At 69.2% G+C, this 112547-nt stretch carries 102 protein-coding genes, 1 tRNA gene and 5 pseudogenes (2 of these 108 running past the window's edge); 34 read left to right on the top strand and 74 right to left on the bottom strand.

The window, feature by feature from the left end; all coding sequences use genetic code 11:
• From HMPREF9336_RS11000 to HMPREF9336_RS10980, 5 genes are all read right to left on the bottom strand, one after another.
• Positions 1-255, bottom strand: the start of a protein-coding gene (locus HMPREF9336_RS11000) for an anthranilate synthase family protein (RefSeq protein ID WP_007466985.1). It extends 1698 nt beyond the left edge of the window; 255 of the gene's 1953 nt are visible here — the first part of the coding sequence; the start codon lies at positions 253-255; the stop codon falls past the left edge of the window.
• Between the two features lie 13 nt (positions 256-268).
• On the bottom strand, positions 269-922 hold the full coding sequence (locus HMPREF9336_RS10995) for an isochorismatase family protein (RefSeq protein WP_007466983.1): 654 nt from the start codon (positions 920-922) through the stop codon (positions 269-271).
• 47 nt (positions 923-969) lie between these two features.
• Positions 970-1734, bottom strand: a complete 765-nt coding sequence (locus HMPREF9336_RS10990; protein ID WP_007466981.1) for a 2,3-dihydro-2,3-dihydroxybenzoate dehydrogenase — start codon at positions 1732-1734, stop codon at positions 970-972.
• Between the two features lie 49 nt (positions 1735-1783).
• Complete coding sequence (locus tag HMPREF9336_RS10985) at positions 1784-2956, bottom strand: 3-deoxy-7-phosphoheptulonate synthase (RefSeq protein ID WP_007466979.1); 1173 nt, start codon at positions 2954-2956, stop codon at positions 1784-1786.
• A 67-nt stretch (positions 2957-3023) separates the two neighbouring features.
• Positions 3024-4673: a carboxylesterase family protein gene (locus HMPREF9336_RS10980; protein ID WP_007466977.1), complete on the bottom strand. Its 1650-nt coding sequence runs from the start codon at positions 4671-4673 to the stop codon at positions 3024-3026.
• A 289-nt stretch (positions 4674-4962) separates the two neighbouring features.
• Between HMPREF9336_RS10980 and HMPREF9336_RS10975 the strand changes: the two genes are divergently transcribed.
• Positions 4963-6234: an IS701 family transposase gene (locus HMPREF9336_RS10975; protein WP_007466975.1), complete on the top strand. Its 1272-nt coding sequence runs from the start codon at positions 4963-4965 to the stop codon at positions 6232-6234.
• Positions 6235-6243: 9 nt separating this feature from the next.
• Here the strand turns inward: HMPREF9336_RS10975 and HMPREF9336_RS10970 are convergent, their stop codons facing one another.
• Positions 6244-7272, bottom strand: coding sequence for an aliphatic amidase (locus HMPREF9336_RS10970; protein WP_007466973.1), 1029 nt, complete (start codon positions 7270-7272; stop codon positions 6244-6246).
• Between the two features lie 101 nt (positions 7273-7373).
• A complete protein-coding gene (locus HMPREF9336_RS10965) occupies positions 7374-8345 on the bottom strand; it encodes an NADPH:quinone reductase (RefSeq protein WP_007466972.1) in 972 nt (323 codons plus the stop codon).
• Between the two features lie 246 nt (positions 8346-8591).
• Between HMPREF9336_RS10965 and HMPREF9336_RS10960 the strand changes: the two genes are divergently transcribed.
• Together HMPREF9336_RS10960 and asnB are read left to right on the top strand one after the other, a co-directional pair.
• Positions 8592-9824 (top strand): MFS transporter, encoded by a 1233-nt coding sequence (locus HMPREF9336_RS10960; RefSeq protein WP_007466970.1) that lies wholly within the window; start codon positions 8592-8594, stop codon positions 9822-9824.
• 43 nt (positions 9825-9867) lie between these two features.
• Positions 9868-11730 (top strand): asparagine synthase (glutamine-hydrolyzing), encoded by a 1863-nt coding sequence (gene asnB, locus HMPREF9336_RS10955; protein WP_007466968.1) that lies wholly within the window; start codon positions 9868-9870, stop codon positions 11728-11730.
• Positions 11731-11733: 3 nt separating this feature from the next.
• Here the strand turns inward: asnB and HMPREF9336_RS10950 are convergent, their stop codons facing one another.
• A complete protein-coding gene (locus HMPREF9336_RS10950; protein WP_007466966.1) occupies positions 11734-12687 on the bottom strand; it encodes an ABC transporter substrate-binding protein in 954 nt (317 codons plus the stop codon).
• Here HMPREF9336_RS10950 and HMPREF9336_RS10945 point away from each other — a divergent pair.
• Positions 12686-12997, top strand: a complete 312-nt coding sequence (locus tag HMPREF9336_RS10945) for a DUF2631 domain-containing protein (protein WP_007466964.1) — start codon at positions 12686-12688, stop codon at positions 12995-12997. The genes HMPREF9336_RS10950 and HMPREF9336_RS10945 overlap by 2 nt on opposite strands.
• A gap of 19 nt (positions 12998-13016) precedes the next feature.
• On the opposite strand, the gene fmt is transcribed toward HMPREF9336_RS10945, so the two are convergent.
• From fmt to HMPREF9336_RS10925, 4 genes and pseudogenes are all read right to left on the bottom strand, one after another.
• Complete coding sequence (fmt, locus tag HMPREF9336_RS10940) at positions 13017-13949, bottom strand: methionyl-tRNA formyltransferase (RefSeq protein WP_007466962.1); 933 nt, start codon at positions 13947-13949, stop codon at positions 13017-13019.
• 83 nt (positions 13950-14032) lie between these two features.
• Positions 14033-14830, bottom strand: coding sequence for a PadR family transcriptional regulator (locus tag HMPREF9336_RS10935; protein ID WP_021030521.1), 798 nt, complete (start codon positions 14828-14830; stop codon positions 14033-14035).
• Positions 14831-14940: 110 nt separating this feature from the next.
• Positions 14941-15555 carry an HAD family hydrolase gene (locus HMPREF9336_RS10930; RefSeq protein ID WP_040585522.1) on the bottom strand — a complete coding sequence of 205 codons (615 nt, stop codon included), beginning with the start codon at positions 15553-15555 and terminating at the stop codon, positions 14941-14943.
• A gap of 55 nt (positions 15556-15610) precedes the next feature.
• Positions 15611-17604: pseudogene (locus HMPREF9336_RS10925) on the bottom strand (primosomal protein N').
• A gap of 299 nt (positions 17605-17903) precedes the next feature.
• Between HMPREF9336_RS10925 and HMPREF9336_RS10920 the strand changes: the two are divergent.
• Positions 17904-19526: a BCCT family transporter gene (locus HMPREF9336_RS10920; protein WP_007466952.1), complete on the top strand. Its 1623-nt coding sequence runs from the start codon at positions 17904-17906 to the stop codon at positions 19524-19526.
• 33 nt (positions 19527-19559) lie between these two features.
• Here the strand turns inward: HMPREF9336_RS10920 and metK are convergent.
• From metK to carB, 7 genes and pseudogenes are all read right to left on the bottom strand, one after another.
• Positions 19560-20770 (bottom strand): annotated as a pseudogene (gene metK / locus HMPREF9336_RS10915) (methionine adenosyltransferase).
• A 146-nt stretch (positions 20771-20916) separates the two neighbouring features.
• Entirely contained in the window at positions 20917-22155 is a 1239-nt protein-coding gene (gene coaBC / locus HMPREF9336_RS10910) for a bifunctional phosphopantothenoylcysteine decarboxylase/phosphopantothenate--cysteine ligase CoaBC (protein WP_007466949.1), read from the bottom strand.
• A 262-nt stretch (positions 22156-22417) separates the two neighbouring features.
• The gene (gene rpoZ / locus HMPREF9336_RS10905) at positions 22418-22696 is read right to left on the bottom strand and encodes a DNA-directed RNA polymerase subunit omega (protein ID WP_040585519.1); all 279 of its coding nucleotides are present in this window, start codon (positions 22694-22696) and stop codon (positions 22418-22420) included.
• A 28-nt stretch (positions 22697-22724) separates the two neighbouring features.
• Positions 22725-23324 carry a guanylate kinase gene (gene gmk / locus HMPREF9336_RS10900; protein WP_007466945.1) on the bottom strand — a complete coding sequence of 200 codons (600 nt, stop codon included), beginning with the start codon at positions 23322-23324 and terminating at the stop codon, positions 22725-22727.
• Positions 23324-23638 carry an integration host factor, actinobacterial type gene (gene mihF, locus HMPREF9336_RS10895; protein ID WP_007466944.1) on the bottom strand — a complete coding sequence of 105 codons (315 nt, stop codon included), beginning with the start codon at positions 23636-23638 and terminating at the stop codon, positions 23324-23326. The genes gmk and mihF overlap by 1 nt, the downstream gene beginning before the upstream one ends.
• A gap of 225 nt (positions 23639-23863) precedes the next feature.
• Complete coding sequence (pyrF, locus tag HMPREF9336_RS10890) at positions 23864-24694, bottom strand: orotidine-5'-phosphate decarboxylase (RefSeq protein WP_007466942.1); 831 nt, start codon at positions 24692-24694, stop codon at positions 23864-23866.
• Positions 24687-28019 (bottom strand): carbamoyl-phosphate synthase large subunit, encoded by a 3333-nt coding sequence (carB, locus tag HMPREF9336_RS10885; RefSeq protein ID WP_007466940.1) that lies wholly within the window; start codon positions 28017-28019, stop codon positions 24687-24689. Before carB ends, pyrF begins: the two co-directional genes overlap by 8 nt.
• 261 nt (positions 28020-28280) lie before the next feature.
• On the opposite strand from carB, the gene HMPREF9336_RS10880 reads away from it, so the two are divergent.
• The gene (locus tag HMPREF9336_RS10880) at positions 28281-28967 is read left to right on the top strand and encodes a hypothetical protein (RefSeq protein WP_021030513.1); all 687 of its coding nucleotides are present in this window, start codon (positions 28281-28283) and stop codon (positions 28965-28967) included.
• Positions 28968-28984: 17 nt separating this feature from the next.
• The gene (locus HMPREF9336_RS10875) at positions 28985-29413 is read left to right on the top strand and encodes a hypothetical protein (RefSeq protein ID WP_007466937.1); all 429 of its coding nucleotides are present in this window, start codon (positions 28985-28987) and stop codon (positions 29411-29413) included.
• A 5-nt stretch (positions 29414-29418) separates the two neighbouring features.
• Here the strand turns inward: HMPREF9336_RS10875 and HMPREF9336_RS17570 are convergent, their stop codons facing one another.
• The 15 genes and pseudogenes from HMPREF9336_RS17570 to HMPREF9336_RS10800 form a co-directional block, all read right to left on the bottom strand.
• Positions 29419-29991, bottom strand: a complete 573-nt coding sequence (locus HMPREF9336_RS17570) for a hypothetical protein (protein ID WP_007466935.1) — start codon at positions 29989-29991, stop codon at positions 29419-29421.
• Between the two features lie 474 nt (positions 29992-30465).
• Complete coding sequence (locus HMPREF9336_RS10865; protein ID WP_007466933.1) at positions 30466-31302, bottom strand: DMT family transporter; 837 nt, start codon at positions 31300-31302, stop codon at positions 30466-30468.
• Positions 31303-31878, bottom strand: a complete 576-nt coding sequence (locus HMPREF9336_RS10860; protein WP_156920396.1) for a hypothetical protein — start codon at positions 31876-31878, stop codon at positions 31303-31305.
• Positions 31875-32738, bottom strand: coding sequence for a DMT family transporter (locus HMPREF9336_RS10855; RefSeq protein WP_007466929.1), 864 nt, complete (start codon positions 32736-32738; stop codon positions 31875-31877). Before HMPREF9336_RS10855 ends, HMPREF9336_RS10860 begins: the two co-directional genes overlap by 4 nt.
• A gap of 77 nt (positions 32739-32815) precedes the next feature.
• Positions 32816-33949, bottom strand: coding sequence for a glutamine-hydrolyzing carbamoyl-phosphate synthase small subunit (carA, locus tag HMPREF9336_RS10850; RefSeq protein WP_007466928.1), 1134 nt, complete (start codon positions 33947-33949; stop codon positions 32816-32818).
• Positions 33946-34400: pseudogene (locus HMPREF9336_RS10845) on the bottom strand (PH-like domain-containing protein). The gene carA and the pseudogene HMPREF9336_RS10845 overlap by 4 nt, the downstream one beginning before the upstream one ends.
• Positions 34401-34456: 56 nt before the next feature.
• A complete protein-coding gene (locus HMPREF9336_RS10840; RefSeq protein ID WP_007466924.1) occupies positions 34457-35812 on the bottom strand; it encodes a dihydroorotase in 1356 nt (451 codons plus the stop codon).
• A complete protein-coding gene (locus HMPREF9336_RS10835; RefSeq protein ID WP_007466922.1) occupies positions 35809-36798 on the bottom strand; it encodes an aspartate carbamoyltransferase catalytic subunit in 990 nt (329 codons plus the stop codon). The genes HMPREF9336_RS10840 and HMPREF9336_RS10835 overlap by 4 nt, the downstream gene beginning before the upstream one ends.
• Positions 36795-37412 carry a bifunctional pyr operon transcriptional regulator/uracil phosphoribosyltransferase PyrR gene (gene pyrR, locus HMPREF9336_RS10830; RefSeq protein WP_007466920.1) on the bottom strand — a complete coding sequence of 206 codons (618 nt, stop codon included), beginning with the start codon at positions 37410-37412 and terminating at the stop codon, positions 36795-36797. The genes HMPREF9336_RS10835 and pyrR overlap by 4 nt, the downstream gene beginning before the upstream one ends.
• 81 nt (positions 37413-37493) lie before the next feature.
• A complete protein-coding gene (locus HMPREF9336_RS10825) occupies positions 37494-39182 on the bottom strand; it encodes a long-chain fatty acid--CoA ligase (protein WP_021030511.1) in 1689 nt (562 codons plus the stop codon).
• A gap of 90 nt (positions 39183-39272) precedes the next feature.
• On the bottom strand, positions 39273-41078 hold the full coding sequence (locus tag HMPREF9336_RS10820) for an SDR family oxidoreductase (protein ID WP_007466916.1): 1806 nt from the start codon (positions 41076-41078) through the stop codon (positions 39273-39275).
• 54 nt (positions 41079-41132) lie between these two features.
• On the bottom strand, positions 41133-41633 hold the full coding sequence (gene nusB / locus HMPREF9336_RS10815) for a transcription antitermination factor NusB (protein ID WP_007466914.1): 501 nt from the start codon (positions 41631-41633) through the stop codon (positions 41133-41135).
• A 5-nt stretch (positions 41634-41638) separates the two neighbouring features.
• Positions 41639-42202, bottom strand: coding sequence for an elongation factor P (gene efp, locus HMPREF9336_RS10810; protein WP_007466912.1), 564 nt, complete (start codon positions 42200-42202; stop codon positions 41639-41641).
• 75 nt (positions 42203-42277) lie between these two features.
• Positions 42278-43402: an aminopeptidase P family protein gene (locus tag HMPREF9336_RS10805; RefSeq protein WP_007466910.1), complete on the bottom strand. Its 1125-nt coding sequence runs from the start codon at positions 43400-43402 to the stop codon at positions 42278-42280.
• Positions 43403-43491: 89 nt separating this feature from the next.
• Positions 43492-44684, bottom strand: a pseudogene (locus HMPREF9336_RS10800) (MFS transporter).
• A 189-nt stretch (positions 44685-44873) separates the two neighbouring features.
• Between HMPREF9336_RS10800 and HMPREF9336_RS10795 the strand changes: the two are divergent.
• Positions 44874-45335 (top strand): MarR family winged helix-turn-helix transcriptional regulator, encoded by a 462-nt coding sequence (locus tag HMPREF9336_RS10795; RefSeq protein WP_007466904.1) that lies wholly within the window; start codon positions 44874-44876, stop codon positions 45333-45335.
• A 26-nt stretch (positions 45336-45361) separates the two neighbouring features.
• Here HMPREF9336_RS10795 and HMPREF9336_RS10790 read toward each other — a convergent pair whose 3' ends face one another.
• Positions 45362-45733 (bottom strand): DUF2834 domain-containing protein, encoded by a 372-nt coding sequence (locus tag HMPREF9336_RS10790; protein ID WP_007466902.1) that lies wholly within the window; start codon positions 45731-45733, stop codon positions 45362-45364.
• A gap of 145 nt (positions 45734-45878) precedes the next feature.
• Here HMPREF9336_RS10790 and HMPREF9336_RS17565 point away from each other — a divergent pair, with 145 nt between their 5' ends.
• A complete protein-coding gene (locus HMPREF9336_RS17565; protein ID WP_007466900.1) occupies positions 45879-46538 on the top strand; it encodes a hypothetical protein in 660 nt (219 codons plus the stop codon).
• Positions 46539-46555: 17 nt separating this feature from the next.
• On the opposite strand, the gene HMPREF9336_RS10780 is transcribed toward HMPREF9336_RS17565, so the two are convergent.
• The 13 genes from HMPREF9336_RS10780 to HMPREF9336_RS10730 all read right to left on the bottom strand — a co-directional run bounded on the left by HMPREF9336_RS10780 (position 46556) and on the right by HMPREF9336_RS10730 (position 60004).
• A complete protein-coding gene (locus tag HMPREF9336_RS10780) occupies positions 46556-46999 on the bottom strand; it encodes a YbaB/EbfC family nucleoid-associated protein (protein ID WP_007466898.1) in 444 nt (147 codons plus the stop codon).
• A 470-nt stretch (positions 47000-47469) separates the two neighbouring features.
• Positions 47470-47799, bottom strand: coding sequence for a hypothetical protein (locus HMPREF9336_RS18470; protein WP_156920394.1), 330 nt, complete (start codon positions 47797-47799; stop codon positions 47470-47472).
• Between the two features lie 152 nt (positions 47800-47951).
• Positions 47952-48539: a hypothetical protein gene (locus HMPREF9336_RS18465; RefSeq protein WP_156920393.1), complete on the bottom strand. Its 588-nt coding sequence runs from the start codon at positions 48537-48539 to the stop codon at positions 47952-47954.
• 1 nt (position 48540) lies between these two features.
• Positions 48541-53016: an RHS repeat-associated core domain-containing protein gene (locus HMPREF9336_RS10775; RefSeq protein ID WP_007466895.1), complete on the bottom strand. Its 4476-nt coding sequence runs from the start codon at positions 53014-53016 to the stop codon at positions 48541-48543.
• Between the two features lies 1 nt (position 53017).
• Entirely contained in the window at positions 53018-53311 is a 294-nt protein-coding gene (locus HMPREF9336_RS10770; protein WP_007466892.1) for a WXG100 family type VII secretion target, read from the bottom strand.
• The gene (locus HMPREF9336_RS10765) at positions 53311-53634 is read right to left on the bottom strand and encodes a WXG100 family type VII secretion target (protein ID WP_007466889.1); all 324 of its coding nucleotides are present in this window, start codon (positions 53632-53634) and stop codon (positions 53311-53313) included. The genes HMPREF9336_RS10770 and HMPREF9336_RS10765 overlap by 1 nt, the downstream gene beginning before the upstream one ends.
• 165 nt (positions 53635-53799) lie before the next feature.
• Entirely contained in the window at positions 53800-54174 is a 375-nt protein-coding gene (locus tag HMPREF9336_RS10760; RefSeq protein WP_007466887.1) for a metal-sulfur cluster assembly factor, read from the bottom strand.
• Entirely contained in the window at positions 54171-54635 is a 465-nt protein-coding gene (sufU, locus tag HMPREF9336_RS10755) for a Fe-S cluster assembly sulfur transfer protein SufU (protein WP_007466885.1), read from the bottom strand. The genes HMPREF9336_RS10760 and sufU overlap by 4 nt, the downstream gene beginning before the upstream one ends.
• A gap of 5 nt (positions 54636-54640) precedes the next feature.
• On the bottom strand, positions 54641-55915 hold the full coding sequence (locus tag HMPREF9336_RS10750; RefSeq protein ID WP_007466883.1) for a cysteine desulfurase: 1275 nt from the start codon (positions 55913-55915) through the stop codon (positions 54641-54643).
• A complete protein-coding gene (sufC, locus tag HMPREF9336_RS10745) occupies positions 55912-56697 on the bottom strand; it encodes a Fe-S cluster assembly ATPase SufC (protein ID WP_007466881.1) in 786 nt (261 codons plus the stop codon). Before sufC ends, HMPREF9336_RS10750 begins: the two co-directional genes overlap by 4 nt.
• 33 nt (positions 56698-56730) lie before the next feature.
• Entirely contained in the window at positions 56731-57852 is a 1122-nt protein-coding gene (sufD, locus tag HMPREF9336_RS10740; RefSeq protein ID WP_007466880.1) for a Fe-S cluster assembly protein SufD, read from the bottom strand.
• Positions 57852-59288, bottom strand: a complete 1437-nt coding sequence (gene sufB, locus HMPREF9336_RS10735; protein WP_021030508.1) for a Fe-S cluster assembly protein SufB — start codon at positions 59286-59288, stop codon at positions 57852-57854. Before sufB ends, sufD begins: the two co-directional genes overlap by 1 nt.
• Positions 59285-60004 carry a helix-turn-helix transcriptional regulator gene (locus HMPREF9336_RS10730; RefSeq protein WP_021030507.1) on the bottom strand — a complete coding sequence of 240 codons (720 nt, stop codon included), beginning with the start codon at positions 60002-60004 and terminating at the stop codon, positions 59285-59287. The genes sufB and HMPREF9336_RS10730 overlap by 4 nt, the downstream gene beginning before the upstream one ends.
• 219 nt (positions 60005-60223) lie before the next feature.
• Here HMPREF9336_RS10730 and mptB point away from each other — a divergent pair, with 219 nt between their 5' ends.
• Genes mptB through HMPREF9336_RS10710 form a run of 4 tightly spaced genes read left to right on the top strand, consistent with a single transcriptional unit; the run spans position 60224 to position 63768 of the window.
• The gene (mptB, locus tag HMPREF9336_RS10725; RefSeq protein ID WP_007466876.1) at positions 60224-61801 is read left to right on the top strand and encodes a polyprenol phosphomannose-dependent alpha 1,6 mannosyltransferase MptB; all 1578 of its coding nucleotides are present in this window, start codon (positions 60224-60226) and stop codon (positions 61799-61801) included.
• A complete protein-coding gene (locus HMPREF9336_RS10720) occupies positions 61798-62694 on the top strand; it encodes an ABC transporter ATP-binding protein (RefSeq protein ID WP_007466874.1) in 897 nt (298 codons plus the stop codon). The genes mptB and HMPREF9336_RS10720 overlap by 4 nt, the downstream gene beginning before the upstream one ends.
• A complete protein-coding gene (locus tag HMPREF9336_RS10715) occupies positions 62691-63455 on the top strand; it encodes an ABC transporter permease (protein ID WP_007466873.1) in 765 nt (254 codons plus the stop codon). Before HMPREF9336_RS10720 ends, HMPREF9336_RS10715 begins: the two co-directional genes overlap by 4 nt.
• Before the next feature lies 1 nt (position 63456).
• Positions 63457-63768 carry a hypothetical protein gene (locus tag HMPREF9336_RS10710; protein ID WP_007466871.1) on the top strand — a complete coding sequence of 104 codons (312 nt, stop codon included), beginning with the start codon at positions 63457-63459 and terminating at the stop codon, positions 63766-63768.
• Between the two features lie 31 nt (positions 63769-63799).
• On the opposite strand, the gene HMPREF9336_RS10705 is transcribed toward HMPREF9336_RS10710, so the two are convergent.
• Complete coding sequence (locus HMPREF9336_RS10705) at positions 63800-64831, bottom strand: DNA polymerase domain-containing protein (RefSeq protein ID WP_007466869.1); 1032 nt, start codon at positions 64829-64831, stop codon at positions 63800-63802.
• Positions 64831-65916, bottom strand: coding sequence for an ATP-dependent DNA ligase (locus HMPREF9336_RS10700; RefSeq protein WP_040585794.1), 1086 nt, complete (start codon positions 65914-65916; stop codon positions 64831-64833). The genes HMPREF9336_RS10705 and HMPREF9336_RS10700 overlap by 1 nt, the downstream gene beginning before the upstream one ends.
• A gap of 126 nt (positions 65917-66042) precedes the next feature.
• Here HMPREF9336_RS10700 and HMPREF9336_RS10695 point away from each other — a divergent pair, with 126 nt between their 5' ends.
• Positions 66043-66255: a hypothetical protein gene (locus HMPREF9336_RS10695; protein WP_007466865.1), complete on the top strand. Its 213-nt coding sequence runs from the start codon at positions 66043-66045 to the stop codon at positions 66253-66255.
• 29 nt (positions 66256-66284) lie between these two features.
• The gene (locus tag HMPREF9336_RS10690; protein ID WP_007466862.1) at positions 66285-67145 is read left to right on the top strand and encodes a hypothetical protein; all 861 of its coding nucleotides are present in this window, start codon (positions 66285-66287) and stop codon (positions 67143-67145) included.
• A gap of 26 nt (positions 67146-67171) precedes the next feature.
• Here the strand turns inward: HMPREF9336_RS10690 and tgt are convergent, their stop codons facing one another.
• Positions 67172-68407, bottom strand: coding sequence for a tRNA guanosine(34) transglycosylase Tgt (tgt, locus tag HMPREF9336_RS10685; RefSeq protein WP_007466861.1), 1236 nt, complete (start codon positions 68405-68407; stop codon positions 67172-67174).
• Positions 68408-68678: 271 nt separating this feature from the next.
• On the opposite strand from tgt, the gene HMPREF9336_RS10680 reads away from it, so the two are divergent.
• A tRNA-Ser gene (locus HMPREF9336_RS10680) sits at positions 68679-68768 on the top strand.
• Positions 68769-69424: 656 nt separating this feature from the next.
• Here HMPREF9336_RS10680 and HMPREF9336_RS10675 read toward each other — a convergent pair.
• From HMPREF9336_RS10675 to HMPREF9336_RS17560, 3 genes are read right to left on the bottom strand one after another with little or no spacing between them, the layout of a single operon-like run.
• Positions 69425-70828, bottom strand: a complete 1404-nt coding sequence (locus HMPREF9336_RS10675) for a flavin monoamine oxidase family protein (protein ID WP_007466858.1) — start codon at positions 70826-70828, stop codon at positions 69425-69427.
• Entirely contained in the window at positions 70825-71337 is a 513-nt protein-coding gene (locus HMPREF9336_RS10670) for a nuclear transport factor 2 family protein (protein WP_007466855.1), read from the bottom strand. The genes HMPREF9336_RS10675 and HMPREF9336_RS10670 overlap by 4 nt, the downstream gene beginning before the upstream one ends.
• A gap of 2 nt (positions 71338-71339) precedes the next feature.
• A complete protein-coding gene (locus tag HMPREF9336_RS17560; RefSeq protein WP_021030505.1) occupies positions 71340-72719 on the bottom strand; it encodes an enoyl-CoA hydratase/isomerase family protein in 1380 nt (459 codons plus the stop codon).
• 89 nt (positions 72720-72808) lie between these two features.
• On the opposite strand from HMPREF9336_RS17560, the gene HMPREF9336_RS10660 reads away from it, so the two are divergent.
• Both HMPREF9336_RS10660 and HMPREF9336_RS10655 read left to right on the top strand, forming a co-directional pair.
• On the top strand, positions 72809-73474 hold the full coding sequence (locus HMPREF9336_RS10660) for a winged helix-turn-helix transcriptional regulator (RefSeq protein WP_007466849.1): 666 nt from the start codon (positions 72809-72811) through the stop codon (positions 73472-73474).
• A gap of 174 nt (positions 73475-73648) precedes the next feature.
• Positions 73649-73855 (top strand): hypothetical protein, encoded by a 207-nt coding sequence (locus HMPREF9336_RS10655; RefSeq protein ID WP_021030504.1) that lies wholly within the window; start codon positions 73649-73651, stop codon positions 73853-73855.
• Positions 73856-73949: 94 nt separating this feature from the next.
• Here HMPREF9336_RS10655 and HMPREF9336_RS10650 read toward each other — a convergent pair whose 3' ends face one another.
• The 18 genes from HMPREF9336_RS10650 to HMPREF9336_RS10575 all read right to left on the bottom strand — a co-directional run bounded on the left by HMPREF9336_RS10650 (position 73950) and on the right by HMPREF9336_RS10575 (position 94772).
• Positions 73950-74162, bottom strand: coding sequence for a hypothetical protein (locus HMPREF9336_RS10650; RefSeq protein ID WP_021030503.1), 213 nt, complete (start codon positions 74160-74162; stop codon positions 73950-73952).
• Between the two features lie 24 nt (positions 74163-74186).
• A complete protein-coding gene (locus tag HMPREF9336_RS10645; RefSeq protein ID WP_007466843.1) occupies positions 74187-74804 on the bottom strand; it encodes a superoxide dismutase in 618 nt (205 codons plus the stop codon).
• 140 nt (positions 74805-74944) lie between these two features.
• A complete protein-coding gene (locus tag HMPREF9336_RS10640) occupies positions 74945-75286 on the bottom strand; it encodes a PNPOx family protein (RefSeq protein ID WP_007466841.1) in 342 nt (113 codons plus the stop codon).
• Between the two features lie 75 nt (positions 75287-75361).
• A complete protein-coding gene (locus HMPREF9336_RS10635; RefSeq protein WP_021030502.1) occupies positions 75362-76417 on the bottom strand; it encodes an AurF N-oxygenase family protein in 1056 nt (351 codons plus the stop codon).
• A gap of 123 nt (positions 76418-76540) precedes the next feature.
• Positions 76541-77053 (bottom strand): GNAT family N-acetyltransferase, encoded by a 513-nt coding sequence (locus tag HMPREF9336_RS10630; RefSeq protein WP_007466838.1) that lies wholly within the window; start codon positions 77051-77053, stop codon positions 76541-76543.
• 285 nt (positions 77054-77338) lie between these two features.
• Positions 77339-78097, bottom strand: a complete 759-nt coding sequence (locus tag HMPREF9336_RS10625; RefSeq protein WP_007466835.1) for an enoyl-CoA hydratase family protein — start codon at positions 78095-78097, stop codon at positions 77339-77341.
• A complete protein-coding gene (locus tag HMPREF9336_RS10620; protein WP_007466833.1) occupies positions 78097-79251 on the bottom strand; it encodes an acyl-CoA dehydrogenase family protein in 1155 nt (384 codons plus the stop codon). Before HMPREF9336_RS10620 ends, HMPREF9336_RS10625 begins: the two co-directional genes overlap by 1 nt.
• Before the next feature lie 58 nt (positions 79252-79309).
• The gene (locus HMPREF9336_RS10615) at positions 79310-81301 is read right to left on the bottom strand and encodes an acetyl/propionyl/methylcrotonyl-CoA carboxylase subunit alpha (protein WP_021030501.1); all 1992 of its coding nucleotides are present in this window, start codon (positions 81299-81301) and stop codon (positions 79310-79312) included.
• Positions 81302-81428: 127 nt separating this feature from the next.
• Positions 81429-81551: a hypothetical protein gene (locus tag HMPREF9336_RS19185; protein ID WP_280110258.1), complete on the bottom strand. Its 123-nt coding sequence runs from the start codon at positions 81549-81551 to the stop codon at positions 81429-81431.
• Positions 81552-81666: 115 nt separating this feature from the next.
• Positions 81667-83265, bottom strand: coding sequence for an acyl-CoA carboxylase subunit beta (locus tag HMPREF9336_RS10610; RefSeq protein ID WP_007466828.1), 1599 nt, complete (start codon positions 83263-83265; stop codon positions 81667-81669).
• A 67-nt stretch (positions 83266-83332) separates the two neighbouring features.
• Positions 83333-84481 carry an acyl-CoA dehydrogenase family protein gene (locus HMPREF9336_RS10605; RefSeq protein WP_007466826.1) on the bottom strand — a complete coding sequence of 383 codons (1149 nt, stop codon included), beginning with the start codon at positions 84479-84481 and terminating at the stop codon, positions 83333-83335.
• Positions 84478-86193 carry an acyclic terpene utilization AtuA family protein gene (locus tag HMPREF9336_RS10600; protein ID WP_007466824.1) on the bottom strand — a complete coding sequence of 572 codons (1716 nt, stop codon included), beginning with the start codon at positions 86191-86193 and terminating at the stop codon, positions 84478-84480. The genes HMPREF9336_RS10605 and HMPREF9336_RS10600 overlap by 4 nt, the downstream gene beginning before the upstream one ends.
• Positions 86190-86969, bottom strand: coding sequence for a TIGR03084 family metal-binding protein (locus tag HMPREF9336_RS10595; protein ID WP_007466822.1), 780 nt, complete (start codon positions 86967-86969; stop codon positions 86190-86192). The genes HMPREF9336_RS10600 and HMPREF9336_RS10595 overlap by 4 nt, the downstream gene beginning before the upstream one ends.
• 349 nt (positions 86970-87318) lie before the next feature.
• Positions 87319-88101: a thioesterase II family protein gene (locus tag HMPREF9336_RS17555; RefSeq protein WP_021030500.1), complete on the bottom strand. Its 783-nt coding sequence runs from the start codon at positions 88099-88101 to the stop codon at positions 87319-87321.
• Positions 88098-89867: a fatty acyl-AMP ligase gene (locus HMPREF9336_RS10585; protein ID WP_007466818.1), complete on the bottom strand. Its 1770-nt coding sequence runs from the start codon at positions 89865-89867 to the stop codon at positions 88098-88100. Before HMPREF9336_RS10585 ends, HMPREF9336_RS17555 begins: the two co-directional genes overlap by 4 nt.
• Before the next feature lie 14 nt (positions 89868-89881).
• Entirely contained in the window at positions 89882-90997 is a 1116-nt protein-coding gene (locus HMPREF9336_RS19020; RefSeq protein WP_007466816.1) for an aminotransferase class I/II-fold pyridoxal phosphate-dependent enzyme, read from the bottom strand.
• A gap of 13 nt (positions 90998-91010) precedes the next feature.
• Positions 91011-94472, bottom strand: a complete 3462-nt coding sequence (locus HMPREF9336_RS10580) for a type I polyketide synthase (RefSeq protein ID WP_021030499.1) — start codon at positions 94470-94472, stop codon at positions 91011-91013.
• 21 nt (positions 94473-94493) lie between these two features.
• Positions 94494-94772, bottom strand: coding sequence for an acyl carrier protein (locus HMPREF9336_RS10575; RefSeq protein ID WP_007466812.1), 279 nt, complete (start codon positions 94770-94772; stop codon positions 94494-94496).
• Positions 94773-95261: 489 nt separating this feature from the next.
• On the opposite strand from HMPREF9336_RS10575, the gene HMPREF9336_RS10570 reads away from it, so the two are divergent.
• On the top strand, positions 95262-96176 hold the full coding sequence (locus tag HMPREF9336_RS10570; protein WP_007466811.1) for a cyclase family protein: 915 nt from the start codon (positions 95262-95264) through the stop codon (positions 96174-96176).
• 154 nt (positions 96177-96330) lie between these two features.
• On the opposite strand, the gene HMPREF9336_RS18460 is transcribed toward HMPREF9336_RS10570, so the two are convergent.
• Entirely contained in the window at positions 96331-97542 is a 1212-nt protein-coding gene (locus tag HMPREF9336_RS18460) for an SGNH/GDSL hydrolase family protein (RefSeq protein ID WP_156920392.1), read from the bottom strand.
• A 230-nt stretch (positions 97543-97772) separates the two neighbouring features.
• Positions 97773-98687, bottom strand: a complete 915-nt coding sequence (locus HMPREF9336_RS10560; RefSeq protein WP_007466809.1) for an oxygenase MpaB family protein — start codon at positions 98685-98687, stop codon at positions 97773-97775.
• 412 nt (positions 98688-99099) lie between these two features.
• Here HMPREF9336_RS10560 and HMPREF9336_RS10550 point away from each other — a divergent pair, with 412 nt between their 5' ends.
• From HMPREF9336_RS10550 to HMPREF9336_RS10480, 15 genes and pseudogenes are all read left to right on the top strand, one after another.
• The gene (locus HMPREF9336_RS10550; protein ID WP_007466808.1) at positions 99100-100182 is read left to right on the top strand and encodes a hypothetical protein; all 1083 of its coding nucleotides are present in this window, start codon (positions 99100-99102) and stop codon (positions 100180-100182) included.
• A 59-nt stretch (positions 100183-100241) separates the two neighbouring features.
• Positions 100242-101358 (top strand): annotated as a pseudogene (locus tag HMPREF9336_RS10545) (GNAT family N-acetyltransferase).
• Positions 101358-102338 (top strand): SDR family NAD(P)-dependent oxidoreductase, encoded by a 981-nt coding sequence (locus tag HMPREF9336_RS10540; RefSeq protein ID WP_021030497.1) that lies wholly within the window; start codon positions 101358-101360, stop codon positions 102336-102338. The pseudogene HMPREF9336_RS10545 and the gene HMPREF9336_RS10540 overlap by 1 nt, the downstream one beginning before the upstream one ends.
• Positions 102335-103426 carry a fatty acid desaturase family protein gene (locus HMPREF9336_RS10535; protein ID WP_007466804.1) on the top strand — a complete coding sequence of 364 codons (1092 nt, stop codon included), beginning with the start codon at positions 102335-102337 and terminating at the stop codon, positions 103424-103426. Before HMPREF9336_RS10540 ends, HMPREF9336_RS10535 begins: the two co-directional genes overlap by 4 nt.
• Complete coding sequence (locus HMPREF9336_RS10530; protein ID WP_007466803.1) at positions 103423-104769, top strand: aminotransferase class III-fold pyridoxal phosphate-dependent enzyme; 1347 nt, start codon at positions 103423-103425, stop codon at positions 104767-104769. The genes HMPREF9336_RS10535 and HMPREF9336_RS10530 overlap by 4 nt, the downstream gene beginning before the upstream one ends.
• The gene (locus HMPREF9336_RS10525; RefSeq protein WP_007466802.1) at positions 104766-106271 is read left to right on the top strand and encodes a pyridoxal phosphate-dependent decarboxylase family protein; all 1506 of its coding nucleotides are present in this window, start codon (positions 104766-104768) and stop codon (positions 106269-106271) included. The genes HMPREF9336_RS10530 and HMPREF9336_RS10525 overlap by 4 nt, the downstream gene beginning before the upstream one ends.
• Positions 106268-107032, top strand: a complete 765-nt coding sequence (locus HMPREF9336_RS10520) for a hypothetical protein (protein WP_007466801.1) — start codon at positions 106268-106270, stop codon at positions 107030-107032. Before HMPREF9336_RS10525 ends, HMPREF9336_RS10520 begins: the two co-directional genes overlap by 4 nt.
• Positions 107029-107517 carry an SRPBCC family protein gene (locus HMPREF9336_RS10515; protein WP_007466800.1) on the top strand — a complete coding sequence of 163 codons (489 nt, stop codon included), beginning with the start codon at positions 107029-107031 and terminating at the stop codon, positions 107515-107517. The genes HMPREF9336_RS10520 and HMPREF9336_RS10515 overlap by 4 nt, the downstream gene beginning before the upstream one ends.
• On the top strand, positions 107514-108284 hold the full coding sequence (locus HMPREF9336_RS10510) for a hypothetical protein (protein ID WP_007466799.1): 771 nt from the start codon (positions 107514-107516) through the stop codon (positions 108282-108284). Before HMPREF9336_RS10515 ends, HMPREF9336_RS10510 begins: the two co-directional genes overlap by 4 nt.
• 7 nt (positions 108285-108291) lie before the next feature.
• Entirely contained in the window at positions 108292-109236 is a 945-nt protein-coding gene (locus HMPREF9336_RS10505) for an ABC transporter ATP-binding protein (protein ID WP_007466798.1), read from the top strand.
• Positions 109233-109994, top strand: a complete 762-nt coding sequence (locus HMPREF9336_RS10500) for an ABC transporter permease (RefSeq protein WP_007466797.1) — start codon at positions 109233-109235, stop codon at positions 109992-109994. Before HMPREF9336_RS10505 ends, HMPREF9336_RS10500 begins: the two co-directional genes overlap by 4 nt.
• A gap of 10 nt (positions 109995-110004) precedes the next feature.
• Positions 110005-110283 carry an acyl carrier protein gene (locus HMPREF9336_RS10495; RefSeq protein ID WP_007466796.1) on the top strand — a complete coding sequence of 93 codons (279 nt, stop codon included), beginning with the start codon at positions 110005-110007 and terminating at the stop codon, positions 110281-110283.
• Positions 110283-111959 (top strand): fatty acyl-AMP ligase, encoded by a 1677-nt coding sequence (locus HMPREF9336_RS10490; protein ID WP_051357335.1) that lies wholly within the window; start codon positions 110283-110285, stop codon positions 111957-111959. Before HMPREF9336_RS10495 ends, HMPREF9336_RS10490 begins: the two co-directional genes overlap by 1 nt.
• Positions 111956-112270, top strand: a complete 315-nt coding sequence (locus tag HMPREF9336_RS10485) for a PE family protein (RefSeq protein ID WP_021030495.1) — start codon at positions 111956-111958, stop codon at positions 112268-112270. The genes HMPREF9336_RS10490 and HMPREF9336_RS10485 overlap by 4 nt, the downstream gene beginning before the upstream one ends.
• A protein-coding gene (locus tag HMPREF9336_RS10480) for a PPE family protein (RefSeq protein ID WP_021030494.1) crosses the window boundary here: on the top strand, positions 112267-112547 show its start. It continues 1270 nt past the right edge of the window; 281 of the gene's 1551 nt are visible here — the first part of the coding sequence; its start codon is at positions 112267-112269; its stop codon lies off the right edge, out of view. Before HMPREF9336_RS10485 ends, HMPREF9336_RS10480 begins: the two co-directional genes overlap by 4 nt.

Below are 112547 nucleotides of genomic sequence, written 5' to 3'. Positions count from 1 at the left end.
CAACGCGGCCCCGTCCTCAGGAGCCTGGAAACCGCGCTCGGCGATCTGCCGGTACGGGATCAGCGCCAGCAAGTCGTGCTGGCCCGGCACGCCTCGGCCCGGCTCCGGGATTGGCAAATCGGCGAGCGTGGGAACGGCGGTCATCTCGCCGACGAGGACGTCGAGCCTGTCGTGCCCGAGGGTTTCGGGGCGGGAGAGCACCGCGAACGGGGGCGGATTTTCGCTGAAGACGAGGTCGAGCAGGCGTTCGCTCATGGAGCCGTCCTTTCTAGTAGAGCAGTCTCTCGGAAGGGACGACGACCGCGCAGCGTTTGGCCGCGTACGAGATGGCCAGGTCGTGCGATTCGCGGTCGAAGTCCGCTGTCGCGTCCGCGACGAGAAAAGCCTCGATGTCGTTGGTGAACGCCTCGACGCAGGTCATAAGCACGCCGACGTGCGCGTACACGCCGCAGACCACGAGCTGGTCCCGGCCGGCCGAGCGCATCCGGCCCAGCAAATCGTTGCGGTGGAAGGCGCTATAGCGCCATTTCGTGTGGACCCAGTCCCCCGGCCTCGGAGCCAGCTCGTCGACGACGAGGCGGTGCTCAGGGTCCACCCTCATGCCGGGGCCCCAGAAGTCTTTGAGCAGGCCGCGCTCCTCGGGGCTCATCGAGCCGGGCTGCGCGGTGTACGCGACCTGCGCGCCGCTGGCCGCGAAGCGTTCACGCAGCGCTGCGGCGTTGGCGACGAGCTCCGAGCGCACCGGCTCGGGGAACGGCGCGAGGAAGTATCGCTGCATGTCGTGGACGAGCAGCACCGCGCGAGCGGGGTCCACTTCCCATCGCGCGGTGTTCTGCGGCAATTCGTGCGCCTTCGGCAAGGCGTACGGCTCGATCGCCGGGATTCCTGGCTTCTGCGGCGCGTCTGCCAATGCTGCGGACATAGAGCGGCCTTCCTTCCTTCGTTGTTCTTACGACGTTCGCGCGGGTCTCACACGCCCAACGTCGCCCCGCCGTCGACCACCAAGGTGTGCATGGTGATGTGCGCGGCGAGGTCGGAGAGCAGGAACGCGGCGGCGTTCGCGATATCGGCGGGCTGGGCGACTTTGCGCAGCGGTATGCCGATCTTGTGGTCGGCGAGGTTGCCCCCGATCACCGCGTCGTTCGACGGCCCGAGCATCGCCCGCAGCATCGGCGACTCGGTCGAGCCGGGCGCGATCACATTGCACCGGATCCCGTGCTCGGCGAGCTCGAGGCCGAGGGACTTCGTGAACGACTCCATGGCGGCCTTCGACGCGCCGTACGCCGCCATGTTCTTGCGGGCCACGTGCGCGGCGTTGGAGGCGACCGAGACGATCCCCCCGCGACCGCGCGGGATCATCCGCCGCGCCACCGCGCGGGAGATCCGGAAAGTCCCAGTCACGTTCACGTCGAAGGTCGCCGCCCAGTCCTCGTCGGAGAACTCGACTGTCGGGCCCATGCGCAGCACTCCCGCCGCGTTCACCAGCGACTGGATCGGGCCGATCTGCTCGGCCTCGTCGACGAGCTGCTCCACCGCCGCGCAGGAGCGCAAGTCCAACGGCTTCGCGTGGACCGCGTGCCCGTCCGCGCGGAGTTTCTCGACGACTTCCGCCAGGCCATCGGCGTTCGCGTCCGATGCGACGACCGCGAGGCCGTCCTCGGCGAGCCGTCCGGCGATCGCGGCTCCCATGCCGCCCGCCGCTCCGGTGACGATGGCGACTTCTTGGTGGCTCATTCTCCGCTCCCTCTCATGTTCGTCTCGGACTGGTTTCCGGCCATGTTGCTCACCACGCCCGCACCACCTCGAGCGCCTGGGCGAGGTTCAGCCGGGGGTCGCAGAGCGTGAGGTACTTCTCGCCGAACGCCGGGTCGGCGGCGGCTTCCGCGTCGGCGACGCTCTCCAGCACGTCCTCCGGGGTGGCCTCCAGATGCAGGCCACCCGCGACGCCGCCGTGCTCGGCCACAATGGCGCGGAACGCGCGGACCTCGGCGAGGATGTTCGTCAGGTAGCGGGTTTTCAAACCGTTCGGAGCGGCTGCGGTGTTGCCGTGCATCGGGTCGCAGAGCCAGATCACCGGATGCCCCGCTTCGGCGACCGCCTGGACGAGCGGGCCGAGCCGGTCCACGACCCTGGTCGCGCCCATCCGAGAGATGAGGGTCAGCCTGCCGTGCACCCGGTCGGGGTCGAGGAGTTCGGCGAGTTCGAGGAGTTCCTCGACAGTCATCGACGGACCGACCTTCAAGGCCACCGGATTGGAGATCCGGGCGAGCAGGGAGATGTGCGGGCCGTCGATGTCCCTCGTGCGGTCGCCCACCCACGGCCAGTGCGTGGAGGTGAGCACCAGATTGCCCTCCGCGTCCCGGCGCAGCGCCGGCAGCTCGTAGTCCAAGAGGAGCGCCTCGTGGCTCGTCCACACCGGCGGCTCGATGATCGCGATAGAGGAAGGCCGCCGCCACCCGAGGTGGTGCAGCACGCGGTTCGCGGCCCAATAGCCGGAGAGCAGGCGCGTGGGGTCGGGCCTGCGGTCCGAGGCGTTCGGGGCGTGGCCGTTGACCATTTGGCCCCGGAACACCGGCAGCTCGACCCCGCCGACGATCTCGGTGTGGTTGGACCGGGGCTTGGAGTACTGGCCCGCGATCCGGCCGACGCGCAGCACGGGCTTGTGGTTCGCCATCCGCATCGAGCCCGCGAGCATGCTCAGCATGCCGACTTTGCGGGCGACGTGCGCGGCGGTGGACTCGGCGAGGTCTTCCGCGCAGTCGCCGGCTTGGACGATGTTGGCCCGCCCCTGCGCCACGGTGACGAGCAGCTCGCGCAGGGTGCGGACCTCGTCCGCGCCGACCAGCGCCGGGAAGCCGGAAAGCTCTTCCCGCACTTCCGCGATGTGGTCCTCGTCCTCCCAAGCGGGTTGCTGCAAAGCAGGTTTCGTGCTCAGTTCTGTGGTTGCAAGTGGCATGGCTCTAGTTCCTTTCGAAGCGCCTGCGGCGATCGTTCAGATCGTTTTTCGGTTGTGCGTATTGAGTTCATCCGGCGGAGTTGCCCCATCCGAGGTGGTCGAGGAAGGCGAGCTGGCTGGTTTTCGCCGGCGGGCGGATCTCGGTGCGCTCCGGGCCCGCGAGCACGAGGGCCGTCTGGTCTTCCTCGGTGAAGGCCGGCCAGCGCGGAACGCCCGGAGCGGTCGGCTCCGAGTTCTTCGCGAATGAGCCGACCAGGTCCATCAACGTCTCTGAGACGTGGCGCTCTTGCTCGCCGGAGCCGAATTTCCGGGCAAGCTCCGAGTTCTGGTAGGTGCCGAAGAGGAACGGCGAGGTGGCCTCGTGCGGCACGCCGCGCCATGGGGCTTGCACGGGGTGCGCGTACTCCATGACCCACATCGGAGCGGCCCGCTCCGCAGCCGTCCGTTGCGCGATCCGCAGGGTTTGGTGCCGGATCGTGGCGTCGCCGACGATTTCGGACCACAAGGACACGAGGTCGTCCGGCCTGCCCTCCTGCCGTGCCGCCGAGCGGTACGCGGCCACGCCGTCGCGGGCTTCGGCCATGGAGACCGAGGGCAGCGCCTCGTGGAGCGTGTCGTAGAACCGGTCCGCCAGCTCCGCCTCGTTCCGAGGCGGCGGGATCGGGAGAATGTAGTCCGGGTCGGTGAAGAACGAGCCCTCGGTCGAGGTGTGGACGACCATCATCGGGATCTTCGGGGCCGGGGCCTCGCCGTCTTGCACGGCGAAATACTCGTCGCCCGCGATCGAGCCTCGGTAGCGGCGCCCGCTTCCCACGACGCGCTCGCCGAGCGGGCGCCCGAACGCCTCTCCCCACCAGTCCCGCAGCATGGTTGCTGGCACGTCCCGAAGGCCCGGGACGGTCGTGCCGAACGCCGCAGCCGCCAAGTCGAAGACGTGGGCTGCGTCGTCGCGGTTCAGGCTGACGTACGGGCTCCAGATATGTCCTGGGCTGATCGAGACGGCCCGGCGCAAGAGCGCGGCGGAACTCGGGTTGACCGCGAGCTGCCACGTGCTGGCCCCTCCTGCGGAGGTGCCGACGAGCGTGATGTTCTCGGGGTCGCCGCCGAACGCCGCGATGTTCGTTCGGACCCAGCGCAGCGCGGCTATCTGGTCGGCAAGGCCCCAGTTGCCGTCGTGTCCGGTCTCCGGGTCTGCCAACTGGGGGTGCGCGGAGAACCCGAACGCCCCGAGGCGGTAGTTGAACGTGACCACGACGCAACCGGAGCGCTGGGCGAGCCTCTCGCCGTGGTACAGCGGCAGGCCGCCGCTGCCGACCATCCAGCCGCCGCCGTGGATGTAGAGGATGACAGGGGCCTTGCCGCCCAGCGCCGGGGTCCACACGTTGGCCGTCAGCGCGTCTTCCTGCTCGTTGTCCGAGCGCGCGATTTGCAGGAATTGCGGGCCGACCGCCGTCGCTTCGCGGACCCCGGTCCACGGCTTCGCGGGCCGGGGCGGGCGGAACCGCAGCGCGCCGACCGGCGCGCTGGCATAGGGGACGCCGAGGAAGGAGAGCGTCGAGCCATCGGCGAGGCCTCGGACCGAGCCCGTCGAGATGCCGACGATCGGGGCTGCCGCGCCCGAGGCGGAACGAAGCGCGCCCCGGAAAGCGGAATGAGCGGAGAACGCGCTGAAGCCCAGCACGAGGCCACTCGCCAACACGGTCCGCCTGCTCAACATTCGGGGCGTCTCCTTTCGGCTCTGGACTGACGGACGCTTTGTCCAACAGGAGCCATCCTGTCCTGATTTCGGGGAGCCGTAGACGATCCAAATGTGGATTCATCAGTCAGCCGAAAGTTCGTCAGGTTCGCCGATTGGAGCTCGCCGTCAGCCAGGGCCGGGTGGTGCGGGACGCTCATTTCGAGACGAAGTTGTGTGGCGGCAACACCTACCCCGGAGAGCGGGCCATGAACCATCCTGGATGACGGATCGCATCAGCAACCATCTCGTCAATAAGGAGGCTCAGGCCGTGTCTCTTCCTCTGGCCCTCACCCTCGAACAGCAGGCGGCGCCGCTGCTCACCGATTCCACCGAGACTGTCATCGCCCAAATCTGCTCGGAGGTGCTCAGCTCGCTGCCGCGCAGCGACCAGCGGGGCAAAGGCGCCGAGTACATCCGGGGCCTGCTCTCCGTCCCCGGCCGCAAGTCCACCAGGAACATCGCCGCGTGGATGGAGAAACAGGCGGCCGAAGGCGCCGGCGAGCAGAATCTGCACCACTTCATCAATAGCTCCACTTGGGATTGGCAGCCGTTGCGCGAGGATCTGGTCCGTTACACAGCCCGGACGCTCGCTCCGGTCGCATGGGTGATGCGCCCCATGATCATCCCGAAGGCCGGGAAGCACTCCGTCGGAGTCGCGACCCGGTTCTGCCCCACCGAGGGACGCTCGGTGCACGGCCAGCTGGCCGTCGGGGCGTGGCTCGGCTCGGAGCAGCTTGCCGCGCCGATGGGCTGGCGGCTGCACCTGGGCAAGCAATGGGTCCAGAGCGCCGAACAGCGTCTGAAGGCGGGCGTGCCCGACGACCACCCGCTGGAGTCGGTGGCGGAATGCGCGGTCGCCGGATACCAAGAGCTCGCCCCCGCGCTCACCTCGGTGGTCTCCGCCTCTGCCCTGCCTGTCGTCTACGACGTGCATGGCGTGAGTTCGAACGACGCGGCGAAAATGCTGCTCTCCAGCCAAAACTTCACCACGGTCGGAGAGGACGGGAAGCGAGTGGCCGCTTCCATCACGACCAGGGTCGAGGCGAATCTGCCGCTGGTCGTGACCGACCCGGCCTTGGCCGGTTTCTCCCGGCAGACCGCCTCAGCGGTGCAAATCGCCCAAGCGGCGAAGGCTTCGCGCCGCGAGGAGCATTGCGTGTACCGGGGCAAGGGCTATTTGCTGACCTCGGCCAGGGTCGGGCTGCCGGAGCTCGACGCGGCCGCCCGGCGCCACGTCCCCCTGGTCTTGATGTCGTTGACCCAGGTGGGCCAGCGCGGGCGCCCGACGGATCTTTGGCTGACCACGATGCGGCGCTTCTGCGCGATGACCCAGCTCGAGCGTATCTCGCTGACCGAGCGGGCCGCTTCCGACTTCTGGGAGATCACCGACCAGGTCGGGGTGCGGGACTTCTCCGGCCGCTCGTTCACCGGGTGGCATCGGCACACCACGCTCGCTTCGGTCGCGCATGTGGTCGCCGGACTGTCCCGAGGGCCGAAACTGGCCGACGGATTGGACGGGCCGCCGCCCGCGCAGCGATAAGCGGGCCGCTCAAGCCGGTTCGACCGGAAGGTCTCCGACCGGGCAATCGGCGACGCCGATGGTGTCGCGGGTGATGGCTTCGACGTTCTTCTGCGCGGTCTTCGGGTCGTTGACCCATTGGTGGTAGAAGTCGAAGGGGCATTCCGCGACTCCCTTGTCCCCTTCGCCCGCCGCGTGGATCCCGGTGTAGCCCCGGTGCAGGAGCTTGAACAAGTGGTTCTGCGACTGGTCGTTGCGCCGGGCGTCGCGGATCGCTGAGACCGACAGCTGGGCGTACTGGATCCCGTACTCCTCTTCGCCGCATTCGCCGAGCGTGCGCCCGTCGAACCCGATGATCGCGGAGTGCCCGAAGTAGGAGTACACGCCGTCGAAGCCGGTCGCGTTCGCGACGGCGACGTAGCAGTTGTTGGCCCATGCCATCGCCTTGGCCATGAGCACCTGCTGCTCTTTGGCCGGATACATGTAGCCCTGCGGACGGACGATCAGCTCCGCGCCCTTCATCGCGCAGTCGCGCCAGATCTCCGGGTAGTTCCCGTCGTCGCAAATGATCAGCGAGACCTGCAGGCCCTTGGGCCCGGCGGAGACATAGGTCTGTTTGCCGGGGTACCAGCCCTCGACCGGGGTCCAGGGGAGGATCTTGCGGTACTTCTGCACGATGTCGCCCCCGTCGTCGATCAGGACGAGGGTGTTGTAGGGCGGCTTGTCCGGGTGCTCCTCGTGCCGCTCCCCGGTCACCGAGAACACCCCCCACGTCTTCGCCGCGCGGCATGCCTTGGCGAAGATCTCGGTCTCTTCGCCGGGAACCACCGAGGCGGTGGCGTACATCTCCGCCTCGTCGTACATGATGCCCTGGGTCGAGTACTCGGGGAACACCACCAGATCCATGCCGGGCAGGCCTTGTTTCATGCCGACCACCATGTCCGCGATTTTCCCCGCGTTCTCCAAGACCTCCGCCTTCGTGTGCAGTCTGGGCATTTTGTAGTTCACCACCGCGACCCCGACCGTGTCGGGGCTGGAGGCGATATCGCCGTGACGCATGAAAGAAACTCCTCTTCGCCGAACTGCGGGCCAACGACGATGCTCCCCCGCCGGAAATACCCCCCGATGACCCGCGTGTTACAAGAGCGGACCGGCTTCAGCTACGGCAACAAGACGAGCCGAGTGCCGCTCATGCCGCCCGCCTCGACGAGCGCGTGCGCCGTCGCGGCCTCGGACAGCGGCATCGTCTTGATCATTTTCGGGGCCAAGGCTCCGGCCGCGAGCAGCTCGCCGACCTTCGCGGCGGCGCGGCCAAGCTGTTCGGGCTTCGCGCGGCTGATGACGAAGCCGATGACGGAGCCGTCGCGCATGTACAGCTTGCCCAGCGGCAGCACCGGCGCGCTGCGCGCCCCGGCCAGGACGATAATTCTGCCGCCTGGCGCGAGCAGGTCCACGGCGAGCCCGAGGTCGTTCTCGCCGAACGCGTCCACGTACACGTCCACCTTGTCCGAGTGGCGGACCCGCGCCTCAGACTGCCAGTCGCCGCGCCGGTCCAGCACTTCGGCCGCCCCCGCGGCCAGGCAGCGTTGCTCGTCGGCGCTGGACGCGACCGCCACCACGCGCGCCCCGGCCTTGGCCGCCATCGTGACGACAGCCGTCCCGACGTTCCCCCCCGCGCCGACGACGAGCACCGTCTGGCCCGCGTGCGCCCTTCCGTGCTCATGCACCGCGAGATACGCGGTGGACCCCGGATGCGCGGCCGCGACGGCGACGACCGGGTCCACGCCGTCGGGCAGGCGGTACAGCCGGTCCTGGCCGACCACGGCGAATTCGGCGGCGGCCCCTTGCCTGCCCGCATGGCCGAGGCTGGAGCACCAGACCTGCTCGCCGACCGAGAAACCCGTCACCGCCTCGCCGAGCTCGTGGACCGCGCCGACGAGGTCTCGGCCGATGACGAACGGGAAGGGGATCTCCGTCGCGTACAGCCCGGAGCGCACAAACGTGTCCACCGGGTTCACCGACACGGCCGACACGCGCACCAGCACCTCCCCTTGGCCGGGGCGGGGCGTCGGGAGCTCGCCGTGCCGAATGCTTTCCGCAGGGCCGAGCTTTTCGACAAAGGCTGCGCGCATGGGCCCATGATGCCCCAGTCCCCCGCCCGTCCGGGGAGCCGCCGCCGGATTCCGTCAAGGCCGCCGGATTCCGTCAAGTCTGCCGCAGGTCCGTCACGCTTGGCGTGCGCGAAACTCCGCGAACTGACAAAAGACCGGTCAATTGACAGAGAACAAAACGGAATGGCCCTGCCTTCGGACGGCCCAATTAGCGTGGCGGGAGGCGGCCTCGAGGCTGCCGGCATTTCGACGACAACCGAGGATCTGATGGCTAGCTCTGAGAAGACTCCCGCAGCGCTCTGGCAAGTGGGCACGCTTGGCTTCGGAGCATTCGCAGCGGGCACCGACGAATTCGTGCTCGCGGGCGTCCTCCCTCAGTTCAGCAGCTCCTTGCAGCTCTCCGTCGCCACAGCGGGGCAAGTCGTGACCGTGTTCGCCCTGACCTCGGCGCTGGCGGCCCCGGTGCTCGCGGTGCTCACCGCCGCCTGGCCGCGCAAGCGCGTCCTGCTGACGGGCATCGCCGCCGTGTTCGCGGGCAACGTCGTCGCCGCGCTCGCCACCTCGTTCCCGCAGGTGCTCGTCGGGATGGCGGTGGCCGCGCTCGGCGCAGGCCTGTTCATCCCCGGGGCCGCCGCGACCGCCGCCGCCATCGCAGGACCGAAGTGGAGCGGCCAGGCCATCGCCATCGTGTTCACCGGAATGACCGTTGCGATGTCGCTCGGCGCGCCCATCGGCACGATCATCGCGAACTCGTTCGACTGGCACGCGACGATGTGGTTCGTCGTCCTCCTCGCCGGGCTCGCCGCCCCGGCGCTCGCGCTCTGGGTGCCGGAAGTCGGCTCCGGCGAGGACGGCGACGAGCAAAGCTTGCGGAGCAAACTCGCCCCGCTCGCGGACCGCAAGGTGCTCGTCACCCTGCTGACCACGACGAGCGCCTTCATCGCGATCTACATCGTCTACACCTACATCAGCGCGATCTTCGCAGGGGCCACCGGCGGCTCGGGCGACCGTCTTGCCGCCTTGCTGTTCGTGTACGGCCTGGTCGGGGTGGTCGCGAACTACGTGTCCGGGGTGCTCGCGGACCGTTTCGGCCCGCGTTGGGTCGTCGCGAGCACCCTGCTCCTGCTCATCGCGCTGCTCGTGGCCATGCCGCTCGCCGAAAACTCGTTCGGCCCCGCGCTGTTCGCGACCGCCGTGTACGGCTACGCGGGCTGGGCGGTCTCCGCCCCCCAGCAGTTCCGGCTGATCAGCATCCGCCCGAAGGCGGCGGCGATCCTCGCCTCGCTGCACTCCACGTCCATCTATCTCGCGATCTCCCTCTCCGGGATCATCGGAGGCTTCGGCCTGAGCGCGCTCGGCGCGGGCTCGGTCACCTTCCTCGCGGCGGCCTTCGGAGCCGCCGCCCTCGTCCTCTCCGAAATCTCGCACCGCATGCGCGGCTGCGCGGCAGAAGCCGAAACGGACGATCTGCCCGAACCAGACGCTGTCGCAGCGTCCTGACCTCACGCTGAACTCATAAAAGCACACACGAAAGGGAACGCACATGTGCGGAATCGCAGGCTGGGTCGACTTCCAGCGAGATCTGAAGGACCAGGTCGCCATCGCCCAAAAGATGACCGACACCATGGCTCTGCGCGGGCCGGACGACGAGGGCCTGTGGGTCGGCGAGCACGCGGCGCTCGGGCATCGGCGGCTCTCCATCATCGATCTCGAAGGCGGCCGCCAGCCCATGCTCTCCCCCGAGACCGGGCCGGACGGCGAACCGCTCGCCGTGCTCAGCTACAGCGGCGAGGTGTACAACTTCACCGAGCTGCGCGAAGAGCTGGTCCGGCTCGGCCACCGGTTCCAGACCCGCAGCGACACCGAAGTGGTGCTGCGCTCGTACCTGCAGTGGGGGCTCGGCTTCATCGAGCGCCTCAACGGCATTTACGCCTTCGCGGTGTGGGATTCTGCCAGGCAGGAGCTGTTCCTCGTCCGCGACCGGCTCGGGGTCAAACCGCTCTTCTACTACCCGTTGCCGAACGGCGTGCTGTTCGGCTCGGAGCCTAAGGCGATCCTCGCGAACCCCGCCGCGGCGCGCGAGCTGACTCTCGACGGACTGCGCGACACCCTGGGCTTTTTCCGCACTCCGGGGCAGACCCCGTTGCGCGGGATGCACGAGGTCAAACCCGGCCACCTTGTGAAAGTCGGCAGGGACGGGCTCGTCGAGCAGAAATACTGGGAACTCCAGGTCCGCGAGCACACCGACGACCTGCCGACCACGATCGCCACGATCCGGGGGCTGCTCGACGACATCGTCGCCCGGCAGTTGATCGCCGACGTCCCGCTGTGCACTCTGCTCTCCGGCGGGCTGGATTCGAGCACCATCACCGCGCTGGCGCAACGCACCTTGGACGCGAACGGCGGCGGCAAAGTGAAGTCGTTCTCCGTCGACTTCGCCGAGCACGGCGACAACTTCCGGCCGGGCTTCTTGCACACCACCCCGGACGCGCCCTTCGTCGCCGACCTCGCCCGGCACGCGGGCACCGACCACAGCAATATCGTGCTCGACACCAAGCAGATCGCCGACGCGGGCGTCCGCAAAGCCGTCCTGCGCGCGTGGGACCTCCCCTACAGCGACGCCGACCACGACCCGTCGATCTTCCTGCTGTTCCAGGCCATCCGGCAGCACTCGACGGTCGCCCTCTCCGGCGAGGTGGCCGACGAGATCTTCGGCGGCTACCGGTGGAACCACGACCCGAGAGCCGTGCAGGCGGACACCTTCCCGTGGCACGGCATCGCCGACTTCCCCGTCGGGGAGCGCGCGGCGCAATTCCTCGACCCGAAGCTCGCTGACCAGCTGCAACTGACCGAGTACATCGCCGAGCAGTACCAGTCCGCTGTGAACGAGGTGCCGCGCATCCCCGGCGAGGATCCCTTCGAGCGACGGATGCGGGTCGCGCTCTACCTCAACCTGACCCGGTGGATGCCGCTCCTGCTCGACCGCAAGGACCGGATGAGCATGGCAGTCGGGCTCGAAGCCCGCGTGCCGTTCTGCGACCACCGTTTGATCGAGTACGTGTTCAACACGCCGTGGTCGATGAAGGTCTTCGACGGCAACGAGAAGAGCCTGCTGCGCGCGGCGGCCAAGGACGTGCTGCCCGAGTCCATCGTGGAGCGCCGCAAAGTGCCCTACCCTTCCGCGCAAGACCTCAGCTACGACCAGGCGATCCGCGACGACCTTGGCGAGATCGCGCGGCGGCCGGAGGCTCCCGCCCGGCCGCTGCTCGACCTGGACGCGGTGGAAAAGCATCTGGCGACTCCGCTCGCCGAGCCATACACCATGCTGCAACGGCTGGCGTACACGGAGATCCCCACCCGCCTGAACGCGTGGCTGGAGGAGTACGAGGTCGAGCTGGCGGTCTAACGCTCAGAACTTGTCCGGATGGAACGTCTTCGCCAAAAACTGCGCGAGTTCGGGGACTTTCGGGCCCGCCTCGAAGAGGCCGTCGTCCAAGCCGCCCATGCCTTCGACCTTCTGCGCGAGCGTCGCGTCAGCCGGCGGCGTGGAGCCTTTGACCAGCAGGAGCACGTCCGGCTGCATTTCCTTGATCGAGGCCCAGTCGGAATCGATCCACTGCCCCTCGCCCGTGGCCACGTTCGCGCCGCCCGCGTACGACAGCAGCGCTTGGGGTATCGAAGCCGGGCCGGCCAGCTTCGGGGTCTGCCCCCGCGCGTCCACAATGGCCACGTTCGGCTTGGGCAGGCCGCGCAACCGCTTGCCCAACTGCTCGAACGTCTTCTGCCAATCGTAGATCAGCTTCGCGGCGGCTTTCGGCACGCCGAAAATATCGCCAATAGTCGCCACCTCGAGATACACCGTGTCGAGAGTCTGCGGGTGGCCGGGACAGGACAGGACGCTGATATGCGTCGGATGGTCGTAGGCCCGCAGGCCGTCGCGCAGCGGGGCTCCGCCCGCGATCGGGTCTTGGGCGGGCACGTGGCCGGTGATCCCCGCCATGGTTCCGGAGTACACGAAGTCGGCGTTCGTTGCTCGGATTTTGGCGAAGTCAGGCCCGAGGTTGGCCGCGACGATGCTCTTCGACAGGCCGAGCGCGTCGAGCAGGTCGGTCGCGCCGGGCGTGAGCGTCACCGCCCGGATCGGGGCCAGGTCGTACTTCACCGTGAACCCGCAGTTGTCCCTGTCGTGGTAGGGGAAAACCCCGCGCGAGTCGTTGGTGTTGTCCGGCAACGGCATCGAGCATCCCGACAGCCCGAGCGCCGCCGCCACCGCGCCCGCCCTCAAAACGCCCGCCCCGAGGGCGCTCGCGAATCTCGACGGGACTTTTCGGCGCGGCTTCATCACCAAGTACACTAGTCGCATGTCGCAGACCGAAGCGCCCGCCCTCCCAGCCCACCACGACGAGCACGCGCCGCATCCCGCGCAAGCGCGCTGGTACGAAGCCCCGAAGGTGGACCTCGCGGAGGAGCCTTCCGGCCAGTGGGGCTGGCATGGCGAGTACCCGAACGCCTATCGCTGGATCGCGCTCGCCACGATCGCCTCGCTGCTCGTGATGCTCATCGGCAACCACAAGGGCCATGTCGAGGACGTCTGGCTGATCGCATTCGCCGCGATCACCGCGCTGTGGCTGGTCGTCGACATCGTCTCCAAGCGCGGTCGCTGGAAGCGTTAGGCGCGTGAGCCCGTCTGGCTCACGCGAAACACGAGCCTTGCTCTAACCGCGCCCCTCGCGCCCAATCGGTCGCGCGCATCGGGCCTTTGCCCTCTGGCCGCACCTCGCCGAGGACGAGCGGTTCGGAACCGGTCCCGACATAGACCGCCGACTTCGTCGCCCGCAGCTCGCCCGGTCCGAGTTCGGAGACTGCTTCCTGCGCCTTGGCGAGCGGACCGAGTTTGAGGCGCTTGTCGTGCAGGAGCGTCCATGCCCCCGGCGCGGGCGTCATCGCCCGGATCCGCCGGTCCACCACATGCGACGGGAGATCCCAGCGCACCCGCGCGTCTGCGGCGGAAATCTTCGAGGCGTACGAGGCTCCGTCCTCGGCCTGCGGCACAGGAGCCAGCGCGCCCGCCTCGATCCCGGCGAGCGTGGTGGCCAAGAGCTGCGCGCCCGACTCCGCGAGGCGGTCGAGCAGCGCGCCGCCCGTGTCCGTGTCCCTGATCCGCTCCGTCGCCTGGCCGAACACCGGCCCGGTGTCGAGCCCTTCCTCAAGGAGGAAGGTGCTCACGCCGGTGATCTCGTCGCCAGCAGCGATGGCGGCCTGCGCGGGCGCGGCTCCCCGCCAGGCGGGCAGCAAGGAGAAGTGCACGTTCACCCAGCCGTGCTTCGGGACGGCGAGCAAAGCGGGGGGGATCAGCGCCCCGTACCCGACGATGGGGGCGCAATCCGGCGCGAGCTCGCGCAGCGCCTCCTGGAATTGCGGGTCTTTCGCGCTCGTCGGGGCGAGGACCGGCACGCCGCGCTCCTCGGCTAGCGCGCCGACCGGGGACGGTTTGCGGGCGAGGCCGCGACCGGAGCGGGCGGGCGGGCGGGTGACGACCGCGAGCACCTCGTGTTTGCCCTCGTCCAGGATCTTCGCGAGCGAGACCGCCGCGACCTCGGGGCTTCCGGCGAACACGAGTCGCATGCTCGATCTCCTCTCATCGGGAACGCCGGGCGGCGTTGGCGACGTCGATTCTACGTCGCCAACGCCGCCCGGCAGGTCAGCGATCAACCGTCTTCGGAATACCGCTTCTCATCCGGCTCCGCTTCCGCGTCGTCGGCGAGCAGCGCGTACAGCTTGCGCCGCGCGCCAGAAAGGATCTCCACGGCCTTGTCGTTCTGATCGGGGTCGCCGATCACGACCAGCTGCTGTAGCGCCCCCATGAGCTTGCGGCCTTCCGCCCACAAGTCACGCGCGGGATCGGGCTCGTCCGAATCGGCCCACACCTCGCGCAGTTCGGCTCCGAATTCGGCGACGTGCGCGCGGCCCGCCTCCGTGAGCTTGGCGGTCTTGCGGCCATCCTGCTCTTCGATGAGCACGAAGCCCTCGTCGCGGAGCTTCGCGAGAGCCGGGTAGATCGAGCCGGGGCTCGGCCGCCAGGCTCCGTTCGAGCGCTCGCTGATCCGCCGCATGAGCTCGTAGCCGTGCAGCGGCTCCTCGGCGAGGAGGGTGAGGATCGCCGCGCGGAGGTCGAAATTCCGCCGGTCATGGCCGTGGTGGCGGCGCTTGTGCCCACGCCCTCGGCCCCTGCCGTGCGGAGCCCCGCCCCAGCCCGGGCCGACGAACGGCTCGAAGCCAGGCCCGAAGCCGCCGGGGCCAAAGCCCCCAGGGCCGCACTGCGGGCCGCCTTCACGCCCCCGGCCGGAGCCCCAGCTGCGTCCTGCCGGGCCGAAGCCGAAGCTCGGCCGCTCGAAGGCGGAGCCTGGCCGCCGGAACGCCGCGCGGGCAGCGAACGCGCGACGGGCCCCGTCGATCATTTCCGCCGGAATCCGGTCGAACGCGTCGAAGTACACTGGTCTGAACATAATTTTCTCCTTCGTTTCCGTCTCTGGCCGACATTCGATACAATGTCGATATATCGAATATACATCGACATTTTCTTCCGTCAAGAGTTTTATCGATATATCGATGTGGGCTACCTCACACGGGTCCGATACCAGGCCGGGAACTCCTCCAGCGTCCGCAACACCACGTCGGCTCCGGCCGACCGCAAGCCGTCGGCTTCCGTGGCCCCGGTGGCGACGGCGACCGCCGCGCAACCCGCGACACGCGCGGCCACGACGTCGCCCGGATGGTCCCCCACGTACACGTGCGCCCCTTCCTCGCGCAACGCCGGAGCCTTCCCCTCGGCGAACACCCCGCCGTGCACCGCGTCGACGGCCTTGGCCAACCCCGCGTGCGCCAATGCCTCGTGGACGAGGAACTCCGCCTTGGCCGACACGACGACGCACCGCCCGCCGAGATCGCGCACCGCGTCGAGCGCAGCTGCGGCCCCCGGAGCCGCAGGGCAGGACGGGGCCCGGTCGGAGCGGTAATGCAGCCGGTATTGCCGCGTGAACGCCTCCGGGTCAAGGCGCGGGGCCAACTGCGCGGCCTTGTGCGCGAGCGGGAAGCCCAGGAGCGGGACCAGGTCCGCCTCCCCGACTTCGACTCCGAGGTCGGCGAAACCGGCCATCGCCGCGAAAAGAATCCGGGCACGAGTGTCCACCAAAGTCAGATCGAGATCGAAACCAACGACAGGAGAAGGCATGGCGTCCACGCTACGCGAACGGCAAAGCCGCAGACCGCCGCGCGGGCTCCGAGGGTCAGCCGATGTGGGCGGGATCGACCTTCACCCGGACGTGTTCGCCCTCGCCTCTGGTCGAGACGAGGGACCGCGCCTCGCGCAGCGCCGCAGAAAGCGCCGGCCCCTGCCTGCGGGGCACTCGGATCAGCATCCGGACCTGCTGCCCGCTCTCGTCCTCGTCCAACTCGACTGGACCGAGCACGTCCGCCGTTTCCGGCAACCGCGCGACAGCGAGAAAACGTTCCACCGCTTGGGCCTCCCCTTCGACCGCGGCCATCCGCACCGCCGGGGTGAAGCCGAGCTCTTCGCGGTCGGCGAGCTCTTGCTCCGCCAGCCACCAAGGGTCCCATCGGACCAGCGCCTCCACCGCGGGGGAGGACGCGTCCGCTGTGATGACCACTCTGCCGCCCTGCGCCGAAGGGCGGACCAGCGACGCGGCGTGGAACCAGACCTGGGCGGCCTGCTCGACCACGCGAAGATGCTGGCGGTCGAGCAGCTGCCACGCGTCGAGCAGGATCGCGGCCCCGTACCCGCCCGGCTCCCCCTCTCCTTTGGCCGCGACGTGGGGTTCCGCGCCGGGAGTGGCGACGACCAGCATCGGGGACGAAGGTATGCGATCCACGATCCGCTCCCCTGAGCTTTGTTTGACCCTCGCCCCTGGGAACGCGCGGCCGAACTCCTCGGCCGTGCGCTCCGCCCCTTTCACCCCGGCCCGGACGCTGCGCGCCCCGCACGCGGCGCACACGAAATTCGGCTCGGGCTCGCCGCACCAGCCGCATCGCATCTCCCCCTCACGTCCCAGAGCAAGCGGCCCATGGCAATGCCTGCACCGCGCCGCCGCCCGGCAACGAGCGCAGGAGAGCGCCGCCAAATACCCTTTGCGGGGCGTTTGCACCAGCACCGGAGCCCCGACTGGAGCGCCGCCCGCGCCGCCTGGAACGCCGAGCCCGGCAACCTCGCAGAACGGGCAAGCGGGTCGCGGGACAGCTCGAAGTCGCTCTCCCCCGCGACCGTGACGCGCGGAGCCGAGGCCCGCAGCTCCGCGCGCCCGGCGTGGATCCCGTGCGCCCAGCCGGAGTCGACGAGGAGCCTGCCCTGCGGCGTCACGACGTGTCCTGCGACGAGCAACGCGCAACCCGCCTCCTGCGCGCGCAGGATCGCGACCTCCCTGGCGTGGTAGTAGGGGGCGCGTTGCTCATGATGGCTCTCGTCGCCGTCGTCCCAGATCGCGACCAGGCCGAGGTCCGGAACGGGCGCGAACGTGGCGGCTCTGGTGCCCACGACGCACCACACCTGGCCGCGCAGCGCGGCCAGCCACTGCCCGTACCGCGCGGACGGCCCGGCTTCCGCCGTCACGACCGCGACCGCGCGCGGGCCGAGGATCTCGTGGCACGCCTCGGACAACGCCCGGACGTCCCGCCCGTCCGGAGCCACCAGCACGCTGGCGCGGCCCCGGCTCGCGGCGACAGCCGCGAGTTCCGCGAACCGGCGGGCCCACGACTCCCCCGGCAGCGCGGACCACACCCCCCTCGGCGCGCGGCCCTCGGCCAAGGCCGCGACGAACGCGGCCCCGTGCTCGTAGCGGGACCACCCGTCGGCCTGGCCGCTCAGTGGCTGCGTGCGCCGGGAGGTCGCCGGAGCCGCTTCCTCGGTCCGCGCGTGCCTCGGGGGGATCGCCAGGCGCAGCACTTCGTTGCGCGTGCCCGCGTACCTCGCCGCCACCGCCGCCACGAGCGCGCGAAGCTCTGCGGGGAAGACCCGCTCGGGCGAGACCACGCGGTGCAATGGCGCCAGGCGGCCCTCGTGGTCGCTGCGCTGCGCGCGCTCCAGCAAGAGCCCGTCCACGAGCCTCCCCGCGAACCGCACCCGCACGCGCACGCCCGGCTGCGCCGCCTCGTCCTGCTCGGCGGTCACGAGGTAGTCGAACTCCCGGTCCAGGTGCGCGGGGCCGAGGAGCGGCAGCACCTTCGCCACGGGCAACGACTGCGCCACTGTCAGCCCGGTCGTCTTCACCGCATCACGGTACCGACACCGTCCGCCACCGCCGCCGCCAGCGTAGCCCGGCTGGCCGCAAGGCGTCGAATAATCTGCATGTCAAAGCATAAAACAAATACTCCTGGCACACCTGGTTACCAGCAGTAATAACCCTATTCGATAAGCTCAAGGCATCTGCACAGCGCAGCCTGGTCGAAAAATCGACGGCGAAACCACGCCATCGGCTGCATAAATTTCAGCGAGAGGACGCAGATCTGAACGCGCCAAACACGGCCCAAAACATCGGACATGCCGCCAAACGGAGACTCGACCGGCTGGTGTTCGGCTTCACCGCGCTCTGCTCGTTGGCCTTCGTTGCCTGGGGCGTCCTCGACCAGCAAGGGCTCGCCTCGACCGCGACGAGCGCGCAGTCCTGGGTGATCACCCGAGCGGGCTGGCTCTTCGTCTTGATCTCGTCCGCGTTCGTCGTCTACGTCCTCTGGCTGGCCGCGAGCCGCTACGGCAAGATCCCGCTCGGCGCGGACGACGAGGAGCCCGAGTTCCGCACGGTCTCCTGGATCGCGATGATGTTCAGCGCTGGCATGGGCATCGGCCTGATGTTCTGGGGAGCGGCCGAGCCGTTGTCGCATTTCATCAACCCGCCGCCGGGGATCGCCAAGCCGGAGGGCGCGCAAGCGGTCAAAGTGGCGATGGCGACCACGCTGTTCCACTGGACGTTGCACCCGTGGGCCATCTACGCCGTCGTCGGCCTCGCCATCGCGTACGGCACCTTCCGCAAAGGACGCTCGCAGCTGGTCTCGTCGATGTTCCGCCCGATCCTCGGCCGGCGCGCCGACGGCCTCGGCGGACGCGTCATCGACATGATGGCGATCTTCGCGACCCTCTTCGGCTCCGCCGCCTCGCTCGGGCTCGGCGCGTTGCAGATCGCCGCGGGCGTGGAGTTCAACGGCTGGGCCGGCTCCATCGGCAAAACCGGGCTCGTCGTTATCATCACGGCTTTGACCTGTGCTTTCGTCGTCTCGGCTGTTTCCGGGGTCGCGAAGGGCATTCAGTGGCTCTCGAACATCAATATGGTGCTCGCCGTGCTGATCGCGCTGTTCGTCTTCCTCGCCGGCCCCACGCTGGTGATGCTCAACCTCCTGCCGCAAGCTCTTGGCAACTACATCGGGATGCTGCCGGAGATGGCCTCGCGGACCGGCGCGGCAGGCGGCCCGACCATGGAGACATGGCTGTCCAAATGGACGATCTTCTACTGGGCCTGGTGGATCTCGTGGACCCCGTTCGTCGGGATGTTCATCGCCAGGATCAGCCGGGGCCGCACCATCCGCCAGTTCGTCACCGGCGTGCTGCTCGTCCCGAGCCTGGTCAGCCTCGTGTGGTTCGTCGTGTTCGGCGGCGCGGCGATCGACCAGCAGCGCCAGACGCACGACCTGACCGAGCCGAACGGGACGGTCGACGCGGACTTCGCGCTGTTCCACCTGCTCGCCCACTACCCGCTCGCGTCGGCCGTCACCTCCCTCGTGATGGTCCTCGTCGCGATCTTCTTCGTCTCCGGAGCCGACGCCGCGTCGATCGTCATGGGCACGCTGTCGGAGAAAGGCAGCATCGAGCCTTCCCGGCTGACGGTGATCTTCTGGGGCGCGGCGACCGGGGCCGTCGCCGTCATCATGCTCGTCATCGCCGACCCGGACGACCTCGGCGGCGCGCTGAACGGGCTCCAGGCGCTGACGACCGTGGTCGCCCTGCCGTTCGCCGTTGTCATGGTCTTCCTCTGCGTCGCGCTGTACCGGGACGTGCGCGTCGACCCGGTGATCCTGCGCGAGAACCATTGCAGCGCGCTCGTCGAAGAGGCCGTCGTGAACGGCCTGGAGCGCCACGACGGCGGCTTCCAGCTCGTGACGGAGGAAATCGTGGAAGAGGCGGAAGAGGCGTCGACATGACTGTCGACGCCTCTTCCTCGGTGCGGTGAGCCTTTAGAGGCCGGCCGCGGCTTTCAGCGCGTCCGCCCGGTCGGTCTGCTCCCATGGCAGCTCCACGTCCGTGCGGCCGAAGTGGCCGTATGCGGCGGTCGGCGCGTAGATCGGGCGCAGCAGGTCCAAGTCGCGGATGATCGCGGCAGGACGCAGGTCGAAGACCTCGCTGAGCGCGGCGCGGATCTTCACGGGGTCGACGTGCTCGGTGCCGAAGGTCTCCACGAAGAGGCCGACCGGAGCGGCCTTGCCGATGGCGTACGCCACCTGGGTCTCCACCCGGTCCGCGAGGCCAGCCGCCACGACGTTCTTCGCGACCCAGCGCATCGCGTACGCGGCGGAGCGGTCCACCTTCGAGGGGTCTTTGCCGGAGAACGCGCCGCCGCCGTGGCGGGCGAACCCGCCGTAGGTGTCGACGATGATCTTGCGGCCGGTCAGCCCGGCGTCGCCCATCGGGCCGCCGAGGACGAACTTTCCGGTCGGGTTGACCAGGAGCCGGAAGTCCGACACGTCCAGCCCGTCCGCCGCCGCGCCCTGCAGCACGGGCTCGACCACGGCCTTGCGGATGTCGGGGCGAGGAGGTTGTCAAGGTCGATGTCGGCGGCGTGCTGGGTGGAGACGACCACCGTGTCCACCCGCACCGCTTTGTCGCCGTCGTATTCGATGGTCACCTGGGTCTTGCCGTCCGGACGCAGGTACGGCAGCACGCCGGTCTTGCGGACTTCGGTCAGCCGCCGGGAGAGGCGGTGCGCCAACGAGATGGGCAGCGGCATCAGCTCGGGGGTGTCGCGGGTCGCGAAGCCGAACATGAGGCCCTGGTCTCCCGCGCCCTGCTTGTCGATGTCGTCGAGCAGCCCGTCCACCCGCGACTCGTACGCCGTGTCGACGCCCTGGGCGATGTCCGGGGACTGCGCGCCGATGGCGATGTTGACCCCGCAGGAGTTCCCGTCGAAGCCCTTGGAGGAGGAGTCGTAGCCGATGTCGAGGATCTTCTCGCGCACGATGTGCGGGATGTCCGCGTACGCCTTCGTGGTGACCTCGCCCGCGACGTGCACCTGGCCGGTGGTCACCAACGTCTCCACCGCGACGCGGGAGGCGGGGTCCTGCGCCAGCAAGGCGTCCAAGATCGAATCGCTGATCGCGTCACAGATCTTGTCGGGGTGCCCCTCTGTGACCGACTCACTGGTGAACAGCCGCCATCCTGCTTGGCTCATCTTCTTCTCCTCCGTGCATGTATCCGGCTGCCGCCACCGCAATACACGGGCAGCGGCTCACCATAGCCAACTACGTCCGGCCGCAAGGGCTCCTGCCGCGCCGTGTTCCTGCGATTGATTGCGCGCTGGCAACCAACGGGGCCATACTACTCGCTTCGAGAAAGCAGGGTCGCCGCCGCGTCCAGAACACGGCTCGCGATTGCCGCCTTCGACCCCCGCGCGAGGGCCGTCTCCGTCCCGTCCGTGCCGAGGATCCAGCCCGCGTTCTCGTCCACCTCGAACGCGTTGCCCTCGGTCACCGCGTTGACCACGAGCAGGTCGCAGCCCTTGCTCGCCAGTTTGCGCCGCGCGTGGAAAAGCACGTCGCCGCGCTCGTCCCCCGTCTCCGCCGCGAACCCGACGATCGTCAGGTCCGAGGGCAGCTCGCCCCGTTTCCGCGTCGCCACGAGCGAGGCGAGGATGTCCTCATTGCGCTCTAAAATCACCGGCTCGGGCTCCTCGCCGGTTTTCTTGATCTTCGTCGCCGAGACGGCCTTGGCCCGGAAATCGGCGACCGCGGCCGCCATCACCACGACGTCCACCTGGCCCGCCAGTTGGACCACGGCCTCCCCCATCTGCTGCGCGGTGGTCGTGCGCACCACCTTCACCGCGGCGGGGTCGGGCAGGCCCGCCGTCGTCCCGGCGACCAAGGTGACCTTCGCCCCGCGTTGGGCCGCGAGCCGCGCGACGGCGTAGCCCTGCTTGCCCGAGCTTCGGTTGCCCAGAAAGCGCACCGGGTCGAGCGGTTCCCGCGTGCCGCCCGCGGTCACGAGGACGCGAACCCCGACGAGGTCCCTCGGCAACGCGTCGGGCCGCTCCAACAGCAGCTGGCCGAGCGCTGCGATCTCCTCCGGCTCCGGCAGCCGCCCAGGGCCGCTGTCCGCGCCGGTGAGCCTGCCAGAGGCGGGCTCGACCACCACGGCTCCCCGCGCGCGCAGCGTCGCCACGTTCGCCTGGGTCGCGGGGTGCTCCCACATCTCGGTGTGCATCGCGGGGGCGAACAGCACCGGGCATCTGGCGGTGAGCAGCGTCGCGGTGAGCAGATCGTCGGCCTGCCCGTTGGCCGCCCGCGCGAGCAAGTCCGCGGTCGCGGGCGCGACGACGACCAACTCGGCCTCCTGGCCGAATCGGACGTGCGGCACGTGCGGCACGTCCTCGAAGATCTCCGCGCTGACCGTATGGCCGGACAGCGCCTCGAACGTGGCCGCGCCGACGAACTTGAGCGCCGATGCGGTGGGCAGAACCCGGACTTGGTGCCCGTCCTCCACATAGCGCCGGATGATCGAACACGCCTTGTACGCGGCGATGCCGCCGCCGACGCCGATCACAATCTTCCGACTCGTCATGAAACCCCAGTCTACGGTGCGGCTGAATCAGACCTGCGAACAGCTGGCAAAAGCACCGGACATCGAACGCCGACGCGGCCAACCGCGAAACGCAAGCACCGCGAAACTCCCGAGGAACCGCGTGGATGAGATACAAGGCCGCAGGCGACACGGCATACGGGAAAGCGAAAAACGAGCGCAGGACGCGACGCGGGGGCGCCTCGCACGAGCCTTGCGAGCGGGGGGCCGAGGACGCGGCAGACCGCCGCGCGGGACTCGGGCCTTACTGCTGCTGGCCCTCGGTGTGCTCCAAAAGCCCCTCGTGGATCTCGCGCAGCGCGATGGAGAGCGGCTTCTCCTGCAAGCCCGGCTCGACCAGCGGGCCGACGTAGTCGAACAGGCCCTCGCCGAGCTGGGTGTAGTAGTCGTTGATCTGGCGGGCGCGCTTGGCCCCGTAGATCACCAAGGCGTACTTGGAGGAGACGTGCTCCAGCAGCTCGTCGATCGGCGGGTTGGTGATGCCCTGCGGCGGGTCGAAAACGAGCGCGTCACTCATCTGCATAGCTCCTTGGGTTTGGGGTGGGCCCGCCTCACGATTCCTTGGCGGAACCCTCCGGCGAAGCTTCAAGTCGGTGGATCAACGATACCAGATCCTCCGCAGTCCGTTCCACATCCTGATTGACGACGACCTCGTCGAACTCCCCTTGCGCCGCGAGCTCCACCTGCGCAGTCTGCAAACGACGGGCGACCACGTCCTCGGTCTCCGTGCCCCGCCCGCGAAGCCGGGACACCAGCTCGTCCCAGTTCGGCGGGGCGAGGAAGACGAGGTAGGCCTCGGGGACGCGAGCCCTGAGGGCTCGCGCGCCGCCGAGGTCCACCTCTGTGAGCACGGAAAAGCCGCGCTCGACGGCCGCCCGCACCGGAGCCTCGGGGGTGCCGGAGCGGTGCAGGCCTTTATGAATGCTCGCCCATTCGAGGAACTCGTCATTCGCGACCATCTGGTCGAAGCGCTCGGGCGTGACGAAGTAGTAGTCCACACCGTCCTGCTCGCCGGGACGCTGTTCGCGCGTGGTCGCCGAGACGCTCACTCGAAGTTCGGGCATGATTTGGCGCATCCGGGCCACGATCGTGGATTTCCCCACGCCGCTCGGCCCGGTCAGCACCACCAAACGCCCTTGACGGGCCGACATTAGCCGCCGAACTTGGCCAAGAGCGCCTTGCGCTGACGCTCGCCGAGCCCACGCAGGCGACGGGTCGGGGCGATCTCCAGCTCGGTCATCGCCTCCTGCGCCTTGACCTTGCCGACCTTCGGCAGGGACTCCAGCAGCGCGGAGACCTTCATCTTGCCGAGGACGTCGTCCTGCTCGGCGTCTTCGAGGACCTTGGCGAGCTTCACCTTGCCCTGCTTCAACTTCTCCTTGAGCTCCGCGCGGGCCTTGCGGGCCGCAGCAGCCTTGTCCAGCGCCGCTTTACGCTGCTCGTCCGTCAACTGGGGAAGAGCCACCTTGCCTCCGTATCTTCGATTTCGTCTACATCGTGTTCTAGGCCGTCTTAGCCAGCCGGAAAGTGACCGTACCTGCTCGGTCTGCGCGATTGTGGGAGGACCCCCCTGTTTTCGCGGGTCAGCGTCCTGCCGAATCGGCGGAGATTTTCCCCGCGATCAACCAGATCACAGCAAATGCGCAGGTAGAATGGCGTTTACTCGCCTATCTCCGCAGTATTCGGTGATTCAGGATCCCAACGCCGAGGCCAGCGCGTCCGTCGCTCGTGTCGCCGCGTCCCGCAGAGCGCCGACAGCTGGGCCCGCGCGCAGCAACGACCGGGAAGCGGCCGCGAGCAGACGCTCCCGCCCGACCGGGAAGCGCCTTGCGACGTCCGCTTCGGTGGCTCCTTGCGCCCCGAGTCCCGGCGCGAGGACGACCCCGTTCAGAGCCGAGAGGTCGAGCCCGTGGTCGAAGGTGGCTCCGACGACCACGCCGCCCGGGCCCGTCGGCTCCTGGTTCCACCCGGCGACCTCGTCCACCACCGATTGCGCCACTGTGCGCCCGTCGGCGAGCCGGGCGGACTGCACCGCCCGCGCCTGGGCGTTCGAGGTGGCGGCGAGCACGATCACGCCCCGGCCCGCCTCCCTTGCCGCGACCACAGCGGGCCGCAGCGCCCCCGCGCCGAGGTACGTGGACAAGGTGACCGCGTCGGCCTTGAACGGCGCTCCTGGAGCCAGCCAGGCCTGCGCGTACGCCTGCAGGGTCGAGTCGATGTCGCCCCGTTTCGCGTCGGCGATCACCAGGGCTCCTGTTTTCGCCGCCGCATCCAAGCCCACTTGGAGCGCGGTGAGCCCGGCGGGCCCGTGCGCCTCGAAAAAGGCGACTTGGAATTTGATCGCCGGGGCCAAGTCCCCGAACGCGTCGACGCACCGCTGCGCGAAGACGGCAAGGCCCGACGGGTCGTTCGGCAGATTCCACGCCGCGAGCAGGTCGGGATGCGGGTCGACCCCGGCGCAGAGGTGCCCCCGCTCGGCGACGACGTCCCGAGCGCGGTCGTTGAAGCTCGGCTCAGTCACGGGCGGCCCATATGCTCGCGTGCAGCTCTTGCAGGGAGCGGACCCCGATGTCGCCGGAGATCCGCGCCTCGATGCCCTGCACGGCGGCGCTCGCGCCTTGCGCGGTGGTCACGCAGGGGATGTCGGCGACCACGGTCGCGCCCCGGATCTCGTAGCCGTCGCTGCGCGTCCCGGAATGCCCCGCGGGCGTGTTGATCACCATGGCGATCTCGCCGGCGCGGATGGCCTCCACGATGCTCTTCGGGCTCTCGCGCCCCTGCTCGCGGGCGGCGAGCACCTCGGAATGCTTGGCGACGACTTCGCAGTCGATGCCGTTGCGGCGCAGCATGTGCGCGGTGCCTTCGGTCGCGACGATCGAGAACCCGAGCGACGCGAGCCGGGACACCGCGAGCAGGAGCGAGCGTTTGTCCCGGTTGGCGATGGACACGAACACCTTCCCCGAGGTCGGCAGCTCGCCGTATGCCCCGGACTGGCTCTTCGCGTAGGCGCGTCCGAAATCGGTGTCGATGCCCATGACCTCGCCGGTGGACTTCATCTCCGGGGAGAGCAGGATGTCAAGGCCCTCCCCTCCCGGCTTGCGGAACCGGCTGAACGGCAGCACCGCCTCTTTGACCGCGACCGGGGCCGCCACGTCGAAGTCCGCGCCGTCCCCCGCCTTGGGCAACAGCCCCTCGCCGCGCAGCTGCGCGATGGTGGAGCCGAGCATGATCCGCGCGGCGCACTGCGCGAGCGGCAGCGCCATCGCCTTGGAGACGAACGGCGTGGTGCGCGAGGCGCGGGGGTTCGCCTCAAGGACGTAGAGCTGATCGTCCTTCAGGGCGAACTGCACGTTCATCAACCCGCGCACCCCGATGCCGAGCGCGAGCGCCTCGGTCTGGCGGCGCACCTCGGCGATGTCCGCGCGGCCGAGCGTCACCGGCGGCAGCGCGCACGCCGAGTCGCCCGAGTGGATGCCCGCCTCTTCGATGTGCTCCATGATCCCGCCGATGAAGACCTCGTCCCCGTCGCAGAGCGCGTCGACGTCGATCTCCAGCGCGTCTTCGAGGAAGCGGTCCACCAGCACCGGGTGCGCTGGCGAGAGTTCCGTGGCGCGCTCGACGTAGCCGCGCAGCGAGGCCTCGTCGTAGACGATCTCCATGCCCCGGCCGCCGAGGACGAACGAGGGCCGCACCAAGACCGGGTAGCCGATCCGGTCGGCCACCGAGGCGGCCTGCGCGGCGCTGGTGGCGACTCCGAACTTGGGCGCGGTCAGGCCGAGGGAGCCCAGCAGCTCGCCGAACTGGCCCCGGTCCTCCGCGAGAGCGATGGCGGAGGGCCCCGTGCCGACGATAGGCACGCCCGCCTCCTCGAGCGCCTCGGCGAGGCCGAGCGGAGTCTGCCCGCCGAGCTGCACGATCACCCCGGCGATCGTCCCGGACTCGGACTCGGCGCGGTAGACCTCCAGCACGTCCTCGAAGGTGAGCGGCTCGAAGTAGAGCCGGTCGGCGGTGTCGTAGTCGGTGGACACGGTCTCCGGGTTGCAGTTCACCATGACCGTCTCGTAGCCCGCCGCCGAAAGCGCCCGCGCGGCGTGCACGCAGGAGCAGTCGAACTCCACGCCCTGCCCGATCCGGTTCGGGCCGGAGCCGAGGATGAGCACTTTGGACCGCTCGCGCTGCGGGGCGACCTCGGTCTCCGCGTTCGGGTCGAGCTCATAGGCCGAGTAGTGGTACGGGGTCTTCGCCTCGAACTCCGCGGCGCAGGTGTCCACCGTCTTGAAGACCGGGCGCACCCCGAGGCGCTGGCGCAAAAGGCGCACGCCCGACTCCCCCGCCAGCTCGGGGCGGACCGCCGCGAGCTGGCGGTCCGAACAGCCGGCGCGCTTGGCCCGGCGCAGCAGCTCGGCGGTGAGCACCGGGGCGGATTCGAGCTCGCGACGCAGCTCGACCAGGCCCTCGATCTCGGCGAGGAACCACGGGTCCACCCCAGAAGCCTCCGCGACCTGCTCGATGCTCGCGCCGAGGCGCAACGCCTCCTCGATCTGGTACAGCCTCCCCTCGGTGGGGGTCCGCAGGGAGTCCAACAGTTCCGCCGCGCTCTTGCCGGAGTCGGGCAGCGTCCAGAAGCCGACCGCCTTGGTCTCCAGCGAGCGCATGGCCTTGCCGAGGGCTTCGGCGAAGTTGCGGCCGATGGCCATCGCCTCGCCGACCGACTTCATCGTGGTGGTGAGCGTCGTGTCCGCGCCGGGGAACTTCTCGAAGGCGAAGCGGGGCGCCTTGACCACGACGTAGTCCAGGGTCGGCTCGAAGCAGGCCGGCGTCTCGCCGGTGATGTCGTTGATGATCTCGTCCAGGGTGTAGCCGATGGCGAGCTTCGCGGCGATCTTCGCGATCGGGAAGCCCGTCGCCTTCGAGGCCAGCGCCGAGGAGCGCGAGACACGGGGGTTCATCTCGATGACGATGATCCGGCCGTCGGCCGGGTTCACCGCGAACTGGACGTTGCAGCCGCCGGTCGCGACGCCGACCTCCCGCAGGATCGCGATGCCGAGGTCCCGCAGGCGCTGGAACTCGCGGTCGGTGAGGGTCATCGCGGGCGCGACGGTGACCGAGTCGCCGGTGTGCACGCCGACCGGGTCGAAGTTCTCGATGGAGCAGACGACGACCACATTGTCCTTGCCGTCGCGCATAAGCTCGAGCTCGTACTCCTTCCACCCGTAGATGGACTCCTCGATGAGCACGTTCGCGGTGGGCGACGCGGCGAGGCCCGCGCCCGCGATCAGTTCGAGGTCTTCCTGGGTCCGCGCCAGGCCCGACCCGAGCCCGCCCATGGTGAAGCTGGGGCGAACCACGACCGGGAGGCCCAGCTCTGCGACGGTGTCCTGCACCTCGGCCATGCTGTAGCAGACCCGCGAGCGGGCGGACTCGCCGCCGATCTTCGTGACGATGTCCTTGAACCGCTGACGGTCCTCGCCGCGCTGGATGGCCTCCACGTCGGCCCCGATGAGCTCGACGCCGTACTTCTCCAGCACCCCGTTCTCGTAGAGGGCGATAGCCGTGTTGAGCGCGGTCTGCCCGCCGAGCGTGGCGAGGATCGCGTCGGGGCGCTCCTTGGCGATGACCTTCTCCACGAACTCCGGCGTGATCGGCTCGATGTAGGTGGCGTCCGCGAACTCCGGGTCGGTCATGATGGTGGCCGGGTTCGAGTTCACCAGCGAGACGCGCACCCCCTCCGCGCGCAAAACCCGGCACGCCTGCGTGCCGGAATAGTCGAACTCGCAGGCCTGCCCGATGACAATGGGGCCGGAGCCAATGACAAGGACATGTTTCAGGTCGGCACGACGTGGCATCAGCGAACCCCTCCCCTGTCGGCAACGCCGACGAACTCGCAGGCCTGCCCGATGACAATGGGGCCGGAGCCAATCACGACACAGCACTTACAAGAACAAAGTTTCAGGTCGGCACGACGTGGCACGTCGAGACCTCCTTTCCCGCCTCACTGGACGGTCCGTTAAAGGATGTCGAACGGCCTGATTCTAGCAGCAGCCGAGCCGGGCTCGGATCCTCTCGGGAGTATGCTCCGTGACATGGGCGGACAGCGGATCTCTGGAATGGCGCGATCCCTGCTGGCGGCCGCGGTTCTCCTCGTATCCTGCTTCGCCCTCCCAGAGGAGAGCGCCGAGGCGGACCCGCCATGCCCCGATCATTATTTGTGGGGGCAGGCGACGCTCCTGCTCAGCGCCCCCGCCTCGGCGGAGCAGGTCGGAGCGGCGCTTCCCTCGGACCTCGCGCTCGACCTCCGCGTCGGCGACGGCTGGCAGCCGCCCGCTGTCGGAACCCAAGGCCCCTTCTTCATGACCCAACGCCGCGAGCCGAGCAACGCCGCCCGCAGCAGCCTCTACGTCTCCGTCCAGCGGTCGAAGACCGGCGAAAGCCTCGAAGCCGAGATCCGCAAGGACCAAACCAACAATGTGCACGTCTCCATGCCGCCTCGGCCGGGCGAAGAAGGCTGGTCGATCGAGATCGTCCAGGATTCCGCCGCCGACTATCAGGGCTTCCCGTCCTGGTTCCGGCGAGTGCGCGATATATATCGGCTCGCCGACGGCCGCGTCTGCTCCCAGCGGGAGGAATCGCAGCGGGAGATCGCGGTCAAGACTCCGGCGAACGCCTACCTGATCACCGTGCACAGCTCCGTCTCGCCGCCGTCCTTCCCCGACCGGGGGGACGGCCCGCTGCCCGCGCAAACCGACTTCGACTCCGCCGCGGAGCAAGTCCGCACCGGCCTCGCCTTGCGGTAAGGCTGTATTCTGCGGATATGACTGGTTCGTGGGTTCCGAAGGTTCTTTCGTGTCTCCTCCTTGGCTTCGGCCCGACCGCCTGCCTCCTCGCCCCTGCCGCGCGAGCCGACGACGAGGATCAGGTCGCCATCGTGTACCGGCTGACCTCGCAGGCCGCTCCAACGCCCGCCCTGGTCTGGTACCACGCAGACGAGGCAGGCCCGCCAAGGATGGAGAGCGTGTTTTTAAACCCGCTTGTTGCCTGGCAGAAAGAAACGACTCTGCCCGCAGGGACCAAGGCGTATCTGCTCGCCGGGGCGGCCTTTGGCAGCGTCGGAGCCGTCCGGGGCGAGATCGTGCGCGACGGGCAGGTCCTCTGCTCCGGCACGCTGGACATCGGTTTCGCGGGGATGCCCTCGCCAGTGCCCGTGGACATGGGCAGCCAGATCTGCTCGGCCGAGGTGTGATCGGCTCAGAACGTCCAGCTGCCCTCGCGCGAGAGCACGAAACCGTAGTCTCCGCTCCAATGCGCCACGCACGCGACCATCCCGGCCTCGCCAACGGCGCAGGTCGCCCCGAACTCCGCAGAGCCCACCTCAAGCTTGCGCCCGGGCGCGAGCAGATGATAGGAGTCCGGGTCGATGGGCCGCTGCACGAAATGGCCTGGGCCTTCGAGCTGGTTGGCCGTCTCGAAACCGGCGAGGTCCGTCTTCTTCAGCGCTGTGCCGAAGGAGCGCTGGCCGTCCGAGCCCGTCGAAGTATCAGGAGCGATCACCGCGTTCTCGCCGTGCGAGACCCCCGGCAACGGGCCCCAGCATTTCGCCCAGTACGCCGGGCCCCGTGAATAGGTCGGCATCCGGCAGCGCACGCCGTCCTGCGTCACGAACTGCACGCCGTTCACCCCGTAGGTGTGGTAGGTCTCGTAGTCTTTGACATCCGCCGCCGCATAGCCGTCGAGGTCCGGGAACTGCGGGACGGCCACAGCCTGCGGCATATCTGCGAGCCCGAGCAAAAGAGCCAGGATGAGCGCCCCGCGAATCCTCATAGCACCGAGTGTAGCGACTCAAGATCATCCTGTTGGTGTCGCGCAGGCCGGTTGGGCTGGCCCAACGGGATGGCGCGCCGAGCCGAGGGCGACGCGCCGTTGGTCGAGGCGCTGAGCCGGGCGCACGCGCTGCTCGCAGCGTGTTGCAGCCGGGGCCTGTCGGGTCGGTCTCGCCGCCGGGCGATGTCCATGTGATGGCGCCGTCGGGATTGGGGCAAATCGGAGAGGTCAGAGGGCACGAATCCCGCGAGTACTAAGAGGTCCACGGCCAGGGTGACGGGCTTGGCCTGGGGCACAAGGCGGTTGCGCGGCTTTCCGGGCCGACAACACCGCGCCCAGACGCTCGCATCCGGCCGGAGGCCGGGGAACAACTCCTCCGCAGCGGCTCCCATCGTCCCGCCCACACATTCGACTCTCCCGAAAGAGCCACACTTCACAAGGAAAAAGGAGGGGTTTTCCGCCGGATTCCCGGCATCATCCCAACGCGAGAAGGCACACCGAGCCCGCCGCCAGCGCCAAACCGGCCTGCTGGATCCTGGCCACCCGCTCGCGCAGCACGAGCCAGGCCAGCAGCACCGTCGCCGCCGGATACAACGCGATGATCACCGTGGTCACGCTGAGCAGCCCCGAGCGGGAGCCGAGCAAGAAGAACATGTTCGCAAGCTCGTCGAGCACCCCCGCAGCAAGAGCCGGGGCGACCGCCAACGGCTTGCCGCGCAGCTTCCGCCACGACAGCAAGGCCGCGGTGAGCAGGATGGCGCTCGCCACCGCCCTGCCAGTGATGAGCGGCGCGAGGCCGCTGCCATGCGGGGCCCGATTGAGCGCGATGAGCTGCACCGCGATAGCGACACCGGAGCCGAACGCGAGCACGAGCCCCCTCAGGCTCGGCCTTGTGTGGTCCTCTTCCCCGCCCCGCGCGACCAAGACGACCGCGGCCGCCGCGAGTCCCATGCCGAGCCAGGACCTCGGCGACAGGACTTCCCCGGAGAGCACCCCGACCGCGACCGGCAAAACCGCGCTGACCACGGCGGTGACCGGGGAGAGCACCGTCATCGGCCCGATCGCGAGCGTGACGTAGAGCAGGCTGAACGCCGCCGCCGATGCCACGCCGGAAAGCGCGCCCCACACCAGCGCCCCGTGGTTGAAGTCGGCCCCGAGGAACGGCGCGAGGGCGCACGCGATGGCGAGGCTCGCCGGAGCGCTGATCGTCACGACGCACAGCACGTGGGACCGCCGCGCGGCGACGCCGCCCGCGAAGTCGGCCACGCCGTAGCTGATCGCCCCGATCAGGGCGAGGACGATCGCGATCATCTAGAACGTCCAACTTCCTTCGGGCGAGAGCACGAAGCCGTGGCGCTGCTCGTCCTGGTCCTCGCCGCGCTGGAGCTCGACCTGGCATGCCGTCGCTCCCCCATCGCCCACCGCGCACGTCATCACCGCCCCCATCTTGGACACGACAAGCTTCTGCCCTTGCGGCAGCGGCGGGTAATCGCGCTCTGTGATGGGAGTCGGGCGAGGCATCCCCGGATAGCCGTCATCCCGGTATCCGTACGTCTGCACGCTCGACTTCGTGAACGCAGCGGGACGAAAGTCCGCCCCTCCCGTGGCGAGGGAAACCGCGTTCTGGCCCGCCGGAGCCCCCGGCAAAGCGCCCCAGCACATCAGACTGAGCGCGCCCCCGCGCACGTTCACGGTGTACCGGCAATGCGTCCCGCCCGGAGCCGCGAACTGCCATCCTGGCGTGCCGTACGTGTGGTAGGTGTTGTACGCCGCCTCGTCCACCGCCGCGAAGCCGTCCAAATCCGGGAACTGCGGATCCGCGGCAGCCCTCGGCGCGGCAGCGCATCCGAACAGGGCCACGAGCAGCAACTGCCGAATCATCCTCACGCCCTCGCCTCGCTCGCGGCCTGGGATCTGGCCAGGCCGACCGTGGTGGTGATCATGACGAGCACGCATGCCGCGATCAGCGCCCACTGCGCCCCGTGGACGCGCAAACGCTCGTTGAACACCACCGACCCGCACAGCGCTGCGACTAAAGGCTCCGCGACGATCAACGCGGGCAGCGAGGCGCTGATATCGCCGGACTGGAACGCGAACTGCTGCAGGTAGAAGCCTCCTGCCCCGGTGACGACCAGCGCCCACGTCTGCCAGGCGAGCGGCAGGGCGAGGAGATTGTCCGCGCCGACCGCGACAATCGCTTTGGTCAGCGGCGCGCTCATCCCGAAACAGACGCCCGCCGCGGTCCCGAACAACAGCGCGCGGGTGGCTCCGCTGGCGAGCCGCGCCCACACGACGCACGCGCACGCCGCGACGGCGGCGGGGACCAACGCGATGAGCCACTGGCGCAGCGGAGCCGAGTCCAACCCCTCGTCGGGACGGCCGAGCACCAGGAACGCCGCCAAAGCCGCCGTGAGCACCGAGGCGAGCAGCACCGTGCGGCCCGAGAGCCGCCGCCGGGTGAGCGCCGCCGAGATCGGGAGGGCGAACAGCAGCGAGGCCACCAGGAGCGGGGCGACCAAGAGCAGAGAGCCGACGGACAGCGCCGCCGCCTGCACCAGGTACCCGCCGCCGTCGCCGAGCACGCCAGCCCACCAACGCGGCTGCGTGACGAGCACGCGCAGGAACGCGAGCCCTTGCGCGCGCTCCTGCGGCACGTCCTCGGCCACGCTCTGCTGCGCAGCGGAAGCCGCCGCGAACAGCAGGGCCGAGAGCAGCGCGAGGCCCACCGCGAGAACGGCCGAACTCATCGCCTACGCGCCAAGGAACGTTGCGGCGGCGCTGGGCGGTTCGTTCCGCTGGCTCCGATCCTGACCGGTCATATCTCTCATCGTGCGCCCAACAACCCCACGAACTGGTCGAAATGATCCGCCGCATCGTGGGGGCCCGCCGCGGCCTCGGGGTGGTACTGCATCGAGAAAGCCCGGCCGTTCGCGAGCGCCACGCCCTCGACAGTGCCGTCGTTCGCGCAGGTGTGGGTCACGAGCGCCTCGCCGAACGGGGTGTCGAAGCGCTGCCCCGCCTCGCCCTCCAACGCGAACCCGTGGTTCTGCGCGGTGATGATCGCCCGGCCCGTCGCATGCTCGATCACGGGGATGTTGATGCCTCGGTGGCCGAACTTCATCTTGTAGGTGGACAGGCCGAAGGCGCGGCCCAGCAGCTGATTGCCGAGGCAGATGCCGAAGAAGGGCAGGCCGTCACCAAGCGCCTCGCGCAGCGTCTCGACCACGCCGACCGCCGTCGCAGGGTCGCCCGGCCCGTTCGAGGCGAACAGGCCGCTCACGCCGAGCTGTTTGATCTGCGCGTAGCTCGTGCTCGCGGGCACCACGTGCACCCGGACGCCGCGTTGCGCGAACAGCCTCGGGGTCATCGTCTTGATCCCCAAGTCCAGCGCCGCGATGGAGAAGCGCGCCTCGCCCTCTGGCTCGACGACGTACGACTGCGGCGTGGTCACCTCGCCCACCAGGTCCGCGCCCGCCATGGGCGGCTGCTCGCGGACGATCGCCACCGCCTCGGAAGCCGCGGGCAAGTCGCCCCCGGAGAAGATTCCGGCCTTCATCGAACCGACATTGCGCAGCTTGCGGACCACTGTGCGGGTGTCGACGCCTTTGATGCCGACGATCCCCTGGCTGCTCAGCTCGTCTTCCAGGCCGCCATCGGCCCGCCAGTTCGAAGCCTTGCGGGCCAAGTCGCGGATCGCGTACCCGGCCACCCAGATCCGGTCCCGCGTCTGGTCGGGGCGGTAGGACTCGGAGTCCTCGTTGTTCCAGCCGGTGTTGCCGATCTGCGGGGCCGCCGCGACGACGATCTGACGGCGGTAGCTCGGATCGGTCAGGGTCTCCTGGTAGCCGGTCATGGCCGTGCAGAAAACTGCCTCGCCGAGCGTCTGCCCTGCAGCGCCGAACCGCTCGCCGGGGAATACGGTCCCGTCTTCAAGGACCAATACGGCAGTATTGTTCATCTGACCCTTCCTGATTGGTCGTTCGAGCTGAGCCATGCGGCTTGCGCCGAGGGATCGTCTGCGCGGAACGCTGTGTCGATGAGCGTTCCGTTGGGCAGGGTCCAGCGAATCACGCCGAACGCGCCCTCGCGGGCCACCTTCCCGCCGCGGCGCGCTCGGAGCGCACGGCGACGACGGCCGCCGCAGGGATCCAGAGCCCGTCCGGCTGTCCGGGCGAGTCGATGTCCAAAAGGAATCCGCCGGTCTGGCTGGTGAGCGTCGTCCGAGACCGGAGCCCGAGCCCGGCCCACGCCACCCGTTCTTGCCAATTCGGCGCGAAAGAGCTCCCGATGTAGATCCCGCTCACCGGGCCGAGCAGCACCTCCCCGCGCTTGTCGGCCGGCGGAGTCGGATGCAGGTTCCCGAACCGGACCCGCTGCGCGCGCTGGCGGCGGGTCCAGCCTCGGCGCATCGCCAACGCCGCGACGACGAGCAGCAGGAGCAGCACGAGCGTCTGGACCAGATAGCTCACGTCCACGACCGCTCCTCTTGCCGCGCGGCCTGTCCGTCGCGGGCGGTGATCCGGCCCCGCAGCAACGTCGCCGCAGCCCTGCCGCGCAGCCGCATCCCCTCGAAGGGCGTGTTCGTCGCGATGCTGGCGAGTTCCGAACCGCGCACCGTCCATTCGAAGTCCGGGTCCACGACCACGAGGTTCGCCGGTTCGCCGACGGCGATGGGCCTGCCGTGGTCGGCGAGGCCAGCGATCTGCGCAGGTTTCTCGCTCATCGCCCGCGCGACCCCGCGCCAGTCCAAAAGGCCGGGGCGCAGCATCGTCTCCAGGATGATCGGCAGCGAGGTCTCCAAGCCCAGCATGCCGGGGCGGGCGAGCGCGAACTCCCGGTCCTTGTCGTGGGCCGCGTGCGGGGCGTGGTCGGTCGCGACCGCGTCGATCACGCCATCGGCGAGCGCTCGGCGCAGGACCGCGACATCGCTCTCCTCGCGCAGCGGCGGGTTCACTTTGTAGACCGGGTCGTAGTCTTCGAGCCTCGAATCGTCGAGCAGCAAGTGGTGCGGGGTGACTTCCGCCGTGATGGCGATCCCCTGCTCCTTCGCCCACCGCAGCACGGACACGCTGCCCGCCGTGGAAACGTGGCAGATATGCACCCGCGCGTTCGCGTCCCTGGCGAGGATCGCGTCCCGCGCGACGATCGAGTCCTCCGCCGAGCGCGGCCACCCTGTGAGGCCGAGGCGCGCAGCGGTCGGCCCCTCGTGCGCGCACGCGCCGCAGGTCAGCCTGGGGTCTTCCGCATGCTGGGCGATCAGGGCTCCGAGGCCCGAGGCGTACTCCAGCGCCCGGCGCATCACCAGGGGGTCGCTCACGCAGAAGCCGTCGTCGGAGAAGATCCGCACCCTCGCCTCGCCCGCCGCCATGATGCCCATCTCGGCGAGCCGCTCGCCCTTTTGCCCGACGGTGACCGCGCCGACCGGATGCACGTCAACGAGGCCGACCTCCTGCCCGCGCCGCCAAACGTGGTCGCAGACCAGCGCGGTGTCCGCGACCGGGTCGGTGTTGGGCATCGCGAAGACGGCGGTGAAACCGCCGGCCGCCGCGGCCGCCGAGCCGGAGGCGATGGTCTCCGCGTCCTCCCTGCCGGGCTCGCGCAAGTGCACGTGCAGGTCCACAAGGCCGGGCAGGAGCACATGCCCGCCGCCGTCGACGACCTCGGCTCCGTCCGGCGCGGGCGCGGAGCCGATCTCGGCGATCACGCCGTCTCGGACGAGCACGTCGACCGGCGAGCCCTCGCCGTACGGACGGACGTTTCGGATCAGAACGGACTCGCTGGGCTCGGTCTGGCCGCCCCCCTCACGCTTCGTCGCGCTCACTGGTGCACCGCCTCCTTCGCCGCAGGGCTGGGCACTGCCTCGCTCGCCGGCAGGCTGGGAGCCCCCGCCAACAACCGGTAGAGGACGGCCATGCGCACATGCACGCCATTGCGCACCTGCTGGAGCACCGTGGAGCGCTCCGAGTCCGCCGCGGCGTCGGAGATCTCCACGCCTCGGTTCATCGGCCCAGGGTGCATGACCACGGCCTCCTCCTTCAATTGGTCAAGCCGTTTGGGGCTCAGCCCGTACAGCGTCGAATATTCCCGCAGCGACGGGAAGAAGCCGCCGTTCATCCGCTCCGCCTGCAACCGCAGCGCCATCACCGCGTCCAAGCCGCCCAGCTCGTCGTCCAACCGGGACGAGACCCGGATCCCGCCTCCCTCGAAGCCGGCGGGGATCAACGTCGGCGGAGCGACGAGCACGACTTCCATCCCGAGGAGCGCGAACAGGCGCGCCCCCGAGCGGGCGACCCTGCTGTGCAGGAGGTCGCCGACGATGCCGACGCGCTTGCCCTCCAGAGCGCCGAGCCGCTCCCGCAGCGTCAGCGCGTCCAAGAGCGCCTGAGTCGGGTGCTCGTGCGTGCCGTCCCCGGCGTTCACCACCGAAGGCCCCCCGCCGCCGGGCTCGGCGGTCCACTGCGCGATCCGCTGCGCCGCCCCGGAGGCCGGATGGCGGACCACGATCACGTCCGCGCCCGCCGCCCGCAACGTCAGCGCCGTGTCCCGCAACGACTCGCCCTTGGCCGTGGAGGAGCTGGAGGCGGAAACGTTGATCACGTCCGCGCTCATCCATTTGCCCGCGATCTCGAACGAGACCCTGGTGCGGGTCGAGTTCTCGTAGAAGAGCGTGACCACGGTGCGCCCGCGCAACGTGGGGAGTTTGCGCACCACGCGTCCGGCGAGCAGATGGGAGAAGTGGGCGGCGTCGTCGAGCAGCGCCGTCGCCTCGTCCCGAGTGAGGCCCTCGATGGCCAAAAGGTGCTTCATGCGCCGCTCCGAGGCGAAATAAGGGCGACCTCGTCGCGTCCGTCGTGCTCCACAAGGCGCACCGCGACTCCCTCGGAGCGCGCTGTGGGGATGTTGCGGCCGACGTAATCGGCGCGCAGCGGCAGCTCACGATGGCCCCGGTCGACCAGGACCGCGAGCTTCACCACGGCCGGCCTGCCGAGATCGCGCAGCGCGTCGAGCGCGGCCCGGACGCTGCGGCCCGAGAACAGCACGTCGTCCACCAGGATCACCACCGAGCCGTCCACGCCGGGAGAGGGGATCTCCGTCGCGCCGAGCGGGCGGTTCGGGCGCTCGCGCAGGTCGTCCCGGTACAAGGTGATGTCCAACGCCCCGGCAGGCACCCGCTCCCCCGAGAAGCGCTCGACCTCCGAGGCGAGCCTGCGGGCGAGCGCGACGCCTCGGGTGGGCACCCCGAGCAGCACGACCGGGGGCGAGCCCGGACTGCCGGGGGAAGTCGTCTCGATGATCTCGTGGGCGATCCGCGCCACGCAACGGGAGAGGTCGGAGGCGTCCAGCAACAGCCGCTCGGCTGGCTGGGCTGCGCCGCTGCCGCCTGCGGGCGGGGCCTCTTCGGAAGGCGAGTTCGGTGTCATGCTCCTGACTTCCTTGTCCGCCTCACTGGACGGACCGTTAAAGGACGTCGAACGGGGCTCAGAATACCACGCGGCGCGGCCTCACCGACGCTTCGGCCCTGGCACGGAGGTCACCGCCAGCCCGCCCTTCTCCCGTTCGAGGCGCAACGCTTTTTTGTCGAACTTGCCGACCGAAGTGCGCGGCACTTGGTCGATGAACGCCCAATGCTCCGGCACCTGCCAGCGGGGGAAGCTCTCGGCCAGATAGGCGCGCAGCTCCTCGATCCGCTCCGACTCCGAAGCCGTGCTCGCGGCCGCGAGCACGACGCAGGCCAACGGCCGCTCGCCCCAGATCTCGCACGGCACGGCGACGACGGCGGCCTCGCGCACCGACGGATGCGCCATGAGGCGGTTCTCCAGGTCCACCGAGCTGATCCACTCGCCGCCGGATTTGATGACGTCCTTCGTGCGGTCCGAGATCACGAGGTAGCCGTCCTCGGTCAGCTCGCCGACGTCGCCGGTGCGTAGCCATCCGTCGTGGAATTTCTCCGGGGCTTCGACCCGGTAGTAGCTGGTGGTCACCCACAGTCCGCGCGTCTCGATCTCGCCGGCCCCGCCGCCGGGCGGGACGGTTTCGCCCTGATCGTCCACGATCCGCAGCTCGACCCCAGGAGCCGCCTTGCCGACGTAGGACCGGTAGCGCCAGTACTCGTCGCTGTCCGGGTCGAGATCGGGCCGGGGGACCCATGTGGTCGCGACCGGCGAGGTCTCGGTCATGCCCCATAGCTGCATGAGGTCCACCCCCAGCTCGGCCCGGAACGCCTTCATGAGCGAGACCGGGACCGCGGACCCGCCGGACTGGAGCGTCCTCAGCGAGGAGAAATCGACCGCCCCCGGATGCTCGCGCGCGTAGCGGAGCACGTCGGTCCAGACCGTCGGCACCCCGGAGGACAGCGTGACCCGGTGCTTGTGGATGAGCTCGGCGACCGCCCCGCCGCTGAGGAACTGGCCCGGCATGATCAGGTCGGACCCCGAGAGGAAGGCCGCGTGCACCAGGCCCCAGGCGTTGGCGTGGAACATCGGCACGATCGGCAGGACCCGGTCCGTCCTTGACAATCCGAGCAGGCTCGCGGTCGTCACCGCCGACGAGTGCAGGTACACGGACCGATGGCTGTAGACGACCCCCTTCGGATCGCCCGTGGTGCCGGAGGTGTAGCACATCGCGGCGGCGGCTTCCTCGGCCACGTCCGGCCATTCGCGCAACGGTTCCGCCGAGGCGAGGAGATCCTCGTAGTCGTGCAGCTCCACCTGCGACTCAGAAGCGGCCGCCGCATCGGCGAAGACGGCGGCGTCTTCCGCGCACGGCGTTCCGGAGATGACGACGTGTCGGACCGTGCGCATGGACGGCAGCGCTTTGGCGAACAGCGCGACAAGGCTCGCGTCGAGGATGACGACCTCGTCCTCGGCGTGGTTCGCGATCTGGGCGACCTGCTCGGGGGCGAGGCGGATGTTCAAGGTGTGCAGGACCGCGCCCATCGCCGGGATGGCGAAGTACGCCTCGACGTGTTCGGCGTTGTTCCACTGGAACGTGCCGACGCGCTGGTCGCCCGTGACGCCGAGCCCGCGAAGCGCCCCGGCGAGCCTGGCGGCCCGCTCCACCGAAGCCGCGAAGGTCCGCGTGGTCTCGCCAGACTCGGTTTTCGTGACGATCAACCGGTCGCCGTGGACATCGCGGGCGTACTGCAGAATCGTGCCGACGCTCAGCCGACCGCCCGACATCGTGCCTCGCATCGCGCGTCCTCCATCACCTAGTTCAATTTGTATGAGTTACGGCACTCATACTAGTGCCGCCGAGGGTGTCGCCGCAGATCGCCGTCGGGGCTAGAAGATATCGAGCCGGGCGATCAGACGAGAGAGCCATGGGGCGAAGCGGTACTGCAGATAGCCGAGACGGGATTCCGGGGTGACCGGCACGACGGACTTGTTCTTCTTGACCGCCCGCACGATCTGCTCGGCCACCTTGTCGGGGGTGTAGCGGCGGGCCTGGTAGAGCTTGTCGAGCCTGCCGACCCGCTCAAGGCGCTCTTCCTCGGAGGCCCCCGCGATCTGCGTGGTGCGGATGATGTTCGTGTCCACGATGCCAGGACAGATGGTCGACACCCCGATCCCCGCCGCGTGCAGCTCCGCGCGCAGCACGTCCGAGAACATGAACACGGCCGCCTTGCTCGTCGCGTAGAGGCCGATGCCCTTCTGCGGGCTGTACGCGGCCATCGAGGAGAGGTTCACGATGTGCCCGCCGAGTCCGCGCAGGGCCATATGCTTGCCGAACAGCTTCGACCCGGAGATCACCCCGCGCAGGTTGATCCCGAGCAGCTTGTCGATCTGGGCCTCGGTCGCGTCGACGATCAGGCCGCCGAAGCCGATCCCGGCGTTGTTGACCACGACGTCGGGGACCCCGTGCTCGGCGACGACGCGGTCGACGAAGGCCGCGTGCGCGTCAAGGTCGGAGACGTCGAGCTGGTACGCGTGCGCGACGGAGCCGACCTTCTCGATCAGCGCGGCGGTCTCTTGCGCCGTCGCGAGGTTCACGTCGCTGAGCACCAGCTCCGCGCCCTCCCGCGCGAACGCGAGCGCGGTTTCGCGCCCGATGCCGCTGCCCGCGCCGGTGACGGAGACCAGCTTGCCCGCGAAGTCGCCTTTCGGCGCGCCCTTCGCGACCTCGCCCCTGGCGAACACCCTGGACGGCTTGCCGTCCAGCCCGTCCACGAAGTCGCGCACCAACGTGGCGATGGCCTGGGGCCTGGAGTAGGCGACCCAATGCCCCGTGGAGAGGTCGTGCCGCCACAGCTTCGAGGCCCAGCGAGGGTAGTCGTCGTATGTCTCCGCGCGGATCGCCACGTCGTTGCGGTTGACGATCAGCTGGACCGGCACCTCGGTGGGCCGGGGGTTCGGGGAGCCGAACGCCGCCTGGGAGGAGTTCGCCCAATAGACCCGCAGCCCGTTCGCCATGTCCTTGCCGAAGGTCGGGGCCAAGTTGACCTGCTCGGCGGGGGTCCCCTCGATCGTCCGCAGGAAGCGCCGCCAGTTCGCCGGCTTGCCCAGCACGGCGGCGAAGAGCGCCTGCGGCAGCGGCGTCATGTGGAAGAAGATCTGGTAGAGCAGCGAGGCGGTCTGGCTGGCCACCCAGGGCAGCCGCCGCAGCTGCAGCCCGGCGAGCACCTCGCGCAGGTTCGTCCCTAGGTAGTCGAGGCTCGGCCCGGAGATCGAGGTGAACGAGGCGATCCTGCCCTTCGCGCGGTCCTGCACCACCGCCTCCCAGCTCGCGCAGGAGCCCCAGTCGTGCGCGACCAGGTGCACCGGCTCGTCGGGGCTGACCGCGTCGATCACCGCGAAAATGTCGTCGGCCAGATCGACCATGCGCCACTCGCGGAAGCTCTTCGGGCTCGTGCTCTGCCCGTGCCCCCGTGAATCGTAGGAGACGAGGTGGAACCGGTCTTCGAGGAGCGAGACCACCTGCTCCCACATATGGTGCGTGTCCGGCCAGCCGTGGGTCAACACCACCGTGGGATTCTTCGGATCCCCCCGCTCGAACACCGCGAGGTCCACCGGACCGCTCGTGACCCGGCGCGCCCGCTCTGGCGAAGCCTTCGCCGCCGTGGTGACAGAATTGACCGCTTCGTCAGACATGGTTATGAGCCTACTATCCCCCCAGGCGCTCCGCGACAGGGACGGCGGGCGCGCTCACTCCGGCGGCAGCGCCTCGCCCCCGGCTTCGGCGGCTCCTCGGATCTGATTGGCCAGCTCCACCAATCGGCCGAGCACCCCATTGATAAACCCGGGGGACTCGTCCGTCGAAAGGCCCTTCGCGAGCTCCAACGCCTCGTCCACCGCGACGGCGGTCGGCACCTCCGGCGCGAACAGCAGCTCCCACACCGCGACGCGCAGGATGGAGCGGTCCACCGCGGGCAGCCGGTTCAGCGACCAGTCGCCGCGCAAATGGTCGCTGATGGTCTGGTCCACCACTTCGAGATGGTCCCGAACCCCTTCGAGGACGACCAGGGCGTACGGCGTGAGCTGAGGCGCGGAAAGATCCTTGACCAGCTCGGCGGAACGCTCGGCGGCAAGCTCGGCGGGGTCGAGGTCGCGGGCCTCCGCCTCGAAAAGCAGCTCCACCGCCCGCAGCCGCGCTTTGCGGCGCGATCCCGCTCGCTTCGCGGAGTCGGACTTCGCGGGGTCGGACAAGGCGCTCAGGCGTTCACGCGCCCGAGGTAGCTCCCGTCCCTGGAGTCCACCTTGAGCTTGTCGCCGGTGTTGATGAAGAGCGGCACCTGGATCTCCGCGCCCGTCTCCAACGTCGCGGGCTTGGTCCCGCCGGTGGAGCGGTCGCCCTGCAGGCCGGGGTCGGTGTGCGACACCACGAGCTCGACCGTGGTCGGCAGCTCGACGAAAAGCGGCGTGCCGTTGTGCTTCGCGATCTGCACCTCGGTGTTCTCCAGCAAGTACTTCGCGCCGTCGCCGAGGACCGTCGGGGAGATCGGCTCCTGCTCGAAGGTCTCCCCGTCCATGAACACGAAATCCTCGCCCTCTTTGTAGAGGTAGGTCATGTTCCGGCGGTCGACCGTCGCGGTGTCCACCTTCACCCCGGCGTTGAAAGTCTTGTCCACGACCTTGCCCGAGACCACGTGCTTGATCTTGGTGCGCACGAAGGCCGGCCCTTTGCCGGGCTTGACGTGCTGGAACTCTGTGATCTGCCAGAGCTCGCCGTCGAGGGAAAGCACAAGGCCGTTTTTGAAATCGCTCGTGGAAGCCATAAAGGTCTCTATCTCTTCTTCGTCGTTCGTCTGTTGCCGCCAGACAGGAGCCTATCGGCTCGAGAACCCGTCAGGTCACGGCTCCAGGATGGTAAGCGCCTTGTCGGTGAGAGTCAAAAGCAGGTTCTCGGATTCGCCGACCACCAGGGTGTCCTCGATCCGCACCCCGCCCTTGCCGGGCAGGTAGACGCCGGGCTCGACGGTGAGCACCGAGCCGACCGGCACCAGTCCTTCGGAGAGCTTGGAGAGCGCGGGCGACTCGTGGATGTCCAGCCCGACCGCGTGGCCGAGCCCGTGGTCGAAGTGGTCCTTGTGCCCCGCCGCGTCGATGATGTCGCGGGCCGCCGCGTCGACCGACTTAAGCTCGACTCCGGGCTTGAGCGCCTCTCGTCCCGCGGCCTGCGCCGCCAGGACCAGCTCGTACACCTCGCGCTGCCAGTCGGCGGGCTCGCCGAGCACATACGTGCGGGTCATATCGGAGTGGTAGCCCAGCCACATGGCCCCGAAATCGATCTTCACGAAGTCTCCGGCGGCCAAGACCGCCTCGGTGGGCCGGTGGTGCGGCATCGCGGAATTCGGCCCCGCCGCGACGATCGTCTCGAAGGACGGGCCCTCCGAGCCGAAGTCCAGCATGAGGGATTCGAGGTCCCGCGCGACCTCCAGCTCCGTGCGCCCGGCCCGCACCCCGCCCTTGGCGAGCAGCGCCGCGAGCGCCTTGTCCCCGATCTCCGCCGCCTTGCGCAGCGCCTCGACCTCGTGCGGGTCCTTGACCACCCGCAACAGCTCCACCACGCCCGCGATCGGGACGAGCTCGGGGGCGGCGAACGCCACCTGGTCGGCGGCCTGGCCCGCCGCCGCGACCAGCGCCCGGTGCTGCTGGAGGGTCACGATGTGGCTCTCGATGCCGAGCCTGCGCGTCTTCTGCCTCGCGGCGAACGCGGTCAAGGCGGTCGCCACTCCGCGCGCGTTCAGGACGACCAGGTCCGGGGACTGCTCGGCGACCTGCGTGGTGTACCTGCCGTCGGTGGCGATCCGCGACTGCTCCTCGCCGCGCGCGTCGATCAAAAGGCCCCCGTTGGAGCCGGTGAAGCCGGAGAGGTAGCGGACGTTGGCGAGGTCGGTGACGAGCAGGGCTTCGAGGCCGCGCTCCGCGAGCGCCGCCCGCAGCGCCTCCCGCCGGGCTCGATGGTCGAAAGTCATGCTCCGAGCCTACCGTCGGCGACGCTGTAGGACATGTCGGGGATCAAACGTTCCGCCATCGGGTCCGCTCTGCCGCCCGCCTGGGCGGATCAAGCCGTTTCGCAGGCCAGGACGGGCTCGGCTGCTTCAGAGCCGCCGCGCGCCCGTATGGCGACGTCCGCGATCAGGACCGCCAACGCCAGCGCCGTCATCGCCGCGCCGACCCACAGCGGCGAGACGAAGCCGTAGCCCGCGCCGATGGCGAGGCCCGCGAGCCACGGGCCGAGCGTGTTGCCGACGTTGAACGCTGCGACGCTCGCGCCAGAGGCCAGCGTCGGGGCTTCGGCCGAAGCGCGCATGACGCGGGTCTGCAACGCCGGGCACATCGCGAATCCGAACGCTCCGAGGAGGGCGAGCGCCACGAGGACGACCGGTTTCGCATCTGCGGCCAGCGCGAACACCACGAGCACCGCGACCACGCCGCCGAACGCCGTCACGAGCGCCCCGGTGGGCCGCGCGTCCGCGGATTTGCCGCCCAGATAGTTCCCGACGCACATGCCGACCCCGAACAGGATCAAGAGCCACGGCACGGTGGCGCTCGCGAATCCGCCCACCTGCGTGAGCGTGAAAGCGATATACGAGAAGCCGCCGAAGACCCCGCCCCAGCCGAACACGATGAGCCCCATCGAGAGCCAGACCTCCCCGGACCGCAGCCCCGCCAGCTCCGCGCGCAACGACCCGCCCGCCGCGTCCCTCGCCCCGCCCGAAGGGGTGAGGCACGCGATGGCGGCGAAGCCCGCCACGCCGATGGCGGTGATCGCCCAAAAGCTCGCGCTCCAGCCGAAGCGCTGGCCGAGGAACGTGCCCAGCGGCACGCCGAGCACGTTCGCCAGCGTCAGTCCCCCGAGCATTATCGAGACGGCCACGGCCTGCCGGTCTTTGGCGACCATGCTCGCGGCCACGACCGCGCCGACCCGAAGAACGCGCCGTGGCAGAGCGCGGCGACCACCCTGCCGAACATCATCACCCCGAAGGTCGGCGCGATAGCGCAGAGCAAATTGCCCAAGATGAAGAGCACCATGAGCCCGAGCAGCGTCCGCTTGCGGTCGAACCGGGCCACCAGCGCGGTGACCAGCACGGCCCCGACCGCGACGGCGAGCGCGTAGCCCGAGATCAAGTATCCGGCGGTCTGCTCGGAAACGGCGAAATCGCGGGCAAGCTCCGGCAAAAGGCCCATGATCCCGAATTCCGTCAGACCGATCCCGAAACCGCCGATGGCGAGTGCGATGAGGCCAAGTGGCATGGGCGCTCCTCCGTCTGCCGATGCTAAATAATATATAATATTTCGCTTAATATTGCTTGCGCATTAATTGCACACGCCTTGCAATATAGTTGCATACGCCGACTAATAGCGCAAGATGCTAGGATGTGAGATCGCACTCACGCGAGAGGCTTGGCAATCCGATCGCCGACCCGGAAGGAGGGAGCCGCCATGGGGTACTCCGACGACGCCGTGGAGATCCGCGCCCGAGGCTGGCGCACGCTCGCCGCTCTGCACGGGGCGCTGGAATCCGCGCTCGAACAAGCCCTGCAACGCGAGCACGGGCTCTCCGTCGTCGAGTTCACCGTGCTCGACGCGCTCAGCAGGCAGACCGACCGCCACATGCGGATGGCGCAGCTCGCCCGCGCCGCCGCGCTCTCGTCCAGCGCGACCACCCGCCTGGTCACCCGGCTGGAAGAGCGCGGCCTGCTCGCCAGGTTCCTCTGCGCGGACGACCGCCGGGGCATCTACACCGAGCTGACCGACGAGGGGCGACGGCTCCTCGTCGGGGCGACGCCCACGCACGACGCGACCCTGGAAGAAGCCCTCGCCGGAGCGGCCCAGATCCCGGAGCTGCGCCCCCTCGTCGAGGTCCTGTCCCGGCCGCCTGGGAACCAGCCCGCCAAACCCTAGCCAGCCCCGCTACCGGGCGCGCCCCCCTACCGGACGGCGCCCTCTCGCGCCAGGCAATAGAACGGGATGGCCGTGCCGATCCCCACGGTGAAAGTCAGCACGAACGAGGCGGCCCACCAACGGAGGACGCCGAGCCGCTTCGCGTCCGCGAACGCCCACAGGTGGAATCCCCCCACCACCAAGCCCAAGTCCACCATCGCGAACTTGCCCGGCGTGGTTTTCCAGATGTCCCCCACGAAGAAGTCGCGGGCCGACCGCAGGCCGTTCTTCGCGACATACGGCAGCGCGATCGAGTTCTGCGTGAAGAACGCCGCGACGAACGCGATCAGCAAACCGGTGCGGACCACACCTTTGTCCTGCGCGATCGCGCGATGCGCGATGCGATCTTGCTCCAGCAATGCGACTCCTTCTCTCGGCCCACCTCGAAAGCTCTATGAAATATAGCATAATGACCTCTAATGGCTAAGGGTCCGTCACACCCGTCACTCAGCTTTCACGGCTACACTCGTTGCCATCCCACAACCAAAAAGAAGTGAGAGACCCATGAACCTTTCCGGTCCGGACACATCCTCGAAGCGCCGCTCCGCCGCTGCCCTGCTCGCGCTCGCCGCGGCGGCAGGCTTCTGGTCGAGCCCGGCGGCAGCCGCCGACCCGCACAGCCCCGCCCCGGCCAAGCCCGGAACGTCGCCCCTGCTCCAAGACACCGACCCCGAGGACGACGCGACCGACGACCAGCCCTCCGACGACGAGCACCGCAACATCAGAAACCCCTACGTCAGCGGCCCCCTGGCGGGCATCGGCGGCCCGACCACCAACGACAACAAACAGGACATCGGCCAGACCATCGACGACGTCCTCGGCGATGTCACGCAGGGCCGCGCCGACGGCGTCGGCGAAACCGTCAACGGCATCCTGGACGGCGTCGCCCAAGGCGGCGGCGGGGACGGGATCGGCCAAGCCGTCGACGGCGTTCTGGGCCGCGTCACGCAGGGCGAAGGCGGCGACGGTATTCGGGAAGCCATCGGCGGCGTGCTCGGCAAAGTCGCCAAGGACGGCGAAGACGGCCAAATCCCCGAGCCCGTGCGCAAGGGAGTGATCCGGCTCAACAAAGCGCTCGGCGACACCGGCTTCAACAGCGACGACGACTCCCACGGAGCCGGCCCCGCGGGCAAGAGCCCGGCAGCGCCCGACGACGACAACTGAGCGCGAGCGCCTGAGACCTACGCGCGCTCGAGCCAGGACTGCGGCTGCTCGTAGTCCTCGTCGCCAGGCTGCGGCCCTTTCGGGACAGAAGCCTTCGGCGCCGGAGCCTTGGCCGCCTCCCCCGTGAACCCCTTGATGCTCTCCACAGCCTTCGCGATCCTGGGATCGCCGGTCAGCTCCGCCATCGCCTCCTGCGCCTTCTTCGCCGCGTCCGCCACCGCCGCGCGCGCGGCGGCCTTGATCGAACTCTCCAGATCCTCGATCCGCAGCTCCCCCGCCTGTGGGTTGAGTTTCAGGTCGAGGAACTTCCCGCCCGCGTCCACCTCGAACACGATGTGCCCGTTGTGCGCGGTCCCCTTCCCACGCACCTCGGCCAGCTTCGCCTGCGCCCGAGCCTGCTTCGCCCGCAGCTCAGCGATCTCCGCCTCAAGGTCGCGGACTTTTGAGTTCTCGTCAGCCATCGTTCAACCTCTCTCAATTCCACACGCCAGAAAAATCCTCGGAACTCGCTCACGCGGCATAAGCATTTCCCGCATTCTACTTGGGGTAAACCCTCCGAAGCAAGCCCTCGCTATAATACTCGATCTTGATATCACCGGGCATTTCAAGCGCGATACGGCGACAAAGATCTAACCCTTCTTCATCGAGCCGGTCGATCATAGCAGCCGATTCTGCCCGCAACCCTCCTCCATCTCTAGAGGAATAATATCCTGGTATTGAGAATTCCAATGCTCAATCCTCTCAATCAAGCCCGAAGACACCCCCAGGGCAGACAAAGAAACTGGGCCGTCGAGGTCCCCAATATGAGGACTCGGAAAATCCGCAGCGAGAGTCAGATAGCGCATTTTTCCTTTCGATCACCGCGCCACGCGAGAGCCCCCAATTGCCGAGCCATTGTCTCTCAACATCCCATACCAGCAAGACAGACACCTTAGTGCGCAAGCAGCTCCGCTATAGCTCCAGCAACCTTCGCCTCGTCTATGAATTCTGGACAAAGCCTTATTTCCCACTCACTACTGTCCAAATGCTCCAACCTACAGATCTGCTTAACGAGTTCCCCTGATTGAATTTTTTCCGGAACCAAATCTTTCAACTGCTCGACTGCCAGAAAAACCCCCTCATGAATATCTTCAATCCCAAAGGAGAATTCGCGAACTTCAGACCAATTCATGACATATCCGACAGACCCGTCTGTAATATCACCGAACTCTGACATGTCGAAATCTTTTGAGGCTTTGCCAACCCCTTCGAAACCGATCACTGACCACATCTAGTCGTTATCCGGAATTAATTTAAGCGCATCGCCCAAATTAATCTTACGCCCAGATCTCGACCACGTCGGGAAAATTATCCGCTTCATGCCAGTCACGACAGCGCATCCGACTCTCTTCTCTCACGATATACTCCCTCACATTAGGAAGATTCCGAAAATTCAGGCTCTCCGTACCCTCCATATGCATCACCAGTCGAATCGGGCACCTTGTACGCGCTTGCATATTTGGATCCCCAGAAAACTACCAAACTATCTGGAGAGAAGTCAACCGAGTCGTCATCTTCTATCCTTCCCAAAGCAATCGCTACGGAATTTTCTGAATCAAACTCGAAAGCAACAGACCATAGGGCATAGATCGAACTGTTAGATGGTTTAAGCCATGCAGAACGGACTCCTCTCACCTCCCTTCCAAGCACGCTTTTCCAGGGCAGATACCAATCCTCATCAAGGTCACCACAAAAAACATTTTCTTCGATCTTCAAACTGAGCCCGTAATCAAATCCTCGCATAGCCCACTGAATTGCGAGCGAAATTCTCGCGTCAAAAAATAGTTCGATGTCCGCCCGGAGTTCGGTGGCCCTTTCATTAGAGTATACAGGAGGGGATTCCCCCCTATCTCCATCACGATCTCCCGCGGTGTACCGAACACCAACAAGCTTAGACCCTTTGATCCTATCTGTGATCGAGTCAAAATCAGAATATTCTTCGATTGGATTTAACACAGTCATGCTAATAAGCGAACTTCCCGAAATATTGGAATAACTTGCCAGAATCTACGGCGGCCCCTAAACCATCGGGTCTCACCACATAGTTTCCTCCAGCGAATTTTCCGCCGTTAATAGGCGTTGTTTTTGCTTGCGGGTGTCTTAGTATATCTTCAAGAAGCTTCTGTCCCGCCTGATCGAGCTGCTTACCAGGTACCTGCGGAAGCTCACCTCTATCCATATGCTTTTGATACTCTCGACCAGCATGCGTCCTTCCGCCTTTCACTGGCCTCTCGCCGCTTCTGAGTATATCTTCAATATCTTTGCAGCCATATAACCCTAACGGGTCCATCCAGGTCAGTGGGTCGTGCGGGTAGGAGTGCTGGTTCGGGGCGGGCGCGAGGCCCAAGGGGTCCGGCGACGTGTACCGCGCGGTCCACGGGTCGTAATGCCGGTGCCGGTTGTAGTGCAGCCCTGTCTCCGCGTCGAAGTACTGGCCGGGGAACCGCAGCGGCGTGGTCGCCGTGGACTCGGGGTGCCAGCGCTGCTGCCCGTAAAGCGTGGAGAGCGCTGTACCGGCGAGCTGTCCGGTCGCCGCGTCGTACAAGTCCGTCGGCGCGCCGACCAAGTCTGTGACGATGGCGTAGAAGCGCCGGTCCACCGCGCCTTGCTCGTCGCTGGTGCGGATCTGCGCGAGCGGAGCGAAGCCCTCGTCGTAGGACCAGGTGAGCGACTCCGCGCCGGAGTCGGCCTGGGAAGACTGCTCGAGGAGCCGGTCCCCGTCCCACGCGAACAGCGTCTCGGACACCGGCGCGTCCGGCCTCGCCCCGTCGTACTGCCGCTTGGCGACCCGACGGCCGAGCGCGTCGTACGCGTACCGCCACAGGGAGCCGTCCGGCGTGGCGACCTCGACCAGCCGGTCGTACGCGTCGTAGCGGTAGTGCCAGACGTCCGGCTTGCGGTCGGGCTTGGTCACGGTCGTCCGCACGAGCCGCCCGTCCGCGTCGTAGACGTAGTGCGAGCGCCCCGCGCGGGTCAAGAGCGTGCCTTCGTGCTCGTAGGCCACCGCCCCGGGGCCGACCGGGTTGTCCGGCAGGTTCCCGAAGAACTGCGCGGTCTGCATGCCGGTGACGTTGTCCGCCGCGTCGTAGGCGTACCGCTCGCTCCACGCCTGCTGCGGGTCCGAGCCGATGACCTGGGTGATGCGGTTGCGCGCGTCAAAGGCGTAGCGGGTTTCGCCGCGCAACGGGTCCAGCGCGCGGGCCACGCGCCCGGCGGGGTCGTAGGCCCATCGCCGCTCCGAGACCGACGCGGCTCCGTGCCCGGCGCGCTGATGCACGAGCCTTCCCGCGACATCGTAGGCCCGGTCGATCCGCACGGCCTGCCCGTAGGAGCGGCGCACCGTACGCCCGAAGGAGTCCCGGGCGAATTCGATCGGGAGCCCGGCGACGGTCTGCCCGACGAGGTCGCCCGCCGCGTCGTACGCGTACGTGGTCACGACCCCGGACGGGGCGGTCGAGGAGACCCGCTGCCCCGCCACGTCGTAGGAGAACCGCACGACCCTGCCGTCGACGGACTCCGAGACCACCCGGCCCAGCGCGTCCCGCTCCCACACCACGGTGGCTCCGGGGCTCGTCGCGGACACGACCCTGCCCGCGAGGTCGTGCGTCCAGACGGTCGTCTCCCCGGTGTCCGTGACCTCTTTGACCAGGTTGCCCGCTTGGTCGTACTCGAACCGCACGGACTGCCCGGAGGCGTTGACACGGCGCGCGACGCGCCCCATCGAGTCTCGTTCGAGTGTGACGACCCGTCCGTTGAAGTCCTTCTCGCGGACCAAGTCCCCCGCCGCGTCGTACTCGTACTCCCAGCGCAGGCCCGCGTGGTTGGTCACTGAGGTGAGGCGCAGCTCCGGATCGCGCTCACGGAGGGTTTCCGTCCCGTCGGCCTCGATGGTCGAGCGCAGCAAGTCGAACTGCTGGTAGGTGGCGCGCACGACCTGGCCGATCTCGTCGGTGATCGAGACGAGGTTCCCCTCGCCGTCGTACGTCCAGCGTTTGGTCGCGCCATCCGGGCCGGTCTGCTCCAACGGGTCGCCCGAGACGGACCAACGCATCCGTGTCTCCCCGCCGACGGGGTCCACGGCGCGCACCACCCTGCCGAAGAGGTCGCGTTCGTAGCAGGTCTTCGCGCCGGTCGGGCTGATCACCGCGACGGGCAGGCCCGAGGAGTCGACCTCGACGCGGGTGACCGCGCCCAAGGCGTCGACCAGAGCGACTTCCGCGCCCGTGGCTCCGCGTTGGATTCGAGTCGTCGCGCCCGAGGGGTCGGTGATCGAGATGAGCCTGCCGTGCTTGTCGTGCTCGTACGACCAGACCGCCCCGTCGAAGTCCGTTCTGCGCGACAGCCGCCCGGGGGCCGAGTACTCGAACGTCGCGGTCGCGCCGTCCGGGCGGGTCACCGATGCCACGTCCCCGGCTTCGGTGTAGGTCCACACGGTGCGTCCGCCGTCCGGAGCCGTCTCGGCCAGCTTGCGGTCGGCGTTGTCCCAGTCCGTGCGGGTGATCCGCCCAAGTGGGTCGGTCACAGCGACGATCTGTGCCCGGCTGTTCGTCTCGTACCGGGTGACCGCTCCCGCGAAGTCCGTGTTGATCGTGACGCCGCCGGTCGGGGTGGAGAGGTACTCGAAGGTGTTCTCCATGACCCCGCCCGTGCCGACCTGCGCCACGCATCGGTTCCGGTCGTCATACTCATAGTCGAACCGCACGCCGTTGCGGTCCACCCACCGGGTCAGCCGGTTCTCCGCGTCGTGGTTGTAGGCCAGCCGTCCTTCCGCGCCGTTCAGGATTCCGGCGATATTCCCCGCTCGGTCGCGCTCGTAGCTGACGATCGGAACCACGCCCGCCTCGCTCGTCGGGTAGGACCCGACCGCCTCGGCGCCCGCCGACGAGGCCAGCGAGAGGCCGACGACCAAGCCGCCCGCACGCCGCACATGCACCGTATGGCCGCTGGAATGCTCCAGCAGCGCCGGGAGGCCCTGCTGGTCGTAACGGAATTTGACGTGGTTCCCGTTCAGGTCGCGGAGCTGGCGCAACGGCACTTCCACCACCCGGTCCTCTGGGATCTCGGATGGAGCCGGGGAAAACACCTTCGTCGTCCCGCTCGCGGCTTCCACCAGCTCATACGCGCCCGCCTGGGCGTTGAGCCGCAACCGCCAGTTCGGGCCGCGCGGCGCCGAGACCGGCGTGCCATCGCGCTCCGGATGGGGGAACCATTGCAGCACCCCGTCTTCCCAGACCACGACCACGCCCTCGGAGTCGACTTCGAGCCGCTGGTCCAACGTGGAGGACCAGCGCGGCCCGAAAATCCGGCCGCCGTCGTGGAAAGACAGATAGGTTCTCGAGATCCGCAGCGGCAGCACCCCGGGAAGTTCGAGGTCGACATCCTCCAACAGCAGCTCGCCCGTCGCCATGTCCACCGGGTCTTTGCCGAACAGCCTGCAAAGCATCGACCGGGCGGAGTCGGTCGCCTTCTCGACCTTGCTCCCCACTTTCCCGCCTGCCTTGACGACGAGCTTGCCGAGTTTGGCGGCGAGTTCGGCGAGCTTTTCGACCAGCTTGGCGACCTTGGCGATCAGCCCCTTGATGATCTCGACGACCCGCCGAGCGTAATTCATCAATCGGGCGATCACCGTCGCGTTGCCCGCCACCTCCGAGGCCCCCAGGGAGAACACCGCGAACACCGCGCTCGCCGTCTCGATGGCGATCGTCTCTGCCGCCGCTTGCAGCAAGAGCTCGATAATTTCTTGGTGCGCGTCGTCGATGAACTGGGCGTACTGCTCGCATGAGTCGCCCAACGCGGAGCAGCCCTCCACGAGGCTGTCGAGGTCCTTCTTCAGGTCGGTGTGCTTCTGCGCCGCGAGCGCGACCTCGGGAGCCTGCTGCGCGTTGATGAGCGCCACCGCCGCCGGAATGCCGTCCGCCGCCGAGCGGATCGAGGAGGAGGCCGTCTTCCATGTCGACGCGGCCGCCCTCAGCTTCTCGATATCCCCGTTCGGCCACACGTAGCCCATCAAGTAGTCCTTGATCAGATGCCAAATGTGCCCGATCAAACTGTCCGGTTCCTTCTCCGGGCCGCCGTACGCGGCAGGCACGGAAGGCACGGCGAGCTCCGACGGCGACGGAGCCCCCGGCAACGACGAGTCCCCGCCGCCGATGGTGGAGCTTCCGTCCGCCTCGGCGTGATTCGTGCCCGTCGCGTGCAGCAACGTCGCGTAGAGGCCCGCCGTGTTGATCACGTTCGCCGCCGATTGCAGCGCCTGCTTGACCGCCGGATCGTACTTCTCCGAGAAGCTCTGCGCGGGCTTGTCCGAACCAGCCATGCCGCCCGATCCCCCAAGCCCTCCGGAAAGGCTCTGGACAGCAGCCCGCGCCGAGGAGTTCACCCCGTCCATCTTGCTCGCCGCAGTAGCGTAGTCACTGGGGTTGACGACGAAATAGGTCACCTCAGAAACTCCACATCTCTTTGTTCTTGTTTCCCGCGTCGGTGTAGTTCGCGTGCCCGTCCTGGGCGATCTTCTTGAGCTTCTCCAGGTCCGCCTTCATCGCGTTCAGGCCCGCGACCCATTGGTCGTGCGCGGCCTTCTGCGCCGACGCGGCCTCCCCCGACCACGTGCCGTGCAACGACTGGACGTCGGCATCCACCTCTTGGCACCACGACTCTGCCTGTGCGGTGAACTGAGTCATCTTGTCGATGGTCTGCTGCATGTGGGACAGATCGACCTTGAAATCGCGCGCCATCAGAAGTTCAACCCCGAGGACTTCACCTGAACGCTCTTGATCAGGTCGTCGTTGTGCTCTTCCCGGCTCGCGTACTCTTTGGCGCTTTGGGCGAGCAGGTCGGCCATGTCCGAGAGCGCCTGCTGCACTTTTTTGGCGTTCGCGACCCAGTCTTGGAAGGGCGGCTGGAACGCCTCGGATGCCTGGCCCTGCCAGCCGCCGGAGAGGAACGCGTCCACCTCTGCCGAGAACGAGCTGATCCCGCTCTCCATCTCCCCCGCTTTGCCCGACGCGAACTGGCTCGAAGCCGTGATTTGCTCCGAGGAGGCTTTCAATTCTCCCATTCGAACTACTTCCCAGGTCTATGCAGTATCCAGTCGATTCGGGAGACCCTAACATAATGCCGTTACAGCTACAACCGGAACGGCTCCCGTACCCTAGAGTTCTGGTTCACGGAAGCGTTGCGCCCATCAGGGCAACGGAAGGGAGGCGGTTCAGGGACCGTCCGCTCAGACGTTGAAGCCGAGGGCGCGGAGCTGCTCGCGCCCGTCCTCGGTGATCTTGTCGGGGCCCCAGGGCGGGGTCCAGACCCAGTTGATTTTGAGCTCGTCCACCAGGCCCGAGCCTACCAACGCCGAGGAGGACTGGTCCTCGATGACGTCGGTCAACGGGCACGCCGGGGAGGTGAGGGTCATGTCCAGAAGCGCCGTGGTCCGCTCCCCGCCCTCGTCGTTGCTGCCGCGCTCGACGGTGAACCCGTAGACCAGGCCGAGGTCCACGACGTTGACCCCGAGCTCGGGGTCAACCACGTCCCGCATCGCTTCTTCGAGCTCGCCGATCAGCGCGTCCTCTGCTTGCTGTTCTTGAGACGGAACTTCGGTCATGCCACGCCCTCCTTGTCTGTGCTTTCCACCGCTTGCGCCAACGCGTCCTTGAACGCCATCCAGCCGAGGAGGGCGCATTTCACCCGCGCCGGGTATTTCGCGACGCCCGCGAAGGCGACTCCGTCGCCGATCAGGTCTTCGTCGCCCTCGATCTCCCCGCGAGAGGAGATCATCTCGTTGAAGGCGGCCACGGATTTGAGCGCGTCGCCGACGCTCTGGCCGATGACCTGGTCGGCGAGGACAGAGGTGGCGGCCTGGCTGATCGAGCAGCCTTGCCCGTCGTAGGAGACGTCCTCGACGCGCTCCCCGTCCGCCGAGACCGCGACCCGCAACGTGATCTCGTCTCCGCAGGTCGGGTTCACGTGGTGCACCTCGGAGCCGTACGGCTCGCGCAGCCCTCGATGGTGCGGATGCTTGTAGTGGTCGAGGATGACCTCTTGATACATCTGGTCTAATCGCATCGGTCTCAGACTCCGAAGAACTCTTGCGCTCGGCGGATCCCGGCGACGAGCCGGTCCACCTCGTCGTGGGTGTTGTACAGCGCGAAGGAGGCCCGCACCGTCGCGGCGACGCCGAAGCGGCGGTGCAGCGGCCAGGCGCAGTGGTGCCCGACCCTGATCGCCACGCCCTCGTCGTCGAGCACCTGCCCGACGTCGTGCGCGTGCACCCCGTCGACCACGAAGGACACCGCCCCGCCTCGCCCGCCGACGGAGGCAGAGCACGGGTCTGCCGTGGTCGGCCCGATGATCCGGACGCCCGGCAGCTCGCCGATCGCGGACAGGGCGTGCTCCACGAGCGCGTGCTCGTGCGCGGCGACGGCGGCCATGCCGACCTTCGACAGGTATTCGACGGCGGCCCCGAGGCCGACCGCCTGCGAGGTCATCGGCACCCCGGCCTCGAACCGCTGCGGCGGGGGCGCGTAGGTGGAGCGCTCCATGGTCACGGTCTCGATCATCGAGCCGCCGGTGAGGAACGGGGGCATGGCTTCGAGCAGCTCCGCGCGCCCGTACAGCGCGCCGACCCCGGAGGGGCCGAGCATCTTGTGCCCGGAGAACGCGGCGAAGTCCACGCCGAGCTTGGCGAAGTCCACCGGCATGTGCGGGACGGACTGGCAGGCGTCGAGCACGGTGAGCGCGCCGACCTCGCGGGCGCGCCGCACGAGTTCGGCGACCGGCGAGATCGCGCCGGTGACGTTCGACTGGTGCGTGAACGCGACGACCTTCGTCCGGTTGGTGAGCACCAACGAGTCGAGGTCGATCCGGCCGTCCTCGGTGACGCCGTACCAGCGCAACGTCGCCCCGGCTCGCCGGGCCAGCTCCTGCCAGGGCACGAGGTTCGCGTGGTGCTCCAGCTCGGTGATCACGATCTCGTCGCCCGGCCCGACGACGAAGCCGGAGAAGCGGTCGTCGCCAAGCGCGTAGGAGACCAGGTTCAGCGACTCGGTGGCGTTCTTCGTGAAGACGACCTCGCGGTCGCGGACTCCGACGAACCCGGCGATGAGCGCCCGCGCCCGCTCGTACGCGTCCGTGGCCTCCTCGGCGAGCTGGTGCGCGCCCCGGTGCACTGCCGCGTTCGAAGTCAGCAGGAACTCCCGCTCCGCGTCGAGCACCTGGAGCGGGCGTTGCGCGGTGGCCCCGGAGTCGAGGTACGCGAGCGGCTTGCCGCCCCGGACAGTGCGCGCCAGGATCGGGAAGTCCGCGCGGATCGACTCGACGTCGAGCGCCACAGGGGCTTGGGTCACGCGCTGACCTCCTCCTTCAGAAACCTCTCGTAACCGGTCGACTCCAGCTCTTCGGCGAGTTCGGGGCCGCCCTCGGCGACGATCCGGCCCTTCGCGAAGACATGCACGAACTGCGGGCGCACGTATTTGAGGATCCGGTTGTAGTGGGTGATGAGCAGCACGCCGCCCTGCTCTCGCTCCTGATAGCGGTTCACGCCCTCGGAGACGACGCGCAACGCGTCGACGTCCAAGCCGGAGTCGGTCTCGTCCAAGATGGCGAACTTCGGCTTGAGGAGCGTGAGCTGCAGGATCTCGTGCCGCTTCTTCTCTCCGCCGGAGAACCCCTCGTTGACGCTGCGCTCGCTGAAGGAGGAGTCGACGCCAAGCTCGGTCATCGCTGCCTTGACCTCTTTGACCCAATGCCGCAGCGCAGGAGCCTCGCCCCGCGTCGAAGTGGCCGCAGTGCGCAGGAAGTTCGCGGTGGACACCCCCGGCACTTCCACCGGGTACTGCATCGCGAGGAAGAGTCCGGCCCGCGCGCGCTCGTCCACGCTCATCTCCAGCACGTTCTCGCCGTCGAGGGTGATCGAGCCGCCGGTCACCTCGTAGCGGGGATGCCCCGCTATCGCATAGGAGAGGGTGGACTTCCCGGAGCCGTTCGGCCCCATGACCGCGTGCGTCTCGCCGGAGCGGATGGTCAGATCCACTCCGTGCAGGATAGGAATGAGGTCGGCGTCGTCCGAGGGCTTGACCGAGACGCGGAGGTCTTTGATCTCTAAAACAGATCCTGGCAAAACAGACATTGAGGTCCTTCGTTCCTTCTCTACGTATAAGCCTTACACGCCCGCCTGGGCGAGTTTGTTCTCCACAAGCTCCGCGACGCGCGCGCGGACGGACTCCTCGGGGATCTTCGCGAGCACTTCGCCGAAGAATCCGCGCAGCACGAGCCTGCGCGCCTCGTCTTCGGGGATGCCGCGCGAGCGCAGGTAGAACATCTGCTCCTCGTCGAACCTGCCCGTGGTGCTGGCGTGCCCGGCCCCGACGATCTGCCCGGTCTCGATCTCCAGGTTCGGCACCGAGTCGGCGCGCGCGCCCTTCGCGAGGAGCAGGTTGCGGTTGAGCTCGTAGGTCTGCGTGCCGGTCGCCTCCGGACGGATCCGCACGTCGCCCACCCACACCGTGCGCGCCGCCGAAGTCAAGAGCGCGTTCTTGTACAGCACGTTGGAGGAGCAGTTCGGCTGGTCGTGGTCCACGAAAAGCCTCGACTCCAGATGCTGGCCGTCGCCCGCGAGCGTGATCCCGCACAGCTCGGCGTGCCCGCCAGGCCCCGCGAAACGCACGGTCGGGACGGTGCGCACGAGCGAGCCGCCGAGGGCGACTTCCACATAGCGGTACCGGGAGTCCCGGCCCAAGAGCGCGGCGTAGGAGGCGAGCCTGGTGGAACCCGACTCCTCGTCGTTCACCACGATGAAGGTGCACTGCGCACCGTCGCCGATGATGAGCTCGACGTTCGCCGCGATCTGGGTGAGGCCGGAATGCTCGGCGACGATCGTCGCCTCGGCTCCGGCTCCGACCTCGATAATGTGATGTGCGTAGGAGCGCCCGCCCGCGCCGACGCGCGACAGCACGACCGGACGGTCCGGCGAAGCTCCTTCCGCCACCACGACATGCCCGCCGTCGCCCGCGTGCGCCATCGCGAGCGCGCTCGCCTTGTCGGCGGGGGTCAACGCCGCGCCGAACGCGGCAAGCGAAGCGACCGGAACGGTCTCGACCGTGACGCCGGCCGGCACAGGTCCGACTTCCACGCTGGAAGCCCCGTCCGGGGCGAACGGCTCGAAGAACTCGCGGATCTTCGCGAGCGGGGTGAACCGCCAGTTCTCCTCGTGGCTCGACGGGGCCGCGAAAGCCTCCGGATCGCGGGAGACGAACCGCTCGCCAAGGGGCAGCACCGCAGTCATCAGCCGACCGCTCCTTCCATCTGCAGCTCGATGAGCCGGTTCAGCTCCAGCGCGTATTCCATGGGCAGCTCCTTCGCGATCGGTTCGATGAACCCGCGCACGACCATGGCCATCGCCTCGTCCTCGGTCATGCCCCGGCTCATCAGGTAGAAGAGCTGGTCCTCGCTGACCTTCGAGACCGTCGCCTCGTGGCCCATCGTCACGTCGTCCTCGCGGATGTCGACGTACGGGTAGGTGTCCGAACGGGAGACGTCGTCCACCAGCAAAGCGTCGCAGCGCACCGTCGCCTTGGAGCCGACCGCGCCCTTGTGCACGCCGACCAGGCCCCGGTAGGAGGTGCGGCCGCCGCCTCGGGCCACCGACTTGCTCACGATGTTCGACGAGGTCCTCGGCGCGAGGTGGAGCATCTTCGAGCCGGTGTCCTGGTGCTGGTCGGGCCCGGCGAACGCGAGCGAGAGCACTTCGCCCTTGGCGTGCTCGCCGGTCAGCCAGACCGCCGGGTACTTCATCGTCACCTTCGAGCCGATGTTGCCGTCGATCCACTCCATGGTCGCGCCGGACTCGGCCCGCGCGCGCTTGGTGACCAGGTTGTAGACGTTGTTCGACCAGTTCTGGATGGTCGTGTACCGGCAGCGCCCGCCCGGCTTCACGATGATCTCCACCACCGCGGAGTGCAGCGAGTCCGACTTGTAGATCGGCGCGGTGCAGCCCTCGACGTAGTGGACGTAGGCGTCCTCGTCCACGATGATGAGGGTGCGCTCGAACTGGCCCATGTTCTCGGTGTTGATCCGGAAGTACGCCTGCAGCGGGATGTCCACCTGCACGCCCTTGGGGACGTAGATGTAAGACCCGCCGGACCAGACCGCGGTGTTGAGGGCGGAGAACTTGTTGTCCCCCGCCGGGATCACCGTGCCGAAGTGCTCGCGGAAGACGTCCGGGTGCTCTCTCAGGGCCGTGTCGGTGTCGAGGAACACCACCCCCTGCTGCTCGAGGTCTTCTCGGATCTGGTGGTAGACGACCTCCGACTCGTACTGGGCGGCCACCCCGGCGACGAGGCGCTTCTTCTCCGCCTCGGGGATGCCGAGCTTGTCGTAGGTGCTCTTGATGTCGGCGGGCAGGTCGTCCCACGTCGCGGCCTGCTTCTCGGTGGAGCGCACGAAGTACTTGATGTTGTCGAAGTCGATGCCCGACAGGTCGCCGCCCCAGGAGGGCATGGGCTTGCGGTTGAAGATCGCCAGCGCCTTCAGCCGCGCCTGGAGCATCCACTCCGGCTCGCCTTTCTTCGCCGAGATGTCCGCGACGACTTCTTCGGACAGGCCGCGCCGCGCCGAGGCTCCGGCGACGTCCGCGTCCGCCCAGCCGTAGTCGTAGTTGCCGAGCGCCGCGATGACCTGCTCCTGCGTTGGGGCGGCAGGCGGGGCGAGTTCCTGGGTCATGAGACCTCCTCTTTCGATGCTCGTTGTGTGACGGGGATATGGGTCGTGCAGACGCAGTTGCCCTGGGCGATGGTCGCCAAGCGCTGCACGTGGGTGCCGAGCAGCTCGCCGAACGCGGCGGTCTCCGCTTCGCACAGCGCGGGGAAGTCCGCCGCGACGTTCGAGACAGGGCAATGGTGCTGGCAGAGCTGCACTCCGGACGCGACTCGGGTCGTCGAGGCCGCGTAGCCCGAGGACGTGAGCGCTTGGGCGAGCCGTTCCGCTTTGGACTGCGGGTCCGCCGACCGGAAGTCCGGGGAGTCGAGGCCGATTTCCGACAACATGCTGTCGGCGCGCCGGCGCGCGAGCGCGACCACGGCCTCCTCGCCGCCGAGGCGCTGCAGTTCGCGGAACGCGAGCTGGGCCAGCTCGTCATACGCGTTGCCGAGCCGGTCCTGCCCCTGCGGGGTGAGCTGGTACACCTTGGGCGGGCGGCCCCGCCCGGCCTTGGGCTTGCGCTGCACCACGACCGCGTCGCCCGATTCGACCAATTCGACCAGGTGCCGCCGGACGCCGACCGTGGAAAGCTCCAGGTGCTCCGCGATCGCGGGCGCGGTCAGCGAACCGTGCTGGGCGAGCAGGCGGACAATGGCCCTGCGGGTCACGCCGACCTCGTGCTGCGACGACGGACCCGCGATCACGGGCTCCTCCATCGTGGCCGGGTCGACTGTTTTCATAACACAAGTGTGTCGCAATTACTAGAAGTTCGCCAGCAAGGAAAGGCTAGGCTAACTCAAAGGTCGGAGGGCTGCGAGCTGCCCACATATCGGGGGAAGGCGGTCCGCCTTCTCCCGATATGTGCGAGAAGACACTGCCGAATTCGAAAACAGGGCGGGAAAACCCCCTCGGCGGCGAGCGGCACCGCCGTCCTTCTGCGCTCAGGCTAGGCTACCCGCGTGTCTTTCGTCTCTGGTTCCGACCGATTCGCCCTCATCAGGCGGTTCGGCGCGACCGGATCGATCCTCATCGCCCTCGGCGGGCTCGGGGTGGGGGCCCAGCCCGTCCTCCAGGATCCGGTGCGCGGCGTCCGGCTGTTCGGGCTCTTCGAGCGCACCCTCGCCGCGTCCGCGACCATGGTCTTCGTGGGGCTGGCGATTCTCGTGCTGGCGTGGCTCCTGCTCGGCCGCCTCTTGCTCCAGGGCTCGGCGGCGGCAGGCGGACTGGGCGTTTTGCGCAAAGTCTCCGTGCTCTGGGCCGCGCCGCTCGTCCTCGCCCCGCCGATGTTCAGCCAGGACGTGTACTCCTACCTCGCGCACGGCATGGCCGCGAAACGCGGGCTCGACCCGTACCGTTTCGGCCCCGCCGACGCGCTCGGGCACACGGACGTCTTCGTGCGCTCGGTCCCGACCATCTGGCAGAACACCCCCAGCCCCTACGGGCCGCTCTTCCTCATCATCAGCCGGTTCATCGCGGAGCTGACCGGGTATCACGTCGTCGCGGCGGTGCTCGCGCACCGAATGGTCGCGCTGCTCGGCGTCGCCATGATCCTCTGGGCGCTCCCTCGGCTGGCGCGGCGCTGCGGCGTGGACGAGGCGAAGTCGTTCTGGCTCGGCGCGCTCAACCCCCTCGTCTTCCTGCATCTGGTCTCCGGCTCGCACAACGACTCCCTCATGATCGGCCTCATGCTCGTCGGGGTCGAGCTCAGCCTCCGAGGCGTTGCCGACTGGCCGCAGGGCCGCGCCTGGCCCGACCGGTCCCGCGCCGTCCTTGAAGTCCTCGGCGGCGCGGTGGTCATCACCTCGGCCGCGATGGTGAAACTGCCCGCTGAGCTCGCCCTCGGCTTCGTCGGAGTCCAGCTCGCGGCGAAAGCCGCCCCGACGGGCGAGAGCCTGCCGAAACGCGCGCTCGCGGTCGGGGCGGTCGGCGGAGCCTTCGGCTTCGTCTCGCTCGCCGTCACCCTGCTCCTGAGCCAGGCCGCGGGATACCGGCTCGAGTGGACGCACACGCTCGGGGCCGCGGCGAAGACGCTGAACTGGCTCTCCCCGCCGACCGTGGTCGCCAGGCTCACCGGATACCTGGGCGAGTTCGTCGGCCTCGGCAACCACACCCCTTCGGTCATCGCGGTCACCTGGACGCTGACCACCATCGCGGCGGGCTGCGCGGTCGGCTGGCTCATGCTCAAGACCCTGCAAGGGCGGATCCACCCCATCGGCGGGATCGGCGTCGCGTTCACCATCGTGGTCGCCCTCTTGCCCACCATCCACACCTGGTACGCCCTCTGGGCGCTCGTGCCGCTGTCCGCGTGGGTCACCCGCGCGGAGCACCGCAAAGCGCTGGTCGTCATCATCACGGTGCTCAGCTTCATGGCCTACCCCAGCGGCGGCTTCTCCCTTCCGTTCATACTGCTCTTCGGCCAAACCACCGGCATCGCGGCGGCAATCGCCCTCGGCGGCCTGGTGTTCGGATGGAAATGGCTGACCGCACCCTGGTCGGAGTGCGTGAAGAAGGCAGAGCGCAGGATAGAGACATCATGAACGACGCAGTGCGGCTGACAGGTGTGGTCAAACGCTTTGGCCAGACGGTCGCGGTGGACGGGCTGGACCTCGTCGTCCGCCGGGGCGAGGTGCTGGCGCTCCTCGGCCCGAACGGGGCCGGGAAGACCACGACGGTTGAGCTGTGCCAAGGGCTCACCGACCCCGACGATGGCGTGGTCGAGGTCCTCGGCGGCGATCCCCGCGACGATTCCTCCCGCGTCGGCTTCATGCCGCAGGGCGGGGGCGGGTACCCAGGGGCCAAGGCGGGCGAGCTGCTGCGGCTCGCGGCGGCGCAGTTCGCCAACCCGCACGACCCGGACTGGTTGCTCGAAGTCCTCGGGCTCGACGACGCGAAGCGCACCTCTTTCCGGCGGCTCTCCGGCGGCCAGCAGCAACGGCTCTCCCTGGCCTGCGCCCTGATCGGCAGGCCGGAGCTGGTCTTCCTCGACGAGCCGACCGCAGGCTTGGACGTGCACGCCCGACGGCTGGTCTGGGAGCTCGTGGAGCGGCTGAAGGCGGACGGGGTGACCGTCCTGCTCACCACGCACCTCATCGAGGAGGCCGAATACCTCGCGGACCGGGTGGTGATCGTCGCCAAGGGGCGGGAGATCGCCTCCGGCACCCCCGCCGAGCTGGTCGAGACCGCTCGCCGGTCCCGGCTGCGGCTGACCGCGCAGCCTGGGGTCGACCTCGACGGCCTGGTCGCCCGCTGGCCGCAACACAGCTGGCAGGAGCTGCGCCCTGGCGAGTACGCCATCGACGGCGAGGTGACCCCGGCCAGAGTCGCCGAACTCGCCGCCTGGCTCGCCGAGCACGACGTGCTCGCCAACTCGCTGCGTGTGCAGGGCGGCAGGCTCGAAGACGTGTTCCTCGAACTCACGGAGGCCAAGTGACCGCATTCCCGCCTGGCACCTTCGCGCCGGACCCCAAGCCCAGCCCCGCAGTCCGCGCGTTGGCCGCGCAGACCAAGTTCGAGCTCATGCTGTTCCTCCGGCACGGGGAGCAGCTGCTGCTCAACCTGTTCATCCCGGTGATGCTCCTGGTCGGCATCGACGTGCTGCCGCTCGGCTCGGTCGGCTGGGCCACGATCGACCGGGTCGCCCCGGTGGTCATGGCGTTGGCCGTGGTGTCGAGCGCGTTCACCGGGCAGGCCATCGCCGTCGCCTTCGACCGGCGCTACGGCGCGCTCAAGCGCTACGCCGCGACCTCGGTGGGCCGGGGGACGCTCATCGCGGGCAAGGTCCTCGCCGTGGTGGTCGTCGTCGCATTGCAGTCCGTCGTGATCGGGACGGTCGCCGCGCTGCTCGGCTGGCGCCCCTCCGCAGAGGGGCTGCTGATCGCCGTGCCGGTGCTGGCGCTCGGCACCGCCGCGTTCGCCGCCGGCGGCCTCCTGCTCGGCGGGGCCGTGAAAGCCGAAATCGTCCTCGCGGGGGCGAACGTCCTGTGGTTCCTCATGCTCGGAGTCTGCGGCCTCGCCCTCTCCAGCGCGCCGGGCTGGCACAGCTGGCTGCTCAAGATCGTCCCCTCCGAGGCGCTCGCCTCGGCCCTCTCCGCCGCGCTGCAACTGCGCTTGGACGTGTTCTGCGTCGTCGTGCTCGCCGTGTGGGCCGTGGTGCTCGCCTGGGCCGCGCGGCGTTGGTTTAGATTCGTTTAGCATGAGCGAAGCAGACGATCTTTTTGACCAACTCGCCCGGCGGCTGCGCGTGATCGGCGTGCATTTCGCCGAGGCGGCAGACGAGCTTGTCGCACTGCGCAAAGCGATGCTCGCCGAGCGGGCGGCCTCCGCGCCGCAGCCGCAGGCTCCGCAGCCCGTCCAGGCCCCGCCGCAATGGCAGCAACCCGGCCCCGCGCAGGGCGGCTACCCGAGCGCTCCGCCGCAATGGCAGCAACCCCCGCAACATTGGGCAGGCTCCCAGCAGGAGCCGCAGCACTGGGCAGGACCGCAGCCGCCGCAACAACCCCGGTGACAAGCCGGGGCAGGGGCGGCGGCACGGCGAGTCAGCCTTTCCGGTCCTTGTCCTTGCTCGGCTGCACCCGCTTGGGCTCGTCCGGCATCTTCGGATACTGCGGCGGGTACGGCAAGAGCGGCGTCTCCTGCTCCAGCAGCCTCTCCAAAGACCCCGGCTCTTGGCCCGCAAAGGGGTCCGGCTGTCCGAGCGCGTAGTCCGCGGCGTTCTCGACCGTGAAGTCCCCCGGCTCCGCGTCTTCGAGCGCCGCCCAGGTCAGCGGCATCGAGACGGTCGCGGCCGGAGTCGCGCGGACCGAATACGGGGCCGCCAGCGTCCGATCCCGCGCGTTTTGGTTGTAGTCGATGAAGATCCGCTCGCCCCGCTCCTCTTTCCACCAGGAGAGCGTCGCCCGGTCGCCGCTGCGGCGCACCACCTCCTGCGCCAGCGCGATCCCCGCCCGGCGCACGTCGACGAACCCCCACCGGGGCTGGATCGGGATCAGCACGTGCAGGCCGCGTCCCCCCGAGGTCTTCGGGACTCCGGCGAGCCCGAACTCGCCGAGCACGGGGCGCAGCACGTCGAGCGCGATCCGGCGCGCGTCAGCGAACGTCGTCCCCGGCTGCGGGTCCAGGTCCACCCGCAGCTCGTCGGGGTGTTCCGTGTCCGGAACGTGGCACGGCCACGGGTGGAAAGTCACTGTCCCGAGGTTCACCGCCCACAGCACGTCCGCCGGACGCTCCACCACCACGGAATCCGCGTGCCGCCCCGATGGGAAGGTCACCTGCGCGGTCGCGACATAGTCGGGCTTGCCCTTCGGGGCGTGCTTCTGATAGATCGCCTCCCCTTCGATCCCGTCCGGGAAACGTTGCAGGTTGACCGGCCTGCCGCGCAGCGCGCGCAGGATCGGGCCGTCCGCGACCGCGAGCTTGCGGTAGTGTTCGAAGAGGGCGCGCTTCGAGCCCCGAGGGCCGAGTTCTGGGAAATACACCTTGTCCGGATTCGACAGCCGCACCGAGATCCCCTCGACCTCGACCTCCTCCGCAGGAGCCCGCCCGCCGGCGGCGTTGTCCCGAGTCGGCATCAGTCGGCCCAAATCTGTCGCACGTCGTAGCGCTTCGGCGCGGCCACCTGGTCGAAGCCGCAGCTTTCCGGCTCTCGGTCGGGCCGGAACCGCAGCAATGTGGCCGCGTGCCGGAAACGGCTCCCTGGACGCGCCTCCCGAGGGCTGTCCTGGCGGGCTTGCCAGCCGAGCCCGCCAGGGAGCATTTGGTCGTACGCGACCTCGACCACCAGCTCCGGGCGCACCGGCACGTACTTCGCCCGCTCGGCCTTCTTCCACCGGTTCGCCTCCCCCGAGGCCTCCTCGCCGGTCTCCAGCGGCGCGAGCGTCTCCAACAGCTCCCGGCGCACCTCGTTCGAGAACGAGCCCGCTCCCCCGACCAAGTGGAATCCGCCGTCCGCGTAGAGGCCCAACATGAGCGAGCCCACCCCGACGCCCTTCTGATGCGGCCGGTAGCCGATGACGACGCAGTCCGCAGTCCGCGAATGCTTCACCTTCACCATGTCCCGTTTGCCAGGCCGGTACGGCCCGTCCAGGCGTTTGGCGACCACGCCGTCCAACCCCGCGCCCTCGAATTCGGCGAACCAGCGCGCGGCCAGCGCGCCGTCGGTCGTCGCCACCGAGAGGTGGCAGGTGCCGGTCGGGCGGAACAGCCGCTCAAGCCGCTCGCGGCGGACGGCGAACGGCTCGTCGAGCAACCCCGCCCCGTCCTCTTCCACCAGGTCGAACGCGACGAAATGCGCGGGCGTGGTCTCGGCGAGCAGTTTGATCCGGCTCGCCGCCGGATGGATCCTGGCCGACAGCGCGTCCCAGTCCAGACACGCCCTCCCGTCCTCGACCTGCGGCACGACGATCTCGCCGTCGAACACCCCCGACCGAGGCAAAGCCCGCGCCAACGCCTCGCAAAGCTCTGGGAAATACCGCGTGAGTTCCTTCTCGCCGCGCGAGCCGATCCGCGCCTCGCTGCCGTCCCAGAACACGATCCCCCGGAACCCGTCCCACTTCGGCTCGTAGCTCCAACACGGCGGGTCGCCCTGGTCGGGCACCGCTTCAGCCGCCTTGGCGAGCATCGGCGCGAACGGTGGGGCAAGTGCCATGCCGTCCATATTGCCGCAGACGCGAGCCGCTTTGACATCCGCCACCTCGTATGAGAGTTTGATGGGCGCGTCCGCACTATAATCCGCCATAGCGCGACTCACGCGGACTGATCGACACAGAACGGCAGGGATTCCTTGAGCGAGAGCACGACGCGGCTGCGGGAGACATTGGGCGGCGGTTTGGACTTCTTAGACCAGCTCACCGACGAGGAGGCCCGCCAGCTGCGCATCATGGTGCTCGAGGCAAAAGGCCGCGAGCAGGAGGAACTGCACGAGGCCGCCATGACCGCGCTGGACAACCTGCCCTTCTTCATCCGCATCCCGATCCGGGCGATGTTCTTCAACTGACCGCTCGACGAAGGCGTAAGGAGACAACAATGAGCGACTTCGTCGCGAGGGCGCAGACCTATTTGCTCGCCGACCTGCTCGGCGTCCCCCTGGAGAAAGTCAGCCACCTCGAACGGCTCGGCCCGGAGAATCTGGCCCAGCTGCGGATGCGTATCTCGGATCTGAAGTTCGACGCGCAGGAGCAGCAGGTCGCGGCGATCAGCAAAGTCGCCCCGATGGTCCCCGACCCGGTGGTCGCAACGCTCGCCGAGAAGGTCGTGGGGCCGATGGTCGCCGCAGCCGTCGCCAATTCGCTCGCCAAGGACCACGCCGACCGGCTCAACGGCCTCCTGCGCCGGTTGCGGGTGCCGTTCGTCGCCCAAACGCTGCGCTACCTCGACCCGAGAACGGTGCCGACGCTCACGGCTGTGGTGCCCATCCGCGTGTGGGCCCCGGCGGTGCGCCGCCTGCTCGCCGACGGCCACTACGCCTCGGCCGCGGTGCTGATGGAACAGGCTCCCGTGGACCTGTTGCTCGCGGTGGAGCGGGAAGTGGACGACCGCGAGGCGATCACGCGCACCCTCGCCTACACCACCGACTCGCAGAAGCTGGAGGAGCTGCTCGCGGCGCTGCCCGAGGAACGGCTCCTGCCCATCGTGGACAGCTTCGGCACCGGCAAAGCCGAAACCATCATGGCCGGGTTCTCCGCGCTCACCAGGATCTCGTCGTCCAGCCGCCACAAGCTCGCGACGCTGCTCGTGGGGCGGCTGGACGACGAGGGCATGGCGCGCTTCGCGCAGACCGTCGTCGAGGCGGGCGGCGAAGCGCGTCTGCGCGAACTCGTCCAGGAGAACCTCGAAGGCGGCGAGCTCGCGCGGGCCCTGGCGGCCATCGACGGCCAGCTGGTCTGACCTCCGGGCTCCGAGCAGCCGCGCGCTCAGCGCTTCGCGTAGTACCGGCCGAGCGTCTCCGCCTTGTACTCCTCGTAGCGGTCCTCGAGAATCGCGGCCCGCATCCTCGCCATAAGCGTCACCAAGAAGCTCATGTTGTGCACGCTCACCAGCGTGCCCGCGAGCGGCTCGCGGATCTTGAACAAATGGTGGATGTAGGCGCGGGTGAACCCGGCGGACAAATTCGACAGCCCCTCGTCCAGCGGGCGGAAATCGCGCCGGAACCGGGCGTTCGTGACATGGTAGCGCCCATCCCAGCTGAACACCACGCCGTTGCGGGCCAGGCGCGTCGGCGAGACGCAGTCGAAAGTGTCCCCGCCCGATTCGACTGCGGCGAACAGGTCGTCCGGCTCCCCCACGCCCAACACATGCCGGGGTTTGCGCTCGGGCAGCTCGCCCGAGACCCAGCCGATGATCTCACCGAGGCGCTCTTTCGCGATGGCCCCGCCGATGCCGAAGCCGCCGAACCCGACCCCGCCCTCGGCCTCGTCCGCCTCGCTCATCGCCACAAGCTCCTTCGCGCAACGCCTGCGCAGGTACTCGTACTGCGCCCCCTGCACCACCGCCCACAACGACTGCGGCGCGCCGGTGGCCGTCGCCAGCCCGCCGCCCCGGTTGTGCTCGGCGAGGCAGCGCCGCGCCCAGCGCAACGTGCGCTCCACCGAAGCGCGCTGGTAATCCTCGCTGTGCAGCAGAGTCGTCAACTCGTCGAAGGCGAACATGATGTCCGCCCCGATGTCGCGCTGGACCGAGATCGACACCTCCGGGGTGAACCGGTGCTTCGAACCGTCGATATGGGACTTGAACGTCACCCCGTCCTCGTCCACCTTCGCCAGCCGCGCCTCGGGCTTCGCGATCACCTGCTCCGCGCCCAGCCCCGACGTGTCCATCGCCAGGATCTTGCGGTGGCCCGCGCCGAGCGAGAGGACTTGGAAACCGCCCGAGTCGGTGTACGTCGGCCCCGGCCAGCCCATGAACGCGCCGAGGCCGCCCGCCTCCGCCATCAACTGCGGACCAGGGCGCAGATAGAGGTGGTAGGCGTTGGAGAGCACCGCCTGCGCCCCCAGCCCCGACACGAGGCCGGGAAGCACCGTCTTCACCGCAGCCGCCGTGCCCACCGGGATGAACGCGGGAGTCTCGATCTCGCCGTGCGGCGTGTGGATCACCCCCGCGCGGCCTTGGGAGCCGGACAGCCGCCGCGCCAGGCTGAAGCTCAGCCTCACCGCGCCCCGGCCCCTGCGCCGGAACAGGCGGAAGAGCAGGACCAGGCCGACAGCTTTGCCATGCTCAGCACCACGGTCGTCTCCTTTCCTCCCCGCTGTCGACGGCTTGTCGACCAGCCCGGTTTCGCGGCTGGAGGTCTCCTGCGGTGGCGTTCACTGTACCCAATCCCGGTCGGCCCAATGATCGAGGACCGCGAAAACACGTGCGAGCCGGGATCGGAATGGACAGGGCGTCCCGGAACCAGGTAGACTCCCCAGTCGCTAGAGCGATGGAGACGTGCCAGAGCGGCCGAATGGGACACACTGCTAATGTGTTGCCCGGGCAACCGGGCCGAGGGTTCAAATCCCTCCGTCTCCGCCAAAGCCCTGATCAGGGGCTATTTATAGATGGCACTCGCCATGCCCGTCTGCTAAGAACCGCGTTTCGTGGAGCAAACGTGGAGCACAAAGCATTTGCTAACTCATTTCAGGCACGCTCCCGATGGCGTGAGATCCGGTGCCCTTTCGGTCGCGGAGAAGGCTCAGGCGGCGGTCGGCCATATCTCTGCGGTTGCAATGTCCCTCTGGCCGTACCGGAACCTGCGGAATCAGATCTGTGAGCAGCGCAATCAACGCGCCCGTAGTCGGCGGCATAGCATCGTGGAGTTCCGCTCGAACCGCCTGTGCCCTATTGGCGCGGTCGGCCGTCTTGAGAATCCGCGATAGCTTGTGGAATCGATCCGTGCCCACGCTCTCCGCGTGTTCGCTTCGGCTCCTTGGTCGCGAATTGACCTGCCCCCGCGCTCTCGCCGCCAGCGTGCATGATCGGAGACGCCGACCTCGTCCGGGAAACCGGGACGGCTCAACGGCGCCTTGGCCGAGCTACAGGCGCTCGTGTTCTTCACTATCGGGGCCGGAGCCATCGCCGGTTTCGCCATCATGATCCACAGCCGGCGCTCAATCTGCGGTCCGCCGGGTCCGCGTCGCCGCCGATGAGGCGCCCTCTGCGGGCTTCGCCTGCACGGGCGGCAACCGAAATCAGCCGAGAAGTTCGCTGGTCGCGCCGTTCAGACACATCGGCCGCGGTCCTGCGCAGATATCGTCGACGACTTCGGCCGCCGCTCGCTTTCCGGCCCGGATGGCCCCGTCCATAGATCCCATGCACACTCCCGAGGTTTCCGAGCCCGCCCAATGCAACCGTCCGACGGGTCTGCCGAGGGCGGGGCCCAGCGTTGTCCACACGCCTGGAGGCATGTAGCCGAAGTAGCCTCCGCGAGCCCACTCGTCTTGCGCCCATGCCTTCTCGACGTAGTCGCGAGGCTGGTCCGCCTCGGGGCCGAACCAGCGCGTGAAGCAGTCGAGTGCCCGCTGTTTGCGGACTTCGGGAGCCAGCTGGCTGAAGCTGCGCGCGTGCGCGCCCGCGACGAAGCCGAGGAGCACGCCGGGGTTGCCGTCGGGCGGAGAGTTGTCGAACGCGAACTTCACCGGCCCCCGGTCGCTGAGCGCCTGCCCAGAGCGCCCGGACTTCCGCCAGAAGGGCTCGTCGTACACGGCGACGCATTTCACGATCGACCCCATCGGCATGTGCTGCGCGAGCTGGTCCCGTTCCGGCGGGAGCGGGGGGTCGTAGCAGAGCCGTCCGGCCATGGTCGGGCTCATGGCGACGATGACGTGCTTCGCCTCGAAAACGGCGTGGTCGGTGTGCACCCGCACGAAGTCGCCGTGCTCGATCCGGCGCACGGGCTGCCGCAGCCGAAGGCATTCGGCGAGTTCTTCGGCGAGGGCGAGCGCGATGCGTTGGGAGCCGCCGACGACGCGGCGCTCCTGGGCGCCCCCGGTCGTGGAGCACAAGGCGATCACTCCTCGGTGGGCGCTCGCGTGGGCGAGGACGTGGAGCAGCGAGATGTCCGCCGGATCGACGGCGAGGACGCTTTCGCTCCAGAGCGTCAGGGCTTCTCTGGCGAAGCGGGAGCGAGCGTTCCGGCGTATCCACGAGGCGAATGTCTCCCTGTCCCATGCTTTGGCGCGGGGCGCTTCCCACGGGGCGCGGGGAGGCACACGTTTCGCCATGCGCTCGAGTCTGAGCACCGCGATCCCGAACTCGGCGGTCCCGATGGGCCCGGCTTTCGGCACGGTGCCGTTGTACGCGACGACATGGCCGCTGTGCTCGAACAGTTTCTTGCCGGCGTCGTGCGTGGGGAACGTCGGTATGCCCAGCTCGTCCGCGAGGGCCGCGATCTCGTCCTGGCCAGGGCCGATCCATTGGCCGCCGAGCTCGACGGCCTTGCCGTCGCCGATCGGGTGGTTGAGCGTGCGTCCGCCCACCCTGTCCCTGGCTTCGAGCAGCGCCACCTCGATCCCCGAGCGGCGCAGTTCGCGGGCCGAGGCGAGGCCGGACAGCCCGGCTCCGATCACGACGGCTTCGGTGTGCGTGGTTTTCATGAGTTTCCCTTTCCATTGAATTTGACGGAGAGCCGGGCGAACGCGAACGCCGCCGCCGTGATCGGGGAGGTCGCGAACATGCGGGCGTTGCGGGCGACGCCCGTCTCCGGGCCGGTGTTGAGGTAGCCGTAGAGCTGTTGCCTGTCGACGCGCCCCGAAGCGTCGAAGTGCCAAACCTCGACCCCTCGCGCGTTCGGCCTGCCCGCGACGACGCCGGTCCATTCGTTGACGACGACGTCAGCCCCGCTCGCGACGAGCGTTTTGCGCACGAACATCTCTCTGAGGTCCATGAATCTGCACATGACCTCCCACTTCCGCAGGATCTCGTCGTGGCCAGCAGCTGTCATGACGATCCCGTCGATCACCGAGGTCCATGTCGCCTCCGGCCCGAAGATCGGCCTGATGGCCGCGATGTCGCGGGCGTTGGTCATGCGCTCCGCCTCGGCGACGAACCCTCTCGGGTCCGAGGAGAGGCGCGGCGGATCCGGTCGGCGCGCGTCGTGCTCCATCGTCAGATTTCCTTTCTCTTTGCCTGGTGCGCGGCTGTCCTGCCGTGAGCCTTCGCGCCGTCGGCGCGGTCTTGCCGCGCGCTGGCGGCGACGAGCGCCGCGAACACCGCCGTGGAGAGCACGAGCAGGATCGCTTCGAGCGGTCCGGTGAGCGCGTGGCGCGGTTTCGCGATGTCGATGATGTGGGAGAGTCCGTGCAGAGCGCTCCAGATCGCCGACGTGGCCAATGCCGGAGTCCGCCACCTGGTTTGGAACACCGCTCTCACGAGCGCCGCTCCGAACGTTGTCGACGCGGCGGCGTAGTCGTGCACCAAGTGCTCGTTCGTCGCCCCGTAGTCGGCGACGGTCCGGCTGAACCCGTCCGCGTCGAACGCCGCCCACGCTCCTTGCAGTAGGAACTGCGCCGCGAGCAAGAGGAGCAAGAGCTTCCAGGTCTTCTCACGCATGATGTCCTCCCCGGTGCGCCCGCCACGCGGCTTCCGCGCTCGCCCCGGCGGCGCGCCCGCTGCTCGCAGCGCGGAGTCCATCGCCGCGAGCGCGACGCGAGTCCCCGGTTGCGTGACAGCGGCGATGAAACCCGCCGCTTCCATTCGCATGGCGGCTCCAGCGGGCTTGTGCTGGGTGTGGCGGGCCAATCGCTTCAGCTCGCGGACCACGACCGGGGACCGGGAGGCCAGCTCGGCGGCGACCGCCAAAGCTGTCCGCTCCAACTCCTCCGGCGGGACGACCCGGTCCACCAGTCCGGCCGCCAACGCCTCGCGCGGCGTCATCAGCCGTCCGGTCAAGAGCATCTCCAACGCTTTCGCCCTGCCCACGGTCCGAATCAATTGCTGCGTCCCGCCGCCGCCCGCAAGAATCCCCGCGACGCTTTCGGGCAGACCGATCGCGTAGTCGCCGTCTGCGGCGACCCGCGTGTCGCACGCCAAAGCGATCACGCAGCCCAGCGCCACCGCAGTGCCGTTGAGGGCCGCGATGACCGGCTTGTCCATCTCGGTGATCCGGCGCAACGCGCCGTACACCCTGGGAAGCAACATAGCGCCGCGCAGCGGGGTGCCCCTCAGGAGGCGATCCACAGGACGGAAGCCGCTGGCGAGGGAGGCCGCGGCGGCGACCGCGCGAGCGCTGCGGTACCCGAGCGGGGGCAGGAGGCGAACGGCTTCGAGCACATCCCGCACGTCCAGATGGGTGAGCGTGTCGGCCTGGCCGGTCAGCACGACCGCGCCGACCGAACGGTCGCGCGACAACCGCCGCATCAGCTCGGCGAACTCGATATTCGTCCGCTCGTCGAACAAATGATAGGGCGGATTGCCGAAGCGCACGACGAGCACGCGCCCGACGCGCTCGGTGGCGATCCGCTGGGAGGAGAAGGCCAAATGGTCCATGCCGCGACATTACATAAATTTTTGAAGTAAGTCAATAAATATTTGAAGTAACTAGTTTTGGAACATCCCCTCGCTGTTACACTGGCGGGATGAGCCGACGCAGTTACGAGCAGTTTTGCGGCCTCGCCCGCGCCCTGGACCTCATCGGAGAAAGGTGGACGCTGCTCATCGTCCGAGAGCTGGCCTCGGGCCCGAAGCGGTACACAGACCTCGCCACCTCGCTCGAAGGGGTCGGCAGCAGCCTGTTGGCCTCGCGGGTCAAACAGCTCGAAGCAGATGGCCTGGTCGTCCGCTCCCAGCTCCCTCCCCCCGCCGCCTCCGTCGTGTACGAGCTCACGGAATCCGGCTGGGCCCTCGCGCGGGCCATGGCCCCCCTCGCCCTGTGGGGCATGAGGAACCTGCTCGACGGCGGCCCTGGCGACCGCGAAGCCTACCGGGCGGAATGGGGCCTGGCCATGATCGCGCAGCTCATCGATCCCGACCAGCTCAGCGGAGTCGAAACCGTGTACGACTTCGACATCGAGGGGAGTTTCGCCAGGCTCCACATCCACGACGGCCGGGCCGAAGTCCTCCCCGGAAAACAGCCCGGCCCCGCCGATGCCGTCATCACCTCGACCATCGCAGCGCTCGCGTCAATCATCTCCGGAGCCGGAGCCCTCTCCGAGCTGCTCGCGAGCCGCGACATCGTCGTGGACGGAGACCCGGAGGCGGTCAGCGCCCTCGTGGGCTTGCTGCCGCTCGGGGCGGCGAGCTAGAACGCGCGGCCCAGACCGCTTTCCCAGTTCGCGGAATGACGGGAAGGCGCCGCCCTCGGCCCCAACTCATGCGCCGAAACCCTGGAATCGTCGGAATACCCGGCGTCGCGGCCGCAGCCCATGTACGCTACAGACGTTCCTGAGGAGCGCGTCGATTTCGAGGAAGCTGGTGCCATGAAAACTCTGACCGCCGCCCTGGCTATGGGCGCAACGCTGCTGTTCGGCTCCTACGCCCCGAGCGCGCCCGCCGACCCCGCCGCGCCGAGCCCCGGCAAGTTCTGCACGAAGGACCAAGAGGGCAAATCCGCCTCCGCCTCGGACGGCACCGCGCTGGTCTGCGCCAAAGACACAGACGGCCGAGCCCGCTGGACCAAGAAGTAGCGCTGGCGACAGCGCGGCACGGCGGGGCCAGCCCCCGCCCGGAGCGACCCCGCGCTTTCCGCCCGCGCTGTCGGCCTGACCGCCGCGCGGCTCGTCAGCTTGGCGGCCAGCTGCTGTAGCCGGTCGCGAGCAGCGTGATCATGCTCTTCGACTCGTTGGCAGACGGCCTGGAGGCCCAACGCGCGAAGCGGTCCACGCCGACGACCGCTCGTGTCAAAAGCGGGACGCCTTTCCGCAGTTTGTTCACGTCGGCCTCGACGGTCTTCGTCGATCCGAGGGCCAAGGCTCCCTGTCGGCCCAATCGCACAGCACTGGCCTCGGTCCGCGCCGGTCACGGGAGCGTCCACGCGCCCGTTCCGCTCGTCGCCGCCGCGAACCTCTCGGCCACGTCCGCCCAGTCGACCAGCGACCACAGGCGTTCGATGTAGTCGGGTTTGACATTGCGGTATTGCAGGTAGAACGCGTGCTCCCAGGCGTCGAACACCAATAGCGGGGAGCTGAGCAAGGCCGTGTTGTTGTGATGGTCGTGCACCTGGTGCACGACCAGCCGCCCGCCGAGCGCGTCCCAGGACAAGGCGCCCCACCCGGACCCCTGGACGGTCGACGAAGCCGCGCTCATCTCTGCGCGGAACCCGTCGAACGATCCGAAGAACTCGTCGATCGCCGCCGCGAGCTCCCCCTCGGGCCGGCCTCCCCCGTTCGGCGAGAGGTTCTGCCAGAACAGCGTGTGCAGCCCGTGGCCGGATAGATGGAACGCTAACGCCCGCTCCAGCCCTGGCAATGCGGCAAATTGTCGAGCGGCCCGCGCCTCCGCGAGACGCTCGATGGCTTCGTTGGCCCCTTTGACGTACGCGGCGTGGTGCTTGGCGTGGTGCAGCTCCATGATTTCCCCCGTGATCGCGGGGGCCAGGGAGCCGTAGTCGTAAGCGAGGTCGGGGAGGGTGTACATGCTGGTGGCCTCTCTGCCATACGGGAAACGAGCTGATTTCGTATCGCCAAAACTTTAATTTCGGTGATACGAAATCATAGCGCAAGCGCCGACCAGAGGCCATGGCTCGACAACCTTCTCCAGCACGAGGCGAAACTCGGTCAGCACCCCTTCGGTTGCACGGCGACATAGCTCCCGGCCCGGACGAGCGCTTTGGCCGCAGACGGCATGAGAGCCCGGCCGCCGGGGCGCGCCTCGACGGAGCTGATCAGGTCGTCGGCACCGCGATGCCGGACCATGCCGCCGGGCGAGGCGAGGTTTTTGCGCCAGTCGCGGCCCTGCCTCGGCCCGAGGTTGACGGAGAAGACCTCGTCGCGGGCGACAAGTGTGATGAGCGTGGCGTGCGCTTTCCCGCTCTTGCGTCCTTTGTGGCGGATCACGCCGAAGTGCGGAGCCACGAGGCGGAGCACCGGGTTCGCCGCCCGTTTCTCGAATTGCGCCACGACGCCGAGGAGCGGTACGCGCAGCGGGCTACCCGCGCGGCGGGCCGGGCGGGTCGGAGAACGCGGCGGGCCGGCTCAGACCCCGATGAGCTTGCGCAAGCCCCTGCCGATGCGCGAGGGCGCCTTCTGCTTGCGGGGCGCTCCGAAGATCTCCTCGTGGAGGTCGTCGGGCAACCCGCGCGTGCTCTTCCACAACGCCAGCGTGACCCGCCCGGAGACAAGCCCGACCTCGTGGAAATAGCGGGCCATCGGCTCGCACATGAACTGCGCGTTCTTCCGGTAGTTCGGGTTGAGCTGCGCCACGAGGGCGCCCCGGAGCGGGGAGATGCCCAACACGCGGCGGTAGATCTGCGGGTGGTACACGACCGGGATGACGATGGAGCAGCCGAACGCGATCATGAACCGGTGGAACGCCTTGGTGAAACGGTTCGCCTTTTGGTAGGTCCGCACCAGCTCCTCGCGGGCGAAGGTGATGTGCCGGGCCTCTTCGAGCACGTGGATCTTGAAAATCTGGCGCAGGTGCGGCTGCACGCTTTCGTCCAGGATCGCCTCGCGCTGCATCCGGTCGAGGACTTCCTCGACGAGCAGCGTCCCGCCCCAGGTGGTCGCACACGGGGGCAGCACGCTGGTGAAGAGGTTGATCAGCAGGTTCAGCGCTTTCGGGAGTTCGTACGGCTCGACGTCGAGCTTGTTGATCGCGCGGGAGAACATGGTGGAATGGCGGGCCTCGTCCCCGATCTCGGCGAGCGCGTACCGGACGCTGTCATTCGCCAGCCCGCCGGAGAGGACGTGGCGGAGCAGGAACGTGCTCAGCACGGCCTCCGCGAAGATGCCGAAGCTGAAAATGCTCGCCATCTCGTGCCGCGACACCTCGTGCCGCTGCTCGGCGGAGAGCTTGTCCCAGAGCCTGGTCCCGTACAGCGAGCTTCTGTGCTCGGGGACGAAGAGTTTGTCGTCCGCCAGCGGCTCGTCCCAGTCGATGTCCACCTCAGCGTCGTAGCTGCGCTCCACCGCCGAACGCAAGAGCCGCGCGGCCGTCTTCTCCCGGTCCCCGATCCTTTTCGCCCTGGTCTGCGATGCGCCCGTGGCCAGCATGGGCCGCTCGCGCTGTGTCTCGACTGTGCTTGTCATCGCGTTGCCTCCGTCGCTCCGGACTGTCTCTGCATGTGACAGCGAGTGGTGTGGAATACAACCCATTCTAGACATTCGAGCCGAAATGTAAAGCGGTCCGAGCGTCTCTCTTGGTGATCGCTATCACATTCTCGACAGCGGCCGCCCCATGCCGACCGGCCTGCGCATCGCGATCCGGGGGGCGACCGCGACGCCCGACCGCTCCTCCTCCGCCCAGAGCGCGCGCAGCCGCCTGCCCCACCGCTCCCTCGGGAACTCGGCGAACCCGCGCGCTCGGTACCACGGGCCGTTCCACGGCACGTCGCGGAACGTGGTGAGCGTGAGCGCGGGGAAGCCTTCGGCCGCCGCGACCTGCGCAGCCGCTCCGAGCAGCAACGTGCCGAGCCCGCGCCTGCCCAGCTCGGGGCGCACCGACAACTGTGCGATGTGCAGGTTCCCGTCCGCCTCTTCCGCCGCGACGAACCCCGCGAGCGGGTCGCCTGCCACCAGGATGGCTTCGCAGCGCTCCACGAGCTCGGACGGATCGTCCGGCGGCAGCGCGATTCCCGCCCGCGCGAACAGCTCGTCGGCGGCGCGGCTCGTCTCGACCAACGCGGCGAGATCGGCCGCGCGGTACGGGCGGATGTCGTGGGCCATCAGACGATCATGCCGGGCGCGCAGAAGAAGTCAAAGGCCGCCGCACGTGCGGCGGTCGGCCCTTCGGGATAGCCGCTGCCCGCGAGCGGACGGCCCGGCCAGCCGCCGGCGTAGGCGTAGGCCCCGACGTGCCCGGAGCGCGCGGTCGACTGGTCGAGCGTGGCTACCCCCCACCGACACGCTCCACCATCGTTCGGCAGGCACAGCGTTCGCCGCATGATCGCATGCGCATTGTGATGGGCGTCTCTTGTCAGAATACCGTCAGCACGCCGAAATATTCCCGGCTCAGCCGCGCGCTGCCCACCATGGTTCGCGCTTCTGGAGGAACGCGGTGATGCCTTCGCGGGCTTCCTCGGAGTGGAAGAGGCGCGCGGAGAGCGCGGCGAGGTCGGGCAACGCGGCGAACCGGTCTAACATGGATGCGTTCACCAGGCGCTTGGACTCGGCCAAGCCCTGCGGGGAGCTTTTCGCCAGCACCGCAGCGACCGCAGCGAGTTGCTCGGCGACATCGTCCGCCGCCGTGGTGATCAGGCCGATCCGCTGCGCCTCTGAGGAGCCGAAGGTTTCGCCGGTGAGGAAGTACCGGCTCGCCGAGCGCGAGTCCAACCGGGGCAGGACGGTGAGCGAGATGACCGCAGGGGCCACGCCGAGCCGCGCCTCGGGCAGGGCGAAGCTCGCGTTCGGACCCGCCACGGCGATGTCCGCAGCGGCCACCAGGCCCATCCCGCCGCCCCGGACATGCCCGTCGACTGCCGCGATGACCGGCTTGGGCATTTCCAGGATCTGTTGGAGCAACTGGCCGAGGCCGAGCGTCGCGAAGTCCGCGTTCTCGGCCGTCGCGGAAGCGAGGTCCGCGCCCGCGCAGAACGTCTTCCCCGCGTGGGCCAGCACGACGGCGCGCACGGCGGGGTCCTCCTCCGCCGCGCGCAGGGCCGCGCGCAGCTCATCGACCAACAGCGGCGAGAGCGCGTTGCGGTTGTGCGGCGAGTCCAGCGTCAGCGTCGCGAGGCCCGCCGAGGCCTCGATGTGGACGAGCGCCGCCATCAGTAGGACTTCGGGAGGCCGAGCGACGTGGTGGCGACGTAGTTGAGGATCATCTCGCGGCTGACCGGCGCGATGCGCATGATGCGGGCGTTGGCCAGCTGGGTGCCAAGGTCGTACTCCACGGTCAGCCCGTTGCCGCCGAGGGTCTGCACCGCCTGGTCGATCGCGCGCACGCTGGCCTCCGCCGCCGCGTACTTCGCCATGTTGGCCGCCTCGGCGGCTCCGAAGTCGTCGCCGCCGTCGTAGAGCACGGCTGCTTTCTGCATCATGAGCTTCGCGAGCTCCGTCTCGATCTTGATCTGCGCGAGCGGGTGGGAGATCGCCTGGTGCGCCCCGATCGGGGCCTTGAACACCGTGCGGGTCTTGGCGTAGTCCACGGCCCGGTCCAACGCGTAGCGCGCGCTGCCGACCCCGCCCGCGGCGGCCATGATCCGCTCCGGGTTCAGACCGGCGAACAGCTGCATGATGCCCCCGTCCGGGTCGCCGACCAGGGCTTCGGCGGGCAGGCGCATGTCGTCGAAGAAGAGCGAGAACTGGCGCTCGGGCAGGCGGACGGCCATATCGATGGGCTGGTACTCGAAGCCTGGGGTGTCGCGCGGGACGATGAACAGCGCGGGCTTGAGGTTGCCGGTCTTCGCGTCCTCGGTGCGCGCGACGATCAGCACGGCGTCGGCGACGTCCACCCCGGAGATGAACACTTTCCGCCCGGTCAGGAGCCAGTCCGACCCGTCGCGCTTGGCCGTGGTGGTGATCCGGTGCGAGTTGGACCCGGCGTCCGGCTCGGTGATCCCGAAAACAAGGATCTTCGAGCCGTCCCCGAGGCCGGGCAACCACTGCTGGCGCTGCTCGGGCGTGCCGAACCGGTTGATGATGTTGCCGCAGATCGCCGGGGAGACGACCATGAGCAGCAGGCCGCTGCCCTGCGCGTTCAGCTCCTCCGCGACGAGGGAGAGCTCGTACATGCCCGCTCCGCCGCCGCCGAACTCCTCGGGGATGTTCACGCCGAGGAAGCCGAGCTTGCCCGCTTCGCGCCACAGCTCCCAGGGGTATTCGCCGTCCTGGTAGCACTTCTCCATGTACTTCGGGCCGTATCCTGCGGCGAACTTGTTCACCGCGGCGCGCAGCTCCTGGCGTTCTTGCGATTCCGTTGTCATGAGACCTCCTGAGCCCTTCGCGCTTTGTTCTTTTCGTTCCTTCGTAAGCCGTCGCCCATCACGCGCCCGCCTCCTGCACCACCGCGAGCACCGCGCCCTGCTGCACCTGATCGCCCACCGCCACATCGAGCGCCACAAGCGTCCCGTCCGTCGGCGAATTGATGGTGTGCTGCATCTTCATCGCTTCGAGCCACAGGATCGTCTGCCCGGCGACGACCTGCTCGCCGACCTGCGCCCCGAGTTTGACGACCGAGCCCGGCATGGGGGCGACGAGCGAGCCTTCGGTGATCTGGTCCGCCGGGTCGACGAACCGGGGCCGCAGCCGCAGGGCCACCGGGCCGAGGGAGGAGTCCACGTCGAACGCCGAGGAGCCGGAGGGGTCTGCGTCTTGCCGCGAGACCGCGAAGCTCCTGCGCACGCCCGAGACCTCGAAGACCACTTCGTCGGGGGTGGCCGAGACGAGCGAGACGTCCGGGCGGTCGGCGCAGGAGAACCGGCCCCGGTCGAACCGGTACGCAGCGACCAGCTCTTCGCCGTGCGCCGTCTCGAACACCTTGCGCGCCTCCCCGGACGGGACGTTGCGCCATCCGTTGGGCAGGCCGGCGAGGATCGGGTCCGCTGCTTGATTGGCTTTGGCGTCCGCGACCGCGGCGGCGAGCGCCGAAAGGACGCGGGCCGCCTCGTCCGCGACCGGGGCCGCGAGCCGGTCGAGGCCGATCCGGTCGAGATAGGCGGTGTCGGTGCGCCCGGCGAGGAATTCCGGCTCGGCGAGGATGTTCGCCAACAGATCCCGGTTCGTCACCAGGCCGTGCACCCGGGCGCGGCGCAACGCGCCGCCCAGCGTCCGGGCCGCTTCGGCCCTGGTCGGGGCGTACGCGATGACCTTGGCGAGCATCGCGTCGTAATACGGGCTCACCTCGGAGCCGGACTCGAAGCCCGCGTCCAGGCGCAGCCCGCCGCCGGGGCGCGGGTTCTCGAACGCGACGCCGTCGATCTCGAACGCGCGCAAGCGCCCGGTCTGCGGGCGCCAATCGGCGGCGGGGTCCTCGGCGTACAGGCGCACCTCGATGGCGTGCCCCCGCGACGGGGGCGGCTCGGGGCCGAGCCGCTCGCCGTCCGCGACGCGCAATTGCAGCTCCACGAGGTCGAGCCCTGTCGTCGCCTCGGTGACCGGATGCTCGACCTGCAGGCGGGTGTTCATCTCCAAGAAGCGCACATCGCCCGTGTCCGAGACCAGGAACTCGACCGTCCCTGCCCCTTCGTAGTCGATGGCCTTCGCCGCCGCCTTGGCCGCCGCGAAGAGCCGGGCCCGCAGGTCCGGGCCGATCCGCTCGACCAGCGGGGCCGGAGCCTCCTCGACCACCTTCTGGTGGCGGCGCTGGATGGAGCATTCCCGCTCCCCCACCGCCCACACCGTGCCGTGGCGGTCGGCCATGATCTGGACTTCGATGTGGTGCGCGGTCTCGAGGTACGGCTCGCAGAACACCTCGCCGGAGCCGAACGCGGACAACGCCTCCGCCGAAGCCGCTTCGACGGCGGCGGGGAGATCGCCGGGCTCGCGCACGATCCGCATGCCGCGTCCGCCGCCGCCCGCGCTGGCCTTGACCAGCACCGGGAAGTCGCCCTCGGACACCTTGGCCGGGTCGAGGTTCGTGAAGACCGGCACGCCCGCTTCGGCCATGAGCTCCTTCGCCCTGACTTTCGAGCCCATCAGCTCGACCGCTTTGGGCGGCGGCCCGATCCACACGAGGCCCGCGTCCAGCACCGCCCGCGCGAAGTCCGCGTTCTCGGAGAGGAAGCCGTAGCCGGGGTGGATCGCGTCCGCGCCAGCCGCCTTCGCCGCGGCGATCACCAGATCGCCGCGCAGATAGGTCTCGGCGGGAGTGTTGCCGGGCAGCCGGACGGCGGCTTCGGCCTCGCGCACGTGCGGGCTCGCCGCGTCGGCTTCCGAGAACACCGCCACCGTTCCAAGGCCAAGACGGCGGCAGGTTGCGAAGACCCGGCGGGCGATCTCGCCCCGGTTCGCCACCAAGACAGACATTATCGGCATACTCGCGCTCACATCCTGACCATTTCGCATCGGCACAGCCCGTAGCCGCGAGCGCCTTCGACCAGCGCGCAGCGGTTCATTGGCTCCATAAACACGACCAACATCTTCTTCACCGGCACACCCGCGCTCACATCCTGACCATTTCGCATCGGCACAGCCCGTAGCCACGAGCGCCTTCGACCAGCGCGCCGCAGTTCATGAGCGCCACAAACACGACCAACATCTTCTTCACCGGCACACCCGCGCTCACATCCTGACCATTTCGCATCGGCACAGCCCGTAGCCGCGAGCGCCTTCGACCAGCGCGCAGCGGTTCATTGGCTCCATAAACACGACCAACATCTTCTTCATCGGCACACCCGCGCTCACATCCTGAAGATCCCGTAGCCGCGAGCGCCTTCGACCGGCGCGCCGTGGATGGCCGAGAGGCACAGGCCCAGCACTGTGCGGGTGTCGCGGGGGTCGATGACCCCGTCGTCGAAGAGCCGCCCGGACAGGAAGAGCGGCAAGGACTCGGCCTCGATCTGGGCCTCGATGGCCGCGCGGATCGCCTCGTCGGCGGCCTCGTCCACGATCTGGCCGCGCGCCTCCGCCGCGGCGCGGGAGACGATGGACACCACGCCCGCGAGCTGCGCCCCGCCCATGACCGCGCATTTCGCGCTCGGCCAGGCGAAGAGGAACCGGGGGTCGAACGCCCGCCCGCACATGCCGTAGTGCCCGGCCCCGTAGGAGGCTCCCATGAGCAGGGAGATGTGCGGGACCTTCGAGTTCGAGACGGCGTTGATCATCATCGAGCCGTGCTTGACGATGCCGCCCTGCTCGTACTGCTTGCCGACCATGTAGCCGGTGGTGTTGTGCAGGAACAACAGCGGGGTGTCGAACTGGTTCGCCAGCTGGATGAACTGCGTCGCCTTCTGCGACTCGGCGGAGAACAGCACGCCCCGCGCGTTGGCGAGGATCCCGACCGGGTAGCCGAAGACTCTGGCCCAGCCGGTGACGAGGCTGGAGCCGTAGTCGGGCTTGAACTCGTCGAAGTCGGAGTCGTCCGCGAACCGGGCGATCACCTCGCGAGGGTCGAACGGGGTTTTCAGGTCCGTCGGCACGACCCCGAGCAGCTCTTCCGCGTCGTAGCGGGGCGAGACGGGGGCGGTTTGGGGAGCGGGGCCCTGTTTGCGCCAGTTCAGCCGCGCCACGATGCGCCGTCCGATGCGCAGCGCGTCCAGCTCGTCCTGCGCGTAGTAGTCGGCGAGGCCGGAGACCTGGGCGTGCATCTGCGCGCCGCCGAGCTCCTCCTCGCCGGATTCCTCGCCGGTGGCCATCTTCACCAGCGGCGGCCCGCCGAGGAAGACTTTGGAGCGCTCTTTGATCATGACCACGTGGTCGCTCATCCCCGGCACGTACGCACCGCCGGCGGTGGAGTTGCCGAACACGAGGGCGATGGTGGGGATCCGCTCGGCGGAGAGCCGGGTGATGTCGCGGAACATGCGCCCGCCGGGGATGAAGACTTCTTTCTGGCTGGGCAGGTCCGCGCCGCCGGACTCGACCATGGAGATCAGCGGCATCCGGTTCTGCGCGGCGACCTCGTAGGCGCGGAAGCCCTTGCGCACCGTCCACGCGTTCGTGGTGCCGCCGCGCACGGTCGGGTCGTTGCCGCCGATGACGCACTCCACGCCTTCCACTCTGCCGATCCCGAACACGTAGGAGGCCCCGACCGGGTTGTCGGTGCCCCAGGCCGCGTACGGGCAGAGCTCGAGGAACGGGGTGTCCGGGTCGAGGATCGCCTCGATCCGCTCGCGGATCATGAGCTTGCCGCGTTTGCGGTGGCGGGCCACTTTCTCCGGGCCGCCGCCCGCGAGGGCCTTGGCCTGTTCGGCGGAGAGTTCGGCGAGCTTCTCCAGCATCGCCTCTGCGGACTCCTTGTACGCCGGGGACGCGGTGTCGAGCGCGGAGCGCAACCGTGTCATCAGGCCGTCCTCCTCCCGCGCTCGCGGGGCTCGTGGGAGGCTCCCCTCGTCTCTCGTCGTGCTCCGGTCATGCGGTGTATCCCAATCTTCTCGCTGCCAACGTCGTCAGAATTTCCGTGGTGCCGCCGCCGATGCCGAGGATGCGCATGTCCCGGTACTGGCGCTCGACCTCGCTCTCCGCCATGTAGCCGAGCCCGCCGAACAGCTGCACCGCCTGGTTCGCGACCCATTCCCCTGTCTCCACCGCGGTGTTCTTGGCGAAGCAGACCTGGGCGACGAGGTCGCGGTCCCCGGCGATTTCCCGCTCCACCACGTGCCGGGTGTAGACCCGCGCGACGTCGATCCGCCGCGCCATCTCGGCGAGGGTGTTCTGCACTCCTTGGCGGCTGATCAGCGGGCGGCCGAAGGTGTTGCGGTCCCGGCACCACTGCGCGGTGATGTCCAAGCAGCGCTGCGCGGAGGCGTACGCCTGGCCGGCGAGGTTCACCCGCTCGGAGACGAACGCGCTCGCGATCTGCGCGAACCCGCTGTTCTCCGCGCCCACCAGGTTCCGGGCGGGCACCCGGACGTCGACGTAGGACAGCTCGGCGGTGTCCGAGCAGCGCCAGCCGAGCTTGTCGAGCTTGCGGCTGACGGTGAACCCCGGAGTCTGCTTGTCCACGACGATCAGCGAGACGCCGCCCGCGCCCTCGCCGCCGGTGCGCGCGGCGGTCACCACGTAGTCGGCGCGGACCCCGGAGGTGATGTAGGTCTTCGCGCCGTTGATCACGTAGTGGTCCCCGTCCAGACGCGCGGAGGTGGTCAAATGCCCGACATCCGAGCCGCCGCCCGGCTCGGTGATCGCGAGCGAGCCGATCAGCTCGCCGGCGAGCGTGGGCCGCACGTACCGCTCGATGAGCCGCTCATCGCCCGACGCGGCCATATGCGGGACCGCGATGCCGCAGGTGAACAGGGAGGCGAAGAGCCCGCCGGGGGCCCCGGCCTCATGCAGCGCCTCGCAGGCGATGAGCGCGTCGGCGCTGTTCCCGCCCGCGCCGCCGACGGACTCGGGGAAGGGCAGGCCCAACAGGCCCAGCGCCCCCGCCTTGCGGTGCAGCTCCCTCGGCAGCTCGCCAGCCCGCTCCCATTCCGCGGCGTTCGGCAGGACTTCGCGCTCCGCGAATGCCCGCACCGTCTCGCGCAAGGCGAGGCGTTCGGGGGTGGTCCAGATGCTCATCGAGGCTCCTCCGTTCCGAGCAAGGAAGCCGGGATGTCCAGCTCGCGCGAGCGTAGCCATTCGCCGAGGCCTTTGGCTTGCGGGTCGAACCGGGCCTGTTCGGCGACCCCGCGCCCGAGGATGCCCTCGATGACGAAGTTGACCGCGCGCAGATTGGGGAGCACCGTCCGGCGCACGACGAGGCCGGCCGCCTCGGGCAGCAGCTCCACGAGCTTGTCCGAGGTGAGCTGCGCGACCAGCCAGGAGTACTGCTCGTCCGTGCGCGCCCAGAGCCCGATGTTCGCCGAGCCGCCCTTGTCGCCGCTGCGCGCCCCCGCGAGCGCGCCGAGCGGCGCGCGGCGGACGGCTCCGAGGTCCCCCGGACCTGCGACGGCGGGCTCTGGGACTTCGGCAAGCGCTTGGGTCTGCGGCGCGGGCGGAATCGGGACCGTGGAGCCGTCGGGCAGCACGGCCTCGTGCGCGAGGGCGCTCTGCGGGACGAACCCCGCCGTGAACACCCCGTACGGCGAGCCGTTCCCCGGCGGGGTGGTGAGCGCGAAGCCCGGATAGCTCGCCAACGCCAGCTCCACCGCCGCGCTGGAGAACTGCCTGCCCACCTTGTCCGGGTCCATATCACGCACCACGCACTGCAACAAGGCGCTGGCCTGCTGCTGGGTCGGCGCGTCCGGACGGTCGACGCGGGCGAGGTTCCACACCACCTCGGCAGGGCGTTTGACCAGGAGCGGTTCGAGCTGGCTCTGCGCCAACGCGGCCTTCGCCTCGACGTCCAGGCCGGTGAGGATGAACGTCATCTCGTTGCGGAAACCGCCGATGGTGTTGAGCGAGACCTTCAGATCCGGCGGAGGAGCCTCCCCGCGCACGCCCGAGACCAGGACCCGGTCGGGCCCGTCCTGGGACAGCGCCGCCGTGTCGAGCCGAGTGGTCACGTCCGGCCCGGCGTAGCGCGCGCCCTGGATCTCGTAGAGCAGCTGCGCGGTCACCGTCCCGACGCTCACCGCCCCGCCGGTCCCCGGGTGCTTGGTGATGACGCTGGAGCCGTCGGCGCGGATCTCCGCGATGGGGAAACCGGCGTGGCCGAGGTCCGCGATCTCCTGGAAGAAGGCGTAGTTCCCGCCGGTGACCTGGGTCCCGCATTCGATCAGATGTCCGGCGACCACCGCCCCGGCGAGCCGGTCGTAGTCGGTCCGCGACCAGCCGAAGCGCCACGCGGCGGGGCCGACCACCAGCGAGGCGTCGGTGATCCGCCCGGTCACCACCACGTCCGCGCCCGCGTCGAGCCCGGCCACGATCCCGAACGCGCCCAGGTAGGCGTTCGCCGCGGCGGGCGACCCGAAGCCGAGTTCGGCCGCCCTGTCCAGCAGGTCGTCGCCCTGGACGTGGGCGATCTTCGCGTCGAGACCGAGCCGTTCGGCGAGGTCGCGGAGCTTGGCGGCGAGCCCTGCCGGGTTGAGCCCGCCCGCGTTGACGACGATCTTCACCCCGCGCTCCAGCGCCAGCCCGAGCCCCTCCTCCATCTGGCGCAGGAAAGTCTTCGCGTAGCCCAGGCTCGGGTCTTTGAGCCGGTCGCGCCCGAGGATGAGCATGGTCAGCTCGGCCAAATAGTCGCCGGTGAGCACGTCAAGCTCGCCCCCGGTCAGCATCTCGCGCACGGCGGCGAACCGGTCGCCGTAGAAGCCGGAGGCGTTTCCGACCCGAAGGATGTCGTTGCTCATGCGGCCCTCCTCGATCCGGGCGGGCCCGCGAAGGCCTGCGCGATGGCGATCCAACGCCTCGCGTCCTCGCCCTCCGCGACCACGTCGAGCGTGGACGGCGGGCGGCGCTGGCAGACGAGGTAGCAAAAGTCCAGCGCGGGCGCGGCGACGCGCTGGCGCGCGTCCTGCGGGCCCCAAGCCCATAGTTCGCCGTCCGGCGCGGCAAGCTCCACCCGGAACTCCTCCTCGGGCGGGACGAGCCCGTTGACCAGGAAGGCGAAGTCGCGGGCGCGGACCCCGATATGCGCCACGTGCTTGAGCCTGCTCGTCGCGGGCCACGGCTCCCCCAGCGCGTCGGCCACGTCCAGACCGTGCGCCCACGTCTCCATGATCCGGGCGGTGGCCATCGACGCCGGGCTCATCGGCGGCCCGAACCAGGGCAGCTTCGCTTTTTCCGGCACGTCGAGCAGCCGCCGGGCGAGAGAAGCGCGGCCGTTGCGCCAGGACGCGAGCAGCTCGTCGTGCGGACGAGCGGCGCGCTCGGCGGCTCCGTCGTCCACCAGCGTGGCGGCCCGGTCCGCCTGCTCCGCGACCGCCCTCGCGAACCCCTCCGCGTCGGTGGCGCTCAGCAGGGCGATGTCGTCGGTCCAGGCCAAATGCCCGATCTGGTGCGCGACGGTCCACCCATCGGACGGCGTCGGGGCGCGCCATTGCCCGGCAGGCAGATCCGCGACCAGGCCGTCGACGGCCTCGCCCTCGGCGACGAGATCGGCGACGATCAAAGCGAGCTCGGCCAAGGCACCTCCATCGGCTGTTCGGGCGGATCCCCAAGGCTAACGGGGAATCACTTACAGGCTAACAGGGAATCACTTATCCACTTCCACTGGGGCATAACTTCGTTAGATACGCAGCTCAAAGGCGCCCTTCCCGCCGAAACGAGGCCAGGTCACATCGCATGGCGCAGCGCGCGCCGAGGTTGCGCTCCGCTCGCGTGCGGCGCTTTCGGGAAACGCCGCGCCGCCGCCTGCTCGAAATCGCGCGACACGCCATGCGGCAACACTAGTCCTCGCCGCCGACAACTGTGACCGAGCCCACCTGAAGTCGTCGGCGGGACGGCGCGGAATCCCTCTCGAACAGCTCCGATGCCTAGGACAGGCGGGCGGGGGCCAGCAGCGCGACGACGGCGGGCAGCGCCGCCTCGTCCGGGAAGTGCCCGCAGGGCAGGGTGGCGAAGCACGCGCCGGGGAGCGAATGGAGCCAGGACCGCATGTCCTCGGGCCGCACCACGACATCCTCCTCCGCCGCCGCGACGACGACTTCGACGTCCGAGAGTTCCGCGAACGACGGCGCGGACAACAGGTAGTCGCGCCCGGCGCGCAGATCGGCCCGGATCGCGGGCAGGTACAGCGAGCGGAAGAACGGGGAGGCCAGCGCCTGCTCCGGGACGCCGCCGAGGGAGCGGAGCCGGTCGGGCCAGCGCTCCTCGTCGTCGAGCTCTTCGGCGAGCCTGGCGATCTGGCGGGCGGGGGCCGAGGCGAACAGCACGAGCGAGAGCCGCTCGGGCGCGGCGCCCGAGCGCAGCAAAGCGCGGGCGGCTTCGAGGGCGACGTACCCGCCGAAGCTATGCCCGAAGAGTCGGATGTCCGAGCCCTCCGGAAGGAGCTGGGCGACGGCCGGGGCGGCCAGCTCCGCAAAGCCGCGCACGTCCTGCGGCGGGGTCCGCGCGGCTCGGCCCCGGCCCGGCGGGTCGATCGCGTGGAAGGACGTCTCTGGGGCGAGCGCGGCGAACGCCGAGGCGAGTGGGCGGAACGCCCGCCCGTCGGAACCGGCGGGCGGGAATGCGACCACCGCGCGAGCTTGCCCGGCGTGCTGCGAACGGAAGCCGACCGCGTGCGGTTCGGCGGACGTCGCCTCCGAGGGGCCGCTCACGTCCGGGCGGGCTCGGCGTGGGCGTGGGTGCGGGTGGCGACGACCGAGGCGGCCAGCTCGCCCCGCAGATACAGCTCGCGGGTCCGCGAGCGCTGCACCTTGCCGGATGAGGTCTTCGGCAGTTGGCCGGGGCTGAGGAGGACGATGTCCGCGAGGGCGAGCCGGGTGCGGTCGGAGACCGCGCGGCGGACCTGCTTGATCTTCTCGTCGCGCGCGGAGCCCCGACCGCCAGAGGCGGCGGACCCTCCCGTTCGGGCGGGGACCGGGCTCTCCTCGAGCGCGACCACGACCTGCTCGGTGGCCTCGCCGGGGACGGAGAACGCGACGACGTTGCCCTTGCGGACCCCGTCGACCTCCTCGACCGCCCATTCCACCTGCATCGGGTCGTAGTTGCGGCCGTTGACGACGAGGACGTCCTTCTTGCGCCCGGTCACGTAGAGCTCGCCGTCGAAGACGAAGCCCCGGTCCCCCGTCCGCAGCCAGCCGTCCGCGAGGAAAGCCGCCTCGGTCGCCTCGGGGTTGCCGAAGTATCCGGCGGCCACCGAGGGCCCCCGGAACTGCACGTCGCCGACCTGCCCTTCGGGAAGCTCCCGGTCCTCGTCGTCCACGACGCGCACCGCGTGCTCGCCGTCCAGGACCGAGCCGCAGCTGACGAACACCAGCGCGTCCTCGCCGGACGCGTCGGGCTCGACCGGCTCCACTCGGCCTCGTCCGTGGTACGCCGCGCCCGCGACCTCCAGCCTGCGGAACCGCTCGGTCGGGCTGCCGAAGGTGATCGCCAAAGTCGCCTCGGCCATCCCGTACGCGGGCATGACCGCCTCGGGGCGCACGCCGTGCGGGGCGAACCGCCCGACGAATCCGTCGAGCACGCCCGCGTTGATCGGCTCGGCCCCGCAGCCGAACACCCGCATGCTCGACAGGTCCCAGCCGCCCTCCGGCGGTTTGGCCTTCTTCGCGGTGAGCGCGTAGGCGAAGTTCGGCGCGAACGAGATCGTGCCTCGGCCTCGGGAGATCGCGTCGAGCCAGACCCCGGGGTCGCGCAGGAACGCGAGCGTCGGGAGGTAGGTCGCCGGAATGCCGAACAGGACGGGGCCGAGCACGTGGCCGATGAGCCCCATGTCGTGGTAGAGCGGCAGCCAGCTCACAAAGCGGTCCTCGTCGGTGCAGCGCATGGCGGTCGTGAACGATTTCGCGTTGGCCCACAGCGAGGCGTCGGTGACCACGACCCCTTTCGGCCTGCCGGTGCTCCCGCTGGTGAACTGGAGGAAGGCGGTCTGCTCGGGGGCGCGGGGCGCGGGCTCGGCCTGCGCGGTCCCCTCGGCGAGCGTTTCGGTGTGCAGGACGGCCTCCAGCAGCTCGGCGAAGCGCGGCCCAAAGCCCAGCGCCTGGTCCGCCCACTGCGGCGTGACGAGGCGGCGGGCTCCGCTGGTCTGCAGCACCGACCCGATGAACTCCACGTACGCGTCCAGCTTGCCGAGGCTCGCGGGCGGGTAGAGCGGGACGGGGACCGCGCCCGCCCACACGGCGGCGAGGAACGCGACGACGAACTCGCGGTTGTCCGGGACGACGAGCGCCACCGGGTCGCCGGGCCGCACGCCGCCGCGGGCGAGCTCGGCCGCGGCCGAGGCGACGGAGCCCAGCAGCTCGGCGAAGGAGACGGACGACTCGGAGCCGTCGTCGCCGACGAAGGCGAATCCCCGGTCTGAGGACGCGGCGTTCTCCTGCAAGGCTTCGACGAGGGAGCGGTGGGTTTCGTGGTTGGGCATGACGTTCCTCCTTGTCAGACGTTCGCCGGTTGGCCGAGGCGGTCCTGCGCCTCGGCCTGGCTCAGGTTTCGGTGCTCGCTGGCGAGGATCTCGACGGTCTGGTCGATCTGCTCGAAGCTGTGTTTCGCGGTGACGAAGAATCGCAGCCGCGCCGCCTCGTTGGGCACGGCCGGGTAGAGGATCGGGTCCACGTTCACCCCCGCCGCCCGCAGCCGGGCGGCGAGCTTGAGGCACCTGTCGGAGTCGCCGACCACGAAGGGGATGATCGGCGTGCCCTTGCTCCCCTCGGAGGAGAGGCCCTTGGCCGCGAACGCGGCGCGCATGTAGTCGGCGTTCGCGTGCAGGGACGCGACGCGCTCGGGCTCGGCTTCGAGGATTTCGACCGAGGCGAGGGACGCGGCTGCGGACGCGGGCGGCAGGCCGCAGCTGTAGATGAACCCTGGCAGGCTGTACTTGAGGTACTGGATCAGCTCGCGCGAACCGCCGATGTAGCCGCCGCAGCTGGAGAGCGACTTGGACATGGTGCCCATCCAGATGTCCACCCCGGAGCGGTCCACGTCGAAATGGTCGCCCACCCCGCCGCCGCGCGGGCCGAGCACGCCGATCGAGTGCGCCTCGTCCACCATGAGCATCGCGTCGTGGCGTTTGGCGACTTCGATGAACTTCGGCAGGTCCGCGATGTCGCCGTCCATGCTGTACGCGCCTTCGACCACCACCAGCGCCCGCCGATGGCGGCCCCGGAGGCTCGCGAGCAGCTCGTCCAGATGCGCGGGGTCGTTGTGGCGGAAGGGGCGGCGGACCGCCCCGGAGAGGCGGCAGCCCTGCATGATGCTGTCGTGGGCGAGCGCGTCGTGCAGGACGATGTCGCCCTCGCCGAGGATATGCCCGATGACGGTGACGTTCGTGGAGTGCCCGCCGACCAGGGTCAGCGCGTCCTCGACCTTGAGCAAGCGCGCGATAGCAGCCTCAAGGTCGCGGTGCACCGGTTTCTCCCCGGACAAGAGGCGCGACGCGGACACCGAGGCTCCGTACCGCGTGAGCGCCTCCTGCGCCCGCGCGATCACCCGCGCGTCCCCGGAGAGACCGAGGTAGTTGTAGCTGGAGTAATTGATCAGCGTCCGCCCGTCCATCTGGGTGGTGTCGTCAACGACGCGCTCGTGCAGGGTGAAGTAGGGGTTCCCGCCCTCGCCCGCCGCGAGGCCCCGCAGCCGCTCGGCGAGCGCCTGCCATTCGGGGAAGTCCGCGACCCCCCCGCTCGCGGGCGACCGGAGCAGCCGCCGAAGGCGCGGGGGCGGCTGGCGGTTCGGGCGCGGCTGTCGCGGGGGCCGCCGCCTGGCCGGCCGCCAGGGCGACGACTCGCGCCACGGTGAGCTCACGGGCTTCGAGGTCGTGCAGGCTCAGCTCCGGTCGCGATTTCTTCAAACTGTTGAACAGTTCGGCCAGCATGAGCGAGTCGAAGCCCAAGTCGCCGATGAGCGACTGCTCGGGCTTGAGGTTCGCCACGTCGTAGGAGCCCACCCGCGCGATCTCGGCGAGCGTCTGCGCGCCGTTCGCCGCAGCGGATGGCTCCGGTCGGACCAGAGCGGAACGCGCCTGTTCCTCAGGCTTCGGCTCCGGCCGGACGGGAGCCTTCTGGGCGAGGTCGGCTGTTCGGTCTGGGGAAGCCGCCTGGCCGCCCAGCATTTTCTCGAGCAACGCTGTCTGCTCGCGCCACAGCGCGACGATTTCTTGCACGAGGGGTCCTTCCTTCTGTTGGGGAGCTGACAAGGGGATGGCCGCCGCGGAGGGCGCCTGCGCGGCGGGCGCGGGGCGGCGCGTTGCGCCATCGGGCCCGCCGCGCCGCTGTTTGACCGGCCAAAGCGGCTTCGCCGGGGCCGGAGGGGCGGAGAGGAGCGCCCCGCTGGAATCCGTCGAACTCGCCAGGCTCACAGGGAAGCCGAGCGAGCGCAGTTGCGCCCGGAGGCGGTTGAGGACCCTGCCGTGGTCGGGCCCCGTGTCGCCGGTCGCCAAGAGCCGGTCCGGCTCCACGCCCGCAGCCCGCGCCAATTGCAGCAGCGCGCGCCCGGAGCCGATCTGGACGAACACCATGTCCTCCGGCTGTCCGCCGCCGCGAGCCCGGTCGAGCGCCTCGGCGAACCGGACGGGAGCGAGCGCGTGCCTGCGCCAGACGTCGCGGACGTCCTGGGCGTCGCGGTACGGGCGCGCGTCGATGCAGGAGACGAAAGCCGTCCTCGGGTCGGCGAGGCGCAAGGTTTCCACCCATGCCGCGATCTGGGCGTTGGCTCCCTCGATGAGCGGGCTGTGGAAGGCGTGCGAGACGTCGAGGGCCTTCACCGCGACGTCGGCTGCCGCGAGTTTCTCGGCGGCGGCGGCCAAACCCGCCGAGGAGCCGGACACCACCGTCTGGTCCGGGGCGTTGAGGTTGGCGACCCACGCCGAGGGCACGTCCGCGATGATCGAGCGCACGGTCGCCTCGTCGGCGCGGCACGCGATCATCCCTCCGGGAGGTATGTCCGCCTGGGCGATGGCCTCGCCTCGGCGGGCCGCGAAGGCGACCGCGGCCTCCGGGGCGAGCACCCCTGCCGCGACCGCCGCCGCGAACTCCCCGACGCTGTGCCCGAGCACGACGTCGGGGACGACGCCGACGCTGGCCAACAGCCCCGCCATGGCGAGCTGGGTGACGAGCAGCGCGGGCTGGCACCGGTCGGTCGAGGCGAGCGCGCGGGCCGTCTCGGGCGTCCGCTCCGCCGGGTACATGACGTCCAGCAGCCCCGGGCTCTCGGACGCGGCGGCGAGGCGGCGGACCGCCTGGTCCACATCCGGTTCGAGCGCGCGCAGCACGGCCAGCTCTCGCACGGTCTGGGAGCCCTGCCCGGCGAAGAGGAAGCAGAGCTTCGGCTTCGGCGCGCCGGGTTTGGCGGCGCGGTACCAGACGTCCTCGGAGATCTGCGCCGGGATCCGCCCGGCCGCGCTGGCCGGTTCGGCTGTGTTTGCCGAATCGAATTGGGCGAGCGCGACGCGCAGCCTCTCGTGCAGCTCCATGGTCGAGCCCGCGACGATCAAAAGCTCCACGCCCCGGTCCTCCCGCCGCACGAGCGTGTTCGCCACCCGGTCAAGGTCGAGGTCGGGGCTGGCGTCGATGTCCGCGAGCAACCTCCTGCAGCGGAATTCGATCTCGCCCGCGTTCGCCCCCCTGACCGGAATGACCCGGCTCGTGCACGGCCGGGCTGTTTGCTCCGGGCGCGCGGCCTCCAGCACCACATGCACGTTCGTGCCGCCGAAGCCGAACGCGCTCACTCCGGCCACATGCGGACGGTCCACCTCGGGCAGCGGCACGCTTTGCCGCGCGATGGCGAAGCCTCGCTCGCCGAGCCGCAGCGCCGACCGCTCGGCCCGCACGTTCGGCTGCGGCGGGACGACGCCATTGCGCAGCACCAGCGCGGCCTTGATCAGCCCGATCACTCCCGCTGCGGACATGGCGTGCCCGACGTTCGCCTTCGCGCTGCCCAGGTAGCGCGCCAACGCGCCCCGGTGGGGCAGGCTCGCGCTCAGCGACTCGACCTCCGCCGCGTCGCCCACCGACGTCGCGGTGCCGTGCGCCTCGATGTAGTCCACGTCCTGCGCGCGCACCCCCGAGTCGGCGAGGGCGAACTCGATGGCCGCGCGCTGCCCGGCGGCCTGCGGCTCCATCGGACCGGCGCCCGCCCCGTCGTTGTTGCACCCAACGCCGCGCAGCCACGCGTGCACCTCGCCCTGCTCGGGGAGGAACGCCTCCTTGGTCAGCACCACCGCGCCGACCCCCTCGCCGAGGACGAAGCCGTCGGCGTTCTCGTCGAACGGGGCGCACACCCCGGATTTGGACACCGCGCCGATCTTCGAGAACAGGACGAGCGAATCCGGCAAGAGGTTCACATGCACGCCCGCGACGATGGCGACCTCGCATTGCCCGGCGCGCAACGCGAGCACCGCGTTGTGCAGCGCGACGAGCGAGGAGGCGCAGGCCGCGTCGACGGCCATGGACGGCCCGCGCAGGTTGAAGCTCCGGCTGATCGTCGCGGCGGCCATGTTCAGAAGGAAGCCCGGCATAGTGAACGCCCGCGCGGGAGGCACCGACGACGTGAGCGCCCGAAGGTCGTCCTGGGCTTTCGCGCCGAACGCGCCCGAGCCGAGCTGGACCCCGCGCAGCGGCGCGGTGATCAGCTCGCGGAAGTCCGAGGTGGAGACCCCGACGTACACGCCGACCGGACGGCCCGCGAGGCTGCGCTCGTCGAAGCCGGCGTCTTCGAGGGCTTCGCGGACCGTCGTGAGCAAAAGCCGGTGCTGCGGGTCCATCACCTCCGCCTGGCGGGGCGAGATGCCGAAGCGGAGCGGGTCGAAGCGCTCGATGTCGCTCATCGCGGCCATGACGTCCGTGTACGCGGTGTTCGGGGCCTTCCCGTCCGGGTCGAAGAACAGGGCGTGGTCCCATCGCTGCGGCGGGATTTGGCCGAAAGCCGTCTCCTCGGCCAAGAGCATGCGCCAAAACGACTTCACGTCGGGGGCTCCAGGGACTTGGCAGGCCATGCCGACCAGTGCCAGCCGTTCCGATGGTTGCGCGCCGTCCATGCGTTCCGCTTCCCTTCTCGCCTAACCGACCAGAGTTTCCGACGCTCCGGCGAGGCTGGCCCGGACCACGTCGGCGAGGTCTCCGACCGTCCGCACGCCGATCAGCTTCTGTTGCGAGAGCGAGACGCCGACGGTCTCTTCGATCTGGGTCAGCGCTTCGAGGATTTGCACGGAGTCGTACCCCAAATCGGCGATTTCCCAATCCGGGGAGAGCTCCGGGGGCTCTGAAGTCGCGACGGAGCCGAGCGCTTCGTACACAAGGCCGAGCGCGATGTCGTCGGCGGCGGGCAGCAGATCCATAATGCACCTCATTGATCGATTTGTCGTGTTCCGATTTTCCGAAATCGCTTCGACTTTACGAAGCTCGTGCGCCATGAATTCATCAGTTTTCCATGAATGCATCAGCTCGCTGGACATTCCCGGAACTCCGTGGAAACCGCCTCGGATCGAAGAGCGGAGCGAGACGATTCAACGGGCTTACATGCGGGAACAGTCTGAGCCTAATCGAAACGGACGATAAGGATCGCCTTACCGAATAAGCCGATGATTTGATGGATTGCTCCTGCTTCGAGCCTTCCTCGACCATCTGATCTGGAGGAATATCGGAAGAATGCCGACGAGGCGGATCAAACTCGGGCGCGGAGTATTTTTCTCATGCCGATTATTGTGAAATAGTGCACAGCGGAAAAGTCATATGGCGCGCCTTTTGCGCGATTATCAATCAACTCGGCCAGCCCCTGTCTCCGCCCCGGACGATTTCGCCCGCCCATGTTGTGGCATTCTCATCCCATGGCGCAATACAGGGCGGTGTTCGACGCGAAGGCGACTTTCTCGAACGGCGGCAGCCTGAGCGTCGAAGGCTTTCGCCTCGACGTCCCCTCCCCCGGCGCGACCGAAGACGAAGTGGCCGCGCTCTTCGTCGCCTCGCTCGGCCTCTTGATGACCGAAGAGGTCGAGTTCGGGCGGCTCTCGATCATCGAGGAGCCGCATAAAGGCACGCGGGGCGGACCAAGCGGCCTTGCCGCCCCCGCCGTCAGATCGCGCAGGGTGGACCTCAACCACGTCATCCGGCACGGCGAGACGACCTACCCCGGCCTGCCCGCGCCGCAAATCGCCGCGCACCTCACCCGCGCGGCCTCCCGAGGCCTCTACGCGGAGGGCGTCGAGTTCCAGATCGACCAGATCACGATGGTCGGCAACACGGGCACCTATCTCGACAGCCCTTTCCACCGGTACCACGACGGCCCCGACCTCAGCTCCCTCTCCCTGGACCGGCTCGTGGACTTGCCCGCAGTCGTGGTCCGCGCCGAAGGCGACGGCGCGCGAGCCGTCGACGTCGGCCATCTCGCCGCGCTCGAAGTCGAGGGCCGTGCCGTGCTGCTGCACACTGGCGGCGACCGGCATTGGGGGACTCCCGCCTACGCCGTCCAAGCCCCGTACCTGACGGAACGGGCGGCCCGCTGGCTCGCCGAGCGCAAAGCGGCCCTCGTCGGTATCGACTCCGTCAATATCGACGCCATCGACCAGGGCAAGGCACGACCGGCGCACTCCGTCTTGCTCGCGGCGGGGATCCCCATCGTCGAACACCTCACCGGGCTGGGCCAGCTTCCCCCGCACGGCGCGACGTTCACGGCGGTCCCGCCGCGCGTCGAGGGGTTCGGCACCTTCCCGGTCCGCGCTTTCGCCACCGTCGAAACCCGCTGAGCCGCCCTGACGGCAGGCGGCTCAGCCGGGGCTCAGCCCTCGTGATGGCGGCAGGCGGCCCCTCCGGCTGGCGGGCTCGCGAGCGGCGAGGCGAAAACGCGATCCCGTCGTCGGCCCAACGCCGCGCCGACCGGGAACCGCACGTCCGCCTCGGTCACGGATGGCCGAGCGCGTTCAACACGTCGCGGGCGACGGCCGCGTGGCCCTCCGGGGTGGGGTGCAGGGCCATAGGCGCGCCCGAGTGGGATCCGTCGCCGCGCACCCACGGCTCCTCGGAGCAGACTCCGTGGTCGCCGTGCGTGTTCACGTCCACGTACTGCGACCCGCTCTGCGCCGCGGCGGCCTTCAGCGCCTCATTGGTCCGGGCCTGCAGGGCGTCGATGTACGCGGCGTCGTCGGCGTTGTACGCGCCCCACGCCTCGCACCAGCCCGCCCCTGAGCGCAGGTAGCCGACGAACAGAACCTTCGCGTTCGGCGCGATCTGGTGGATTTGCTTCGCGGCCTCGGCGGTCGTGTCCGTGACCCGCTGCATGAACTCGTTCATGTCCGCCAGCTGCTGGGTGCCTTCGACCTTGGCCTGGCAGTTCCCGCCGCCGCAGCCGCGGAAGAGCACCGCCGAGAGCGTGTCGTTGGACATGCCCATCGTGATCGTCACCAAGTCCGTGTCCGGGGTGATCGAGTCGATCAAAGCGGTCGGCTGCCCGCCCCAGCCGAGGCCGCCGGGCACGACGGAGGTCAGCCCGTACGTCGTGCCGCCGCTGCAGCTGAGGTCCAGGAACGCGGTGCCGCGCTCGAGGCCGTAGGCTTCCGCGACCTTCGACGGGTAGTTGCTGAACGAGCGGCGGCACCATTCCGATGGGTCGTCCACGGGATCCTGGAACGGGGCCGAGGCGTAGGAGTCGCCGAACGCGACGTACTTGTGCACCTGCGCCGGAGCGGGCGGGGCCGCGCCGTCCGGAGCGGGGGTCGCCGGGGCCGGGGTCGCGGGGGCCGCGCCGTCCGGGGCGGGAGGAGCCGGGGTCGCGGGAGCCGCTGGAGCCTCAGCCGCAGGAGGAGCCGGGGGCGGGGTCGCGGGAGCCGCGCCGTCCGGAGCGGGAGGAGCCGGGGTCGCTGGAGCCTCAGCCGCAGGAGGAGCCGGGGGCGGGGTCGCGGGGGCCGCGCCGTCCGGGGCGGGAGGAGCCGGGGTCGCGGGAGTCGCTGGAGCCTCAGCCGCAGGGGGCGCGGAGGGCGGAGCAGGCGGCAGAATGGTGACCGGGGCAGGTGGGGCCGGGGTGGGGTCGGTCGGATCCGCCTTGGCCAGCGCGCCGCAAGAGAGGCCAACCAAGGCCATGGCGAGGAGCGCCCTTGTAACAACAGGTTGGTTCATAGCAGGCACATAGTATCCCCTCACGAGCCGCGTATCCCCGTGCTGGCAGCAAACTCAGGGAATTCTCACAGGGCAGGCGACAAGGACCCGGGACCGAAGAGCATCGCCCGCGCAGGCGCGAGCGTCGCTCCCGCGCGGGTGGAGCCTCCCGGTTGCGACCGCTCCGACCTCAGTCCGGCGAGAACGGCAACACAGCAGAACGGACAGAGCGCTCTGTCGGCGGGGTCGCGCTAAGCGCTCCGGGCTTCGCCAGCGACTGGCCGCTCGGAGCCCTCGCCCGCGCGGAGCCTCGGGCAAGCGGGGAACGTGCCGAGGTCCTCGACGCGGTATCCGCACGGATAGCTCTGGATCGACGGCATCTGCCGGGAGTAGTACGGCTTCTTGCGCGGGGGCAGCAGCCGGACGATCCGCGCCCGCAGCCGCAGCGCCCCGGTCGCGATCCGCCGCGCGAGCCGGCTCGGCCGTTCGTAGCGGAACGCGTCGACCAGCGGGTCGTCCATCAGCCCGAAGGAGAACCAGCGCACCAGCGCCCTCGGCGCGTATTTGTTGGGCGGCAGCTCGGCGAGCAGCCGGAGCGTGGCTTCCGCGACCGCGCGGGTCTTGTTGGTGTAGGCGAAGTGCTCCGCCTCGTAGGCGTCGAGGAAGTCGGAGAACGCCGCGTAGGTCTGCGGGATGTCTTTGATGTTCATGCGCTTGCCCAGCTCCCGGTAGTAGTTCGTGATCCCTGCGGTCTCCACGTCGGTCAGCCGCCGCCAGCCGTACTCGTTGATCCACCGCACCGGCATCACCACGAATGTGGACAGCACGTACAGGAAGTCTCCGTTGCTGATGTCGTACGCCCCGTGCATCTGGTTCATCCGCCGGATCGCCGCGCGTCCTTCGGCCGAGGCCATGCCGTGCTCGACGGCGGCGTCCAAGATCAGCACCGTGTCGTCGTAGCGTTTCTGCGTCCGGGTGATCAGTTCGGTGGTGTCGTAGAGCAGGTCGCCGATCGAGGGCACCGCGTACGTGCGGAAGAGGGCGAAGCTCAACGACTGGACCGTGTCCCACGGGAACTCGTGCGCGACGAGGAGCCTGGCTATTTCTTCGTAGTCCGACTCGGGGTCGAGGGTCGAGATGTGATCGCGGATCGCATAACGGGACATGTGGTGAGTATAACCGAGTTACCTCACATTGAGTGATCGAAATCCATGACTTGTCCCACTTTTGTGGAATTTCCACGATTGCGCAACACGGAGCCGCCGCCCCGGCGCGAGCGGCTTGCGCGGGCCGCGCCATGCTGCGCGGCTGGGGCGCGCGGACCCCGCGCGAGGTCGAAGCGGTCGCCGCAGCCTGCCGCCGGGAGACAAGGGCGTGGGCTAGCCGCCGCCCCGCATCGCCATCGCCATCGCCATCGCCATCGCCATCGCCATCGCCATGAGCTTGATGAGCGCCCGCCTCCGCGACGAGGACGCGCCTCCCCTTCGGGTTTCTCGGCCAAATTTATTGCAAATGATTTTCATTTACTATAGGCTGTGAATCACCCAAGCCAGCGCGAAGAAGCACAGGAGGCATGCCGTGACCGTCCACGACGCACTGCAAGGAGAACGCGCCACGACCACTGGCAACCAGCCAGGATGGTTCGTGAACAGCAAGGTCGACATCCTCTTCGTCTTCGGGCTCGGCGCGCTGCTCTCCGCCGTGCTCGCCGCGGCCTCGGCCAGCCACCGCGAGGTCTTCTTGTTCGCGGCGGTCGGGTTCAGCGTGCTCTCCGACCTCCCCCACGTCCTCACCACCACGACGCGGGTGTGGCTGGACCCGCGCGAGCGCGCCCGCTATCGGCGGCATTACCTGGTGAGCTTCGCCGTCGTCGCGGCGCTCGTCTCCGCGCTGTGGTTCAGCGGGCATCTGCTGCCGCTCGTCGCCGTCTGGGCGTACTGGCAGGTTTTCCACGTGCTCAAGCAGCACTTCGGGATCATCAACATCTACGCCGCGAAAAACGGGTACAAAGGGCCCCGCGACAAGGTCAAGTACGCGCTGTACGCCTGCTGCCTCGCGCCGGTGGTCTATCGGGCGAGCCACGGCCTGCAGTTCTCCGAGTACACCTTCTTCGGCAACCGGCTGCCCTTCTCGGGGCTGACGATCCCCTTCCCTCCTCTGCCGACGCCGGTGGTCGCCGCCGGATACCTCGTCGCCGCGGTCCTGCTCGCCGTCGCCGCCGCCGAGCAGCTCGGCCTGCGCCGCAAGGGCCAGAAGGCGCTGCCTCCCATGGCTTTGGCCACGTTCGCGGTCGCGGTCGTCTCCTACAACCTCTCGTACCTGCTGGTCTCCGACCTGTTCGCGCTGATCCTCATCGCGACGACCACGCACAGCCTCCAATACCACCTGATCAACTGGACCCGGAACAACACCCGCTTCGCGAGCCCTGCCCCGAAAGAGCGCGGATTGCTGCTTGCCCGGCTCTCCCAGCGCAAGGCGCTGCCCCTGTACATCGCCTTCCTCGCCGGGCTCGGGATCCTCGCCGGCCAGTTGGACACGATCATCTTCGCCATTCCGCTCATGTTCGTGCTGCACCACTTCTACATGGACGGCGCGCTGTGGAAGAGCAAGGGAAACCCCGAACTCGCCCACGACCTCGGCATCGCCCGCAAAGCCGCATGAGCCTGATCGACACGCTTTCCCGCGAATCCGCCCCCAAGGGGCGCGGCCCCGCGCTCGACGTGCGGGAAGCCGCCTCCGCCCGCGAGCTCCGCGACTTCGTCGCCCTGCCCTACCGGCTCCACAAGGGCGACCCGCGCTCGCGCCCCGGCCTGCGGCAGACGATGCGCCGGAAGATGGACCCGCGCAAGAACCCGCTGCACCGCGAGGCGCAGATCGCGCACTTCCTCGCGTACCGGGGGGACGAGCCGGTGGGCCGGATCTCCGCGAGCATCGACGCCGAATACGTCCGCCGCTACGGCGACTACGGCTTCTTCGGGTTCTTCGAGAGCACGCCGGAGCACGCCGTCGCCGCCGCCCTCCTGGACCGGGCGGAAACCTGGGCCCGCGCGCGGGGCATGGCGAAGATCGCCGGTCCCTACAGCTACTCCTCGCGCGAGGAGGTCGGGGTTCCTCGTCAGCGGGCACACGAGCGCCACCACGGTCATGCAGCCGTACAACCCGCCGTTCTACCCGGAGCTGGTCGAACAGGCCGGGTACCGCGCGAGGTTCGAGACCGCCTCCTACCGCTGGGACGTCGGCACGGCCCCGGACGCGCAGCGGCGGCTGCTCAAACGCGCCGACGACGTGCGCGCCGCGCAACGGCTCGCCGTCCGCTCGGTGCGCATGGACCGCTTCGGCGAAGAGCTGGAGCTCGTGCGCCGGCTCTACAACGACTCCTTCGCGCACCACCCGGAGAACGTGCCGCTGAGCCAGCCGGTCTTCGCGGACATGGCCAAGGAGCTGCGTCCTGTGCTCGATCCGAACATCATCAAGATCATCGAGCACGGCGAGCGCCCCGTCGGCTTCCTCTTCATGATCCCCGATCTGGACGAAATCATCAGCAAGTCGGGCCGGATCACCCCGTCCCTCGCGCTGCGCCTCGCCGCGCGCCGTGGCGGGCGGATCCGAGGGGTGGACACCGCCGTCGTCGTCCTGATCGGCGCGGTCCAGACCGAGTTCGGCTTCGGGATCGGCAGGGTGCTGGCGGGCGAGATCGTCCGGGCCGCGACCTGTGGCGGCTACCGCTCCGTCGCCACCACGTGGGTCCACGAGGACAACGCGTGGTCGAACGCGCTCGTCGCCCAGATGGGCGCGCCCCCGCAGCACCGGCATCGCGTCTACCAGAAGGCGCTGTGATGTCCGAGCGGATCCTTGTGACCGGCGCGACCGGCTACCTCGGCCTCACCCTCGTCCGCGCGCTCGTCGCGGGCGGAGCGGAGGTCGCCGCTCTCGTCCACCCGCTCGAGCGCGCCCAGCTGCCAGAGGACCTCGCCCCTCATGTCGAGGTCCGGGCCGCCGACGTCGCCGACGCGGCGGGCCTGGAAGCCGCCGTGCGCGGAGCCGAGCGCCTGTACCACCTGGCCGGGGCGACCGCCCCGAGCTCGCGGCTCGCGGACGCGGCCTGGCGCACGAACGTCCTCGGCGCGTACCTGGTGGCGCAGTCCTGCCTGCGCCACGGCGTGCGGCGGATGGTCCACGTCTCCTCCACCGCCGCCATCGGCTATCCGCCGAACGGCGTGGTCGCCGACGAGGACTTCGCGGCGGCGGACTCGGTCCTCGACAACGCCTATTCGGCGACGAAACGGGCGGGCGAGCGGCTCGTGCTGGACTTCGTCCCCCAAGGGCTCGACGCGGTCGTGGTCAACCCCGCCGCCGTCTTCGCCCCGAGCGCGGACCCGAAACGCTCGTGGAGCGCCCTCGCCGAAGCCGCGGCCAACGGGCTGCTGCGCGTGGTCCCGAAGGGCGGCACCGCCGTGTGCTCCGCGCGCGACTTCGTCGCGGGGACCGTCGCGGCGATGGACAAAGGGACGGCGGGCCGCCGCTACATCCTCGCCACCGCGAACCTCTCGTACCGCGAGATCGCAGAGCGGCTCGTCGCGGCGACCGGCCGGAGCCACGCGGTGCGCGAGCTGCCGGACCGGGTGTTCCGCGCGCTCGGCGCGGCGAACCGGACGCTGCGCGGCCTGGTCGGCTCGCACGACCCGGCGGACGCGCTCGTGCCCGAGAACGTCGAGCTGATGGTCCGCGAGCTGTACTACGACCAAAGCAGGGCCGTTCGCGAGCTCGGCCTGCCGCAAAGCTCGCTGGGCGAGTTGATCTCGGAGTTCGTGCGATGACCTCACCTGCCCCCGCCAACCCCGACGAAGAGCTGCGCGGCTCGAAAGCCGCGCTTGGCATCTCCATGGCCGAGGCCCGCGAGCTCGTGGCGGACCTCGCCCCGCGCCGCGCGTGGATCTACTGGACCGACCTCGTCGTCTCGTTGACGATCGGCTACGGCGCGTTCTTCCTCTGCCCCGCGGACCGGCTCGCGAGCCCGCTCGGAATCGGCTGCGTGCTCGTCGCCGGGTTCGCGCTCTACCGCGCGGTGCTGTTCGTCCACGAGATCGTGCACGCGGGCGACGAGCTGCGCTGGTTCTCCGTGTTCTGGCACGCGGTCTGCGGCATCCCGATGTTCGTGCCGAAGTTCTTCTACGATCTGCACCAGGACCACCACGCCGCCCGCACATACGCGACGGCGCAGGACGGGGAGTACGTCCCCTACGCGCGCTGGCCTTGGTGGCGGCTGTGCCTGCTGCCGCTCACCGCATTGGTCGCGGGCCCGCTGTTCGTCCTCCGGTTCCTCGTCCTCGCGCCGCTGGGCTGGCTGGTCCCGCCGCTGCGCCGCTGGTTGCTCGAACGCGCCTCGGCGCTGGTGATCGACGCGGAGTTCCAGCGCGAGCTGCCTGGCGGGAAGGCGCCTCGCTCCTGGCTCGCGCAAGAGGCGCTCTGCTTCGGGTACACGCTCGCGCTCGCGGCCCTCTTCGTCGCGGGGGCCTACCCCGCCGCGCGCCTGTTGGAGGCGCACCTGGTGATCGCCGTGTTCGTCTTCGTCAACTGGGTCCGCGTGCTCGCCGCCCACCGCTACGAGAGCGACGAGCGGCCCATGACCTTCCCCGAGCAGGTCCTCGACTCCATCGACCACCCCGGCTTCCCGCTCCTCGGCGAGCTCTGGGCCCCGCTCGGGCTGCGGCTGCACGCCATGCACCACCTCTTCCCCGCCCTCGCCTACCACCGGCTGCCCGAGGCGCGGCGCAGGCTGGCCTCGGCGGTCGCATCGGACGGCGGCTACTGGGCCACCGAGGATCCGTCGCTCTTCGCATCGCTCAAACGCCTGCTCACCAAACCCCGTGACACCGCACAGCCCGCGCAGAAGGAGCCCGCATGACCGACGAACGCCTCGTCTTCCCCCCGATGCGGGAGTCGCGGGCAGCGACCTATTCCCGCAAGCTCCCCATCCGCCCCGTGGAGGCCGTGGGCTCCCGGATCAAAGACGCGGACGGGCGCTGGTACGTGGACTGCTTGGCGGCGGCGGGCTCGATGTCGCTCGGCTGGAACCACCCCGCCGTGCGCGACGCCGTGCGCGGCGTGCTCGACTCCGGCGAGCCGTGGCTGTCGCTGGACTTCCACACCCCGGCCCGCGAGCAGTTCGTCGAGGACCTGCTCGCCATCCTGCCGCCGGGCCTGCGCGAGCGCGGCAGGGTCCATCTGTGCTCCCCGAGCGGCGCGTTCGCCGTCGAGGCGGCGCTGATGCTCGCCGAGGTCGCCACCGGCGGCAGAGAACACATCGGCGTGCAAGGCGGCTTCCACGGCTGCACGAGGGCGGCGCGGTCGGCGAGCTCCGGCGGCGGCCTGCGCCAGCAGCCGGTCGTCCTCGCCCCGCACACGGTGTTCCTGCCGTATCCCCAGGACTACCGCTGCCCCTTCGGCGTCGGCGGCGAGCAAGGAGTCGACCTGGCCGTGCTCGCTGCGCGCGGACTCGCCCGTCCGCACACGGGGGTCCGCTCCCCCGCGTCGGTCATCGCGGAGTTCGTCCTCGGCGAGGGCGGCGTGCTGCCCGCCCCGCCCCGCTGGGGCCAGGCGCTGCGCGAAACCGCGACCAGCCTGGCCGTCCCGCTCATCGCGGACGAGGTCCAGGCCGGGATGTTCCGCACCGGACCCGCGTGGGCGTTCGAACGGTGCGGCGTCGAGCCCGACATGATCGTGATCTCCAAAGGGCTCGGCTCGGGAGTGCCGATCTCCGTCCTTGTCGTCCGCGAGGAGTTCGACGTCTGGGAGCCGGGGGCGTTCACCGGCACGTTCCGGGGCAACGCCATGGCCTTCGCCGCCGCGAGCGCGGTCATCCGGTTCGCCCGTGAGAGCCGTCTCGCCGAACGCGTCGCCGAGACGGGCAGGGTGTTCCAGAGCGGACTGCGCTCCATCGCCGACGGTTCCGCCGTCATCGCCCAGGCGCGCGGCGCGGGCCTCATGCTCGGAGCCGAGATCGTCCGCCCGGACGCGGAACCGGACGCGGGCGGCGCGCTCCCCGCCGCCCCCGAGCTCGCCGCGCGGATCCAACGGGCCTGCCTCGCGGAGGGCCTGATCGTCGAGATCGGCGGGCAACACAACAACGTGGTGCGCTTCCTGCCGCCGCTGACCATCGAAGAGGACGACGTGGCCTCGGCCCTCACCGCGTTCGACGCGGCGGTGCGCGCCGTCGAGCGCCAGCTGCCGAGGAGAGAGGTCGCATGAGCGGGGAGCACATGCCGTTCGAGGCCGACTTCGTCGCCGGGTCGGGCGCGCTCGCCTACCAGGAGGCCGCCGCTTGGGCTGTCGCCCTGACCGGCTCCGCGCTCGCCGACCCGAAAACGCCGGGGCTGGTCGACGGCTACGCAGGGCTCAAGGCGCAAGCCTCGAGCCTCGGACTCGACGAAGCCGACGGAGTCGGGCTGCGCCAAGCGCTGCGCGAGGCCGTCGGGCTGTTGGCCGACCGCTCCGCCTCGGTCGCCTCCCCCGCCTACCTCGCGCATCTGCACTGTCCGCCGACTATCGCCTCGCTGGCCGCCGAGATGCTCGTCAGCGGGTTCAACCAGTCCATGGACTCGTTCGACCAAGCCCCTGCGGCGACCGCCGTCGAGCAGCACGTCGTGGAGAGCCTCTGCGCGAAAATCGGCTACGGCCCCGAGTCCGACGGCGTCTTCACCAGCGGCGGCACCCAATCGAACCTGCAGGCGCTCCTGATGGCCCGCGACGCGTTCGCGGCCAAGGCGGGCTGGAGCATCGCCGAACGCGGGCTCCCACTGGACGCGGGGACGTGGCGCGTGCTGTGCGCCCCGCAGGCGCATTTCTCGATCCGCCAAGCGCTGCGCGTGCTCGGGCTCGGCGCGAACGCCGTCCTCGAAGTCCCCGCCGACCCCGAGGGCCGGATGGACGCCGCCGCGCTCGCCGCCCTCCTCGACGAATGCGCCAGCGCCAAAGTCCCGGTGTTCGCGCTGGTCCTCACTGCGGGCACCACCGACTCCGGAGCCGTCGACCCGCTGGCGGAAGCCGCCAGCCTCGCGCGCGAGCACGGCGTCTGGACCCATGTGGACGCCTGCGCCGGGGGCTGCTTGGTCTACAGCGAGCGGCGCAAGCATCTGCTGCGCGGTATCGAGCTCGCCGACTCGGTCGCGGTCGACTTCCACAAACTGCTGTTCCAGGCGATCAGCTGCAGCGCCCTGCTCGTGCGCGAGCGCGAGTCGTTCGCCGTGCTCGCCGACCACGCCGACTACCTCAACCCCGAGGACGACTCCGGGCAGGACGTGCGCAACCTGGTGGACAAATCGCTGCAGACCACCCGGCGCTTCGACGCGCTCAAAGTGCTCGTGACCCTGCGCGCGCTCGGCTCCGAGCGGGTGGGCGCGATGATCGAGGCCACCTGCGCCGCCGCCGAGGCGGCCGGAGCCGCCGTCGTCGCGGCGGACGAGCTCGAACTCCTCGCGCCGGTCGCGACGAACACGGTCATCTTCCGATGGCGCGGCGGCGGGAGCGAGGCCGAGCGGGACTCGGTCACCGCAGCCGTCCGCGCCGCGCTCGCGAAGGAGGGCACGGCCGTCGTCGGGCGCTCCCGCGCGTTCGGCCAGAGCGCGCTCAAGCTCACGTTCGTCAATCCGCTGGTCACCGAGGCCGCCGCCCGATACCTGGTCGGAGAGATCGCGCGCTGCGCGAGACGGCTGTCGGATCCGCGCACGAGGAAGGAGGCCGGACCCGCATGACAAGCCCAACAACCCGCGTCGAGCGGCTGCGGTCGGGCGACGAGCGCTTCGGCTGGGCGAAAATGGTCGAATACGAGATCTTCGGCGTGCAGAACGACTTCACCGGCCCGGCAGACCGCGCCGCCGGAGAGATGACGCATTACCGCTGCTGGGAGCGGTCCTCGGAGTTCTACGTGAGCTTCGACGGCCACGAGCCGCACGCCCCTGTCGCCGTGCTGCGCGCGCTGCGCTGGGACCCCAGGCTCGGCCTGGACAGCTTCTCGACGCTGCGCGACAGCAGGCGATTCCGCGCCCCGGACGGCAAGGCGCGCAACTTCCTGCACCCGGACTGGGACGCGTTCTTCGCGGACCGCGACCCCAGGCGGATCGCCGAGCTCGCGACGCAAGGGGTCCGCAAAGGCCGCCGCCGCGCGGGAGCCATGGAACAGATCTGGCTGGCCTTCTTCGACGACCTCGTCCGCGAGGAGGTCGAGCTGGTCACCGTCGCGCTCGTCGTGCCGCTCTTCCAGTGGTACCGCGAGCTGCTCGGCGACCGGATCCACCAGATCGGCGACATCCTCCCGGACTACATCGGGGCGGACAGCGTCCCCGCCGTCATCGACATCGGCGGTTCGTACATCGCCGACGTGGCCCGCGACTTCGACAACGGGCGCTCCTCGCTGCTCGCCGCATCGGCGCGCTCCGCGCTCCGCGCCGACCCGAGCAGGAGCCAACACACCGCGCCGCACAACAGCGCACAACACAACAAGGAGATCGCATGAGCGGGCAAGAACCGACCTTCCGCAAAACCAGCGTGGTCGACGCGCCGACCGACAAGGTGTGGGCGCTGGTCACCACGCAGGAGGGCATCAACCACGAGATGGGCCCCTACCTCAAGATGACCATGCCGAAGGCGTTCCGGGGCAAGTCCATCGCGGACGTCGCGCCAGGCACCCACATCGGCAAGAGCTTCCTTCTGCTCTTCGGCGCGGTCCCGTTCGGCTTCGACGACATCACCGTCGCGCAGATCGAGCCGGGCCGCATGTTCCGGGAGGAGTCCGCCATGACCGGGATGCGCACCTGGGTCCACCACCGCACGTTGGAGCCCGACGGCGCGAAGACCATCGTGACCGACGCGGTCACCCTCGCGCCGCACCTGCCGATCCCCGGACTGCACAAACTCCTCGCCAAGATCCTCTCGGCCTTCTTCGCCCACCGCCACCGGCGGCTGCAAGGCTATTTCGCCGACGCGAAGGCGGCGGCATGAGCCTCGGCACAGCGCTGCGCCCGCTCGTCTCGGCGCTGGCGCTGGCCGCCGTCGCGGGCTGCGGGTCGGTGAACCCGGACTCCGCCGCGCCCGCCACCGACGCGTACAAGCTCCTGCGCTACCCCAAGTCGCAGCCCGTCGAGCCGGTGGACGGGAACAAGGTCGACCCTGGCATCGGCCGGATGCTCGGGGTGCACCCGCAAGAGATCTCCGGGCACATCACCTACCTCGGCAAGACGAGCGAGCTGCCCAAAGAAGGGGCGCTCACCCTTGGGACGGGGCCGAAGCCGGGAGATTTCCAGATCGGGTTCTTCTACGGCGACGACCGGTTCCCGTACGAGACGATCATGTTCTCCTGGGAACCGCACGCGGGCACGCTCAACGCCATGCAGATCTTCAACCCGCTCGACACCAGGATGACCCTGCAATGCGTGGTCGACGGCGGCCTGCGCCTCGCGGACACCACCAAACCGGGCGACCGCGTCGCGCTGTCCGGGACCTGCCTCGGCGGCACCAAGCTCACCGGCGAGTTCCGGGTCGAAGGCTCCCGCCGCGCGGTCTGGGACGGCAAACCCGTCGAACTCTTGGCGACCGTGGCGGACGTGCAGGTCTCCGGGCCGACGACCGGGACGCTGCACGAGGTCAACGACCTGGTCAAAGGCAGCAACATCGCGGTGAACACCACGCTCGACCTGAATGTGACGAGCCAAGGAGTCCCGCTCGAAGAGCATATGGAGCGCCACGCGCTCCCCCGAGTCCAGGAATGAGCCGAGCATGACAGCTGATCTAACGGCCCAAGCGCCAGCCATCGAGACAGAAGACCTGGTCAAGGCGTACCAGGGCTCCGAAACGAAATCCGTGGACGGGCTGAGCCTCTCCGTGCCAAGGGGGAAGGTCTACTGCCTGCTCGGACGCAACGGCGCGGGCAAGACCACCACCATCCGCATGCTCACCACGCTGCTGCCGCCGACCAGCGGGCGGGCCGAGGTGCTCGGCGTGCCGGTGGCCGAGACCAAGCGGCTGCGCCCGCTCATCGGCGTCGCGCTCCAAGAGGTCGCCCTCGACCTGTGGATGTCGCCGGTGGAGCAGATCCGGATGAGCCTGGCCATGGCGGGCTGGTCCAAGGCCGACCGCCGCCGCCGCGAGCACGAGCTCGTCGAGCAGTTCGGCATCGGGAGCTACCGCGACAAGAAGGTCGGCCAGCTCTCCGGCGGGATGCGCAGGCGCGTGGACGTGGCGCTCGCCGTCTCGCACAACCCGCAGCTGCTCTTCCTCGACGAGCCGTCCAGCGGCCTGGACGTCGAGGGGAAAGAGGAGGTGTGGCGCACCGTGGAACTGCTCCGCTCCCAGGGGCGCACCGTGCTGCTCACCACGCACGACATGGACGAGGCCGTGACGCTCTCCGACGAGATCGGGATCATGAAGGACGGCAGGCTCGTCGCCTCCGGGGCCACCCGCGAGTTCACCGAGGGGCACGGTTTCTCCGTCGAAGTCCTCGCCGACTCGGCGATCCCCGACGACGCGGTGCGGGCGCTTGCCGCCTCTGGCCAGCCGTTCGAGCGCACCGGCCCCGCCGCCCTCGCCCTCGCCGCGCCGTCCTCGGACGCGGCGGCGCTGGCCAAGCTCACCGCCGCGCTGGAGCAGTGCGGCCTCGGCGAGGCGCGGGTCGCGGTCCGCTCCTCCTCGCTGCGCGACATCTTCCTGGAGGCAACCGCATGAGCGCGACTGTGAAACTGTTCCAACGCTACGTCGTGGTCGGACTGCGCCAGCCGGTGTTCGGGTTCCTGTTCCCCATCGTCTTCCCCGTGGTGATCGTCATCTTCGCCCGCGCGATGTTCCAGCACGTCTCGGACCTGCCCGGCTTCCCCCTGGTCTCGTACACCGCGTACATCGCGCCTGGCCTGATCATGATGATCCCCATGGTCGGCGCGGGGTACGGCGCGAGCGCGCTGATCGAGGAGATCCGCTCGGGGTTCACCGACCGGCTGCGCCTGTACGGCGTGTCCACCGGGCAGATCATGGCCGCCAAGATCGGTTTCGAGATGTTCCGCATCCTCCCCGCGGGGGCCGTGGTGATCGGCCTGTTGACCGTGCTCGGCGCGCCGCTGCGCTCGGGCGTGGCCACCGCGCTGTTCCTGACGCTGCTCATGTTCCTGTGGTCCGCCGCGTACAGCTCGTTGTTCTACTTGGTGGCGATCCGCACTCTCAACCCGCAAGCCCCGATGGCCATGCTGCCGCTCGTGGTGCCCGTGCTGTTCGTGAGCCAGGCGCTCATGCCGAAGGTCTTCATGTCCGACTGGCTCAAGCTCAGCGTGGACCTGAACCCCTTCTCGCACATCGTCGCCGCCGCGTCGACGCTGATGTACGGCGAATTCGACCTATGGCTGGTCGAGAAGGGCGCGGCGGTGGCCGTCGGCATGTTCCTCCTCCTGCAAATCCCGGTCCAATTGGTGACCCGCCGAAAAATCGGAAAGTGAGCGTATCGCCGTGACCGCTTCGCACACCCGCGAATTCCTCGTCGAGTTCGTCGCCGACGAGCTGGAACTGCCCGCGCGGCAGATCGACGACAACGCCGAACTCATCGCCGACCTCGGTTTCGACTCGCTCTCCTTCGCGCTGGGCGTCGCGGAGATCAAGCGCCGCTTCTCGGTGACGCTCAGCAAAGAGGACGTGTTCGAATGCAAGACGTTCGGCGACCTCGTGTGGCTCGTGGAGCGGCGCAGGATCGCCGCAGCAGCCCTCGACCTCGAACCGGAGGCCCAATGATGAACACGCTGCTCACCACGCTGATCGAGAACGCGGAGGCCACCGGGCGCGGGCTGACTTGCGCCCCGGTCGACGGGCTCGGCGCGTCCCAGTTCGACCAGACCGGCCGGACCTCCTGGGCGCAGGTGCACCAGAGCGCGCTTGCCGTCGCGGGCGCGCTGGCCGACGCGGGCGTGCGGCCTCGGGACTCCGTCGCCGTGCTCGCCGGATCCCCCGGCGAGATCGCGCCGCTGGTGCAGGGCATCTGGCTCGCAGGCGCGTCGATCACGATGCTCCAGCATCCGAACCACCGCTCCGACCTGAGCGTGTGGGCCGAGGACACCCGCGCGGCGCTCGCCGCGGTCGGGGCGACGACGCTCGTGCTCGGCGACCCCTTCCTCGCGGCGGCAGACCAGCTCGCGGCGCTGCCCGTGCGCCTGGTGCGGCTCGCGGAGCTGCTGACCGGCTCGGCGGGGCGCGTCGGGGCCCCCGCCGAAGACGACATCGCGTTCCTCCAGCTGACCTCGGGGTCCACCGGCACGCCGAAGGCCGTCGCGGTCACCTACCGCAACATCGCGGCCAACACCCGCGCCATGATCGAAGCGTCCGGGGCCAGCGCCGAGTCCGACGTGGTGGTGAGCTGGCTGCCGCTCTACCACGACATGGGCATGATGGGCTTTTTGATCAACCCCATGGTGTACGGGCTCGAAACGGTGAAGATCACCCCGTCGGACTTCCTCGCCGACCCGCTTCTGTGGGCCGAGCTGATCACCGAGCACCGGGGCACGATGACCGCCGCGCCGAACTTCGCCTACGCCGTCCTTGCCCGTCGGCTCGGCAAAGCCCCAGACGGGGCGTACGACCTCTCCTCGCTCCGTTTCGCGTTGAGCGGGGCCGAGGCCATCGACATCGCGACCCTCGACCGGCTCGTCGCCGAGGGCGGGCGGTTCGGCTTCCGCCGCGAAGCCATCGTCCCCGCGTACGGCATGGCAGAGGCGACGCTCGCGGTCTCGTTCTTACGGGCTGGCGAGGACTACCGGGCGCTTCCCGTCGACCCGACCGCGCCAGAAGACCGAAGCGGCGGCCTGCGCCTCGCGCTCGGCTCCCCGCTCGACGGCTGCGAGATCCGCGTCGTCGACGAGCGCCGCGCGCCGCTCCCCGCCCTCTCCTCTGGCGAATTCGAGATCCGGGGCGACAACGTCGCGGTCGGCTACCGCACCGAGCGCGGCTTCGAGCGGGCCGCGGACGAGGCGGGCTGGCTGCCAACCGGGGACCTCGGCTACCTCACCGAGGACGGCCAGCCGGTGATCTGCGGGCGCAAAAAGGACATCCTCATCGTCTCCGGGCGCAACCTGCACCCGGAGGACGTCGAACGCGCCGCCGCCGCCGTCGAAGGCGTGCGCTCCGGCAATGTCGTCGCGGTCCGGCTCCGTACCGCCGAGGCGGGCGAGGGATTCGCCATGGTGGTCGAGTCCGCCCGCCACGCCGACGAGGCCGAGCGCGAGCGCATCCGCCGCGAAGTGGCCGACCGGGTGTACCGCAGCCACGGCGTGAGCCCCCGGCACGTGCACGTCGCCCCCACCGGCTGGATCCCGAAGACATCCTCGGGCAAATTCCGCCGAGCCGAAACCTCGGCACGGCTCGCGAACCATCCCACAACCGAGCCGACAGCGCTCGGAAAGGAGAAGAAGTCATGACCATGCGTGTCCTTCCCGAGGGGCTGCTCGCCGCGAGCGCCGCCGTCGAGGCGATCACCGCGCGTTTGGCCGCCGCGCACGCCGCCTCGGCCCCGACGATCACCTCGGTCGTCCCGCCCGCCGCCGACCCGGTCTCCCTCCTCGCCGCCGCCGAGTTCGGCTCGCGCGCCCTCCTGCACCAGGGCGCGGCGGGCGAGGGCATGGCGGAATTGGGCCGGGGCGCGTCGGGGATCGCCGAGACCGCGACCAGCTACGCCGAGGGCGACGCGCTCGCCGCCGAGGTCTACGCGACAGAGGCAGGGCGACCGTGACAGCTCCCGCCTGGTTCGCGCTGCCGCCGGAGGTGCACTCCGCCCTGCTCTCCGCCGGCCCCGGCCCAGGGCCGCTGCTGGCGGCGGCGGAAGCATGGGCCTCGCTCGCCGCCGAGTACACCACGGCAGCCGCCCTGCTCGCCGAGCAGCTCGCCATCGTCCAGGGCGGCCTGTGGGAAGGGACGAGCGCCGAACAGTTCGCCGCCGCGCATGCGCCCTTCCTCGACTGGCTCGCCACCGCCAGTGTCACGAGCACGGCGACCGCCGCGCAGCACGC

Origin of the sequence: Segniliparus rugosus ATCC BAA-974 (assembly GCF_000185725.2) — a bacterium.
Classification (GTDB): domain Bacteria; phylum Actinomycetota; class Actinomycetes; order Mycobacteriales; family Mycobacteriaceae; genus Segniliparus; species Segniliparus rugosus.
This window is presented reverse-complemented; position numbering and strand designations above follow the sequence as displayed.

What these genes read in the sequence shown, in the direction of transcription:
- HMPREF9336_RS10530 (WP_007466803.1), top strand. Translation starts at nt 103,423, where the DNA reads ATGACCGACGAACGCCTCGTCTTCCCCCCGATGCGGGAGTCGCGGGCA.
- sufC (WP_007466881.1), bottom strand. Translation starts at nt 56,697, where the DNA reads ATGTCTGTTTTGCCAGGATCTGTTTTAGAGATCAAAGACCTCCGCGTC.
- HMPREF9336_RS10805 (WP_007466910.1), bottom strand. Translation starts at nt 43,402, where the DNA reads ATGACTTTCGACCATCGAGCCCGGCGGGAGGCGCTGCGGGCGGCGCTC.
- HMPREF9336_RS10980 (WP_007466977.1), bottom strand. Translation starts at nt 4,673, where the DNA reads ATGTTGAGCAGGCGGACCGTGTTGGCGAGTGGCCTCGTGCTGGGCTTC.
- HMPREF9336_RS19020 (WP_007466816.1), bottom strand. Translation starts at nt 90,997, where the DNA reads ATGGACGGGCGGACGCTGATCAATTACTCCAGCTACAACTACCTCGGT.
- asnB (WP_007466968.1), top strand. Translation starts at nt 9,868, where the DNA reads ATGTGCGGAATCGCAGGCTGGGTCGACTTCCAGCGAGATCTGAAGGAC.
- HMPREF9336_RS10515 (WP_007466800.1), top strand. Translation starts at nt 107,029, where the DNA reads ATGAGCGGGCAAGAACCGACCTTCCGCAAAACCAGCGTGGTCGACGCG.
- HMPREF9336_RS10930 (WP_040585522.1), bottom strand. Translation starts at nt 15,555, where the DNA reads ATGCCTTCTCCTGTCGTTGGTTTCGATCTCGATCTGACTTTGGTGGAC.
- HMPREF9336_RS10525 (WP_007466802.1), top strand. Translation starts at nt 104,766, where the DNA reads ATGAGCGGGGAGCACATGCCGTTCGAGGCCGACTTCGTCGCCGGGTCG.
- HMPREF9336_RS10985 (WP_007466979.1), bottom strand. Translation starts at nt 2,956, where the DNA reads ATGCCACTTGCAACCACAGAACTGAGCACGAAACCTGCTTTGCAGCAA.
- fmt (WP_007466962.1), bottom strand. Translation starts at nt 13,949, where the DNA reads ATGCGACTCGTGTTCGCCGGAAGCCCCGAGGTCGCGGCGGTCTCGCTC.
- HMPREF9336_RS10970 (WP_007466973.1), bottom strand. Translation starts at nt 7,272, where the DNA reads ATGCGTCACGGCGATATCGCCTCCAGCCCCGACACGGTCGGGGTCGCG.
- HMPREF9336_RS10865 (WP_007466933.1), bottom strand. Translation starts at nt 31,302, where the DNA reads ATGATCGCGATCGTCCTCGCCCTGATCGGGGCGATCAGCTACGGCGTG.
- HMPREF9336_RS10585 (WP_007466818.1), bottom strand. Translation starts at nt 89,867, where the DNA reads ATGCCCAACCACGAAACCCACCGCTCCCTCGTCGAAGCCTTGCAGGAG.
- HMPREF9336_RS10950 (WP_007466966.1), bottom strand. Translation starts at nt 12,687, where the DNA reads ATGCGACTAGTGTACTTGGTGATGAAGCCGCGCCGAAAAGTCCCGTCG.
- HMPREF9336_RS17565 (WP_007466900.1), top strand. Translation starts at nt 45,879, where the DNA reads ATGAACCTTTCCGGTCCGGACACATCCTCGAAGCGCCGCTCCGCCGCT.
- HMPREF9336_RS17570 (WP_007466935.1), bottom strand. Translation starts at nt 29,991, where the DNA reads ATGAGGATTCGCGGGGCGCTCATCCTGGCTCTTTTGCTCGGGCTCGCA.
- HMPREF9336_RS18460 (WP_156920392.1), bottom strand. Translation starts at nt 97,542, where the DNA reads ATGAACCAACCTGTTGTTACAAGGGCGCTCCTCGCCATGGCCTTGGTT.
- HMPREF9336_RS17560 (WP_021030505.1), bottom strand. Translation starts at nt 72,719, where the DNA reads ATGGACCATTTGGCCTTCTCCTCCCAGCGGATCGCCACCGAGCGCGTC.
- carB (WP_007466940.1), bottom strand. Translation starts at nt 28,019, where the DNA reads ATGCCACGTCGTGCCGACCTGAAACATGTCCTTGTCATTGGCTCCGGC.
- HMPREF9336_RS10820 (WP_007466916.1), bottom strand. Translation starts at nt 41,078, where the DNA reads ATGTCTGACGAAGCGGTCAATTCTGTCACCACGGCGGCGAAGGCTTCG.
- HMPREF9336_RS10875 (WP_007466937.1), top strand. Translation starts at nt 28,985, where the DNA reads ATGACTGGTTCGTGGGTTCCGAAGGTTCTTTCGTGTCTCCTCCTTGGC.
- HMPREF9336_RS10670 (WP_007466855.1), bottom strand. Translation starts at nt 71,337, where the DNA reads ATGGAGCACGACGCGCGCCGACCGGATCCGCCGCGCCTCTCCTCGGAC.
- HMPREF9336_RS10880 (WP_021030513.1), top strand. Translation starts at nt 28,281, where the DNA reads ATGGCGCGATCCCTGCTGGCGGCCGCGGTTCTCCTCGTATCCTGCTTC.
- HMPREF9336_RS10700 (WP_040585794.1), bottom strand. Translation starts at nt 65,916, where the DNA reads ATGGACGGCATGGCACTTGCCCCACCGTTCGCGCCGATGCTCGCCAAG.
- HMPREF9336_RS10710 (WP_007466871.1), top strand. Translation starts at nt 63,457, where the DNA reads ATGAGCGAAGCAGACGATCTTTTTGACCAACTCGCCCGGCGGCTGCGC.
- HMPREF9336_RS10770 (WP_007466892.1), bottom strand. Translation starts at nt 53,311, where the DNA reads ATGGCGCGCGATTTCAAGGTCGATCTGTCCCACATGCAGCAGACCATC.
- HMPREF9336_RS10615 (WP_021030501.1), bottom strand. Translation starts at nt 81,301, where the DNA reads ATGCCGATAATGTCTGTCTTGGTGGCGAACCGGGGCGAGATCGCCCGC.
- HMPREF9336_RS10630 (WP_007466838.1), bottom strand. Translation starts at nt 77,053, where the DNA reads ATGGCCCACGACATCCGCCCGTACCGCGCGGCCGATCTCGCCGCGTTG.
- sufB (WP_021030508.1), bottom strand. Translation starts at nt 59,288, where the DNA reads ATGACCCAGGAACTCGCCCCGCCTGCCGCCCCAACGCAGGAGCAGGTC.
- HMPREF9336_RS10835 (WP_007466922.1), bottom strand. Translation starts at nt 36,798, where the DNA reads ATGAAGCACCTTTTGGCCATCGAGGGCCTCACTCGGGACGAGGCGACG.
- efp (WP_007466912.1), bottom strand. Translation starts at nt 42,202, where the DNA reads ATGGCTTCCACGAGCGATTTCAAAAACGGCCTTGTGCTTTCCCTCGAC.
- pyrR (WP_007466920.1), bottom strand. Translation starts at nt 37,412, where the DNA reads ATGACACCGAACTCGCCTTCCGAAGAGGCCCCGCCCGCAGGCGGCAGC.
- HMPREF9336_RS10605 (WP_007466826.1), bottom strand. Translation starts at nt 84,481, where the DNA reads ATGAGCATCTGGACCACCCCCGAACGCCTCGCCTTGCGCGAGACGGTG.
- gmk (WP_007466945.1), bottom strand. Translation starts at nt 23,324, where the DNA reads ATGTCGGCCCGTCAAGGGCGTTTGGTGGTGCTGACCGGGCCGAGCGGC.
- HMPREF9336_RS10490 (WP_051357335.1), top strand. Translation starts at nt 110,283, where the DNA reads ATGAACACGCTGCTCACCACGCTGATCGAGAACGCGGAGGCCACCGGG.
- rpoZ (WP_040585519.1), bottom strand. Translation starts at nt 22,696, where the DNA reads ATGCAGATGAGTGACGCGCTCGTTTTCGACCCGCCGCAGGGCATCACC.
- HMPREF9336_RS10580 (WP_021030499.1), bottom strand. Translation starts at nt 94,472, where the DNA reads ATGGACGGCGCGCAACCATCGGAACGGCTGGCACTGGTCGGCATGGCC.
- sufD (WP_007466880.1), bottom strand. Translation starts at nt 57,852, where the DNA reads ATGACTGCGGTGCTGCCCCTTGGCGAGCGGTTCGTCTCCCGCGATCCG.
- HMPREF9336_RS10610 (WP_007466828.1), bottom strand. Translation starts at nt 83,265, where the DNA reads ATGACACGGTTGCGCTCCGCGCTCGACACCGCGTCCCCGGCGTACAAG.
- HMPREF9336_RS10720 (WP_007466874.1), top strand. Translation starts at nt 61,798, where the DNA reads ATGAACGACGCAGTGCGGCTGACAGGTGTGGTCAAACGCTTTGGCCAG.
- HMPREF9336_RS10600 (WP_007466824.1), bottom strand. Translation starts at nt 86,193, where the DNA reads ATGAGCAACGACATCCTTCGGGTCGGAAACGCCTCCGGCTTCTACGGC.
- HMPREF9336_RS10625 (WP_007466835.1), bottom strand. Translation starts at nt 78,097, where the DNA reads ATGGCGGCGCTCGTCCACATCGAGGCCTCGGCGGGCCTCGCGACGCTG.
- HMPREF9336_RS10855 (WP_007466929.1), bottom strand. Translation starts at nt 32,738, where the DNA reads ATGAGTTCGGCCGTTCTCGCGGTGGGCCTCGCGCTGCTCTCGGCCCTG.
- HMPREF9336_RS10575 (WP_007466812.1), bottom strand. Translation starts at nt 94,772, where the DNA reads ATGGATCTGCTGCCCGCCGCCGACGACATCGCGCTCGGCCTTGTGTAC.
- coaBC (WP_007466949.1), bottom strand. Translation starts at nt 22,155, where the DNA reads ATGACGAGTCGGAAGATTGTGATCGGCGTCGGCGGCGGCATCGCCGCG.
- HMPREF9336_RS10960 (WP_007466970.1), top strand. Translation starts at nt 8,592, where the DNA reads ATGGCTAGCTCTGAGAAGACTCCCGCAGCGCTCTGGCAAGTGGGCACG.
- HMPREF9336_RS10990 (WP_007466981.1), bottom strand. Translation starts at nt 1,734, where the DNA reads ATGAGCCACCAAGAAGTCGCCATCGTCACCGGAGCGGCGGGCGGCATG.
- HMPREF9336_RS10675 (WP_007466858.1), bottom strand. Translation starts at nt 70,828, where the DNA reads ATGAAAACCACGCACACCGAAGCCGTCGTGATCGGAGCCGGGCTGTCC.
- HMPREF9336_RS10645 (WP_007466843.1), bottom strand. Translation starts at nt 74,804, where the DNA reads ATGTACACCCTCCCCGACCTCGCTTACGACTACGGCTCCCTGGCCCCC.
- HMPREF9336_RS10965 (WP_007466972.1), bottom strand. Translation starts at nt 8,345, where the DNA reads ATGCGCGCAGCCTTTGTCGAAAAGCTCGGCCCTGCGGAAAGCATTCGG.
- HMPREF9336_RS10620 (WP_007466833.1), bottom strand. Translation starts at nt 79,251, where the DNA reads ATGACAACGGAATCGCAAGAACGCCAGGAGCTGCGCGCCGCGGTGAAC.
- HMPREF9336_RS10660 (WP_007466849.1), top strand. Translation starts at nt 72,809, where the DNA reads ATGAGCCGACGCAGTTACGAGCAGTTTTGCGGCCTCGCCCGCGCCCTG.
- HMPREF9336_RS10780 (WP_007466898.1), bottom strand. Translation starts at nt 46,999, where the DNA reads ATGGCTGACGAGAACTCAAAAGTCCGCGACCTTGAGGCGGAGATCGCT.
- HMPREF9336_RS10570 (WP_007466811.1), top strand. Translation starts at nt 95,262, where the DNA reads ATGGCGCAATACAGGGCGGTGTTCGACGCGAAGGCGACTTTCTCGAAC.
- HMPREF9336_RS10635 (WP_021030502.1), bottom strand. Translation starts at nt 76,417, where the DNA reads ATGACAAGCACAGTCGAGACACAGCGCGAGCGGCCCATGCTGGCCACG.
- carA (WP_007466928.1), bottom strand. Translation starts at nt 33,949, where the DNA reads ATGAACAATACTGCCGTATTGGTCCTTGAAGACGGGACCGTATTCCCC.
- sufU (WP_007466885.1), bottom strand. Translation starts at nt 54,635, where the DNA reads ATGCGATTAGACCAGATGTATCAAGAGGTCATCCTCGACCACTACAAG.
- HMPREF9336_RS10535 (WP_007466804.1), top strand. Translation starts at nt 102,335, where the DNA reads ATGACCTCACCTGCCCCCGCCAACCCCGACGAAGAGCTGCGCGGCTCG.
- HMPREF9336_RS10690 (WP_007466862.1), top strand. Translation starts at nt 66,285, where the DNA reads ATGAGCGACTTCGTCGCGAGGGCGCAGACCTATTTGCTCGCCGACCTG.
- HMPREF9336_RS10510 (WP_007466799.1), top strand. Translation starts at nt 107,514, where the DNA reads ATGAGCCTCGGCACAGCGCTGCGCCCGCTCGTCTCGGCGCTGGCGCTG.
- HMPREF9336_RS10945 (WP_007466964.1), top strand. Translation starts at nt 12,686, where the DNA reads ATGTCGCAGACCGAAGCGCCCGCCCTCCCAGCCCACCACGACGAGCAC.
- HMPREF9336_RS10825 (WP_021030511.1), bottom strand. Translation starts at nt 39,182, where the DNA reads ATGCGAGGCACGATGTCGGGCGGTCGGCTGAGCGTCGGCACGATTCTG.
- HMPREF9336_RS10730 (WP_021030507.1), bottom strand. Translation starts at nt 60,004, where the DNA reads ATGAAAACAGTCGACCCGGCCACGATGGAGGAGCCCGTGATCGCGGGT.
- HMPREF9336_RS10655 (WP_021030504.1), top strand. Translation starts at nt 73,649, where the DNA reads ATGAAAACTCTGACCGCCGCCCTGGCTATGGGCGCAACGCTGCTGTTC.
- HMPREF9336_RS10995 (WP_007466983.1), bottom strand. Translation starts at nt 922, where the DNA reads ATGTCCGCAGCATTGGCAGACGCGCCGCAGAAGCCAGGAATCCCGGCG.
- HMPREF9336_RS10505 (WP_007466798.1), top strand. Translation starts at nt 108,292, where the DNA reads ATGACAGCTGATCTAACGGCCCAAGCGCCAGCCATCGAGACAGAAGAC.
- HMPREF9336_RS10795 (WP_007466904.1), top strand. Translation starts at nt 44,874, where the DNA reads ATGGGGTACTCCGACGACGCCGTGGAGATCCGCGCCCGAGGCTGGCGC.
- HMPREF9336_RS18465 (WP_156920393.1), bottom strand. Translation starts at nt 48,539, where the DNA reads ATGACTGTGTTAAATCCAATCGAAGAATATTCTGATTTTGACTCGATC.
- HMPREF9336_RS10560 (WP_007466809.1), bottom strand. Translation starts at nt 98,687, where the DNA reads ATGTCCCGTTATGCGATCCGCGATCACATCTCGACCCTCGACCCCGAG.
- HMPREF9336_RS10520 (WP_007466801.1), top strand. Translation starts at nt 106,268, where the DNA reads ATGACAAGCCCAACAACCCGCGTCGAGCGGCTGCGGTCGGGCGACGAG.
- HMPREF9336_RS10760 (WP_007466887.1), bottom strand. Translation starts at nt 54,174, where the DNA reads ATGACCGAAGTTCCGTCTCAAGAACAGCAAGCAGAGGACGCGCTGATC.
- HMPREF9336_RS10765 (WP_007466889.1), bottom strand. Translation starts at nt 53,634, where the DNA reads ATGGGAGAATTGAAAGCCTCCTCGGAGCAAATCACGGCTTCGAGCCAG.
- HMPREF9336_RS10935 (WP_021030521.1), bottom strand. Translation starts at nt 14,830, where the DNA reads ATGTTCAGACCAGTGTACTTCGACGCGTTCGACCGGATTCCGGCGGAA.
- HMPREF9336_RS10705 (WP_007466869.1), bottom strand. Translation starts at nt 64,831, where the DNA reads ATGCCGACTCGGGACAACGCCGCCGGCGGGCGGGCTCCTGCGGAGGAG.
- HMPREF9336_RS10500 (WP_007466797.1), top strand. Translation starts at nt 109,233, where the DNA reads ATGAGCGCGACTGTGAAACTGTTCCAACGCTACGTCGTGGTCGGACTG.
- HMPREF9336_RS10540 (WP_021030497.1), top strand. Translation starts at nt 101,358, where the DNA reads ATGTCCGAGCGGATCCTTGTGACCGGCGCGACCGGCTACCTCGGCCTC.
- HMPREF9336_RS10485 (WP_021030495.1), top strand. Translation starts at nt 111,956, where the DNA reads ATGACCATGCGTGTCCTTCCCGAGGGGCTGCTCGCCGCGAGCGCCGCC.